Raw genomic sequence first — 115,099 nt, 5'->3', positions numbered from 1 at the left:
CTGGCCGTCGGTGGCGGCACCGGCCTCGAGTGCCATGAGCAGGCCGTCACCACGGTTGTGGCCGCCGCCCACCGAGATCGGAGGGATCCGGTAGGCGTTGCGCCCGACGTAGCGGGTCATGAGTTCCGGGTTGCCCTGGAAGCCACCTGTGGCGAGCACGACGGCCCGGGTGTTGAGGACGCGGCGCACGCCGTCGGGGCCGCAGACCACCACGCCGGTGACGGCGCCGGTCTCGTCGGTGACGAGTTGGCGGGCCGAGGTCTCGTAGAGGATGTCCGCGCCGGACTTCTCGAGTTCCGCGAAGAGCGGCTCGACGATCTCCTTGCCCCCGCCGATGGGCTGGTAGCGAGGGGCGGAGACGGTCACGAAGATCGTGGGGAGCTGGGCCAGCTTCACTCCCCGCTGCTGCACCCATTCGAACGCCTCCGGGGCCGCGGCCACCAGGGCTTCGTAGTAGTCCTTGCGGGCGTTGCCCTTCGAGGCCCACATCCCGTAGTCCACCAGGGTTGAGACCGGCGTCGTCGGCGCCTCGAGGCGGAGGTAGGCCCCCGACCAGCGGGTGTTGCCGCCCCTGAGGTCCTGCGCGGAGCGCTCGAGGACTGCGACCCTCGCGTCCGGTGACTCCTCGACGGCGGTGAGCGCCGCGGACAGCCCGGCTGCTCCGGCGCCCACGACCACAAGGTCGTAGTCGTTGTGGGAGGTGTGGTTCATCGCTTGGCTCCAATCGGGAGTGGGTGGTTCTTGGTGGAGGCGGGGACCCGGGCTGCTGCACTGCTGCCTGCCAGGTACCCGTATCCAAGTGCTGCGAGGAGGCCGGCGCCGGAGATGTAGCCGCGGGCGCCGGTGGTGCCGACGATGCTCTGGGCGGTGCCGCCGGCGGCGTAGAGGCCCGCGATGGGCTGGCCGTCGGCGCGCAGGACGCGCGCCTGGTCGTCGACCACGAGCCCACCGAGTGTGGTGAGGACGGCGGGCTCGGAACGTGCGACGTAGAGCTGGCCCTCCAGGGGTGCCCAGCCGAAGTCGGTGCGGCCGAACGGGTCGGGGGCTTGGCCGGCGGCTGCCCGGGCGTAGGAGGCCAGGGACTCCCCCAGCACCGCGGCGTCGAGGCCGAACTCGGGGGCGGCCGGGTCGAGCTTGCGGATCGGGGACCCCTCGCGTTCGGCGAGCAGCCGGAACCGCTCCTCCCACTTGCTGACCGAATCGAGGATCCGCTGGTCGAAGACCACGTAGACGGGGCCACCGCCACCCGATTCGAGGATGGAGTCGACGAAGGCCGAGTAGCCGGTGGACTCGTCGGCGAAGCGGGCGCCCGTCGGATCGACGACGACGCCGCCGTTCTCGACCACGGTCCAGGACACCATGGTCGACCAGGCCGAGGGTTCGCCGTCGGGCAGCCCCATGGTTGCGAATCCGAGGACCGCGGTCATGCTTGCGGTCTGGCCCCCGAGGCCGGTCCCGAACCGGATGCCGTCGCCGGTGTTGCCCTCGCCGCCCAGGTAGGACAGTCCCGCGTACTGCGGCGCAACCCTGGCCACCATGTCCCGGTTGGCGCCGAAGCCGTCGGTGGCGAGGATGACGTTGTCGGTGGTGAAGGTGTCGGTGGCGGTGAGCACTGCGTAGGTGCCCTCGTCGGAGTGCTCGATCCGAGCGACGCCGTTGCCGGTGAGGATGCGGACGCCGTGGGCACGTGCGAAGTCGGCCAGATGGTCCACTAGCACCCTGCCCTCGCGGCGGGGCGGGTTGTGCAGCCGGTTCACGCTGTGTCCGACGTGGCGGTAGTCCTGCGTGAGGGACAGCGGGATGCCGACGTCGTCGATCAGCCAGTGCACGAGGTCCGCGGACCGGGCCGACAGGGTGCCGAGCCCCGCCTCGTTGAAGGCGCCGCCGGTGTGGGCGTCGACGTCGCTGACGAACTGCTCGGGCGAGTCCGTGACGCCGGCCGCGGCCTGGAGCCGGGATCCGGCGCCCGGGATGGAACCGATGCTGCGGGCGGTGTTGCCGCCCAGTTCGGGCTGCTTCTCCAGCAGCAGTACGGACGCCCCGTTGAGTGCTGCCGAGATGGCGGCCGTCAGTCCGGCTCCGCCACCACCGACGACGACGACGTCATAGGTTCCGGTGGTCATTGGTTGCTCCGATCCATGGTTGCGTTGAGGCTGGCGACGGCGGGCCACGTTGCCCCGTCGACGGCGTTGAAGAGCTGGCCGGCCAGCGTGGAGACCTCCGGCTGCCCGCGGCGGACGAGGAAGTCCCGCATCGTCGCCCGGTCCCGGAAGAAGGACTCGCGCGGGGCGTCGTCGGCGCGGGCGTACAGGGTTGTCCCGGTGGTGCGGACCTCGACGGTCCCGTCGAGGTAGCCGAATGCATGGTCCGGCTCGATGCTCGTGAGGGACACCAGGCGGAGGAGGTCAGCGTCGGCCAGCAGCGCGTCGTACTGGGAGTACTGGAAGGGCCCGTGCAGCAGGACCGCCGCCACTCCGAACGCGGTGCTGGCGATGGCCTGTTCCACCCTGCCGAACGGACCTGCGTACTGGGTGCCGGGGTACTCGGCGAAGTGCGCGTTCATGCCGATCGTGATGCCCTCCACCTCTTCCGCGCGGACGCGGCCGGTGAGGGTGGAGGCGGCGACGGCGGGCGCCATGTTGTCGCCGAGGATCGGGTAGGGCTTGAACCAGACCTCCATGATCGCCTCGGCGTCCGGGGCGCGGCCCCAGGTCGCGGGCAGGTCGCCCCCGCAATAGGTGGAATGGAAGCCCTTGGGACCGGTGAGCGGCAGCTCCGGACCGCGGACGCCCGCCCGCGCCGCGAGCGCTGCGGTCAGTCCGCGTTGTGCGGCGAAACCGTTCTGCAACCGCCAGTCCTGGGCGCCGGCGCGGACCGGCTCCAAGGTCCCGCCGAGCGAATCCGCTGCGATCCCGAGTGCGGACCGCACGGCTGCCCCGTCCAGGCCGAGCACGCTGGCGGCGCCCATGGCGGCCGCGACCGCCCCGAGCGTCGGGCTGGCCCGGAAGCCGCGCTCGACCAGCTGGCGGGCCACCTCCTCGTGGGCGGCCAGCCAGGACATCGTCGCGTAGCCCACGACCAGTCCCCGAAGGAGCTCGGGGAAACCGGCGTCCGCGATCTCCGTGGCGGCGGCGACGGCCGGGATCACCACGGAGGCGGGGTGGCCCCAGGTGTTCATGTCGGTGTCGTCCTGGAAGAACGCGTGGATGGCCACGCCGTTGACGAACGCCGCGTCGGCGGCTGAGAGCTGCTCGCCGGTGGCCCAGCTGGCGGCGGAGTAGTTGCGGGGGCTGCCCACTGCGTCGTGGGCGGCGACGACGACCTCATGCCCGGCGGCAGCGCGGGCCAGGGAGTAGCCGTCGAGCAGGCAGAGGGCCGCCTTCTCCAGCACCTCGACCTTGAGGGGCGTGTCGGCTGCGGTGGTGACGAAGTCGATCTGGAGGTCTTCTGGAGTGCTCATGCGGCCTCCTCCCCTTGTGCGGCTGCCGCTGCGCTGCGTCCGGCGACGATCCCGAAGAAGGCCGCCTTCCCGAGCGAGGTGCCGGTCATGTAGGCGGCGCCGTGGAAACCACCGACCACCTCGCCCACGGCCCACAGGCCCGGGATCGGGCTGCCGGCCTCGTCCAGGACTCGCGCGGAGGGGTCGACGGACAGGCCGCAGTAGGTGGCGATCAGGGCCGTGGTGCTCGGGAACGCGTAGAAGGGGGCGTGTTCGATGGGTAGGAGCTCACCGGTGCCGGCCACGAGTCCGGTCCTGCCGAACTCGTCGCGCGCCCCGCCGCGGACCGCTTCGTTGTAATCGTCCACGGTGCGTGTCAGCGCGGCCGCAGGGACGCCCATGCGTTCCGCGAGCCCCTCAAGGGTGTCGGATTCGAGGACCTTTCCGTCCTCGATCATGGGGCGCGGGTCGAACAGCGCGACGCCGGCTGGGGCGGTGTCGAGGATGCTCTGGTCGAAGACCTGGAACGCGATCGGCTCCTCCAGCGCGAGGCAGGCGTCGCCGATGAGCTTGTAGCTGATGGATTCGTCGACGAAGCGGCTGCCGGAGCCGTCGACGACGATCGCGCCCAGGTAGTAGCCCAGGAAGAACTGGTGCTGGTCCGACGTGGTGGACGGGTGGGTGCCGAAGGTGCCCTTGATGAACTCGAAGTCCCTGGCGCCGGCGCCGATCTCCTGGGCCATGCGCAGGCCGTCACCGGTGGAGCCGGAGCCGCCGACGCGGAGCGCGCGCAGGTTGGCGGGCGAGTACTGGGCGAGCATGTCGTCGCTGCGGGAGAAGCCACCGCTGGCGATCACGACGGCCCGCGCGCGGACCTCACCGGTTCCGGTGCGGACACCCACCACCCTGCCGCCCTCCACCAGGAGCGACGTGACCGGCACCCCGAGCTGCGCCTGAAGACCGAGTTCCGCCCCGCGCGCGACCAGCTTGGGGAGGAAGTCGGGGGTGCTGGAGCGGTGGCTGCGGGGCACGGACTGACCCGAGCTCAGTTCGACGTCGAGGGGTTCCCAGCCGTGGCCGGTCAGCCACTCCCAGAAGTGGCGCTGCCCCTGCGCGTAGGCGTGGACGAGGGCCCGGTCATTGCGGCCCTCGCCCACGGCGATGAGGTCCTGCTCCAGGGTCTGGGCGTCGTCGTCGATTCCGAGGTCCCGCTGCATCGGCGTGTCAGCCAAGGCGAAGAAGCCGCCGCTGAGCACCGTGCTGCCGCCGAAGCGGTCGGTCTTCTCCAGCAGCGCGACGGAGGCGCCGGCTTCGGCCGCGGACACGGCTGTCGCCCAGCCCGCGAGGCCTCCACCGACGACGACGACGTCCCAGGTCATGAGAAGTCAGCCCCCGAGGTGACGTCGGAGGTGTTGACGACGGTGGCGAAGGCCGGGATCGTCTTGGTGACCGCGTGCTCGTGGAGCTCGGGCACCGGGGTGGCGCAGGCGTCGGCGACGACGTAGACGTCGATCCCGCGGTCCGCGGCCTCACGGGCGGCGGACTCCACGGCGAGGTGGGTGGCGAGCCCTGCGATGACGAGCTTGTCGACGCCGCGCGCCAGGTAGGCGCCCAGCAGGCCGGTGGAGGCGAACGGGCTCACGGAACCCTTGGCGACGACGTGCTCGCCGTCGGCCGGCCGCACCTCCTCGCGGATCTCGCTCTCCCGGCTGCCGACGAGGAAGCGCTTGGCCTCCTCGTGCCCGCCGAAGCGAGCGGTGCGGTTGGTGCGGTTCCCGTAGGAGGCGTCGAAGGCGAGGTGCACGTGGGTGACGTCCCAGGAGCGCTCGCGGGCGGTGGCCAGCAGTTCGGCCGCGCGCTGGAGCACCTGGCGCTCGCGCACCGCGTCCGCGAGGCCACCGGCGCCGGCCGGGCCGTCGTCGTCGCACATGCCGCGCTGGAGATCGATCAGGAGGAGGGAGACCATTCGTATGGACCTTTCGTCGTCTTGCGTCTTTGGTTCGGGTTCGGTTCAGGTTCGGGGTGCTAGTTGGCGGTCCAGCCGCCGTCGACGTAGATGATCTGACCGGTGACGTAGGCGGCGGCGTCGGAGGCGAGCCACACGACGGTGCCGGCCAGGTCGCGCTCCGGGTCACCCAGGCGTCCGAGCAGCGTCTTGGAGGTCATCTGCGCCAGCCGCTCGGGATCCTCGCCGAGTGCGGCCGTCATGCGGGTCGGGTAGAAGAGCCCGGGAGCGACGCAGTTGACGCGCACTCCGGAGGGTCCCCATTCCGACGCCAGACCGCGCGTCAGGTTGGCGACTCCAGCCTTGGAGGCGTAGTAGGCCGGCTCGGGCAGCGGGCCGACGATGTTGGTGTAGATCGAGGACGTGTTGATGATCGAGCCGGAGCCCTGCTGCACCATCTTCGAGGCGACGGCGCGGGCGGTCAGGAAGGTGGCGGTCAGGTTGATCTGGATGACCCGGTTCCACTCCTCGAGGGTGGTCTCGAAGGCCGGCTTGCGAAGGTTGATGCCGGAGTGGTTGACGAGGATGTCGACGCGGCCGAACTTCTCGACCACGGCATCGACGAGGTGGTCGACCTGGTCGGGGTCGGTCAGGTCGGCCGGGAGAGCGAGGGCGGGGGCTCCCTCGCCCTCCACGGCTTGCTTGACGCTGTCCAGTGAATCGACGGAACCGATGTCCGAAACGGCGACCGCAGCACCCTGCGCGGCCAGTCCGCGGGCAGACCAGAAACCCAGTCCACCCTCGGAAGCACCCGTGACGAGTGCGACCCGGCCCTGCAGGTTGAAGAGACCACCGTCGGCCATCTACTCCTCCATCCACTTTGACGGAAAGTGATTGACATCTGCCAATCCTTAGGATGTGATGATCACACCCTAACTGCCAACTGTCAACAGTTTGCACCGAAGAAGGAAGCAGCGAAATGACTAGCACCGGCGCCGGTCGAGTGACGAGGGCCACCTACGCCACCCTCGTGGAGCAGACCGTCCGGGCGATGATCCTGGACGGTGAACTCCAGGCGGGCCAGCGCATCAACGAGGTGGGCCTCGCCGAATCCCTCGAAGTGAGCCGTGGGCCCCTGCGTGAAGCGCTCCAGCGCCTTGCCAGCGAGGGTTTGCTGGAGGTCCACGCGCATCGAGGCAACTTCGTCAAGAAGTTCGACGCCGACGAGTTGCGGGACCTGTACTCCCTGCGCATTGCCCTGGAGACGTGGGCGCTGCGCCAGGTGGCCGACGACAAGCTCGGCGAGTTGAAGCAGATGCTGGAGGAGACCCGTGCGGCGCTGCGCGCCACGGACGGGAGCTACCCGAGCGATCTCGACTTCCACCGGAAATTGCTGAGCCTTGCCCAGAGCCCGGCCGTCGCCGAGGCCCACGAGTCCGCCCTGCGCCGGATCCACCTTGCCCGGGTCCGCTCAGCGCGGATGCCGGGGCGCGCACTGGCCGCGCTGCAGGAGCACGAGCAGATGCTCGACGCCCTCGTCGCCCACAGGCGTGAGGACGCACTCCGACTGCTGGAGGACCACCTCATGCAGTCCTGCCAGAACGCCGTAGCAATCCTGGCCGGGAGCGACGACGCCCCGGCCACCAACTCAAAGGAGAGTTAGATGGGGATTTCCCTCAGGTCCCGTGTGCAACGAGGCCAACCGCCGCTCCTGCTGCCAGGAGCCCCGAACGCCCTGACTGCACGCCTGATCGAGGATCTCGGCTTCGAGGCGCTCTACGTCAGTGGAGCGGGGGTGGCCAACACCTTCCTCGGCGCGCCGGACATCGGCCTGGTGTCGCTCTCGGAGCTGACCCAGCACGTCGCAGCCATTCGCGACGCCGTCGACATCCCCATCGTGGTGGATGCCGACACCGGCTTCGGAAACGCGCTCAACATGCGCCGGACGGTGCACGAGCTGGTCCGCGCGGGGGCGAACGCGCTGCAGATCGAGGACCAGATCACCCCCAAGCGGTGCGGGCACTTCGAGGGGAAGGACATCATCTCCGCGGGCGAGATGGTGGGCAAGATCCACGCCGCCACCGACGCCCGCGGCGACTCCGAGGTGCTGATCATCGCGCGCACCGACGCGCTCGGAGTCGTGGGCCTGGACCAGGCCTGCGAGCGCGCCTCCCTGTACCTGGCCGAGGGCGCGGATGTGGCCTTCGTCGAGGCACCAGTGTCGCGGGAGCAACTCGAGGAGATCCCCAAGCGGGTCGACGGCCCCGTCGTGGCCAACATCGTCGAGGGCGGCAAGACCCCCCAACTGCCGCTGGCCGACCTCGAGGCGTTCGGGTACTCGATGGTCCTGTACGCCAACGCGGCGATGCGGGCCGGCATCTCCGGGATGACCAAGGTCCTGCAGTCGCTGAAGACGCAGGGCGACACGTTGTCCGTGCTCGACGACCTGGCCAGCTGGAACCTCCGGCAGGACCTGGTCCGCAAGCCCAGCTTCGACGCGCTCGACGCCAAATACGCAGCAGAGAACTTCACCACTCCCCCGAACTTCAGAAGGCAGTCATGACATCACCCGAGACCTTCGGCTTCTACATCGACGGACAGGTGGTCCACCCCGAGGGGCGCGACCTGATCGACGTCGACAACCCGGCCACCGCCGAACCCTGGGCGCGGGTCCCTGACGCTACCGCCGAGGACGTGAACCGCGCCGTCGCGAGCGCGAAGCAGGCGTTCACCGGCGAGTGGGCGGACTGGCGTGCCGCCGACCGCGCGCGGTTCCTGATCGATTTCGGGCGCATCATCGGCGAGCACGCCGAGGAACTGGCCGAGATCCAGGTGCGTGAGAACGGCAAGCTCATCCGCGAGATGGTGGGGCAGTCCAAGCTGCTGCCGGAGTACTTCAACTACTACGCGGGCCTGGCGCAGATGCCCACCGGCAACACCAACCCCCTGCACCTGAGGGGGATGATGAACTACACGGTTCGCGAGCCGCTCGGCGTCGTGGCCGCCATCACCCCGTTCAACTCCCCCATCCTGCTGCTGACGTGGAAGCTCGGCCCGGCGCTGGCCGCCGCCAACACCGTCGTGGCGAAGCCCTCCGAGGTGACGCCGGTCTCAACCATCCGGTTCGCCGAACTCGCCACCGAGGCGGGCCTGCCCCCCGGTGTCTTCAACGTCATCACCGGCTGGGGGCACCCGTCGGGCACCACCCTGACGTCGCACCCCGACGTCGCCAAGGTGGCCTTCACCGGCGCGACGGCCACAGGCCAGGCGATCGCCGGCGCGGGTGCTGCCACGCTGAAGAGCGTCACGCTGGAGCTCGGTGGCAAGTCACCCAACATCGTCTTCGACGACGCGGATCTCGACAGCGCCCTCAACGGGCTCGTGGCGGGCATCTTCGGCGCGAGCGGTCAGACCTGCATGGCGGGCTCGCGCATCTTGGTGCAGGAGACCATCTACCAGCAGATCGTGGACCAGCTCGCGCAGCGGGCCGACGCGATCCAGGTGGGCGACCCGATGGACGAGAACACCCAGATGGGCACCATTGCGTCGCGGGCGCAGTACGACAAGGTCCTGAAGTTCATCGATGCAGCTAAGGCCGACGGCGCCCGCCTGGTGGCCGGTGGCGTCCCGGTCACCGTGCCAGGACTGGAGCGGGGACTGTTCGTCAGGCCCACGGTGTTCGCCGACGTCAGCAACGACATGATGATCGCCCAGGAGGAGGTGTTCGGCCCCGTCGCGGCGGTGATCCCGTTCAAGGACGAGGCCGACGCCATCCGGATCGCGAACGACACCCAGTTCGGGCTGGCCGCCGGTGTCTGGACCGGCGACGTCGCGAGGGCCCACCGCGTGGCCTCCAAGCTGCGGGCCGGGACCGTCTGGATCAACAACTACCGCAAGACGGGCTACTCGACTCCCTTCGGTGGCTACAACCTCAGCGGCGTCGGGCGCGAGAACGGCCCTGATGCCCTGCGCGAGTACACGGAGGAGAAGAGCATCTGGGTGGACATGGGCCAGGGTGTCAAGGATCCCTTCAACCCGCGGGCCTAGGCTTCACGGGCCTGGGGTTGGCCGGGTGTCAACCCAACGGTTGATGCCCGGTCCAACCTCCCGCGCGATGTGCGACGGCCCTCGTCGGACTGGAATTGGGTGTGCAATCCGCCGCTGTGGCGGCCCCCATTTCCAGGAGATCCAAATGCTTCGTCGCGCCTACTGGGCCAGCGCCGTCTACGCCGGCCTCGGCCTCGCCAGTGGCCTGTTCTACCGTGAGCTCACCCGAACCCATCCCGGCGCCGACCCCGGCCAGCTCGGGCTGGCGCATACCCACTTCCTGGTGCTGGGCGTCTTCCTCGGGCTGTCCGTGCTGGTGCTGGAGAAGTTGTTCTCCATCTCGGGATCCCGCTTCAGCAGGGCCTTCGAGGTCACCTGGCACCTGGGCGTGGTGATCACGGCGGCCATGATGCTGGTCAAGGGCGCGCTGAGCGTCCTCGCCGTGGACTTCAACGAGAAGATGCTGGCAGGGATCTCCGGTCTGGGACACATCATCCTGACCGCAGCGTTCGTTCTGCTGTTCGTCACGCTGGGCAGAAGCATCCACACGACCACCGCCGTCGAACCAGCCGGCGTCGGAGCATGAGGCGCCCGACCCTGGCGTTCCTCACCAGGGGCGGTGCCTGGTTGGTCATCGCCCTGACCCTCCTGGCCAGCGTCACGGTGCTGGGAGGCCTGCGGACCGACGTCCCGGAGTTGGCCGGCCAGTCCGCCCCCGCGGACTCGGAGTCCAGGCGTGCGGCGGAGATCGCCGCGCAGTTCCCCGGGCACGACCTGGCACCGGTGATCCTGCTGGCCCAGCGGGACTCCGGCCTCACCGACTCCGACCTGGACTTCCTGAACCGAGCCACGGACCGCGTGGCCGCCAGCGCCGGGAGCGACGCCGGCCGGCTCACGCCGTCGGAGGACGGGCGGGCCGCCATCACGACGGTGATGGTGGAGGCCGAGTTGCCGTCGGCGCAACTGGCGGAGTCGATCAAGGAACTCCGCGCCGCAGCACGCGCGGAACCATCTCCTGAGGGGCTCGAGTTCTATCTGACGGGCGGGCCCGCCTATGGCGCCGACATCGTGATGGCCTTCGACGGCGCCGACGTAACCCTGCTGCCGGTCACGCTCGGCATCGTCGCGGCGCTCCTGCTGCTCACCTACCGGTCACCCATCCTGTGGCTGGTCCCGTTGACGGTGGTGGCGGTTGCGGACCAGCTCGCGGGCGTCGTCAGCACGTGGACGGCTGCTCAGCTCGGGCTGCAGTTCGACGTCGGGATCGTCAGCGTGCTGGTCTTCGGCGCGGGCACGAACTACGCGCTGCTCATGGTTTCGCGCTACCGCGAGGAGCTCCGTTCGGAGCCGGACCACCGGATCGCGCTCAGCAGGGCTTGGCGCGGCAGCATGCCAGCCATTCTGGCGAGCAACCTGACCGTCGTAGTGGCCCTCCTCACGTTGGTGCTGGCCACCCAGCCAGGCAGCCGGGGGCTGGGTCTGACCTCTGCGGCCGGGCTCCTCATCGCTCTGCTGTCCGTGGCCTTCGCGTTGCCGGCTGCCCTGTCGCTGGTCGGCAGGGGCGTGTTCTGGCCGTTCGTCCCCCGGCCAACCGCTGACGACGTCGACCATGTGGCCCGCGGCCCTTGGTACGCGGTGGCACGGGCGGTCACCCGACGGCCGGCGCTGGTCCTGACCGCAGGAGTCCTGCTGATGGGAGTCCTGGCCGCCGGATTGCTCGGCACCCGCGTCGGGCTTGCGCAGACGGAGCGGTTCAGGACTGAGTCGGAGTCCGGAACCGGCCTGGCCGTGCTCGCGCAGCACTACCCGGCCGGAGAGACGGCACCCCTGTCCCTGGTGGTGCCGACGGCGGAGACAGCGGCCGTGGTCCACGCCGTCGCCGAAATCGACGGCGTCCTGCGGGCTAGTCCTGTGGGCGAAACGGCGGATGACTGGCAGCGGGTCAGCGTCGTGATCGACGCCGATCCGGGATCTCAGCTGGCCTCCGACGGCATCATCGCGGTCCGGGAGGCGGCGCACGCTGTGTCTCCCGAGACGCTCGTGGGCGGCGCAATGGCCGAGGACCTCGACGCGGCGCAGGCCGCACGGCAGGACCTGTTGACCATTGCTCCACTGGTGCTGCTGGTCGCCTTCATCGTGCTTATGGTGCTGGTGCGGTCACTGGTGGCTCCGCTCGTGCTCCTCGGCATCAACACGCTGAGTGCCGTGGCCGCGATGGGCGCTGGGATCTGGGCCGGCAAGGTGCTGTTCGGTTTCCCGGCGCTGGATCCGCGGGTTCCCCTGCTGAGTTTCCTGTTCCTCGTCGCCCTGGGGATCGACTACACGATCTTCCTCGTGCACCGCGCGCGGCAGGAGGCGGTCAGCCATGGCACGGTCGTCGGCATTGTGCGGGCGGTCAGTTCCACCGGCGTGGTCATCACGAGCGCGGGTGTCGTGCTCGCGGCTGTGTTCGCCGCCCTCGGGGTGCTGCCGCTGGTGACGCTGGCGCAGTTGGGACTGATCGTGGGTCTCGGCGTCCTGTTGGACACAATGCTGGTGCGCACCGTCGTCGTGCCGGCCGCGTTCGCCCTCATCGGTGACGCAATGTGGTGGCCGGGCCGGCGACCGGTCCCAAGGCCGTCGGGCTCGCAATAGGGTGGGGCCGTGAGCACTGCTCAGGTGGGGACCGATTCCGCAGCGCTGCGCAGCCTGCGCATCGGGCAGCACTCGCTGTTCTCGCTGCTGCTGGCCATCGCCGTCCTCCGGCTGGTGAGCGAAGGGCGGCTCCCGCTCCACGGGGCGGTTGCCGTCGGGTTGACCGTGCTCTGGTACGTGCTGGGCGCGTGGTTCGCGAGGCGCACCCCGAGCCGTCCGCCGCTCTGGTGGCTCGCTGTGCTGGTGGCGCTTTGGCTGGTGTTGACGCTGGTCTCGGCGGAGTTCTCCTGGCTGGCGTTTCCGCTGTTCCTGCTGGTTGTGAACGCCGTGCCTCTCACGTTGGCGCTGCTGGCGGTTACTGGCATGACGGCAGTGGTGGTGCTGGCGCAGGTCAGTGCCCCGGGCGGGAACGCGATCGCTGAGGTCGTCGGACCCATGGTCGGTGCCGTGGTGGCGGTCGGGATCGGGTTGGGCTACCAGCAGATCCTGGCCGAGTCCCGGGAGCGGGGGCGGCTGGTCGCCGAACTCGTCGCCGCCCAGGAGGGTCTGGACGCGGCGCAGGCGCAGCTCGCCGCCGCCCAGCGGGAGGCTGGCGCCGTCGAGGAGAGGGCCCGGCTGGCGCGCGACATCCACGACACCCTCGCGCAGGGTTTCTCGTCGATCCTGCTGCTGACCCGGGCCGGTTTGGCCCGCACCGAGGACCAGCCCGTCCGGAGGTTTCTGGAGCAGATCGGCGAGACGGCCTCGGAGAACCTTGCGGAGGCCCGCTCCGTCGTGAGCGCCCTCACGCCACCGGCCTTGGCCGAGGCGCCGCTGCCGGCCGTGCTGGGCCGGTTGCTCGACCAACTCAGCGAACAGACCGGGATCCAGGCTGTGCTTAGGGTCGACGGCGACCCTGGCGGGACGCCCACCACCGTCGAGGTGGCACTGCTGCGTCTCACGCAGGGGGCCCTGGCCAACGTCCGGCTCCATTCGCGAGCGTCGCGGGTGGCCGTGACCCTGAGCTACTCCGACGAGGAAGTTCTGCTGGACATCGTCGACGACGGCGTGGGCTTCGACCCCGACGCGGGGCCGCGTTCGGAGGGCGGGTCGGGATTCGGACTGCGGGCGATGTCCGAACGGCTGGCACAGCTGGGCGGCACGCTCACCGTCGAGTCCGAACCGGGCCACGGCACTGCTGTCGGCGCAGTCGTGCCGAAAGGAGGACGCGCATGAGCGTCACCGTCGTGCTGGTGGACGACCATCCCGTCGTGCGCGCCGGCCTGCGCGCCGTGCTGGAGGCTGCTGGCGGTGGAGACGTCGTCGGGGAGGCCGCTGGGGTGACCGAGGCTGTCGCCGTTGTGCGGGCCACCAAACCACAGGTGGTCCTCATGGACCTGCGACTCGGCCGGGAGGACGGGGTGGAGGCGACGCGGCAGATCCTCGCGCTCGAACTCGGCGTGAGGGTGCTCATCCTCACCACCCATGACACCGACGCCGACATCCTTCGAGCCATCGAGGCCGGCGCCTCCGGGTACCTGCTGAAGGACGCCGAGCCCGAGGTCCTGGCGGCCGCCGTCAGGCAGGCCGCGGCGGGGGAAACGGTTCTGGCCCCGTTGGTGGCATCCCGGCTTGTCGGGCGGCTGCAGCGGCCTCCGGTAGAGCTCACGGTCAGAGAGCTTGAGGTGCTCCGGCTGACAGCCGATGGCCTCGCAAACCGGGAGATCGCCCAGCGGTTGTTCGTCTCCCAGGCGACGGTGAAGACCCACCTGGTGCACATCTTCAGCAAGCTTGGCGTGGACAACCGCACCGCTGCCGTCGCGAGGGCTCGGGAAAGGGGTCTTGTTGCCTAACGGCCCGGAGCAATGGGATTCCGCGGGGTCGCGTCGACAAGCCACGCGCCAAAGCTCGCCCTGCATCCAGCCGCGTCGAACACGATTGAACCGTCACCGAAGCGATTTCGCCCCGATCGCTCTCAGCTGACTGCGCTGGCCTGCTGCAGAATCTCGGGAGGCATGTTTCGCCGAAGCTTCCACGTGATGGCGATGGGCTTCTCACCTCGGTGATCGACGATGTCCACGTCGCCAAGCAACATGTAGGGGGCGCCCTTGCCGAACTCCCAAGCGCCTGTGGGGCGAACGAAGAGCGTCACTTCGGTACCGTTGGTTCCCTGGTTGACATACCGCTGGCCCGTTGGGGACGCGAGGCCGGTTTGGGATTGCGACTCCCAGTGGAACAAGCTGGAGTTGATGGCGTAGTCCCGATACATCGTCGTGGGTGAGAAATGTTGCTCGGACTTGACGAGGGTCACCAGCAGGGCGTCCACGTCCAGTTCCCGGCTGTAGAAGACGCCCTCGCGAAGGTTGGAGGGCGGTCGCTTCATGGTCGCGTACTGGAGAGCCGCAGCCAGTTCCTCGCGGGTATATCGGGCGTGGGATCGCAATGGGGTATCCACCAACCGGCCGACAAGCGGTGCTGCCACATGTTGGGCGCGCTCGAGCGCCCAGTCGAGGAGCTGAACCGCCTCTGCCCGGAACGCGTGCTCTTCGCGCAGGGCTTCAAGGCCCTCCTCGACCGTGGCGAACCCCCCGCCGCCGGGCCAGAGCGAGAAGAACAGCATCCTGGCCCAGGTACCCCACTCGCCGACAAGTTCATCGCGTCTTGGGGCATTCTCCTCCAACAGCGTGCGATAGGCGCTGTGCCGATCCACGTCATCCACATGGGCCAGCGCCTTGAGCCGTCCCAGCAGGTACGCCTCGTGGCGACCACCCTCAGCGGTACCGAGGTTGGCGTCCCTGCGGAGTCTTGTGAACGAGCCCTTTGACAACAAGTCAGACAGTTCGACGCCCGATTGGTTGAGGAACGTGCTGAGATCCACGTCGCCCATCGCGCGCATCTCCTCCAGAAAGTGCTTCCAGCGGGTCGCGACTTGGGATCGGATGTTCTCCAGCACCTGCTTCTGGGTGATCTCATCCAGGATGATCTGGGAGCCGGACGGAAGGTACGGAAAACCACGCTCCACCTGTTCCTTGAGGGCTTTGCGTGATCCGCCCACAACCGCCCGGTAGCGCTGAGCGAGGTTGAACTCCTTGCGGTGATGACCCACGAAATCCAGCACTGTGAGCACCGGCTTGTCAGGGGTCCGCCGCAGTCCGCGCCCGAGTTGTTGCAGGAAGATCGTTGCGCTGTCGGTCGGGCGGAGGAACAGGAGCGTGTCGACGTCGGGGATGTCGACTCCCTCGTTGAAGAGGTCCGCTGTGAAGAGAGTCACGAGGTCCCGGCTCTTCAGTCGGGCCACCGCAGCATGCCGTTCCGACGGCGGGGTGTCGCCATGGACGGCGAGTGATGGGAGTCCTGCCCGGGTGAAGACCTCGGCCATGTACTGCGCGTGCTTGACGTCGACGCAGAAGCCCAGAGCGCGCATCCTGCCGGGATGGGCAACCTTCTCCTGCAGTTCCTTCAGGATCAGCCGCGCCCGGGCGTCGTTGCCGGTGAAGATGCTCGAGAGTTCGCCGACTTGATATCTACCGCGCGTGAACTCCACCGTCGTGAGGTCGGTCGTGTCCGAGATGCCGAAGTAGTGGAAGGGACTCAGCAGATCGGAGCTGAGCGCATCCCACAGCCGAAGTTCGTAAGCCGCGCGTCCGTCGAAGAAGTCCCGGACGTCCACACCGTCCCCGCGCTCCGGTGTCGCGGTCAACCCCAACAGCTCCCGCGGTTGGAAATGGCTCAGGATCCGACGGTAGCTGGCCGCCTCTGCGTGATGGAACTCGTCCATGACGATCACGTCAAAAGCCGATGGGTCCATGCCGCCAAGTAAGCCCGCGCTGAGAGACTGGACCGAGGCAAACACGTGCTGCCAGCTGGTCGGCTTGAAGGCGCCGACGAGCAGTTCACCGAACCCGCCGTCGCTCAGGACCTCTCGGTAGGTTCGCATGGCCTGTTCGAGGATCTCCTTCCGGTGCGCGACGAACAAGAGGCTCAGCCGACGCCCAGTGGTCTCAACAAGTCTCCTGTAATCGAGTGCAGCCACGACGGTCTTGCCCGTCCCAGTCGCGGCCACCACCAAGTTTCGGTGCCGATCATGGACAAGCCGTTCGACTTCCACCGCCTCCAGAATCCGTTGCTGGTGGGGCCACGCGTGCACCTCCAACCCGGACACCGTAAGCGCGGCTGTCTCACGGTTCCGACCGGCAGCGAGATCCAGGGCATCGTCCAAGCGGGCGGCATCGGCCGGGATGTAGGGTTCGAAGGCCTCGTCGTTCCAGTAGGTGTCGAACGTGGCTGCGAACTTGCGGAGAACATCTGGGGATTGGGACGCGGTCAGGCGTACGTTCCACTCCACCCCATCCAACAGGGCAGCGCTCGACAGGTTCGAGGAACCAACGTAGGCACTGTCGAACCCGGTGTTGCGCACAAACCGCCAAGCCTTCGCGTGGAGCCTTGTGCGTTTCGTCTCGTAACTGATTCTGACGTCGGCGCCGAACTCCTCGATCAGACGGTCGAGCGCAACCCGCTCCGTGGCGCCGAGGTAGGTGCTGGTGATCACCCGGAGCTTCACCCCACGTTCCCGCAGGCTCCGTAGCGGCTTCTCGAGCGTCCGGATGCCGTACCACTTGATGAACGCACACAGCAGGTCGACCTGGTCAGCGGATCCAAGCTCCGAGGAGATCTCGTGACCCATGGATGGTTCGCCCTGAGCATTCGTGAGCAGAGCGAGCTGAGACAGGGGCGTCTGGGGAGCGCCCAAATACCTGACTGGCCGGCCGGGCGCGGGTGGGTGAAGAAGTGACTGCAGGAGGTGGGGCTCCTCATCCGCAAGCTGCTCCCCTTCCTCGCCGAGCAACCGGAGGATCTCATCGACCAACTCACGCCGTCGGGTTTGCTCCAGTCCAGCCAGTGAGTGACGGGCGACCGCGCCGAGATGGTACGCGAGTCGATCAGCGAGCTCGGCAGCATCGACCTTGGTCTTCGTCGGTTGGAGCCGGGACGCACTGATGCGGCGTTGGAGCGCTCGAGTGACGAGCGCGTCGTAGAACCCCTCTGCTGCTTCTATTTCCGCCACGCCGCCCAGGATGCCAGGTTCGACAGGGCCTTGCCTGGATCGGGCGTCCCTGGACCGTCGGGCGGGTAGGCCCATCGGCGTATCCCCCGCGGATCAGCCAACTCGACGTCTATGTTCGTCCGATCGGACGAACGCCGCCCCCTGTTCCAGACTGGTCCGAGGACCTAGCGTCAAGTTCACCCGAAAGCCCCACCGACCCCGGGAGATGCTGCCCATGAATCCAAGAGGAGCTGAGCTGCTGCTCGAGATGCAGGCCGTCCTAGACGACTGGGCGGCAGCGATCGTGGCCGACGACGCCGCCAGGATCGCCGCCTTCGCCTACCCGGACTGGGTGCTGGTCACTCCGGAAGCGGGAGCCGTGCCCTTGGAGCGCTTCTGCGAGGCCGTTTCCTCGGGCGCACTCAGCCACGACGCGATGGAGTTCACCGTCCTCGACGCGCGTCGCCACGGCGACGTCGTCACGGTGCGCGCGCACGGCACCAACAGCGGCACGTTCAGCGGGAAGCCGTTCCGCGCGGACGAATGGGTCACGGAGGTCTTCGTCCACGACGGCAGACGCTGGCGATGCACCCTGTCCGCCCTCACGCCCCGAACCATCGGCACTCCACCTCCGAACGCGTCCAGCCCCACAACAACCCCGCATCAGGAGCCAACGACGACGAAGGAGACAGTTCAGTGACCTCGCACCCCGGACCGGCTGTCGAACTAGTCGCCGTGGACGCGGTGAGGCTCGAAGAGCTGATCACAGCCGCCGTCGAGGACGCCGACCCAGACGACGTGACACCACCCTTGGGCACCGGCTGGACCGCCGAGCGTCTCGGTTGGCTGCGGACGTATCACGAGGACCGTCGGGCCGGTTTCGAGGGCGGAGGCGACGAGGAGACCGCCGCCATCCTGCTGGCCAGACGCGTCGTCGGGGCGTCCAGGCTGCAACGGACCGAGGCCGGCCACCCCCGCGAGGCCGAGTGGGGGATCTGGCTGGTCAAGAGCGTGCGCGGTCAGGGGATCGCCGGTGAGGTCCTCCGCCTGGCGGCAGCGCGCGCCGTGGAGTCAGGCGCCAGCCGACTCGTGGCCCGAACCACCGCGGACAATGAACCCGCCGTCCGCGTCATGAACAGGGCGGGCGCGACAATCCATCCGGACGGTCCCGGCGAGGTGACGGCGACCCTGGACCTGGCCACCTTCAGTCCGCCGGCGGGGCGCCGCTGAATTCGCACGACGGCGTCGCCCCGGGTCAGGGTCTCCGGGCGATGAGGGCCTCGATGCCGTCGAGGATGGTCCGGAGCCCGAAGGCATATGCGCGGCGAGGATCGGTGGCCGCGCCGTAGGCCTGGCCCGCTGCCTCGCCGATGGCCGTCGCGTTCGGGTAGCGCTCCGGCACCACCCGACCCGCCAGCATCGGCCCCGCCTGGCGCCACCACTCGGCGTCGCCACCACCGCCTGCCGCCCGGCGGTCGAGCATCAGGCTCTGACGCGCGCTGGACCAGACATGGTTCAGCACAAGGCTCAACGCCTGGTCGATCTCCACGTCATCGAGGCCGCTGCCCACCAGTGGCGCCAACTCCGCGTCGTACTTCGCCATCACGCCGGGCCCGAGCGGCGGCCTGGCGGTGTCGACGTCCACCAGCCAGGTATGGCGCACGAGCAGTTCCCAGTTCCGGTCCGCGACGGCGACGAGGCCCTCCCGCCAGCCGCCCTCGACCTGCTCTGGATAGGCGACTTCGGCGAACACCTTGTCAACCATCAGGTCCAGGAGATCTGCCTTGCCCGGGACGTAGGAGTAGAGCGTCATGGCCCCCACCCCGAGCCGCTGCGCCACGTTGCGGACGGTGAGTTGGCCGATGCCGACTTCATCCGCCAGCCCGATCCCAGCGGCCACCACCCCTTCGAGCGTCAGCCCACTGCGCCCGACGCGGCCGCCCTGCTCCCATAGCAGCGGGACGACCCGCGCGGGATCGCCATCGCCGGTTCGTTCGACCACCCTGCCTCCTCGATTGTTTGCTGGATTGATCCTAGCGCCGTACGCTGTACCGTACTTAGTACGATAGGGATGGACTCAACCCAGGAGAAGACGCGATGCGACCAGCGATCGAAGCGGTATCAGTGGCCAGGCTGTACGGCCGCGACGGCGCCGAGGTGGGTCTGAAAGACCTGAGCCTTTCCGTCCCCCAGGGGCAGGTGCTCGCGCTGCTGGGCCACAACGGCGCCGGGAAGACCACCGCGGTCCGCGGGCTCACCACGCTCCTCGCTTTCGACCGGGGCACGGCCCGCGTCGCCGGCTACGACGTGCGCACCCAACCGCAGGAGGTTCGGCAGCACATCTCGCTGGTGGGTCAGCTGACCACCGTCGACGAGCAACTCAGCGCCGCGGACAACCTCGAGCTGTTCGGCCGATTGCGTGGACTGGCCAGGGGCGCGGCCAGGGGCCGAGCCACCGAACTGGTCCGGCAGTTCGGCCTTACGGACGCAGGGAACCGCCCGGTGCGGGACTTCTCGGGCGGCATGCGACGTCGGTTGGACGTGGCCGCCAGCATGATCGTGCGGCCGGACGTGCTGTTCGTCGACGAACCGACCACCGGGCTGGACCCAGCCGCGCGTCGCGACCTTTGGCAGACCCTGCGCGGACTGGTGGCCGAGGGAACCACGATCCTGCTGACCACCCAGTACCTCGAGGAGGCCGACGCCCTCGCGGACCACGTCGTCCTACTGGCCCACGGCAGCGTGGCGGCCGAGGGAACCCCCGACGACCTCAAGGACGCGCTGGGCCGGTCCAGGATCACGCTGAGGTTCGCCGACCTGAACCAAGCCCAGCACGCGAGAGCGGTCCTTTCCGCGGTGGCCCTCGACGCCGACCTCGAGGACACCGCGCTTGCCCTCGGCGCTGACCACAGCGGCTCGCTGCTGGAGTGCCTGCGCCGACTGGACGAACACGGCCTGTCCCCCATCGAGGTCGCGCTTCGCAAGCCGTCGCTCGACGAGGTCTTCCTCTCCGTGACCGAGACCCCCGACCACCCCGAGGAGCCGAAGTGACCTCCACCCTCCGTCCCGTCGCAGCTCCCACCACCCGGGTCACCCCACCCGGGCTGCCGACCACCACCGCCCTATTGGCCGGCCGCATCATCCGGGGCTGGCGGACGCAGCTGGCCGCCGTCGTCATCACGTGGCTGTTCCCTGTCTTCATCACGCTGCTGTTCCTTGGCCTGTTCGGCGGGGCCCTCCAGATGCCCGACGGCGCCCGCTACGTCGACTTCCTGATGCCCGGCATGCTGGCGGTGACGATGCTGTTCGGCCTGGAGTCGACCACGCTTTCCGCCGCTGCCGACGCCGCGCGCGGGATCAACGACCGCTTCCGCTCCCTGCCCATCAGGGCCACCGCGATCGTCCTGGCCAAGTGCATGGCGGACCTGTTGAACTCGCTGGTCGGGCTGGCGATCATGATCGGCTTCGGCCTGGCGATTGGCTGGCGACCCGACACCACCCCGGCAGGCGCCGTCCTCGGTCTAGGACTTCTCGCGCTGCTCCGCTTCGCCCTGCTGTGGATCGGCATCTTCGTGGGATACCGGGCCCGCTCGGTGGAATCGGTCGCCTACGTGCAGATCCTGGTGTGGCCGGTCGCGTTCCTCTCCAGCGTCTTCGTCGACCCGGCGACGATGCCCGCCTGGCTGGGCGCCGTCGCCGAGTTCAACCCCGTCTCGGCCACGGCGACCACGCTTCGCGACCTGCTGGGCACCGTGACCTGGTCCTCCCAGGTGGTTCCGCCCGGCGTCTCCGCACTCCTGGCCGTGGGCTGGCCCCTCGTCCTCACGCTGGTCTTCCTGCCCTTGGCAGCGCGCAGCTTCCGGTCCGGACGGACACCACGGTCATGAGTGGTGGGCGCCCCGAAGCTCGGGAGGATCACCGGCCTGTTTCAGGCATATCTTGAACAACGGTGTCCATGTTGCTAGCGTTAAACTCGAACATGTTTGTTTGAGTTAGGACACCGATGTCAGCACGTGACGAGTTGGTCGACGACGCGACGGGGCCAGTCCGGCACGCGGACGGCGCCGCGGAGCCGTCGCGCTGGAGGCACTGGGCCAAGGGACGTCGACTGGCTCCATGGACTGGACCCCCGACGGCCGCAGACAAGCTGCTGCTCGGGGCGATCCTGGCCGTCGTGGTCTTCGGCATGGCGCTGCGCCCTGCGAAGCCATTCCTGATCGCCGAGCGTCCGGTGCTCCTGGAGTTCCTGTCGGGCGACCTGGTTGTGGTCGGTGCTGCGGCGGCGTTCGCCCGCATCGGCGAGGCGCCGCTTTGGCTCGTCGTGGTCGCGGGCGCCGTCGGCCTGGTCAAGTTCGACGTCCTGACCTGGTGGGCTGGGCGTCGATGGGGTGAGGGGATCATCGCGATGCTGTCCACGCCCGGGCAGGCCGCGGCATGGACCCGCCGCCTCGACAGGACACGGCCGTGGGTGATCTCACTCGCCGTGGCCCTGGCGATGCTGCCGGGCGTCCCGACAGCGGTGGTGTTCGCAGTCGCAGGCTGGTCGGGCATGCGGCTCGCCACGTTCCTGCTCCTCGACCTCGCCGGCGCTCTCGCCCTGACAGGACTGGTTGCCGGCCTGGGCTTCGGGATGGGCCAGCAAGCCGTCGACCTGGTGCTGCTGGTTGACCAGCACGCCTCCACCGTCAGCCTCGCGCTCATCGCCGTCGCACTGCTTGTGCCCCTCGCGAAGAAGTCCCTCGACCGCCTCAGGCGAGGCCGCACCAAAAAAGCAACAGTTTCCCAACTGACAAAGGAGACACCGTGAAGCAGAAGCAACCCACTGCAGCGCCCGAAGGCAGGGGAGAGTGACCCATTCCGACTTCGCGTCCTACTGGCCCGCCGCCGCCAGCGGAGACATCGAGAGCGACGAAGGAAACCGACGGAATGCGCGACGACTCGACGAGCTCGACAAGATCATCGTCTCCCGCTCGGGACAGGTCGCCACCTGGGACCGGTCACGTCGCATTGAGGACGTGACCGTCGAGGAGGTGCGGCAAAGAGTCAGTCGGAGACCAGTACTCGTTCGGGCTGCGTCAGCGCCCCCAGAACCGTGCGCGGCACCAGTTTTCTGGCCTGATCCGGGGTGAGCTCATCCCGGTAGGCGGCCTCCACCCCCGCGTGGACCAGCGCCTGGATCGCCGTTATCTGCCACTCGGCGGGCATGTCTGAGCGGAAGATGCCTGCCTTCCGGCCCCGGTTGAGGAGTTCGCGCACCCGTGCGGCGGGCTCATGGTGCAACACGCGGAGGCGTTCTGCGGGCAGCGTCCGCTCGGCCGCCACCACCAGCGCCCCGAACCGGTGGGTCAGGTCCCAGGTGGCGCCGATCAGGCGCGACATCGCCTCGGCGGGGTCACCCGACAGGTCGACCGCCTTCAGGTCGGACTCCGATTGGCTGATGGCCCGGTCGACCACGGCATCCACCAGGGCGGTGCGGGTCTCGTAGTGCCCGTACAGCGTCACGCGGCCGACCCCGGCCTCCGCCGCGATCTCCTTCAGGCTCACATCCGGGTCCCGTGCCAGGCACCGGGTGGCCGCGTCGAGGATTGACGCCGCATTGCGCCGGGCGTCGGCTCGCCGCTTGGTGTCGTGGGGGTCGGGTTCGCCCACCATGTGGTCCTCTCGGTCGTCCAGATGTCGTGAAGATCAGCCTATTCACGCCCCTGCCCGCGCACCGCCTGGCGCGGCATCTTCTCGCAAGCTGTCGTGTCAAACCGAACAAGAGTGTACAGGTTTATCTTGAACATGTGTGTTCAGGTTGCTAGCGTAAGTCAGACATAGCTGTTTGACTTACCGAAGGAGTTGCAATGCAAGCCGCAGAAACTTCCACCGAACACCCCTCTCCGCCGCAACCCCATCCCCGGCGATGGACTGCCCTCGCCCTCGTCGGGATTGCGCAGTTGATGCTCATCCTCGACATCACCGTCGTCACCATCGCCATGCCCCAACTCGGCACGGACCTCGGGATGGGCCGCGACGCCCTCACGTGGGTGATGAGTGCCTACACCCTCGCCTTCGGCGGCCTCATGCTCACCGGTGGACGGCTCGCGGACGTGTTCGGGCCCCGTCGGATCGTCATGATCGGCCTCGGCGTGTTCACACTGGCCTCGCTGGCGGCGGGCCTCGTCGATACCGGGACCCTCGTCATCGCCGCGCGCGTGGCCCAGGGCATCGGCGCGGCGCTCATGTCGCCTGCAGCGCTGTCCACCATCGTGCGCCTCTTCGAGGGCGAGGAGCTCAACCGAGCGCTCGGCATCTGGTCGGCCCTCGGCGGAGTCGGGGCCGCCGTCGGCGTGCTGGTGGGTGGTCTCCTGACAGCCGGCCCTGGCTGGCCATGGGTGTTCCTGGTCAACGTGCCCATCGGGGCAGCGATCCTCATCGCTCTCCCCTTCGTCCTGCCCGCACTGCCCCCTGCCCTGCCGGGGGCGCGGCTCGATCTGGTCGGCGCGCTGCTGGGGACGATCGGCTTCGGGCTGCTCATCTTCGCCTGCATCGACGCCGGCAACAGCGGCCTGGCCTCGCCACGCCCCCTGTTGGCGCTCGGCGCGAGCCTCGCACTGTTCGTGGCGTTCGCTGCGTGGCTGCGCGGGCGGCCCAACGCCCTCGTGGGCCCCGCGCTCGTGGTCCGACGGCCCGTCCTGGGCGGCTCGCTGGTCCTGCTGGTGGGCACCGCCCTGATGGTGGCGGTCTTCTTCCTGGGCACGTTCTTCCTGCAGGGCACCGCCGGCTACGACGCCCTGACCACCGGGCTGCTGTTCCTGCCGGTGGCCCTGGCCACCATGGCCGGCGCCCAGACGGCCGGGCGCGCCATCGGAGAGCTCGGGGTTCGTGCCGTCGCGGTGGCCGGCCTGCTGCTGGCCGGTGCCGGACTCGCCGTCGCCGCCATCGGCAGTGGACCCACCGTCATCGTGATCGCCACCAGTATCGGCTCAGCCGGGCTCGGGGCCCTGTTCGTCGTCTCCTCGGTGACGGTCCTGTCGTCGGTCGCTCATCACGAGGCCGGGATCGCCTCGGGCTTGCTCAGCAGCTTCCACGAGCTCGGCGCCTCCCTCGGGGCAGCCCTGATGTCGGGGGTGGCCGCCGCAAGTCTCACCGCCGGCACCATCCCCGGCTTCCAGCGCGGCTACGCCGTCGCCGCTGGGGTCGCCATCGCCAGCGCACTACTCGCCGGCCTCCTCCTCCCGGCGCGTGAGCGAGACCGGTCCTGACGCCGAGCGCTGCTGTCCGGATCTCATCCGATCGGTTGCGGAACTGCCCCACCTGGCTGATCCGGCCAGGTGGGGCGGCACCGCAGGGTGGTGGGGCAGCCGTGGCGACACGCTTTCCGATCGATTACAGACAAGGACAACCGCCATGTTCATCCTCCGCATGCTGATCCGACTTCTACTGGGTCGCGCCGACTCAGACTCTGCCGAGCGCCTGAGAGAGACCCGAGAGCGACACGCCAGCAACGTCGACCTCATTCAGTACACCCGAATCAGGGACCTGCGATGACCTCCGGCAGTCCAGTGGGGAAGCCGTCGATGGTGAAGCGGTTCTTCTCCTGCTGGTAGACGGGGACTCGTCGTCGCCCTTGGCGTCCGCGTGTCTGGGTGGTCGGTCCCGGACACCGCGGATGTGACGCCCGGCAGACAATCCCCCGCGACCGGCCCCGGAGGTCCCCTCCCCGCTTATAGTCGAGTGATCAGGGAAAGCGGCGAACACCAACGTTGCGAGGAGCTGCCATGGCAAAGGAATCCCGCAAGCAAGTAGGGACGCTTTCGGGCGCGCAGGTGTTCTCCTACTCGCTGGGCGACGTGGCGAACAACCTGACTTTCATGATGACGTCGATGTTCCTCATGGTCTACATGACCGACATCGCGGGCGTCTCCGCCGGCGTCGCGGGCACCATCTACGGCGTCACCAAGATCTGGGCCGGCGTCTCGGACCTGGTCGCCGGCCAGACCGTCGACCGCACCAACACCCGCTGGGGCCGGCTGCGCCCCTACCTGTTGTTCGGCAGCACGCCGTTGGCGATCGTCTTCGTCCTCCTGTTCAGCGTGCCGGCGGGTCTGAGTCCCGCGCTCACCATCGCCTGGATCCTGCTGCTGGACGCCCTGTTCCAGCTGGGGTACTCGTTCGTCAACATCCCCTACGGCTCGCTCGCCGCTGCGATGACGCAGGACCCCGTCGACCGTTCGAAGCTGTCGGGCGCCCGCTCGATCGCCAACGCGCTGACCGGCGTCATCCTGTCGGCCATCGTCGCCCCCCAGTTCCAGGACACCACCGCCGACGGCGTGCGGCTCCGCTTCACCCTGACCGCCATCGGGCTCGGCATCCTCGCCGTCGTGCTGTACCTGATCTGCTTCAAGAACGCCAAGGAAGTGGTGCCCAGGAGCGCCACCAAGATCTCCCTCAAGCGCACAGTCAAGATGATCCGGCACAACCGGCCCCTGCTGGTGCTGTGCCTGGCGGCGTTCTTCCTGCTGGCGGCGATCTTCATGATGAACGCCGTTGGCCTCTACTACGCGCGCTACATCCTCGGCAACGCGGCCTGGTTCACGTTCCTGGCCCTCGCCCAGACCGTCGGCACCGTCGTCGCGGCCTCCCTGGTCTCCGGGGTGACCTCGCGCTTCGGAAAGCGGAACGGCTACATGGGTGCCGCGGCCCTCGCGATTCTCGGGTTCCTGCTGATCTTCCTCGTGCCCGAGGGCAGCCTGCCGATCGCCGTCGTCGCCTGGTTCATCTTCGGGCTCGGATCCGGCGGGACCAACGCCCTGATGTTCTCCATGCAGGCCGACACCGTCGACTACGGCGAATGGAAGACCGGGCTCCGCTCCGAGGGCGGCTCCTACTCCATCCTCTCCTTCATCCGGAAGACCGGCCAGGGTGTGGGCGGCTGGGGCGGCGCCGCGATCATCGGCGCATTCGGCTACGTGGCCCAGGCCGAGGCCCAGGACGCGACGGCGCAGCAGGGCATCCGCCTTGCCACAGGACTGGTGCCCGCGCTGCTCGCAGTCGCGGCTGCCGTGGTGATGATCTGGTACAACCTCACCGTCGAGGACCACAGGAACCTCGTGCGCGACCTCAACGACCGGCGCTCGGAGGGAGCTGTCAGCACCACCTATGGGGTCGACGCCGCGCGCGTGGTCGTCGAGGAACTCGGCGACGCCCGCAACCTGCTGCTGCGTCCTCCCCAGCGCGGGACCCTGCCCGTGGTCACCATCTTCGAGCGCGAGGGCGCGGGCGCCTCCGAAATCGGCCCCGCGGTCGCGAAGAAACTGGGCGTGAAGTACGTGCCGCAGAAGTTCAGCTCCGACGAGGTCGCGGGCGTGGACACGCGAGCACTCAGTTCCGACACCGGCTTCGAGCGCTGGCTGCGGACCATCTCCTACACCGGAACCCAGGACGCGGACATGGCGCGCGCGCTGGACTACGCGGAGGACTTCTCGATCGCGCAGCAGAACCGGATGGAGCTGCTGAAGCTCGCCGAGGACGGCGCCGTGATCGCCGGCCGCAACGGCGCGCTGGTCCTCGGCCGGGCGGTGGGGTCCTTCCACGTCAGGCTGACCGCGCCGCTGCCGATGCGAATCCAGCGGGTCATGTACAAGACAGGCCTGAGCGCGGAGGAGGCCGAGGCGCGCATCAAGGCCGAGGACCATGTCCGCGCCGAGATGTCGCGCTACCTGTACCAGTGGAACCCGCACACCGACGAGTACTACGACCTGGTCATCAACACCGGAAGCGTCACCTACGACCAGGTGGTGGACATGATCGTCGGCATCTACCGCAGCAAGTACCCGGAGGCCCTCACACCTCCGCCCACCACCTGACGTCCACCGAGGAATCGAGGAAGCCATGCCAACTGGTGCCGCCGAGCAACCCAACCTGAGCACGCGGTCGAAGGCGATCATCGAGGTCGACGGGCTCCGCTTCCGGGACCTCGACGGCGACGGCGAGCTGGCGCCCTACGAGGACTGGCGGCTCTCCGCACGGGAGCGGGCCGAGGACCTGGTCTCGCGGATGACCGCCGACGAGAAGGCCGGCCTCATGCTGATAGACACCGTGAACGCGGCCTGGGGTGGCGAGCTGACCGACATCGCGCACGACTACGTCGGCCGCCAGCACATGCGCCGCACCATCTTCCGCAACGTCGTCGCGGTCCCCGGGCAGGAGGCTCGGGGCGACGACACCCACCCGTTCATCGCCGGGTCCAGCGTCACGCCTGAGCAGGCGGCGTCGTTCATGAACGCACTGCAGGAACTGGCCGAAAGCAGCCGGCTGGGCATTCCGGTCCTCGCCAAGTCCAACGCCCGCAACCACATCGATCCCGACGCCCGGGCGGGCATCAACGAGAGCAACGGTGCCTTCAGCGGCTTCCCGAAGGAGGCGGGCCTGGCCGCCGCAGCGCTGGGCACGGGCAGCGTGGACCCCATCGGCGCCTTCGCCCGCGTCATGGGCGCCGAGTGGCGAGCCATCGGCCTGCGCGGGATGTATGGGTACATGGTGGACCTTATCACCGAGCCGCGCTGGTACCGCACGCACGAGTGCTTCAGCGAGGACGCGGAACTCACCAGTGAGATCGTCACCGAGTTGCTGCGGACGCTGCAGGGGCCGGAGGTCACCGACGGTTCCTCGCTCAGCCCGGCCACCGACGTCGCGCTCACCATCAAGCACTTCCCCGGCGGCGGGCCGCAGGAGCGGGGGCTGGACCCGCACTACTCCTTCGGCAAGACGCAGGTCTACCCGGCCGGCAACTTCGGCTACCACGTCGAGCCGTTCCGGGCGGCCATCGCCGCTGGGGCGGCCGCGATCATGCCTTACTACGGCGTGCCCATGGGGGTGACGTACGAGGGGATCGAGTTCGACCAGATAGGGATGGCGTTCAGCGACCAGATCGTGAACGGACTGCTTCGCGAGCGCCTCGGATTCGCCGGCTACATCAATTCCGACACCGGCATCGTCACCGACCGCGCGTGGGGACTGGAGGAGGCGACCGTTCCCGAGCGGGTGGCGGCGGCAATCAACTCCGGGACCGACACTCTCTCCGGGTTCCACGACGTGACCGTGATCACCAGCCTCGTCGAGAGTGGTCTGGTCACCCAGGAACGCGTCGACCTGGCCGCCCTGCGCCTGCTGATCCCGTTGTTCCGGATGGGCCTGTTCGAGGACCCCTACGTCGACGAGACCGCCGCCAACGGCGTCCTGTCCAACGCGCGCCACACCGAGGTGGCCCTAGACTTGCAACGTCGCTCCGCCGTCCTGCTGCAGAACCGTGACCGGGCCGACGGCGCGGGCCCGGCCCTGCCGCTGCGGGCGGGGTCGGCGGTCTATGTGCTGGGTTCGGTGGGCACCGAGGCGCTCGTGGCCGCCGGGTTCAAGGTGGTGGACGGCAACGCCGAGGACCGCCCCAGCGCCGCCGGTGCGGACCACGTCCTCATCAGCGTGAGCGCGCTGACCTTGGGAACCGCGGACTACCGCAGCGCCGATCCCGAGTGGGGCCTGCGCCCGGACCAGGTCAACCCCATCGTCTTCCCGGGCGTCCGAGGCCTCGACGGCAGGAGTCCCTACGGGGCGGCCGACGCCGGCGTCGCCTATGGCGCGCAGGAGTGCACCGACGACGGCCTGCGCTTCGGCGGGCCGCTGCCCTGGGAGAGCGGCGTCCTGGACTTCTCCGGGATGGAGGAGGCGCAGTCGTGGAGCGTGCGGCCGTCGCTGCGCACCATCCAGGAGGTGATGCGCGAGGTCGGTGACCCGACGAAGGTGGTCCTCAACATCTACTTCCGGCAGCCGTTCGTGCTGGACGCCGACAGCGGTCTACGAGAGGCCGGCGCGATCCTCGCCACGTTCGGGATCTCCGACGAGGCGTTGGTCGACGTCGTCTCCGGCAAGCACGCGCCGCAGGGGCAGATGCCGTTCGCGCTCGCGGCCACGCGTCGGGCCATCGAGGAACAGCACAGCGACCTGCCCGGATACGACAACACCGCCGACGGCGCGCTGTTCGGCTATGGCCACGGCCTGTCCTACGACGGCTCGTGACCCTGGCTCCGGCGACGTGACGGGGGTCTGGTTTCGCACGAACGGTCGTGCTATTCTGCGGCTGTGAGCAAGGGCGAGATGACCAGACAGGCGATCCTGCACGAGGGCGTCGTGGCCGCCTATCACGTCGGCCTCGGCGGCTTGACCATCGGTACCCTCGCCACCGCCACCGGGCTCAGCAAGAGCGGGCTGTACGCGCACTTCGACTCCAAGCAGGACCTGCAGCTGGCAGTGCTCGCGCAGGCGGCGCGGGAGTTCGCGGAGAACGTGGTGGTCCCCGCGTTGCGGGCGCCCCGTGGTGAGCCGCGGCTACGCGCTTTGTTCGAGAACTGGCTGCGCAACGGCCGTGTGGGCGCTCCGGGCGGCTGCCTGTTCGTCAAGGCGAGCGCGGAACTCGATGAACAGGAAGGTCCGGTCCGCGACCAGTTGGCCCGCGACCACCGCACCCTCTACGACTCGATCGCGCGCATCGTGCGGACCTGCGTCGAGGAGGGTCACATGCGCGCCGACGTCGACCCGGACCAGTTCACAGCCGAGCTCGACGGCGTGATGCTGGCCTTCTACCACTGGCACCGGCTGCTGCAGGACACGCAGGCCGAGACCCGCGCCCGAACCGCCTTCGAGCGCCTGCTGGACCAGGCCCGACCCGAGGAGACCCCATGAGCACCAGCACCACCCAGAAGCGCCCCTCTCCTACGCGCACGGCCCGCGGCGGGGCCGCTCAGCGGTTCCTTGACGCGGCGAGGCTGGCCGGGCTCCGTGCCGCTTTCGGCAGCCTGGACCTGGTGGCGCCCGACGTCGCGGCACGCTGGGCCCTGCGACTTTGGTGCACCCTGCCGTCGACGCGGGGCCGGCACCGCGACGATCGCACCAGCCGCGGCGAAACCTCAACGGTGCCGCTCTCGGGCGGTCGTTCGGTGATGGTCGAGAGCTGGGGCCAGGGTGACCCTGTGTATCTGCTCCACGGCTGGGGCGGGTGGCGCGGGCAGCTGGGCGCGTTCGTTGAGCCACTCGTGGCGGCCGGCAACCGTGTGGTCGCGCTCGACGCGCCGAGCCATGGCGAGTCGGGCCCGGGCGCGCTCGGCGCGGGCCGCGCGACCGCCGTCGAGTTCGTGGAGGCCCTCACCGTGGTCGCAGCTGAGCACGGTGAGCCGAGTGCCGTCGTCGCACACTCCCTGGGGTGCACGGCCGCCTCGCTCGCCGTCGTCGATGGGCTGCCCGCGGGGCGGCTGGCGCTCGTCGCGCCCGAGCCCGAGGTCATGGCCCGGACCGACGCCATGGCGGCGCTCCTGGGGTACACGGCCAGGACGAAGAGGCGCTTCGACGCCCTCCTGGAAGACCTCGCCGGCCGGCCCCTCGACGACTTCGACCTCACCGGCATGCGCGACCTGCCGCCGACGCTGGTCGTGCACGACCGCGCCGACAAGGAGGTTCCCTATGCCGACGGCGTCCGCCTCGCCGACGCCTGGGAGGAGGCCGAGCTGTTCACCACCGACGGCCTGGGCCACCAACGGATCCTGCGCGATGCCGGGGTGATCGACCACGTCGTCGAGTTCGTGAGCGGGCGAGGCACGGCATGAGCGACGCGAAGCCCGCCGACCTGGTGTGCGGGATCGTCGCCGGCGACGTCGAGGCAGAGGTCGTCTACCGCGACGAGCACGTCGTGGCCTTCCTGGACCACCGGCCGGTGTTCAAGGGACACGTCCTGGTTGCGCCCGTGACCCACGTCGACACCCTGCTGGAGGTCCCGCCCGAGCTGTTCGCGCCACTGATGACCGTGGTGCAGCGCACTGCGGCGGCGATGGTCGAGGCTCTCGGCGCGCAGGGCAGTTTCACGGCCGTCAACACCGTGGTGAGTCAGTCGGTGCCCCACCTGCACGTCCACGTCGTGCCGCGGACCAAGGGCGACGGCCTGCGCGGCTTCTTCTGGCCCCGCACCAAGTACGCAGACGGTGAGGCCGCCGAGTACGGCGCACGGCTGCGGACATTCCTGAGCCGCTGACCCTTGACAATTGGTAACCTTTGGGTTACCAATGAGGCATGGATGCGTTCATCGCCATCGCCGATCCCGTGCGCCGGCAGCTGTTGCAGCGGCTGAGCCGGGGATCAGCGCGCGTGGTGGACCTCACCGCGGACCACGACGTCAGCCGCCCCGCCATCAGCCGGCACCTTCGGGTGCTCGCGCAGGCGGGACTCGTCCACGCCGACGACGTCGGACGGGAGCGCCACTACCGGCTCGCGGCCGACGGACTGGCACCCGTCCGCGCCTGGCTCGACGACGTCGCCGGCGGCCCCGCGCCGCGGATCCCAGAGCGCGCGTTCGACAGCCTGGAGTTGGAGGTCCGTCGCGCGGGCCGGGATCGGCGGCAGGCCACAGCAAACACCCAACGGAACAAGGAGATCGGATGACCACCCCAACGACCCCACTCGGCACCAAGCAGTTGCGCGACGGGCGCAGCGTCGTCGAGTTCACCCGCATTTTCAACGCCCCCATCGAAGACGTTTGGGCGGCAGTGACCGAACCGGACAGGCTGGCCCGCTGGGTGGGCACCTGGCACGGTGATCCAGCAGAGGGCCGGGTGCAGTTCCGGATGCTCTACGAGGGCGAAGACGTCCCGGAGGAGGCTCTCACGATCGAGGAGTGCGAGGCTCCCCAGCTGCTGCGCGTCACTTCCGTGTCCACCTCCGAGGAAGGGCCGCAGGTCTGGCACTTCCGCCTCGACCTCTGCGAGGACGACGGCGTCACCACCCTGACCTTCTCGCAGGACGTGCCAGAACCGGGACTGGCCGAGGGTGTTGGCCCAGGCTGGCACTACTACCTGGACCGCCTGGTGGTGGCTGAGGCCGGTGGCGAGCCGGCAGACGTCGTGTGGGACGACTACTATCCCGCCCTGGCCGAGCACTATCGCGGGCAGTTCGCCTGACCCGCTGGCGCCGTCGATGGCTGGCAACACCCGGGCTGTGGCGCAGCCGCTGGGGTAGCCTCGCAGGGGTGAGGATCGCCACCTGGAACGTCAACTCCGCCAAGCAACGGATGCCGCGGTTGCTGCCCTGGCTCGAGGAACGCAGACCCGACGTCGTGTGCCTGCAGGAGACGAAGCTGACCGACGCCGCGTTCTTCGACCTATTCTCCGGACCGCTGACCGACCTCGGCTACGAGGTGGCGCACCACGGGCAGGGCGGGTTCAACGGCGTCGCGCTCCTGTCCCGCGTCGGGCTGGCCGACGTCGAGGCCAACTTCCCCGGCCAACCGGATTTCGAGGGCAAGGCCGAGGCGCGCGCCCTCAGCGCAGTGTGCGACGGCGTGCGCGTATACAGCCTGTACGTGCCAAACGGCCGTGAGGTGGCCTCAGACCACTACGGCTACAAGCTCGAATGGCTGGACGCGCTGGCCGCGGCGACGGCGTCGGCGGGCCCCGACGTCGCGCTCTGCGGGGACATGAACATCGCGCCCGCCGATGCCGACCTGTTCGACCCCCGCGCCTTCGTCGGCCACACCCACGTGACCGAGCCCGAGCGCCAGCGGCTGGCGGCACTCGGCCTGGTCGACGTCGTGCGCGCCCGGTGGCCGGAGCACGACCGCCTGTTCTCCTACTGGGACTACCGCGCCGGGATGTTCCACCAGGACCTTGGGATGCGGATCGACCTGGTGCTCGCCTCCCAGCCCGTTGCCGACCGCGTGGCCGCCGCCTGGGTGGACCGCGCCGCCCGCAAGGGGAAACTGCCCAGTGACCACGCGCCGGTCATCGTCGACCTCGACCACGCCCCCGACGGCGACATCGGCCCCGTCGTGCCCCCACCGTCGAATCCGAAGCGGGGCGGCCGGGTCAGGCTGCCGCAGTCGGTCGAGCCGTCGGAGTAGCCGGCCCCCAACCGCTGGTCGAGTGGCCCCAACCGCTGGTCGAGTGGCCCCCAACCGCTGGTCGAGTAGCCCCCAACCGCTGGTCGAGTAGCCCCCAACCGCTGGTCGAGTAGCCCCCAACCGCTGGTCGAGTAGCCCCCAACCGCTGGTCGAGTAGCCCCCAACCGCTGGTCGAGTGGCTCCCAACCGCTGGTCGAGTAGCTGGCGAGGAACGAGCCAGCGTGTCGAGACCCAGGCCCCGCGAATGGTTCTAGTTGCGCTAGAATAACTCCATGCTTATCAGGATCGACCCGTCGAGTGACGAACCGGTGTTCGCGCAGTTGGCCGCGTCGATTCGAGCCGACGTCGTGACCGGCCGCCTCTCCGTCGGCGAGAGGCTCCCCGCGGCCAAGGAGGTCGCCGCATCGCTGGGCATCAACCTCCACACCGTGCTGCGCTCCTACCAGGAGCTACGCGCGGAGGGCTTGGTCGACATGCGCAGGGGTCGGGGCGCTGTCATCACCGAAGCCGCCGCCTCCACGGTGGGCCTGCAGAACGAGATCCGGGCCTTGGTGCGCAGGGCCGAATCGCTCGGAGTCTCGCGCGCCACCCTCGCGGGACTGGTCCGCGACGCCCCCAGTGAAGGAGAACGAGATGTACAACGGTCGGGTCGCTGAACGCGAGCGGGCGCTGCGCCGCTTCAAGCTGGTCGCGCTGTGGATCCCGCTGGCGCTGTTCGCGGTCATCGCGGCCGTCCAGTTCGTCCTGATTCCCCAGCTGCCCGACCCTGCCGCCGTCCACTGGAACGGCGCCGGCGACGTCGACGGCTTCGGTCCGGCCTGGTCCTACCCGGTTCTGACGCTGGTGGCCGGCGGCGGGATCGTCGCACTGACGGCGGGAATCTCGCTCACCGCTGCCCGCTCGTCCAGCGCCGTCGACTTCCGCTTCATGTCCGCCACCAACCTCTGGCTGGTCGGCTTCCTCGGATCGCTCAGCCTGAGCCTTATGGTCGCGCAGGTCGGCCTCGACGACGCCAGGGCAGCCTCCGGCGTCCTCTGGCCGCTGGCACTCGGGTTCCTGCTCGGCCTGGTGCTGGGGGTCATCGGCTGGCGGGCAACCATCGTGGTGCCCGACGACGGCGCCTCCGGTCGCACGCCGGAACCCGTCGACCTCGCCCCCAACGAGAAGGCCGTATGGCTGCAGACGGTCACGATGTCCCGCGTCGGTCTGGTGGTCCTGGGCGGCGCGCTGCTCAGCTGCGTGGCCGTGGTCATCGTCGCGGCATTCGTCGAGGCGCCCGGAGCGCTGTGGATCACGGTCGCGACGGTGGTCCTGCTCGCCCTCCTCATGGTGCTGCTCACCGTCTTCCGGGTGCGGGTGGACGAGACCGGCCTGACGGTGAGGGCCGCCGTCGGTTGGCCCGGGATCCACATCGCGCGTCAGGAGATCCGCTCCGCCGAGGTGGTCCGGGTGAACCCGATGGGCGAGTACGGCGGGTGGGGCTGGCGGTTCAGCCCGACGCATGGCCAGGGCGTCGTCCTGCGCACGGGCGACGCACTGCGGGTGACGCGCACCGACGGCAGGCCGTTCACTGTGACCGTCGACGACGCGGAGACGGCCGCCGCGCTGCTCGGCGGCTATCAGAAGCGCGATGCCTTCTAGTCAGTCGGCCGTTCAAGGGTTGCCGCTGCCGGTTGTCGGACGTAGCCGATAGCGTGCAGTTTGTGGGGAAGGACGGGGTCGGATCCGGGTCGGGGGGCCCGGGTCCGACCCCGCTCCCACGCACCAGGGGCTGATTGTCAGGGAGCGCCAGGCCGAGCCCAGCACGGGCGCCGACCTCGTCGTCGGCCGGCCTCGCTTGGGGCACACACTGCGTGGGTTTCGAGGGCGGTCCGTTTCCGACGCTGCCATCACACCCGCGGGACTGTCAGACTTCGCCGATAGCGTGCCTCACGTGGGGGAACAAGGGCGTCGGATCGGGACCGGGGGAACGGGTCCGACGCTGCTCCCAAGCACCCCACCAGCCTGTCAGACCCCACCGATAGCGTCCCTCACATGGGGGAAGAACAGCGTCGGATCGGGACCGGGGGGAACGGGTCCGACGCTGCTCCCAAGCACCCCACCAGACTGTCAGACCCCACCGATAGCGTGCCTCACATGGGGGAAGTACAGCGTCGGATCGGGACCGGGGGGAACGGGTCCCACGCTGCCCCCACGCACCCCACCAGACTGTCAGACCCCACCGATAGCGTGCCTCACATGGGGGAACAACAGCGTCGGATCGGGACCGGGGGAACCGGGTCCGACGCTGCCCAGAAGCTATGCGTCGGGGAGGCGCTCAGGCGCGCGACTGAGGGGCTGGGTAGCATCGACCACTCCCGACGCGAGTACGCCAGTGACGCCGATCGGCTCGCTTGGCTGAAAGCGGCACAGCAACTGGCGAGGCAGTCGGAGGCACTGTTCAAGAAACTCGTCGCGGAGGCCGACGACGCCGGCTCGTCCATGCGCGTGCACGGCACACCAACCACAACCTGGCTCGCCCTGGGCGGCCAGACGACCGCCCGGGAAGCCGCCGGGATGGTCTTCGCGGGCAAGGACCTGGCCAAACACCCCGAGGTTGAACTGCGGGCGCTGTCCGGAGAGATCGCTGTCGGGCAAGCCCGTGCAATCGGCAAGGCAATGGCTGAACTCCCGCCCACCCTCACCGCAGAGCAGGTGAAGCTCGCGGAGCGCCAGCTGATCAAGGAGGCCGCTGACACACCTGCCGAGGTCCTCCAGAAATCTGCCGCGCGGATCCTGGAGGAAATCAGACCTTCTGCGTCCCAGGATGACCGCGTTGAGTGGGAACAGATCCGGCTTGAGGAGCAGTCGCGCCGCGCCCGGAGACGTCGCTACCTGTTCTTCGAGGATGACCGGGACGGCTCGACGCTCATCAAGGGCTCGCTGCCCTATGTGGAGGCCGAGGGGCTGAAGCGGCTGGTCTCCGCCTACGTCGAGCAGGACCGACGGCGAGGCCGCGACGAGGCAGACCCGCGCGCCGAGGAGCGCACCGGCGAGCAGCGCCGCGCCGATGCGCTGGTCCAGTTGGTGAGGGACCACGGACAGGGAAGGCTGGCACCTCGCGTTGCTGGTGACCGGCCGAGGGTTGTCGTGGTGATGCGGGAGGACTCGCTCCGTGAGCGCGCTGAACAGGCGGGTCGGCTCGCCTCGGGGGAACAGATCGCGGCCGGCGAGTTGCGACGACTCGTGTGCGACGCCGACCTCGCGCCAGTCGTCCTGGGCAGCCGTTCCGAGGTGCTGGACGTCGGCCGGGATCAGCGTCTCGTCACCCCGGATCTGCGTCGGACGTTGTCCGGACGCGACGGTGGCTGTCAGTTCCCGATGTGCGCAGTCGAGGACGAGCGCTGCGAAGCGCACCACATCCAGCCTTGGTGGGCGGGAGGAGCCACGGCGCTTCAGAATCTCGTACTCCTGTGTCCGCATCACCACCGGCTCGTGGAGCCCGAACGCTTCTGGAAGAACCCAGGCGCCGATTCCTGGCAGGTGCGCCTCAGTGAAGTCGGACGAGCGGAGTTCATCCCTCCCGCCCGGGTCGATCCCGCGAGGAAACCAATACCCGGCAACTCCGCGAAGTTCGAAAGCGCCCTCGGAACGCCACCTGCGGCCGACACCCACGGGAGTGCTCAGCGGCCAGCCGAAACCCGCGGGCGAACTCCACTCCCAACCGACACCAACCGGGGAACACTCGAAGTCGACCGGGCAACTCCCAAAACCAACCGGGGGGCTCCACCTACAACCGAGATCAACGGGAGAACTCCGCCCCGAGGGACCAGTCCACCGGAACCAATGAGCCACAGACCGACGGAGGACTGCCTGTTCGGTGGGGATGAGGGCTGGGGTGGCGACGCAGAGCTGAGCCTGGGCGCCTGACGGAGACGCAACACACCGTGTTCAGGAGGATGAGGGATGGGGTGGCGACGCAGAGCTGAGCCTGGGCGCCTGCGTCGACACGCCTGACGGCGACGCAACACACCCTGTTAAGGAGGATGAGGGCTGGGGTGGCGACGCAGAGCCCGGATTGGGCGCATGACGGCGACGCGACACACATGTACTTGATGGCCGCCACGATGTCTTCGATGGTGGTGAGGACGTGCTTCAGGAGGATGAAGGCTCAGGTGACGACCCCAGAACTGACCCTGCGCGCAAGACGGCGACGCAACACACCCTGTTCAGAGACGATGAAGGCTCAGGTGGCGACCCAGAACTGATCTGCGCGCCTGACGGTATCGCCGACCTCACGATCCAGGGAACACCTCGACAAGCCCGCGGAGACTGGGTTGGTAGCAGGTGACACTGCGGCGATGACCCCGAACAGGTGCTGGCGAACCGGAAGCTGAGACCGCGGCCCTTACCTGTGGCGGCGACCCGTCGGTACCGCGACTCAACCTGCCACCGGTTGCCCCGACCAAGTCGCCGCCGACTCCCGCTCGCGCCACCGTCGGCCCCCGAGCCAGGCCAGCAGCATGATGCAGACCAGTATGACCTCGAGGACCAACAGGTAGGTGGGCCACGGCGGCAACAGGTTCAGGACCGTCGCGAAGCCCGGCTTGCCGTTCACGTACAGGTAGTTGCTCCCGACGAAGACGTTCACCACGTAGACCACCAGCGCATAGACGTGCAGGATGCCGAGGCAGCGAAGCACCCACCCCAAGGTGGGCCGGATCTGCTCCACGAACACCAGCCACGACGGCGCCACCACCAGCAGCCCGTGCGCCAGCGCCGACTGCCACACCCGGTAATGGGGGAACCCGAACGGCGCCACCTCCGGGGTGAGCAGCGCCTGCAGCGCGCCTCCCACGCCAAGCAGCCAGGAGAGGTTCGTCAGGGTCGGCGAGCGCGTCAGCAACGCCGCGACGGTCACAATCCCCAGCACAGAACACAGGTGCAACGGCAGCAAGGTCTGCGGCGTCCACAGCCCGACGGCCGCATTCCAGAGGTGCCAGCCCACGATGTTGAGCGTCATCACCGCCGCCAGGACCAGTCGCACGACGCGCCGTCGCTCCTCGGACAACCGGGACCCCACCAGAACGGAACCCACCGTCACCAAGAGCACCACCGCGAGCATCGTCAGGTGCTGCCAGCTGAACAGCCGGAACGGCTCGCCCGACCACTCGGGCGCGAACAGGTCCGCCATGCTGACCCCTTCCGGGACTCTTGATCGAAGTTTGCCGCAGGGGCCGCCAGTTGGCGAGCACCCACCGCATCCGCCACACTTCAATCAGCTATCGAGAGGCGGGACCCATGACCCAGCAGAGCACCAATCGTGAACGACTCGCCGGAATGGGAGCCATCGTCGCCGACGGCGGCGTCGCCTTCCGCGTCTGGGCACCGCACGCCGAGACCGTGAGCGTGTTCGGCGAGTTCAACGACTGGGACACCGACGCCAACGCCCTCGAGAGCGAGGGCAACGGCTTCTGGTACGGGTTCGTCGAGGGCGCCGAACCCGGCCAGGGCTACAAGTTCCACCTCACCAACGGTGACTTCGGCGCCGACCGCATCGACCCCTACGCACTTGAGGTGACCAACTCCGTCGGTCACGGCGTCATCCACGACCACTCCCGGTTCGACTGGGAGGACGACTCCGCCAACTGCCCGCCCCACCACGAACTGGTCATCTACGAGATGCATGTGGGCACCTTCTTCCGCGCCGCCGATGACGCGGAGGTCGGCAGCTTCGACGATGTCGCCGCCCACCTCGACCACCTGAAGGAACTCGGGGTCAACGCGCTCCAGATCATGCCCGTCGCCGAATTCGCCGGCGACCTCTCCTGGGGCTACAACCCGGCCCACATCTTCGCCGTCGAGTCCTCCTACGGCGGACCGGAATCGTTCAAGAACCTCATCAAGCAGGCGCACCGCCGTGGCCTCGCCGTGATCCTCGACGTCGTCTACAACCACTTCGGCCCCTCTGACCTGGACCTGTGGCAGTTCGACGGCTGGAGCGAGAACGGCAAGGGCGGCATCTACTTCTACAACGACCACCGCTCCGCCACCCCCTGGGGCGACACCCGGCCCGACTACGGCCGCGAGGAGGTCCGCCGCTTCATCCATGACAACGCCATGATGTGGCTGCGCGACTACCACCTCGACGGCTTGCGCCTGGACATGACCCCCTACATGCGCAGCGTCGACGGCTCCGCCTTCGACCTCGAGGACGGCTGGGGCCTGATGCGCTGGATCAACGAGAGCGTCCGCCAGGAGTTCCCTGGCCGCATCATGATCGCCGAGGACCTCCACGGCCACGACCGCGTCGTCGGCCTCGAGGACCACGGCGCCGGCTTCCACGCCCAGTGGGACGCCGAGTTCGTCCACCCCGTCCGCGAGGCCCTCACCACGATGGCCGACGAGCACCGCTCCCTCGAGGCCGTGGCCGCCGCCGTCGCGCACAACTTCGACGGCGATCCCCTGCGCCGGGTCATCTACACCGAGTCCCACGACGAGGTGGCCAACGGCTCTGCCCGCGTCCCCCACGAGATCGATCCCGTCGACCAGGAGGGCTACCACGCGGCCAAGCGCTCCACCGTCGGAGGCGCCCTCGTCATGACGTCGCCCGGAATTCCCATGATCTTCCAGGGTCAGGAGATCCTGGAGGGCGGCTGGTTCTCCGACGACGACCCGCTCGACTGGGAGCGCAGCGAGCGCTTCCGCGGCATCGAGTTGCTGTACAAGAACCTGATCGACCTCCGCCTCAACCGCTCCGGCGTCACCCGCGGCCTCACCGGGCGCGGCCTCAACGTCTTCCACGTGAACGACGACGACAACGTCATCGCCTTCCAGCGCTGGCTTGACCACGGGCCGGGCGACGACGTCGTCGTCGTGGTCAACCTGCACAACAGCGCGTATGCCGACTACCGGATCGGCATGCCCGCCGAAGGCCTGTGGAAGCTGCGGTTCAACAGCGACGCCAGCTTGTACAGCAAGCTGTTCGGCGACCACGACGGCTTCGACGTCACCGCCTTCTCCGAGGACGAGGACAACATGCCAGCACACGCGAACATCGACATCGGCCCCTACTCCGTCCTGATCTACAGCCAGGACGCCTGAGTCGCGAACGAGGCAGCACGCGGCCCCGCCCCTCGTTGAGGGCGGGGCCGCGTGCGTCTGGCTGTTCAGTACTGCTGTTCGCGCTTCTCCGCGACCTCCTGCTTGGTCTCCTCGACCTTGGTCTGCGCGTCGCTGCGAACAGTGTCCGCGGACGACTTGGCCTGGTAGGCCACCTCGTCCTTTGCCGCCGAAGCCTCGGCCGAGACGTTCTGACCCGCGGCCTGGGCCACGTTCTTCACGTTCTCGGCAGCCTCCTGCGCCATCGGCTTGAGGTGCTCCCCGGCCTCCTGGGCCATCTCCTTGACCTGCTCGATGGCGGGCTCGGCGGCGTCCTTCACCTGCGTCGCCGCGTCCTTCTCGAACCGCGTCGCCGGCAACAGCCCACCGATGAGCGCCCCGACGCCGGCGGCAATCAGCCCGGCCGCAATCGGGTTGCCCCGGGTCTGCGACTTCAGCTGGCGCGGCGCGTCCGCGACGGCGTCGCGAGCGTCGGAGACCACACCCGAGGCCCTGTCACCGACGTCGCCGACGGCGCCGTGGTCGTAGGGGTCGTAGTCGCTGCCGAAGATGCGTTCCTTCAGACCATGGGCCTTGTCCTTCACGTTGTCCACCTGCTCACGCACGATGTTGCTCGGCTTGGCGCTGTCACCCAGCGCGTTGACGTTGTCACTGAGCTCCGCACGGGTTCGCTCGATGTCGCGGCGGATGTCTTCGGGGTTGTCAGTCATCGGTTCTTCTCCTCGTGACCAGTAGCGGCATTGGGAATCTTCTTGACGGTGTCGGTCGTCTTCGGGAGACCACGGACCTTGGCGAGCTCTCCCCTGCCGACCACGGCGAGGATGGCGGCGATCACCAACCAGATGATCGTGACGATCAGACCGCTCAATCCGAGCGCCGGGTCCGTGTCGGACCCAATCAGGACCGCGAGCGCCCACCACAGCATGAGCGTGAGCGCGATCAGGCCCAGGAAAGCGGCGACGCCGGCTGCGACGAGCAGACCGACGCCCTTGCCTGCCTTCGTCGCCGACTGGCTGACTTCGGCCTTCGCGAGTTCCACCTCCTGGCGGATCAACGTCGAGGCATTGTTGAGCACGTCGGATGCGATCTCGCCCAGAGAGCGTTCCTCGGAGCGATAGCGTTGGTAGCTCGCCTCAGCCTCGACATCGTCGCGCACCGCGGCGCTGTCACCCACCGGCATGTCCGGGTCGACGTGGGGCGCGGCCGGATCGTAGGTCCTGGCCGGATCGTACGGCGCGGCCGGATCGTAGGGCGCGGCCGGATCGTAGGGCCTGGCCGGATCGTAGGGCGCGTTCGGGTCCGCCGGCCCGCCGGGGCGCGGCCTGACGGGATCGTTGTAGGGCGACGTCATCGCAGGTCCTCATGCCGGGTGCCCTGGCCGCCCTGCGGTGAGGAGGGCGGGTAGCCCTGTCCGGGCATCGGGTTCTGCGTCGTTGCGCCACCGGAGGCGCCCCCGCTGGGCGGCGGGTAACCCTCCACGTAGCCCGAACCCGAGGACGGCTGGGACGGGTACTGCCCTGCGCCACCGCTACCGGTGGTCGGCTGGGAGGGGTACTGCCCGGCGCCACCCGGGCCGGTTGCCGGCTGGGACGGGTACTGCGCGGCTCCACCGGTCCCAGCAGACTGCGAGGGGTAGGCGCCACCCGTTGCTCCGGTGGCGCGGGAGCCGGTGCCATAGGTGCCCGGCGCTGTTCCTGCACCGCTCGAGTACGAGGCACGAGCGGGTGAGTCGTAGCGACGCGACGCCGAGCGGCGGTCGTCCTCGTCGGACTTGGCACCCTGGAGGCCCCTGACGAGGCGAGCACCGACGAATCCGACGCCGGCCGAGATGGCCAGGAACGCCCATGGCTTGCGGGCCGCGTACCGCCGGACGGAATCGAGAACCTCCTCGGGCTCGTTGTGCTCGAGCCAGTCGGCCGTGTCGCGACCATAACGTTCCAGCGACCTGACCAGGTCGACCATGGGGCCGGACTGGTCGGTCGAGTTGCCCATTGAGCCCAGTTCCCCGCTCAGGGAACGCACGAACCCGGTGAGCTGGTTCTGGCCGTTGCCGGCCTGGACGCGGAGTTCCCGCATCCCCTCATCGAAGACACGACGACTCTCGTACTTCGCCTCCTCCATCACGCCCGCGGCCTCCGACTTCGCGGACTCCACCACGTGGGAGCCGGCCTCGACCGCGGTGTCCTTCACCGCACCCGCCTCCTGCTTTGCGGTTCCTGCGACGTCCTTCGCGCGATCACCGGTATGGCTTGCTACTTCCTTGGTCTGGTCCGTGGTCGAGCCTGACTGTCCTGCTGGAACGGTCGAAAAGCTGGCGGATTGTGACTCGCCAGGCGTCCTTGGGGTCGTGGTGAAGTCCGGACGGTCCTGCTCGCGTGAGCCCTCGAAGGGCCCTTCGTCGGGGTACGTCATGGTGTCCTCCATACCTCGGGGCGCGATTTGCACCCGTAGGCGAATCATGGTAATCACCACAGGTTCACCAGATCGGGTTACTGGAAAACCCGTGTTCGGCAAGGATGGGGCCATGGCAACCATCCGGAATCGGCAGGAAATCCTCTTCATCGGCGGCAGCGGCACCATCAGCCACGCGAGCGTTGAGCGCGCCGTCGCGCTCGGACATCGCGTGACGGTCCTCAACCGCGGCCAGTCCTCCAAGCATCCGCTCCCCGCGGAAGTGGAGTCCCTGGTGGCCGATGTGCATGACGACCGGGCCGTCGACGACGCCCTCGCCGGACGCGAGTTCGACGTCGTCGCCCAGTTCCTGGCCTTCCAGCCGGACTTCGTCGCCCGCGACGTCGCGCGCTTCAGCGGCCGCACCGGCCAGTACGTCTTCATCTCGACGGCGTCGGCCTACCAGAAGCCGCCGTCCCGGGTGCCCGTCACCGAGTCGACCCCCCTGCGCAACCCCTTCTGGAAGTACTCCCGCGACAAGATCGCCTGCGAGGACCTGCTGGTGCGCGAGTACCGCGACAACGGTTTCCCCGCGACGATCGTCCGGCCGTCGCACACCTACGACGAGACTCGCCCGACCACCACCGGAGGCTGGACCGACGTCGCCAGGTTGCGGGCCGGGAAACCCGTGGTCGTGCACGGCGACGGCACCACCCGGTGGACCGTCACGCACACCGACGACTTCGCCGTCGGGTTCGTGGGCCTTCTGGGCAACCCGTTCGCGGTGGGCGACACGTTCCACATCATGAGCGACCACGCCCCGACCTGGAACCAGATCTACACGTGGCTCGCCAAAGCGGCCGGGGTCGCCGCGCCCCAGTTGGTCCACGTGGCGTCGGAGACGATCGCGAAGGCGCTCCCCGACGTCGGCCCCGGGCTGCTGGGTGACAAGTCGCACTCGATGGTGTTCGACTGCTCGAAGCTGAAGGCGCTCGTGCCGGAGTTCAGCCCCAGCATCACCTATGACCAAGGGGCGCACGAGCAGATCGCCTGGTTCGACGCGCATCCCGAGGCGCAGAACGTCAATGCCGAGCTGGACTCCGGTTTCGACCGGCTCGTGGAGCACGCCCGGACCCCGTTGTCCTGAGCGCTCCGCTGATCGAGTAAGGCGAGGAACGAGAGGGTGACCCAACCCTCGTTCCTCGCCGGTTACTCGCCCAGCTGGGTGTCGGCTCAGAGGTCGTGGCGCTCCTCGTCCACCACGCCCGCCTCGACGCTGTCGCTGGCCGGTTCCTCGACCAGGTTCACGTCCTCGAAGTCGGGGCCGCTGGGGTCCGCGTCCGGGGTGGGCTCCGGGGACCAGTAGCCCGAGCCGGACTCGGGACCCGAAGCGTCGGCCGCTCCAGCACCCGCGGCACCCGCAGCACCCGTGGTGTCAGGGCCCTTGCCGGACTGGCGCTCGACGGTCTCGCGCCCGCGCTCGGCCATGTCCTTGAAGCCCTTGGTGAGGTCATCGACGAACCTGTTCAACTTCTCCGACAGCTGCTCCAGGAACTCCTTCGCGCCGGGGTCCTTGTCGACGTCCGGGTGCGTCTGCGCGTACTCCTGCTTCTGCTCCTCGTAGAAGACCTTGGCCTTCTCACCCACCAGGCCGGCGAAACCAGCGACGGCGTAACCAGTCTCCTGCGCGAGCTTCCGAGCGGCCTCGCCGAACTTCTCGGCGTTCTCCCGGACGTCCTCGCTCATCTTTTCAAGCTGTTCCTTGGTCTTCTGGTCGTGGTGCCTCGGGTCCTCGGGCTTCGGTGCATTCGGATCGACCCAGTTCTGGTTGTCGTTCATTGCATGTGCTCCTGTCCCAGCCACCCTCGGGTGACTGAATGGCGTAGACCAAGTGTGGTCCCGAAAAGGTTCACAAACAATGGATCGGCACCCTGAAGCGTCCCTGAGAACTCAACCCAGCCGGGTCACATGGATGCCCTCGACCACGAGCGACCCGTCCCGGTACGGCAGCACGGCGTGGAACTGGCGCGGGTCGTCGTCGAAGACGAGCGGGAGGAAGTGCCTGTCGCCGTCCCACATCGGCAGGGTGTCCAGATCGTCGATCCGCACCCACGCGAGCGGCCCGTCGTCGTTGCGCTCCGGCGGCTCGCCCTCGAAGTCGTCGACGACGAAGACCAGCCCGAACCAGTCCGAGCCGTCGGACCCGAATCCCGGCCAGGCGATCGTGCCGCGCAGTCGCACCGACGTGGCGCGGATCCCGGCCTCCTCCTGCAACTCCCTCAACAGGCACTCGACGGCGTCCTCGCCCGCCTCCAGCTTCCCGCCGAGCCCGTTGTACTTGCCGAGGTGGTCGTCGCCTGCGCGCTGCCGGTGCACCAGCAGTACCTCATCGCCCCTCCGGACGTAGCCGAGGGTCCCGATGAGGGCACGCATCGGCTCAGGCACGGGCCGCCAGCGCGGAGGCGAACGACGGCGTCGTGGGCACGTCGGCGATGAGTGCCGCTTGGTAGGCGTGGTAGGCGTCCGGCTTGCCCGGCCACGTCGTCGCCGACGGCTGGTTGTCCGTCCCGAGTTCGTGGTGCCAGGAGCCGTGCTCATGGTCGATCAGGTGGGCGTCGGCGTAGTCCCACCAACGCGCGAGGTCGCGGGCGTGGGGGTCCTCGCCCGCCACCCGCGCGAGCACGGTGGAGGTGGCGATGGCCTCGGTGAGCACCCAGTGCATCCGCTCGCGCACCACCGGGTTGCCGTCCCAGTCGGTGGTGTAGACGAAGCCGTCGGCACCGTCGGCGGCCCAGCCGTCGGCGACGGCCCGGTCAGTCAGAGCCAGAGCCGCCTGCTTGAGGGCATCGGCGTCGGCGGCGCCCGCGAACGTCTCACTGACGGCCACCAGCAGCCGCGCCCACTCCAGCCCGTGACCGACGGTGGCGCCGTAGGGCTGGAACGGGTGGGCCGGCTGGTCCCGGTTGTGCTCGAGCATCGGCTGCCAGTCCGGGGTGAAGTGCTCCGGGATGCGCCACTGGTTGCCGCGCGCCCACTCGGCCACCCGCCCTGCGATCCGTGCGGCCCGCGCGTGCCAAGTCGCGTCGCCCGTGACGTCGCCCGCCGCGAGGTAGCCCTCGACGGTGTGCATGTTGGAGTTCACGCCGCGGTAGTCGTCCAGTTCGCTCCACTCCGCGTTCCACTGCTCGACGACCAGGCCGGCCTGCTCGTCCCAGAAGTGGTCCGACTGCACCCGCAGGGCGAGGTCGAGCAGTTCGGGGGCCCGTGCCGCACCGGCGACGACGGCGCTGCTCGCGGCGAGCACGACGAAGGCGTGGGCGTAGGCCTGCTTGGCGTCGTCGACGGACCCGTCCGGGTGGACCGAGGCGAACCAACCGCCGCGTTCGACGTCGTGCAGCGGCCCCTCCAGCAGGGCGACCACCCCGTGGTCGACCAGCTCGCGCAGGTGCTCCGCGTCCGGCCCGCCCGCCGCCGGTTCCTCCCCGGCGAGGAGCCCGAGGCTGAAGACGTGGGTCATGCGGCAGGTGAGGTAGAGCTCGACGGCGCGGTCGGCGTCGATGGCGCCGCCGACATCGAGATAGCCGAAGCCGTGCTCGTGGCGGGAACCGGCGGCGAAGCGCAGCAGGTCGGCTCGGACGGCCTTGCGGTACTCGGGATCTCCTGGGGTCATGGGGCCAACTTCCGTTCGGGTCTGGCAGCGAGCCTAGTGCGCACGCACCGCGCCGTGCGGCTCACCCCGTCACACGCACCCGCAGGTCCGCGCGCTCCCGGCTGAGTTCCACGACCGCCGCATTGGCCTCGTCGACGCTCTCGACCCACGCCCGCGCCGCCTGCCTGGTCTCGCCGTGGGCCATTCGCCGGGAGACGAGGCGCCGTCGCAGCTCGGGGGATGCGACGTCGAGGTACCAGACCTCGTCGAGTTCCGGACGCACCGCTTCCCAACCGCCCTCCTCCAGCAGGAGGTAGTTGCCCTCGGTGACCACCAGCGGGATGCCGGGCGGTACGGGGATGGCGCTGCCGATGGCCAGTTCCAGTGAACGGTCGAACCTGGGCGCGTGGACGGTGTGGTCCGCGGCGCGTAGCCGTCGAAGCAGTGCGACGTAGCCCTCGACGTCGAAGGTGTCGGGAGCGCCCTTGCGGTGGCGGCTGCCCAGCGCCTCGAGCACGGGGTTGTCGAGGTGGAACCCGTCCATCGGCACGAGGACGGCACGCTCCCCCAGCGCCTCGACGATGGCCCCGGCGACGGTGGACTTCCCGGCCCCCGGGGCGCCGACGATGCCCAGCAGTTTCCGCGACGGCGACGCCGCCAGCACCTCGGCGCGACCGATGAGGTCGGCCAGGGCGGCGTCGGCGACCTGCTCCATGATGGGCAGCGTAGTGCGCGTGGGCGGCGCATAGGATTGGCCCATGCCCAGCCGCAAGAACAAGATCCTGGCCGCGTGGCTCCTCGGCCTCGCCGCGACCACCCTCATGACCGCCTGCGGGACCGACGACCCACAGGCGCCCGCGCCGGTGAGCAGCGAACAGACAGGCACTTCACAGCCCGCCGCACCCGCCGAACCCGGCGACGAGTCCAGCGGCGAGGCGTTCGAGGGTGAGGTGTCGACGGAGACGATCACCGCCAACATGATGGAGATGGAGATTCCCACCGGGATCCGGATCCCGGAGGACTCATTGGTGACGCAGGCGCAGCCGTCGGTCATCATGATCGCCGACGAGGACCCGGCCGCCGTGTTCGAGATGGTGGAGTCCAGCGCTGCCGAAGCGGGCTACGAGGTCCACGCGGAAGTGCCGGGTGGCAAGGTGTTCGTCGGCCACGGCAACGCCGTCCTGTTCACGGCCTTCCCCAATGCCCAGATCCTGACCTGGGGTCCCGAGGCGATGAAGGACGTCCTCGCCGAGAGCTGACCCTCACCCCCTTCCCTGGGTCACACGCAGATCGGGGGTTCCTTGTTGGTGATTTGCAACGAAACCCCCACCGCGCGCGCCGGCACCCCGCCCACTCGCCGTGCCTGCCTGCCCCCACGCCGTCGGTCCACGACCGGGTTCCCTTGTTGGTGCCGCCCGGGACGTGATGCCCTGGGAGTACTTCGAGGTGGGTCACAGGGAAGCGAGGAGCTCGGCCTCTTCCTCAGGGCTGAGCCCGGAGCGACGTGGGCGCTCGACCCCGCGGGCCACCTCGTCGGCCAGGACGCGCTCGAGTGTCTCGCGCATCGGCCGCAGGGTCGCGCCGCTCGCCCGGAAGGCGGCGTTGCTCCTTTGCGAGAAGCCCCTGAATGACGGCGGCAGCCACAGCGGCAGCGACCTCGGGCCGGCCCAGCAGTTCACATCGTGCGCGACCAGCCAGTCGTCGTCGGCAGTGACGAGGTCGCCGTCGAACCCGGTGACGGCACGCGTCAGGGCGAGGAACTCACTGAAATCCTGTGAATCCCCCACCGCATTGAACACTCCTGACATGCCCCGGCGCCCGGCGTCGACAATCCACCCGGCGAGGTCGGCGACGTCGATCACCTGCACGCACCGACCCTCGATCGGCGGCGCCAGCACGCGGCCGCCCCGATGCAGCCGGCCGGGCCAGTAGCCGAACCGGTCGCTCGGATCCCCGGGCCCGACGATGAGCCCCGCCCGCGCGCTCAACAGGCGGTCTCCCAGCCGCGAAACGGACAAGCGCTCGGCGGCCACCTTTGCCTTGCCGTAGTCCTCCGGGTCATCGGGTTGGAGGAGTTCGGCCGATTCGTCGGCGCCCGGCTCGTCGTTGCGGAGGTATACCGACATCGTCGAGACCAACGTCCAGTGGCGTGCCCGGTGGGCCAACGCGTCGAGTGCCGACTCCACCATGGTGCGCTCGAAGCTCAGCTCGACGACGTCGTCCCAGTCACCGTCGAGCTGGCTGTAGGCATGGGGCTCGGTCCGGTCGGCACGGACGAACCGGACACCGTCGGGCGTCGATCCGGACCGACCCCGCGCGAGGCAGACCACCTCGGTGTCGGCTGCCAGGGCTTGGCGAGCGATCTCACCCCCCAGCCACGCCGTTCCACCCAGCACCAGCACGCGTCGCATTCGCACAGTCAAGCCCCGCTGGCCGCGTGCGTCAACACCTTCGCAGTAGCGGTGGGCGGGGCTCACGTCATGTTGGAAGACACCTCCGTTCGGCGATTCACCAGCGTTGTTGCTCGACACCAGCCTTGCAGCACCGGTCGCAACGAACAACGCCGGTAAACCCGAGCAAGCGCTGGTGAACCCGCACAACGCTGGTAAACCCGAGCAAGCGCTGGTGAACCCGCACAACGCTGGTGGTCACCAGCGATACCTGGGGGATCGCGGTCAGACGACGGTCCAGCGCACCGCCCTAGTCGGCAGTGTGCGATGCTCACCTCCGACGATTCACCAGCGTTGTTGCTCGACACCAGCCTTGCAGCGCTGGTCGAAACGAACAACGCCGGTAAACCCGAGCAAGCGCTGGTGAACCCGCACAAACGCCGGTGGTCACCAGCGATACCTGGGGGCTCGCGATCACACCACGATCCAGCGCACCGCCCTCGTCGGCGGTGGACAGCGCTCACGCCCGACGATTGACCAGCGTTGTTGCTCGACACCAGCCTTGCAGCGCTGGTCGCAACGAACAACGCCGGTAAACCCGAGCAAGCGCTGGTGAACCCGAGCAAACGCTGGTGGTCACGGCGGTTTCTGGGGCTCGCGGTCACACGACGGTCCAGCGCGCCGCACTCGTCGGCGGTGTGCGACGCTCACCCCCGACGATTCACCAGCGTTGTTGCTCGACACCAGCCTTGCAGCGCTGGTCGCAACGAAAAACGCAGGTAAACCCGAGCAAGCGCTGGTGAACCCGCACAAACGCTGGTGGTCACCGGCGATACCTGGGGGCTCGCGGTCACACGACGGTCCAGCGCGCCGCACTCGTCGGCGGTGTGCGACGCTCACCTCCGACGATTCACCAGCGTTGTTGCTCGACACCAGCCTTGCAGCGCTGGTCGCAACGAACAACGCTGGTGAACCCGCGCAGACGCTGGTGAACCCGCACAAACGCTGGTGGTCACCGGCGATACCTGGGGGCTCGCGGTCACACGACGGTCCAGCGCGCCGCCCTCGTCGGCGGTGGTCGGCGCTCACCTCCGACGGTTTACCAGCGTTGTTGCTCGACACCAGCCTTGCAGCGCTGGTCGCAACGAACAACGCTGGTGAACCCGCGCAGACGCTGGTGAACCCGCGCAGACGCTGGTGAACCAAAAGCCGACGCTGGCCAACGCCCGATCAGACGACCCTGTGCATCCAGCCGTGCGTGTCCTCGGCCCTTCCGTACTGGATGTCCAGCAGATGGTTGCGGATCTCGCGCGTCTTGGCCCCGGCCTCGCCGTCCCCCACCAGCTCCTCGCCCCGGTCCGGGGAGTTGAAGCCGACGATGGGTGTGATCACTGCGGCCGTGCCGCAGGCGAACGCCTCGGTGATGTGGCCGGAGTCGAGACCCTCCCACATCTCGTCGATGGAGATGGGCCGCTCGACGGGCTGGAGGCCATGGTCGGGCGCGAGGGTGAGGATCGAGTTGCGCGTGACGCCGTCGAGGATGGATCCCAGCGCGGGCGTGAGCAGCTGGCCGTCAGCGGTGACGAGCATGAAGTTCATCGTCCCGCACTCCTCGAGCCACTTGTGCTCGGCGCCGTCGGTGTAAAGGACCTGCCCACAGCCGTGCTGGGCGGCCTCGGCTGCCGCGGCGAGGCTGGCAGCGTAGTTCCCGCCACACTTGGCGGAGCCCGTGCCCCCCTTCGCCGCACGCGTGAAGTTGGGGGTGATCCACAGCTTGACCGGCTCGGGGTAGTAGGCGCCGGCCGGCGTGGCGATGACGGCGTAGATGTACTGCTTCGACTCGCGCACACCCAGGTACGGCTCGTCGGCGATCATGTACGGCCGGATGTAGAGACTCTGCTCGTTGACGCCCTCGGGAACCCACTGATGCTCCAGTGCGACGAGCTCCTTGATGGAGTCCAGGAAGGTCTCGGGCGGCAGCACGGCCATCTCCAGCCGCTCCGCGGAACCGACGAAACGGTTCGCGTTGCGCTCCGGCCGGAACATCCAGATGGACCCGTCCGCGTGCCGGTAGGCCTTGAGTCCCTCGAAGATCTCCTGGCCGTAGTGCAGAACCGCGGCGGCGGGGTGGAGGGTGAAGTCGTCGGTGGGGATGAGGCGCGGGTCGTGCCACCCCTGCCCGTCGGTGTAGTTCATCACTGCCATGTGGTCGGTGTAGAACTTGCCGAACCCGGGATTGGCCAGTGCCGCGTTGCGCTCGGCCTCGGACGTCGGATTCTGGCTGCGATGAAGTTGGAACTGACCCATGGGGTCAGACTAGTCTCCCTCGGCGACGGCTTCGCAGTCGCGTCCGGAGAGTGGGGCGAGCCTGGACACCACAACTCGGCGTCCCGGAGCGTGAACAGCCGCCCACCCACCCAACCGCAAGTCGGCAACCGTTCCAAGGCGGCAACTTCTGGCAAACTTGCGTGGATTGGGACCGGACACGGGAGACTTTGATCCATGGATGATGTCGCCGAGAGCGCAGTCGCAGAACTTCGGCACGGTGCGCGCAAGCAGGTGACCATCGCCGACGTCGCACGCGCCGCCGGGGTGGCCACCTCAACCGTTTCGCGGGCACTCTCCAACCCAGGCAGGGTGAGCGTCGGCACGGCCCGGATGGTCTGGCAGACCGCCGACCGGCTCGGTTACCGCGGCGGCACGGTCCGCCCCGCCCGCAGGAGCACGAGCACCAGGGTGATCGCGGTCTCCTCGTTCGACCTGGCGCACGCCTACTACATGCACACCATCGCGTCGATCCAGCGGGCGGCCACGGCCTTGGGCTGGGACATCATCGTCGTTGACGCCCACCGCAACCCCAAGGCGGAACGCAAGTCGGTGGAGCGGGTGATCCCCGTCGTCGACGCCGTGGTCCTGACCTCTCCGCGCATGTCCGACGAGGCGGTGCTCGCCATCGCCAAGCAGCGTCCGACCGTGGTGGTTTCCCGGCACGTGCGCGGGGTCCCGTCGATCGAGCCGGATTCGGCCACCGGGATGGCAATGGTCGTGGAGCATCTGGCGGACCTGGGACATCGCAGCATCACGTGGCTGGCGGGTCCCCGGAACTCGAGGATCAACGACATCCGCCGCCAGGCGATCGAGATGGAGTGTCGCAGCCGCGGCATCCTCATGCGCCGCACGCCCAGCCAGACAGGCACCATGGAGGGGGGCCGGCTGGCGTCCCAGGCGTGGCTCGACCAGCGCACGACCGCGGTCATCGCCTACAACGACGACATGGCGGTCGGCTTCATGCAGACGCTCAAGGGCCTGGGCGTGAAGGTGCCCGACGAGGTCTCCGTCGTGGGGATCGACAACCAGCCCCTGGCTGAGATCGTCGTGCCCGGCCTGACCAGTCTGGGGCTCACGGGTGGCTCCATCGGACAGAAGGCAATGGACCGGATCGTCACCCTGACCGAGGACGACGCCGACGCCGAAGTCGACGACGTCCACTTCATGCCGATGCAGCTGGCCGTGCGCGACTCCACGGGCAAGGCGCCCCGCACCGCCTGACTGCGTCCGGATCAGGGCGAACAAGGAGGCCGCCGCGGGATCGAGCCCGTGGCGGCCAATGTGCTTGTTGAGTACTCCTCAGTGCGCGGTGGCCTCGGCCACAGGCACACCGTCCCCGACCGGAGCCCACAGCTTGCTGAACACCCACGAAGGCAGCGACATGCCGCAGGCGATGGTGACCGGCGGGAGCAGCCAGAACGGGGCGCACGCGATGAACAGTGGGACGGTCAGCAGGCTTCGCCCGGGGTGGGTAGCAACGAGGGCGACGGTCCCGTGCAGGACCTCGGACCGCGTGGCGTCGGGTTGCCAGGCGGCGACCCGTACCCAGGCAGCCAACAGGGCCCCGACCAGCCACGCCACGGGAACGAGGAGACCGACGAAGAACACACGACTCGGCCCGGAGTAGGCCTCGACGAGAAGGACTGCGTTGATGACGAGCACCCCGACGTAGGCCAGCAGGCCCAGTGAGACGGGCAGGTCCCTCCGCCAGGTGCGGCGCACGTGGCGCCACACGCTGGTGAACGCGTCGTCGGAGCGGTCCTCGAGATCATCGGTGACGCGCAGCACGCCGGCCAGCGCCGGCACGCTGCCCACCACCGTGAGGAGGGCCAGCAGGCCCGCCCAGTTGGAACCAATGAAGCCTGCCGGTTTCCGCAACGCATTCATCAGACGCATGACGTCACTTCAATCCCGAGCTCACGAAGCCGTTTACGAACTGCTTCTGGAAGACCATGAACAGGATGATCATCGGGACGCTGGCAAGCGTGGTGCCCGCCATCAGGAGGCTGAAGTCGTTCGAGGCCTCCTGCCGGAAGAACGACAGGCCCAGCTGGATGGTGCGCATGTGATCACTGGTGGTGCTGATCAGTGGCCACAGGAAGTTGTTCCAGCCGGCCTCGAAGGACAGCAGTGCGATGGTGAGCAGTCCGGGCTTGATCAGCGGCGTCATGATCCGGGCGTAGATGTGCCACTCCCCGGCGCCGTCGATGCGGGCCGCCTCCTGCAGCTCCGTGGGGGTGCTCACGTAGAACTGCCGGAACAGGAAGATGTTGAACGGGCTCACCAATGCCGGGATGAGGAGTGCCCAGTAGGTGTCGATCCAGCCGATGCCACCCTGGCCGAAGATGTCGTTGCCACCGAACAGCGGCATGGACCTGGTGAGGAGGAACATCGGGATGATGATGGCGTAGAACGGCACCATCTGCATGCCCAGGATGTAGGCGAACAGCAGCTTGTTGCCGCGGAACGGCATCTTGGCTAGCGCGTACCCGGCCATCGAACCCAGCAGCAGGTTTGAGACGGTGTGGGTCGCGGCGATCAGGAACGAGTTGAAGAAGTAGCGCTCGAAGGGCGCAAGGTTCATGGCCGTGACGTAGTTCTCCCAGTGCCACTCCTGCGGCCACAGCGGCATGGGCGACATGGCCATCTCCTGCGGCGACCGCACGGCGGACAGGAACATCCACAGGTATGGGGCGGCCATGATGAAGGAGACGATCGACAGGAACACCAGCAGCGCGGTCCTGGTGATGACCCGTCGCTTCTGCTGCGAGGGGTCTTTGCGACGGCGAGTGCGCACGTTGCCCGCGCCCGCAGCGTCCACGCCTTGCTTCTTGGTACCCGCGACGCCGGTCTCGTCCGCGGCGGGGTCGGTGGCGGGCTTTGCCACCAGCACGTTGTCAGTCATCTGAACCGGTCACCTTTCGCGCCAGGGCGGTGAGGACGATGAGGATCAGCAGCAGGACCACCGACATGGCCGACGCCAGCCCGAGGTACCCGCGCTGGATGCCGACGTCGAAGATCAGCCAGGTGATGACCGTCGTGGCGTTGCCCGGCCCGCCGAGCGTCATGTTGTAGATGAGGTCGAAGGTCTGGAAGTTGCCGATCAGCGAAGTGACCAGCACGAAGAACGTAGCCGGCTTCAGCATCGGCAGGGTGATGGCGAAGAACGTCTGGACCGAGCTCGCGCCGTCTATCTTGGCCGCCTCGAACAGCTGGACGTCCACGCTCTGCAGGGCCGCGAGGTAGATCATCATCTTCAGGCCGATGCCCTGCCAGATTGTGACGAGCAGCACGGATCCGAGCGCCTGGTCCATCGAGTTGAGCCAGCCCTGCGAGGGGATCCCGAAGAAGCTGAGCAGCGTGTTGGCCAGACCGTTGGGCTGGTAGATCCACAGCCAAACCATGGCGATGGCCACGGTGGCGGTGACGTGCGGGAGGAAGACCAGCGTCCTGAAGACTCCTTCGCCGCGGATCCCCTGGTTGAGCATCACGGCCAGCACCAGGGCGATCGCCATGGCCACGGGAACGCCGACGACGGCCAGCACGAGGTTGTGCCAGAGCGCGGTCCAGAACTCGGAGTCGGCCATGAGAGTGCTGAAGTTGCCCAGGCCGAGGAACTCGACAGGCGTGTCCCTGCGGGTGATGCGGTAGCTGGTGAGGCTGAGGATGATGGAGACGATCACCGGCAGGCCGGTCCAGAGCAGGATGTGGAGGCTGGCGGGGGCCGCCAGTCCCCAGCCCCAGCGCGCCTGGCGGCGAGCGGTTGTCGCTCCCCGGCCCCGACGGCGGGGAGAGGGCGCGGCGAGCGCCGGCGCGGATTCCGCGGTAGTCACGGTCAAGTCCTTCCCGAGGGATGGGTACACGGCCGGCCTCCGTGTGAGGCAGGGGGGCCGGCCGTGTAGGTGGAGAGAATCAGGCGACCTTGGCCATCGCCGCGTTGCAGAGCTCGACCATGGCGTCGATGGTCTCCTTCGCGGTCTGGTTGCCGGCCAGGGCGTTGTCGATCTGCTTGGGCAGCTCGGAACGGATGTCCATCCAGGCGGCGGTGCCACCGTCGAAGGCGGTTGCGTACTGCATGTTCTCCACCCCGAAGGTCATCATGCGGTTCTTCTGGAGCTCAGGGTCGGACTCGACGCCGGGCATCGCCGGGGCCTTGCCGTTGACCTTGAGAGCTGCCACCAGGGGCTCAGGCTGCTCGAACCAGTTGAGCAGGCCCTGGGACACCTCCGGGAACTCGGGCTCCGCGCTCAGCGCCAGCAGGGTGCCGCCCATGTACATTACGGGGTCCTTTCCGGCCTCGGAGTTGGGGAGGACGAAGAACTTCATGGCGTCCTCGGTGATGAGATCCGGGGTCTGCGAGGTGAAGTTGGCCCACATCGAGGAGTTCACGAAGTCGATGGCGGCCTTGCCCTGCTGCCACGGACGCGGGGTACCGGTGACACCCTTCTGCGCGGGATCGGCGGAGCCGTCCTTGACGACGTCGAGGATCCACTGCAGCGCAGCCTCGCCGGTGCCGTCGTCGAAGGCGACCTTGGTGCCGTCCTCGTTGAACAGCTGACCACCGTAGGCACGCATGAGCTGGACCCAGGTCTGGTTGATGCGCGTGGTGAACAGGTCGATGCCGAGACGCTTGCCGGGGATGGTCAGTTCCTTGGCGAGCTCGCGCAGTTCGTCGAGCGAGGCGGGCAGTTCCTTGATGCCCTTCTCCTCCAGGAAGTCACCGCGGGCGATGTTTACGCGGAGATCCACGACGTAGGGCAGGGCGTAGACCTTGCCCTCGTAGCGGCACTGGGAGAACAGGTTGTCCGGGATGCCGAGGTCCTTGTAGACGGACTCGGGAATCTCGCCGAGGACCTGCTCGTAGGCGTAGGGCTCGACCCAGCCGGCGCCCAGCATCATGACCTCGGGCAGGGTGCTCGTGATGGCCGTGGCGAGCTTGGTCTGGAGGTTGCCCCAGTCCGTGTAGTCCACGTTGTAGGTGTAGTCGGTGCCGTCGAAGTAGGGCTTGAGGACGCCGTCCTCAAGGGCGGTCTTGCCTTCGTCGCCACCGAAGTCGGGGGTCAGGAGGCTGATCTGTCCGGAACCGGTGTTCTTTGCGGCCTCCCAGCTGGGGGCGGCGTCGGACGACGCTGCCGAGGAGGGGGCGGCCGCAGGCGTCGATGAGGTCGTCGACGTGGGCGACTGGGTGGAACAAGCAGTCAGGGCAGTGCCTGCAACGGCAGTGCCGGCGAGAGTAAGGAAACCGCGACGGTTGAGGGGCATATGAAGTTCCTTTTCTTGTGTCTCCACAGCTTCGTGGGTTTGACTGGGACACACATTGCCACATGTTGCCATCGACGCAACATCCGTTGCAGCGAGTTTCATTGGGCAATTTTGCCGGACCTTCCGCCCCCCATTGGACTGCGTACCGGCTAATAGCAACCCGTTTCACTCAGTGCGACCCAGCTCTGGGACCACAATAACCCCGCACGGCGGTGCCGCGGTGGATCGGGTACCGGCTCTTCGCAGGAGCCGCCCGCGATCCGGAACACCAGCGTTATCGCTCGCCACCAGCCCTCCAGCGCTGGTGGCGAGCAACAACGCTGGTCAACCCGGGCAAGCGCTGGTCAACCCGGGCAAGCGCTGGTCAACCCGGTAGGAAGGTGGTTGCGACGGACACGGGTTGTTGCCTGAGTCCAAACCTGAGAGAATCTTGGCAAACGCGATCAGGGAAGGTGGGTGCAACGGTGCGGAAGCTGCTGGCCAACATCGCCACGGTCGTACTGGCAGTTGCCGCCTCCCTTGGAGCGGCGCACGCCGTGGCCCTGCCCGTCGCCCCTCCGCCCGTCACCCCGGTGAGTGGAATCCCGGCCCCCTGCCCGGTCACCAATCCCTGGCCCGGGGACGACGCCGGTATCGACGAGATCTCGGCGGCGATCACCGAGACATTCGGCTTCAAGCTGGCAGGCAAGCAGTGGAACGAGGCCAACAGGCCCTCCATCAAGATCCTGTGGGAGACCCTCGACGCCGTGGGCTGCACCGACTACGTCGCAGCTCTGCAGGCCAAGGTGAAGGGCAACGTCGGTATCAACGCCAACCGGATCTCCGGCTGGGCCTGGGGGGACTGGAGCCTCACCCGCACCAGCTACGTCACCCTCGACTTCGCCAAGTTCCAGAGCGCTCTCGACGCCGGCGACGAGGGCCGCCTGGTCCGCCTTGTGATCCACGAACTCGCGCACGTGCTGAACTCGGACCGGCACTCGGCCCCCGCCTACTGGCAGGAGTTCCGCGCGCTGTACGCGCAGGAGGGCCGCTTCAGCGATTACGCAGGCCGCTCCATCTCTGAGACCTTCGCCGACGTGGTGGGCTACTACGTGGGGCGTTGCGCACTCGACAACCCCTATGACAGCGGCGAGAACGCGGACTACTACGAGTTCGCCAAGGAGCAGGTCTTCGGCGGCAAGGAGTTCGGACCGGAACCCGGCGTCAAGCCCGAGTGCACGGTCCCCGACGCCGACGCCGAGGAGCCCAAGCCCGGTGCTGCCGAAGACGCCCTGACTTGGGTCGAAGCGGTCTCCGAGGAGTGACTCCGAACTAGGATGGGACCAGCTCTCATCCCAGGAGGAATCCGTGCCCGAAGTAACCGCGTACGCCGTCGATTCACCCACCGGTAACTTCGCCCGGACCACCATCACCCGCCGGGAGCCCGGCCCCACCGAGATCTTCTTCGACATCGCCTACGCCGGCATCTGCCACTCCGACATCCACACCGCGCGCGAGGAGTGGGGACCGGCGATGTTTCCCCTGGTCCCGGGCCATGAGATCGCCGGGACGGTGTCCAAGGTGGGCTCGGAAGTCACCCGGTTCAAGGTCGGCGACAGGGTGGGCGTCGGCTGCCTCGTCGACTCCTGCGGCTCGTGTCCCGAGTGCGAGGACGGGCAGGAGCAGTTCTGCACCGGCGAGGGCGGCAGCATCGGCACCTACAACTCCATCGGGCGCGACGGCCTCCCCACCGCCGGGGGCTACTCCACCGGATTCACGGTGGAGGAGCGTTTCGCGCTGCACATCCCCGATGAGATCGCGCTCGAGCACGCCGCCCCGCTCCTGTGCGCCGGCATCACCACCTACAGCCCGCTGAAGCGCTGGGGCGCGGGCCCGGGCCGTCGGGTGGGCGTCGTCGGGCTCGGCGGCCTGGGTCACATGGCGGTGCAGATATCCGCCGCCATGGGGGCAGAAACCCACGTCCTGTCCCGCACGCGCTCCAAGGAGGCCGACGGGTTGGCGCTCGGCGCCGTCGCCTACCACGCCACCTCCGAGGACGGCACCCTGCGGAGCCTGCGCAACAGCTTCGACCTGCTCATCTGCACCGTCTCCGACGGCATCGACCTCAATGCCCTGCTGAAGACCCTCGACGTCGACGGCGCGCTCGTGGTCGTCGGGCTCCCCGCCGAGCCCACCGGCGTCGACCTCGGCAACGTCATCCACCGCAACCGGGCCCTGGCCGGCTCCAACATCGGCGGCCTGCCCGAGACCCAGGAGATGCTGGACTTCTGCGCGGAGAAGGGCATCCGGCCCATGGTGGAGATCATCGGGGGCGACGAGATCGACCGCGCCTACGACGACGTCGTCGCCTCCCGCGTGCGCTACCGGTTCGTGATCGACGCCGCCACGCTGGACGCCCGATGAGACCGTGAGCGAGCCCATCTCCCGCGCCACTGGGGCCGCGTGGGGCATCTTCGGGATCGGCGTGGTCGCGTACGCGGTGGCCGTCATGCAGCGCACCAGTCTGGGCGTGCTCGGAATCCACGCCGCCGACCACTTCAACACCACGGTGGGCATCGTCTCCACCTTCGTCGTCGTCCAGCTCGCCACGTACGCACTGATGATGGTCCCGGTGGGGATCCTGCTGGACCGGTTCGGGTCGCGGCTCGTGCTGGCGGCCGGGCTGGTGGTGATGGGCCTCGCACAGGTCCTGATGGCCACCACCGACCAGCTGCCGGTTGCCATCGCCGCCCGGATCCTGATCGGGGTGGGCGACGCCGGCATCTTCGCCTCGGCAATCCGGTTGCTGCCCTTCTGGTTCCCCCCGCGCCGGGTCCCGGTGCTGCAGCAGCTGTTGGGACTGATGGGTCAGCTCGGCCAGATCGCTTCCGTCGGCGCCCTGCTGCCGATGATGAACCACGCCGGCTGGCAACCCACGTTCAGCCTGGCCGCGGGGATGTCGCTGGTGATGGCCGTGGTCTGCTTCCTGGGGATCCGCGACGTGCCTGAGGGGGTGGAGCGCGCGCAGACAGGAGACCGCCTGCGCGAGGTGCCCCGCAACCTGGCCAGCGTCGCCAAGCATCCGGCGACCAAGCTGGGCTTCTGGATCCACCTCACCTCGGGGTTCGCGGCCAACACGTTCGTCATGATGTGGGGGATCCCGTTCCTCGTCGTGGCCCAAGGGCGCAGCGAGGCGGAGGCCTCGGCACTGTTCATCCTCACCGCTGTCTTCGGAGGGATCTTCGGTCCGCTGATCGGTTGGCTCACCGGGCGGCATCCACTGCGCAGGAGCACGCTGGCCCTGCTGGTGATCTGGGTCAACCTGGTGTGCTGGTGCGCCGTCCTGTTCTGGCCCGGCCCCGCTCCGATGTGGCTGCTGGTGCTGTTGGTGCTCGCCATCGCGGCGGGCGGGCCCGGCACCGCCATCGGGCTGGACTTCACCCGGACGCAACTCCCCGCCCACCGGCTGGGGGCGGCCAACGGAATCGTCATCACGGGCTCCTTCATCGCCGGCACCATCGCGATCCTGGCCATCGGCGTGCTGGTGGACCTCATGTCCGGCGGTGGCGAGTACACCGGCGAGCAGCTCCGGTGGGCCATGATGATCCAGCTGCCGATCTTCGCGATCGGTCTCGTGGGCGTGTTCGTCAGCCGTCGAAGGCTGCGCGGCCTCCTCGAGCGCCAGGGAGTCGTGATCCCCAGCTGGCGTGAGGTGGTGGAGCGCTACCGCCGTCGCCGCGGCTGAGGCGGCGCGGCCTCACCGCTCCTCGCGGACCACCATGACCGCGCCGGCCGGAACCTGAGCCGTCGGGCCCACCCGCTGGCCGCTGACCAGGTCGAGGCCACGGGCCTCTGCCGCCCGGCCCTCGTCGGAGTGGTTGATGAGGAACAGCCACGACGCGCCCTCGCCCACGCGGCGGACGGCCTCGAGGTCGGCTCCGGTGGGGAGCCTGGGCTCCAGCTGCGCGGCGCGGACGACGGCTTCGACGAGTCGGTCGAAGCCGGCTGCGAACTCGGCCGAGACATACCAGGCCTGCCCCGCGCCGACGTCGCGACGGGTGACGGCGGGCAGTCCTTCGAGGGGGCCGTCGTCGTAGCTGTCCAGGACCTCGGCGTCGACGACGCGCAGTTCCTCGGTCCAGTCGCAGGCGGTGGCGCCGGAGGTGAGACGGACTCGCTCGCCCTCCTGGAGGGGGCTGAACTCCTCGGAGACCACCCCGAGCAGGTCACGGAAGGCGCCGGGGTAGCCGCCGAGCCGGACCCGGTTGTGCTCGTCGACGATGCCCGACGCGTAACCGACCACCACCGTCGCGCCCGACTCCGCCGCGGCAGCGACGGCGGCCGCGGTCGCGTCGTCGACGAGGAACAGGCCGGGGACCACCACCAGCTCGTAGCCGGACAGGTCCGCGCGGGGCGGGACGACGTCGGGGCCGTGGCCCCGCGCGGCGAGGGCGTCGAACCAGCGTCTGGCCGCCAACGGCAGCGGGTAGCCGTTGATGGGCTTGTCACCGGCGTTCCACGCCCACCCGGAGACGTCGTCGGCGAGGATCGCGACGCGGGAGCGCTCCACCAGCGAGCCTGCCACCTCGCCGATGCGACCCAGCAGCGCCCCCAGCTCGGCAACCTCGCGGAAGCGACGGGTGTCGCGGCCTGCGTGCGGCACCATCGCGGAGTGGAACTGCTCGCGGCCGGCAGCCGAGGCGCGCCACTGGAAGAACAGGGCGCCGTCGGAGCCGTGGGCGATGTGCTGGAGGCTGTTGCGCGCCAGTTCGCCGGCCGGCTTGGGGCGGTTGCGCGGCTGCCAGTTGACCGCGCTGGTGGAATGCTCCATGAGCAGCCAGGGGCGCGTCGGGTCCAGGCCTCGGGTGCGGGCGGCGACGAAGGAGAGTTCACGCTCCCGGTTCGGGTCCGCAGCGGTGGTGTAGTGGTCCGTGGCGACGATGTCCACCTCGCCCGCCCAGCTGGCGTAGTCCACCACGCCTGGCCCGGTCGCCACCATGAAGTTCGTAGTGATCGGCGCCTCCACACCTGCCGCACGGAGGGCGTCTCGCTCCATCCGGTAGTGGGCCAGCAGCGCGTCGGAGGAGAACCGCGCGAAGTCCAGCAGCAGCGACGGGTTGTGGCCGGTCTCGCTGTCCAGGGGGGCCTGCACGTCGTCGAAGCTGCGGAAGCGGAGTCCCCAGAACGCGGTGCCCCACGTCTGGTTGAGGTTCTCGACGGAGCCGTAGCGGCCCCGCAGCCACGCGCGGAACGCCTGGCTCGAGTGCTCGCAGAAGCACTGGCGGTTGCCCCCGCCCAGTTCGTTGCCGACGTGCCACATCACGACGGCCGGGTGCTGGCCGTAGCGCTCGGCGTACCTGGCGGCGACGCGGGCCGAGTAGCGCTGCCAGACCGGGTTGCTGGGGCACCACTGGAGCCGGCCGCCCTGGTGGTACCGGATGCCGCGGTGGTCGACGGGCAGCACGTCGGGATGCTCCCGGTGCAGCCAGATCGGCGGCGCGGCCGTCGGGGTGGCCATGTCGATGCCGATGCCCGCCTCCGCCAGCAGCTCGACCACCCGGTCCATCCCGGAGAAGTCCCAGACGTCGTCGTCGACCTCGACCAGCCCCCAGGAGAAGACCCCGAGGGTGACGGTGTTGACGCCGGCTTCCCGCATGAGTTCGACGTCCTCCCGCCAGACCTCCTCGGTCCACTGTTCGGGGTTGTAGTCGCCCCCGAACAGGAAGGCGGGGTGAGAGGGCAGGGTGTGTGACATGTCGGGCTTTCGGGGGTCGGCGGTGGTCCCCGAGGAGCCTAGCCACATTTGTAGTGCAACCGCACCAATGTCCGGTGGTTCAGAAGAGACCGGGCAGTTCCTCGGGCGGCGCGTAGGCCGGGTCCACGCCGTTGAACAACTTCGACACCGAGCGGCCGCTGTGGATCCGGTCGATCGCGTCAGCGAAGAGATTCGCGACGGTCAGCGTCGTCAATCCCGGGAAGTCAGCCGGCGGCGGGACCGTGTCGGTGGAGATCACCTCGGTGATGTACTGCGAACTGGTCAGCCGCTCCACCGCCCGGCCGGCGAACAAGCCGTGGGTGCACACCACGACGGCCTCGGTGGCGCCGAAGTCGATCAGCCGGTGCACGATCTCCACCACCGAGCCGCCGGTGGCGATCTCGTCGTCCAGCACGATGGCCTTCTTGCCCCTGACGTCACCGACGATGCTCTCGATGACCACCTTGTCATCGGCCAGGCGCTGCTTGTTGCCGGCCGCGACGGGCAGGCCCAGCAGCCGGGCCAGGAGGGTGGCCTGCTTGGCGTTGCCCAGGTCCGGCGAGACGATGATGTGGTCTGTCAGGTCGCGTCCCCGGAAGTGCTCCGCGATGACCCCGAGGGCGGTCAGGTGGTCCACCGGGACGTCGAAGAAGCCGTGCACCTGCGGGGCGTGGAGGGCCATGGTGAGGATACGGTTGACGCCGGCGGTCTCGAGCATGTCTGCCACGAGCTTCCCGCCGATGGAGATCCGAGAGGCATCCTTCTTGTCCGAGCGCGCGTAGGCATAGTGCGGCATCACCGCGGTGATCTGACCGGCGGAGGCGCCCCGTGCGGCGTCGATCATGAGCAGCAGTTCCATCAGGTGCTCCTGCGTGGGCGGCACGAGGGGCTGGACGATGTAGACGTCGCGCTGGCGGCAGTTTGCGAGCAGCTGGGCCTGGAGGCAGTCGTTGCTGAAGCGCGAGATCTTCACCGGGCTGCGCTCGATGCCCAGGTTGGTGCAGATGTCGTCAGCCAGCGCGGGATGCGCCGAACCGGAGAACACGACGATGCCCTTCAAGGCTGCTCCTCCCACGGGGTTGGCCCCACACTATCGCCAGCGGGCAGGGCTGAGGGCGCCAACGAGCCACTGTGGGCGTCGGCCCAGATGGGTGCCTCTCGGCCGGGCGGGAGGATCGGACAGAAACTCCGTTTTCTCAGCTCTGGAGTGCAGAGCAAACGGGGTTTCTGTCCAGTCCTCCACCCCCCGCCTCAGGGGTCAGGCCGCCTTGTGGCCCAGGTAGGCCTCGCGGATGCGGGGGTCCCGGATCAGCGCGTTGGCGCCACCGGAAAGCGTCACCACACCGTTGACCAGGACGTACCCGCGATGGGCGATCGAGAGCGCCAGCTCGGCGTTCTGCTCCACCATGAACACCGACAGGCCCAGTTCCTTGTTGATCCGCTGGATGGTGTCCAGCACCTGGTCCACGACGATCGGCGCGAGTCCCATCGTCGGCTCGTCCATGCAGATCAGCTTGGGCCGCGACATCAGGGCCCGCGCGAACGCCAGCATCTGCTGCTCGCCGCCGGACATGGTGCCCGCCTGCTGGCGCCGGCGCTCGGCCAGGCGCGGGAACAGGTCGTACTGGGCGGCCAGGTCCTTGCGGATCTCGGCCATGCCGTCGCGGCGGGTGTGCGCCCCGACCAGCAGGTTGTCCTCGATCGTCATCTCCGGGAACACCCGCCTGGCCTCCGGCACCGACGCGATGCCGCGGCGCACGACGTCGGCCGTGGATGAGTTCAGGATGGACTCGCCCTCGAACTCGATCTCACCGGAGGTGGGCTTGACGATCCGCAGGATGGTCTTCATGCTCGTCGACTTGCCACACGCGTTTCCGCCCAGCAGGGAGACGATCTCACCCTTGCCGATGGTGTAGCTCACGTCCTGCAGCGCATGGAACTGCCCGTAGTGCACGTTTACGTTCTCAGCCCGGAGCAGGATCTTCTCAGATGACATAGTCGGTTCCCATCGGATCGCCCTCGGTGAGTTGCTCGATGTCCTCACCTTGCTGGAGTCGCGAGGCGCGGTTCTTGCCCAGGTAGGCCTCGATGACGTGCGGGTCGTTCTGGACCTCCGCGGGCGTGCCCTCCGAGATGATCCGGCCGGAGTCCATGACCACCACCCGGTCGGAGACCTTCATCACCAGGTCCAGCTTGTGCTCCACCAGCAGCATCGTCTGTCCCTGCGCCTTCAGTTCCAGCAGTTGCTCCATCACCTCGGCGGTCTCGGTGATGTTCATGCCGGCGGTGGGTTCGTCGAGCAGCAGCAACCGCGGCGACGACGCCAGCGCCCGCGCGATCTCCGTGCGCCGGCGGTTGGCGTAGGACAGGGTGGCGGCGTTGTGCTGCCGACGGGGTGTCAGCCGCTCCCCGAAGCGCGCCAGCTGCTCGCCGACCCGCTCCGACATCACCTCACGCTCCCTGCGCTTGGCCGGTGATGGAAACAGCGCCCAGACGATCTCGGCGGTCAGCGACAGCCATCGCAACACCGGGACTCGCCGCAGTCCGGCAAGCGGGTATGCCTTCTCCACCAACGGCGTCTGCCCGACCAGCACGTTCTCCTCGACGGTGGCGTTGCCGAACACGCGCCCGTTCTGGAACGTGCGCCGCGCGCCGGCCAGGGCGATGTCGTCGGGGTTGAGGCCGGTGATGTCGGCGCCGTCGAGGAGCACCTTCCCGGAATCGGGCTTCAGCTCGCCCGAGATGAGGTTGATGGTGGTGGTCTTGCCGGAGCCGTTGGGCCCGATGACACTGACCACCTCACCGTCGGCGATCTCGAAGGTGGAGGAGTCGACGGCGACCAGCGAGCCGAAGCTCTTGGTGAGTCCGGCGACGGACAGGACTGGGCCGCTCATGCGTCGCTCCCTTCAAGCTGGGCGGCGGACTTGCGGGAGAACCGGCCCCGGATCCTGGTGAACCAGTCGGAGTCGGTCCACAGGCCCTGCGGCCGGAACCGGATGAGCAGGAGCAGGACCAGGCCGTAGGCCAGCAGCCGGGCCGACGACGAGAACCGGAAAAGCTCCAGCCCGCCGACCATGATCACCGAGCCCAGGATGGCACCCATCGGGCTGAGCATGCCGCCGAGCACGGCGATGATTACGATCTGGAAGCTCATCATGGGGATGAAGATCTGGGGGTTGATGTAGCCGTAGTCGCCGGCCCAGAGGGCACCGGCGATGCCCGCGATGAATCCGGAGACGCCGAAGGCGAGCGACTTGTACTGCGGGGTGGGGATGCCGGCGGCGCGGGCGGCCACCTCGTCGTCGCGGATTGCGCGCCAGTACATGCCGACGTGGGACACCGACCACCGGTGCACCAGGAAGCACAGCAGCAGGAGGACGGCGAACGCGAACGCGTAACGCATGGAGTTGCTGGTGAGTTCGAAGCCGAAGACCTCGGGCATGGGGATGAGCGAGATGCCCGCCCCGCCACCGGTCACCGCGTCCCAGTTGTTCGCCACTGCCATGATGGCGGCGCCCGTGGCGAGGGTGGCGATGGCCGGGTAGTGACCGCTGAGCCGCCAGCTCGGGGCCGCCAGGACGGTCATGAGCACCGCACCGATCAGCCCGGCCAGCAGGATGGCCAGGACGAAGGGGACGCCGGCGTTCTTGGTCAGCAGCGCCAGCGCGTAGGCACCGATGGCGACGGCGCCCGCCTGGCCGAGCGAGAGCTGTCCGGCCTGGCCACCCAGCACCACCATGGACAGGGCTGCGAGCGCGAAGATCACGATCTGGACGCCGACCTGCACCACGTACCCGGAGAACAGGCCCGGGATGATCGGCAGTGCGCCCACCACGACGAGCACCGCGATGCCCCAGTTCGGGATGCGGATCTTCCTGGCCGCGGCGAAGAACGTCCCTGTGAGCGGTTCGCGCTTCACCGCCTTGGCGCCGAGCAGGCCCTGGGGGCGGATCCACAGGACCAGCAGCAGCACGCCGAAGGTGATGATCTGGCGGGCCGAATCCCCCCACAGCGACACCCCGAACGCCTCGACCACACCCAGCAACAGGCCACCCACCACGGCACCGACCAGGGAACCGAGGCCGCCCAGCGTCGCGGCGGCGATGCCGGCGAGCCCGATGGTGAAGCCCTGTGTCGGTGAGATCGTGGTGAAGTAGGCGGCCACCAGCACACCCGCCAGGCCACCGAGCGACGAGGCGAGCATGAAGGCCAGGGCCTGGACGCGGTTGACCGGGACGCCCATCTGGGCGGCCGCCTCCCGGTCCTGCGACGTCGCGCGCACGGCCCGGCCGAAACGCGTGTAGCGCATCAGGGCAGCCAGACCGACCATCAGGACGATCGAGGTGGTGAGGATCACGATGTCGATGGCGTTGATCGTGAGCCCGGCGAGCTGGAACGACGCCTCGGGCAGCCCGGTCTCCATCGGGCGGAGCTCGGGGCCGAAGATCAGTTCGTTGGAGGAGTCGAGGATGATCATCATCGCGATGGTGGAAAGCACGGCCGCGATGGGGGCCTTGCCCGCGAACGGTTTGACCGCCAGCTCATTGATCACCCAGCCCAGGACGGCGGTTACGAGCATTGCCGCCAGCGCCGCGACCCACAGCGGCAGGCCCATCGACGTCGTCACCAGCCAGCCCACCATGGCGCCCACCGCGAACAGCGAGCCCTGGGCGAAGTTGATGACGTTTGCGACGCCGATCACCAGCGACAGCCCGAGCGCGATCAGCGCGTAGGCGTTGCCGTTGATCAATCCTGCGAGAACTGTGTCCACGTTGCTGCTTTCCCTGGTTCCTACCTGTCACCGCCCGGTGGCCCAACCGCCCGGCCAGCGATACCGCCCAGCCCTACGGCCGACGGTTTCCCTGTGCTGGGCGCCAGCGCACCAGCCCCAGCACCAGCGCTCCCTGCTCAACACCAGCGCTGTTCGTGCCCACCAGCCCTGGAGGGCTGGTGCCGGCAGACAACGCTGGTCCATGCAGAATAACGCTGGTGTCGGGGGCCACAGGCTCACTCGACGAGCGGGTCGACCTCCACGAATTCGCCGTCGCGCACCTGGATCCAGCGGAACGTCGGGTCATCGATGCGTCGCTCGTCGTTGAAGCCGTAGGTGCCGTAGACGATCGAGGGCAGGTCCTCGCTGGTGGCCAGGGCCTCACGCAGTCCCTCGCGGGTGCCGTCGGACTCCTCGTAGGCCTTCGCCAGCGTCAGGACGCCGTCGTAGGCGTAGGTGTTGAAGAGGTTGGGCTGGTGGTCAAACTTCTCCTCGAACGCCTTGACGTAGGCCTGGACCTCCGGGTCCTCGGAGGCCGGGAAGAACGTGGTGGCCATGTAGACGTCGTTGCCGGCGTCCCCTGCCAGTTCCAGGTACTCCAGGGAGTAGTTGGAGCCGACGGCGCCGAACTCGGCCTCGAGGCCGACGTCGCGCGCCTGCTGCATCAGCAGAGCGGTGGTCTTGTAGTAGGTGAGCATGTAGACCACGTCGGCGCCGGCGTTCTTGGCGTTCAGCAGCAGCGGCTTGAAGTCCGTCGAGGCCTCCTCCACTGCGGAGGAGTACACGATGTCCAGGCCGTTGGTGGCTGCCTGCTCCTCGAAGACCTCGTAGGTGGTGATGCCCCAGTCGGTGTTGAGGTAGAACACAGCTGCCTTGTCCCCCAGCGCCTTGGCGCCGTCGGCCTGCAGTTGGCCCTCGACGGCCTGGGTCACCGGGGAGGCGAAGATGTAGTCGCCGGTGGTGGTGAAGTCCGGGTGCGAGTTGGTGATGCCCAGCTGCACGACGCCGCCGCGCTGGTACACGGGGCTCGCGACCATCGACGTTGCCGAGGAGAAGTCGCCCATGACGGCGAGGATGTTCTCGTCGGAGACGAACTTCTGCGCGATGTTGCTGGCCTGGGCGGCCTGGCCCTGGGAGTCCTGGAAGTCGATCTTGAACTCGGTGTCGCTCTCGGCGTTGACCTTCTCGAGGGCGAGTTCGAAGCCCTCCTTCCAGTCCTCGCCGTACTGCGCCTGGTCACCGGTCAACGGTCCGGACACGCCGAACGTGACGGTCTCCGCGGTGGCGCCGTCCTCACCTTCGCCGGGTGCGGCTTCCTGCCCACAAGCGGCCATGGTCATGACAGCGAAGACGGACACGGCGGCCGCTATGGACTTGCGAAGGGATGGACGCATCGGGAAACTCCTTGTGACATCAAGCGCGGGTTTGCGCACAACTTGGCCAACCCAACGCACCCCCGAAGTTATTCCCGAGAGGCGAAAAGGGAATGATTTTGAGACGATCCGGGTTGTCAGTAGGCGGGACAAGTGCAACGAACCTGGAGGATATCAAGCGTGGCTGATTCGGCATTGACCGTTGTCATCGTCGGAATGGGGCCGCGAGGGGTGTCGCTGATAGAGCGCATCGCGGCGCGCGGGGACAACCCACTGACCCTCCACCTGGTGGACGACGCGCAGGCGGGCGCCGGGCGGATCTGGCGCACCGACCAGGACCGCGACATGTGCATGAACACCCTCGCCGGCGCCGTCACCATGTTCACCGACGACTCCTTCACCGGCTCCGGGCCGGTGGTCCCCGGACCGACGCTGTGGGAGTGGTGCCGCCTCGTCCACGAGGTCGCCACCGACGAACGGGTCTCGGTCCCGGAAGCCCACCGCCGGGCGTTCCTCGAGGGGGCCGACGTCGACGCCGTCGTCGCTGATCCCGGATTCCGTGCCGAGGTCGCGGCCGCCGGTCCGGGCTCCCACCCCAGCCGGGCGCTGTTCGGCCACTACCAGGACTGGGTGCTGCGGACCTCGCTGGCGAAGCTGGGCCCGAGCGTCACCGTGCGCTGGCACCACACCCGCGCCACCCGCGTGACCACCGACCAGGCCGGCCATCGGGTGGTCGAACTCGCCGACGGCGGGGCGATCTCCGCCGACGCCGTCTTGCTGGCCCTGGGTTGGCTGGAGAGCGACCCCGCCCATGCAGACAAGGAACTGGCCGAGGCCGTCGCCGCGTCCGGTGCCGACGTGGTGTGGGTGCCGCCGAACAGCCCCATCGACCAGGACCTGTCGGCCATCCGCGCCGGGGAGCCGGTGATCGTGCGGGGCTTCGGCATGGGTTTCTTCGACACGATGTCCATGCTCACCATCGGCCGCGGAGGCCGGTTCGAGCGCGACGGCGATGCCCTGCGCTACGTCCCCAGCGGTGAGGAGCCCGTGCTGCACGTCGGGTCCCGCAAGGGTCTGCCGTTCCGCGCGAAGTCGGTCTACGCGGGCCTGCCGCCGACGCCGCGGCTGCGCCGGGTGCGCGCCGTCGACTGGCAGGAGCGCTTGCCCCTGCGCTTCACCGAGGACTTCTGGCCGCTGCTGGCCAGGGACGCGACGGAGGCCTACTACGAGACCGCGGCCAGGTTCCACGAGCTGGACCTGAAGGCGATCATCGAGGTGATCGACGTCACCGACCCCTGGGAGCTCGCCCCCGCCGTCGACCCCCTGCTGCCGAAGGGGCTGAAGCCCTTCGACCTCTACTCGCTGCTGCACGACCACGTGCACGCCCAGGGCCATGCGAGCTACCAGGAGTTCATCCGCACCCGGGTCGCCGACGACCTCGCCGAGGCGGAACTGGGGCTGGACTCGCCGTTCAAGGCGGGACTGTGGGAGGCCAACGCCGCCCGCCGGTTCCTGACCGAACTGGCAGCCTTCGACGGCATCGACGCCGAGGGCTACGACGGCGACCTGCGCGAGTTCCTCTCCTTCGGCGGCACCATCGGCAGCGGGCCGCCCGCGTTCCGGGCCGCCCAGCTGCTGGCCCTGGTGGACGCCGGGCTGGTCTCGTTTGTCGGCCCGCACATCACCGTCGAGGCGACGGCGGGCGGGTTCGTCGCCCACTCCCCGCTGATCGAGGGATCAAGGGTGGAGGCCCGGGTGCTGCTGGACGCCTGGGTCCGCCTCCACGACGCCCGACTCACCCGGGACCCCGTCATCGCCGGGCTGCTGGAGGACGGACTGGCCGAACCCTTCGGCAGGCTGAATTCCCACGGGTCGCGGACGCTGGGTCCCGCGTTGCGGATCGATGAGGTCACCAGCGAACTGATCGGGCCTGCGGGACGGCACCGGATCCACCTGCTGGGCATCCCCTCCGACGCCGCGCGCGGCGACACGATCATCGCCCCCATGCCGAAGACCGACCCGACGATGCTGCGCGAGATCGACGCGGCGGTGGAGTCGCTGCTGGGGGCGGCCGACGCCGTCGGGGGTGAGACTGTCGGACTGAGCGCCTAGCGTTCCACCCATGATCACCACGATCGCCGTCCACGGGTACCGCTCGCTCCGGGACCTGGCGGTGCCGCTGGCGCCGGTCACCCTCGTCACCGGCCCGAACGGCGCGGGCAAGTCCAGCCTCTACCGCGCGCTGCGGCTGCTGGCGGCCACCGCCAGCGACGGCGTGGTGGCCTCCCTGGCCACCGAGGGCGGACTGGACAGGGTGCTCTGGGCGGGTCCAGAGGTCGTCTCGGGCGCCATGCGGCGCGGCGAGGTGCCGGTTCAGGGCACCTCCCGAAGGAGCAAGCCGGTGAGCCTGATGCTGGGACTGGCCACCGAGGAACTCGGCTACCTGATCGACGTCGGCCTCCCCACGCCCAGCCAGACCGCCTTCGCCCGTGACCCCCAGATCAAGCGCGAGGAGATCTTCGCCGGCCCCGTCCTGCGCCCATCGGCCCGCCTCGTGCAGCGCAAGGGCGGTACCGTCACGGTCATTGACGACGAGCCGCGCCCGCTCGGCACCCGGTTGTCACCACGGGTCAGCATGCTGTCGGAACTCGCGGACCCGGACGGCTACCCGGAGATCAGCTGGGCGCGACGGCTGGTCGGGTCGTGGCGCTTCTACGACAGCTTCCGCACCGACGGCGCAGCCCCGGCCCGGTCGTCGTGCGTCGGCACCTGGACCCCGGTCCTCGCGGACGACGGCCACGACCTGCCCGCCGCCGTCCAGACCATCCTCGAGTCCGCCTGGGCCGGCCCGTTCAGCTCGGCGTTCGAGGACGCCTTCCCCGGCAGCCGGGTGCAGGTCGACGCTGCGGGCTCCGACGGCCGCTTCCGCCTTGAGGTGCACCAGCCCGGGATGCTGCGCCCCCTGGGAGCGGAGGAACTCAGCGACGGCACCCTGCGCTTCCTGCTGCTGCTCACCGCGCTCCTGAGCCCACAGCCGCCGGGCCTGCTGGTGCTCAACGAGCCCGAGACCAGCCTGCACCCGCATGTGTTGCCGGTGCTGGCCCGGCTCGTTACCGAGGTCGCGGCCCGCACGCAGGTGATGATCGTGTCCCATTCGGAGGAGCTGACCAACCCGCTCCGGGACCACGGCGACGAGGACACCCCCGTCGTGCATCACCACCTGGTGAAGAACACCGGGGAGACCACCATCGAGGGCCGAGGACTGCTCACCAGGACGCCGTGGGAGTGGGGCAGACGTTGACCCGGGCCGGCTGCCGACGCTAGTCAGCTGGCGGCGGGGGCGGTGCCGAACTCTCCTCCAACCCGGCCGCGGTGCCGTCGTCGGGCACCAGGCGGAGTTGGGGCCGCGACTTCGGCGCGGAGGCCGTGAGCGCGTCGTCGGAACGCCACCGCTCCCCCAGTTCCACCAGGGCACCGGTGTGCTGGTTGATGAGTTCGCGGTCCGACTTCGAGGGTCGGTACGACGGCAGCGGGGCCTGCGCCCCCGGGCCGGCGAGCTCGCTGTAGGGGGTGGCATGCGGGGTGGGGTCCTGGTAGTTCTCGACGAACCGCTCCAGCCAGTCGGACAGCCCCGCGGTGGCGGTGCGGAACCGCACCCAGCGGTGGTTCTCCCACCCCGGTGCGATGTGTCCTGGACCCGTCGACGCGAACGCCGTCACCAGTTTTTCGGCGCCGAGCGCCCCGCGCAGGGCGAGCTCGCCCACCACCGGAGGCGGCATCGTAAGGTTCATTCCGCCCTCCGAGTGGTCGTGGTACACGGTGACGATCCGGTCGCGGTAGCCGGGCAGCACGAGCTGTGCGGCGTCCACCCACTCGCGGGCGGTGTGGAACAGCTGCATCAGGAAGTCCTTCCAGCCCCCCAGCCCCTGGCTGGACATGTCGTACCAGGGACGTTGCATCCCCGAGCGGTTGTCGGTGGGCAGGTAGCTGTTGTCCGCCTGGTCGCTGCTCTTCTCCCGCCCCGGTGGGAAGGAGTCGAGGTTGAACGCGAACGTCGGACGCTTCGGCAGCGGGGTGTCGAAGAAGTGGACGGGCAGGTTCGAGCACAGGCCGCCGTCGGTGAACCACACGTTCGAGAACGACGGCGCGGGCAACGTCGCCAGCGCCTGCTCGACGGTGCCGTCGGGGTTGGCCCGCCGCCACCCCGGCACCGCGTCGCGCGCCTCGCGGTTGGCGGGCTGCGTGTAGTCCACGGCCTGCAGCCGGACCGCGGTGATCAGGACCGGGAAGCTGAGTGACATCCGGGTGGCGACGAGGATGGGCAGCTTGTCGGCCGCAGGCCAGGGCCGCAACCGGCCCGCCTGCTGGCGCAGCAGCTGGGCGTCGAACCGACCAGCCTGCCCGCCGGGCAGCTCCGGAGGGTTGTCCACCATCCACTCGACGACGTCGGCCGGGAACACGCGGCGCAGTTCGTCCGGGTCGAAGAAGTACTCGCCGGTGCGCCACGGCATCGCCATCGGCTGGCGCTTGGTCAGGTTGCTGGTCATCATCCGCAGCGTCACGCCGCCCCGCTCCAGGTCACCGAAGGTCAGCGGCGGCTCGCCCGCTCCCCGCCCCGCCAGCGACTGGAACTTCTGGTGCAGCCAGGGGGTCAGTGCCGTGGCGTCGCCGGAGTCAACCCCGGGCATGCCGGTGCACATGCCGTACCCGTCGGCCGCGACGGCGGCCAGGGTCCGCTTCACGCCCAGGACCACGCCCAGCACGAGCCCTGCCAGCAGAACCAGCAAGCCAGCGACCACACCCGCCACCGCCGCGATCCCCTCACCCATCGCGCTCAGCACCACCAGCACCAGCCCGGGCAGGGCCCCGGCGAGCGCCTCCTTCCAGAAGCCCCTCAGCAGCACTCCGGCGACGGCGCCGTACAGGGCTCCGCCCTCCTTGCCGTCCACGGCCGACAGCACCCGGAAGAGCGGGGCGGCAGTCGGTGTGGGCTGGAAGAAGGTAGCCAGCGTCGAGCGGCCGTCCGGCCCCGTCGTCGCCAGATCCTGCGGCATCCGGTCCAGTTCTTCGAAGCCGCCGGTGGCGCGTCCCAGTTCCGCGGCGGCGGCCGCTGCGGCGGCTATCGCGCCCGCGGAGGCCCCGCCAACGGAACGCAGTCGGTAGACCCGCGCCAGTCTGGAGACGGCCTGCGGGTAGATCACGCCGCTGGTGATCCCGCCCTTCATCACGATGTCGCATTCCAGGCCGGCGGCTGCGTACTGGTCGGGTGTGGTGGTCATGGCGGTCTCCCTAGGGTCCGAAGAGTCGACGGTGGTAGGCCGCGACGACCTGGCGGGCCATCGCGCTGTAGGGGGCAAGGTCCTCGACGAAGCGGCTGACCTCGATGAGCCGCCGCTCGTACTGTGCCATCAGGCCGGGATCACCCGGGTGCTTGGCCACGTTGTCACGGGCCTCGACGACGGCCTCGAGATGGGCGAGGAGGTTCACCAACCGGTCCCGGCGCGCGGCCACCAGCCCACGGCGTTGCAGTGCGCAGACCTCGATGGTGGTCTGGCCCTTCACGCTGACCCGGCCGCCGCCGCTCCGCTTGGCCCGCACCCAGCCGTCGTCGACGGTGCCGGTGCCCCACACGAACTCCAGGTGCCGCTCCGGATGGTCAAGGTAGGGGTGCAGCAGTAGCCGTCGCTCCTTGGCCTCGTCCCCGGGCGACGCAGCCCTGACGCTGCCCGGCGCCAGCGGGAACGCGTTGGCCTTGCCCGCGGTCTGCGCCCCCGTCGGCAGGTCCTGCTTGCGGGGGCTGTTGCAGTCGGTGCAGGAGGGCAGCAGGTTGGTCCACTCGCTGGCCAGCCAGTAGTAGCCGGGTGGCATCCGCTTCCCGTCGACCACCACCTCACCCTTGGGCCGGTAGTGCTCGATCGCAACTGGCTGGGTGGCGGCGTAGGAGGTCTCGCAGTAGGCGCACTTGCCGCCGAAGGCCTTCTCCAGTGCGGCCCGCACGTCTGGCGACTTGTAGACCTTGAACTTGTCGTACTTCTTCTTGCCGTCCCAGGCCGCGTAGAACTCGGCGGCCTCACGCCGTTCGTCCTCGGCCTTCTGGGAGGCGAGGCTCTCCGGCGGATCGGGGCGCCGGACGCGTCGCATCACACACCTCCGGGGAGGTGCTTGTCCCACAGTTCCGAGAGCTTGCGGGTGACCTCGTCGTTGGTGGGCGCGACGGCGTCGCCCACCTCCCTGCGGTGCGCGATGTACTCCGCGGCGGAGTCGAGCACCAGCCGGTCACGCTCGGTGGTGCCGAGCTGTTCCAGTTCGTCCAGCCGGGTGCGGACCCGGTCCAGTTCGGCGAGCTGTTCCGCGCTCGGTGACCGCATCCCCTTGATGCTGTAGTACTTCTCCCACAGGTCGGTGACCTCGGGGTCGTCGGTGCTGCCCAGCCCGAAGTGCTCCGACGTCAGCAGTTGGTCGATCCGCATCCCGCTGACCGGTGGCAGGTCCGTCATGGCCACGACGTCGCCCTCGCTGTTGCGGCGGACGACGACCACCTCGCCGTCGACCAGCCCCCGCAGGCACAGCGGGTCATGGGTGGTCACGACGAACTGGACCCGGGGCATGAGGTTGCGCACCGCCGTCACGATGCGCATCCGCCACCTGGGGTGCAGGTGGGCACCGAGCTCATCGATGAGAACGATGCCCTCGGCCAGCGCCGGCTGGGTCCACATGCCCAGCACGCTGCGCAGGATGTCGCACGACATCACAACCATTGACTGGTAGCCGTCGCTGAGGGCCCGGATGTCGGAGCGGTTGCGGCCCTGGCGCAGCTGCACCACCCCGGCGGCGCGGACCAGCTCGTCGTCGACCCCCAGCGCGAGCAACTCGTGGATGCCCTCGGCGACGTCGGCGAAGGTGTCCTCGTCCAGCGACAGCAGCCACGCCGTCGGGTCCGTGAGGGGACGCAGGGGGTCGAAGAGGTTGTCCACGCGCACCACGCGCTGGTCGATCGGCATGACTGCACCCCGGGGCGGCAGCAAGCGGGTGGCGCCGTAGCCGAGCAGCAGCGCGGTCACCGCCTCCGGGCCCTTGAAGTGCACGTCTCCCCTGCCCCAGGTGAGTTCGAGTGGCTCGGTGCGGCCGGAGAGGAACACCTGCACCCTGCCGCAGGGAGCGCCGTGGCGCAGGTAGGTGCTGGCGTTGATGCCCAGTGCCCGGCGCTGCTCCCCGCCCATCATGGTGAGGGCGATGGCGTGCAGCACCGAACTCTTCCCGGAGCCGTTCTCCCCGAGCAGCACGGTCCACGGGCCGCGTTCGCTGGTGGAGCGCGACAGGTCCAGGTCCAGTTCGCGGATGGGCCGGAAGTTGTCGATCACCACGCGCTCGATCCATTGCGCGGCATTGAAGTAGTTGTGCTTCTCCGCGGGGCCCATCGGTCCGGTGAGGTCGTAACCCTGCGATCCCGGCTCCGCTCCAACCATGCGGGGCAGCGGTGGGCCGGCCGGCAGGGGAGGCGACGGCGTGGGCGCGGGCGGTGCCCCGGGCGGCGGTGCGGCGCCCGGCAGGGACTCTGCGAGCTGCCGTCGGAGGGTGGCGAAGCCCATGGCGTCGACGTCGGCGTCGGGGCTCGCAAGGTGCTCCGCCACCGCAGCCCTTGCCCTGACGAGCGCGTCCCGGTTCAGCGCGAGGACGTCGGAGGTGGTCAGGCCGCGGTCGGTCATGGCGACGACCGTGCCGTCGGCCGAGTAGCGGAGGTGCTGGTCGGGGTCGTCGACGACGGGGTCCAGCAGCAGCGGGTGCTCCGAGATGATCTCGGACCGGTTCCTGGCTCGGGTGCCGGCGACAGGGAACCTGGTTCCCCGGGACCGGACGCAGTCCGCGCAGGCGGGGTAGAGGTTCTCCCAGTCGTAGGTGAACCAGCGGTAGGCCTCCTGGTCCACCTCACCGGCCTGGCCGACGGCACCCCAGGTGGGCCGGTGGTGGGTGACGACGACGGAGTCGGGCCCGCTGGCGGGAACGGACCGCTCGCAGTAGGCGCAGGTGCCCTGCGTCATCGCCAGCAGCGCAGAGACGACCTCCGAGTGGTTCAGGAGCGGGTCGGCCTCCGGGCCGCGCTTGCGCTTCGACTGCCAGGCGCGCTCCAACTCCGCCTCCAGCCTCGGCCTGGCCTGCGCGAGGATGGCAGGTTCCGCCGGCCTTTGCAGCCTCATCCCACACCCCCCGGAAACGGTGTTCTGGGGCGAGTATCACCCCAAGCATGATCACTTGGGAAGAGGTTCGGACGCGGTTGGTGATACCGCACGGGACATTGGCGCGAAACAGCAGACGGCAGGGTGCGGACCCGCCGGTCCGCATCCTGCCGTCGCAGAGCTGCTCAGCCTCAGGAGCTGAACCGCACGATGTTGTTGAACACCTCCGTGGTCACGAAGCGGTAGCCGCCGGCGGGGTCCCGCTCGACGATCCGGGCCTGCGCCCACGAGCGGCAGCCGTTGCCCCCGACGCGCGGGGTGTTGCACTCGGTGCGCCACTTCCGGCCGTCGGCCGCGGTCCAGCTACCGGTGTTGCCGAGCGGGTTGCTGGCCCACAGCGCCTTCGGTGAGGCGACGTAGGTCAGGTTGTTGAACGCCCAGCCCCGACCCTCCACGAACTTCCCGTCCTGCTCGTGGATCTGGGTGGCCCAGATGTAGGTGAAGCAGCGGGTGGTGCGGGAGTAGGGCTCACAGACGGTCATCCAGTCCCGACCGCCCGACCTGTGGAGGCCCGGGGTCTGGTAGAGGTCGCCGGCTGGGGGCTTCGGGGCGGTGCTGGCGCTCGGGGCCGGCTTGGGACTCGCCGGTGCGGTCGCGCTCGGCGTCGCGGTGGGGGTAGGCGTCGCGGTGGCGGTGGTCGTCGCGGTCGGCTCCGTCGTGGCGTCCGCGGTCACGGTGACGCTACGCGTCGCCTCCGCCTCGTTGCCGTAGGCGTCGACCACGGAGTAGGTGAGTTCGTAGGTGCCCGGCTCGGATCCGACCTCCCCGCTCACCTCCGCGGTGAGTTCCTCGCAGGCGTCAACGACGGCGACGCCCTCGGACTCGTCGAATCCGGCGACGTCGGAGGCTGCGATGGTGACGTCACCGGCCTCGATCACCGGCGCGGCCTTCACGTTGGCGATCCCGACCGTGTCCACGACGGTGCGGTCAGCGGGGCGGTAGGTGGTGAAGTCGGTGCGGCACTCGGTCACCGCGACGTGGGTGAAGTTGGGCACGCGCTCCTGGTTGATGACGGAGGCGTAGCCGAACTCCTGGTCGAGGACGCCGTAGAACTTGCTGCCCGAGGAGGAGTTGAGCGTCAGGTAGAGCCACTGGCCAGCCTGCGGGGTCAGCGTCGCGGGCCGCCCCCCGGAGACCGGCTCACCGTCGCTCATCAGGTGGGTGCGGGTGTAGACGTGGTCGTGTCCGGAAAGGACGTAGTCGATCCCCAGTTCGGTGAAGACGGCCGGGTACTCGGCACGGCGCTCGATGATGTCGGAGTCGTTGGTGTGCGAGGCCGTCGAGTAGATGGAGTGGTGCATCACCACCACCTTGTTGTCGACTTCCCCGGCCTGGGCGATGGCCTGCTCCATGAACGCCTTGTGCGCGGCGGTGTCGCGCAGGTTGGTGTTGATGACGATGAAGAGGGTGTCATTCCAGACGAAGGAGTTGTCGCGGGTGTCGGTGTCCAGGCCGGCCAGGTTGAAGTGCTGCTCGTAGGTGGCGCGGGCGGAGACGTCGTGGTTGCCGATGGTGGTGGCCAGGGCAAGGGAGCCGAGCTGCTCGGGCGAGGTGAAGCCCTCGTACTGGATCTCGTTGGCGGAGGAGTCCACCTGGTCGCCGGCGGAGACCAGGAGGTTGGCTCCCGGGAACATGTCCTCGGCCACGTCGAGGGTGGCGGCCCAGGCCTCCGCGTCGCGCTGCGGGTCACCGCTGGAGCCGATCTGGGCGTCACCGATCACCAGGTACTCGAAGTCGGCCGAGGCGTCGGTGGCGAACTCGAAGGTGTCGGACCAACCGGCCGCCTCCGAGCCGACCCGGTAGGAGTAGCTCGTCGCCGGCTCCAGCCCGGTGAGGGTGGCGTGGTGGTAATCCTTGCCGGGAATCACCGACAGGCCGGAGGCGTCCGGCTCGACGACGGTGGCGTCGGCCGGGAACTCACCCGCGACGATCTCGTCGGTCCTGGCCAGCTCGACGGTGTGGGCCTGCCCGACCGGCGAGTACCAGGCGAGATTGCGCTCGGCGTCGGTCTCCCCGACACCGAGGACGAGGTTGGAGACCCCCGGCGCTGGGGCTGTCGAGGCGTGGGCGTCGGCCAGATTGGCCGCCGGGTCGGCATCGAGGTCGGGGGAGGGCCAGGCGGTCTCGACGGTGTCGGGGATCGGATCGGCAGCATCGGCTGCCGCCGGTGCGGTCGCGAGGACGCTGGCGGCGACCAGCGCGATCGAGCCCAGTACGGCTGCGGCGCGTCGGGAAGATGTGGTTCTCACGGTGCTCCAGGAAGTTGAAGAGGCGGTCCCCTACAACCAATCAGCCCCTGGTGACCGGCTGGCCAATTGCGGGTGACGCCGAGGCGACCCGGAGGTGAACCCCCGGTGACCGCCGCTGCTATCCGCGCGCCGGGGTGTCGGCGAAGCTGGGGCCGATCTCCTTGACGGGGATCATCACCAACAGGCCCGCCAGCAGGACCAGCACGATGCCCAGGATGCCGAAGTACTGCGTCTCCTCGCTGCCGGTGATGAGCGTGCCGAGGACGATGGCGCCGCCGAACCCGACCGACGAGAAGAAGGAGACCGCTCGGCCCGTGGTGGCGTAGAGCCCGAAGATCTCCCCGGACTTGCCCTCGGGGATGGAGCGGGCGAGGAAGGAGCGGCTCGCGGACTGCGCCGGCCCGACGAACAGCGTCATGGCGAGCCCCAGGACCCAGAACACCGGTGTGCCGCCGTCGTGGAGGAAGAACACCGCCAGGCCCAGCGCCACGAGCGCCACCAGCGAGATCATGATGACCTTCTTGGGGCCGATCCTGTCGTCCAGCAGGCCGAAGAGCATCGTCGAGATCCCCGCGGTGACGTTGGCGACGATCCCGAAGATGATCACCTCGGAGAACTCGAAGCCGAACGTTCCGGCGGCCAGCACCGCCCCGAAGGTGAACACCCCGCTGAGCCCGTCGCGGAACAAGGCCGAGGCCAGCAGGAAGTAGACGGTGTGCGGGGATGCCCGGTAGACGCGCTTCAGGGATCGGAAGAGGTCGGCGTAGGACTCTTGCACTGAGCGCGGCGGCGGCGGCTGTGCAACCGGCTTGTCCTTCAGCGCGACGAAGATCGGGATTGTGAACAGCAGCGTCCAGGCGCCGCACACGAGCATGGAGAAGCGGACGTCGTCGGCGGTGAACTCGGCACCCCGGAGACCGACGATGAGCAGCAGGATGGAGATGCCGCCCAGGTAACCCAGCCCCCAGCCGAGCCCGGAGATCCGGCCGACGGTCCGCGGCGTCGAGACCTGGTCCAGGGCGGCGTAGTAGTTGACGTTGGCGATCTCGGAGACGAGGTTGCCGGCTGCCAGCAGGGTGAGGCCGAGGACCAGGTAGTTGGCCTCGGGGGCCACGAACCACAGCGCGGCGGAGATGGCGGCCAGCAGCCAGGTCTGCCAGCGCAGGTGGAACATGCGCTTCCCGGAGCGGTCCGTGCCCTGTCCCAGCACCGGCGCGAGCAGCGCGATCAGGACGCCCGCGGTGCCGGTGGCGATGGACAGCGCGACCGAGGTGTAGTTCTCCGGGCCGAACGCCGAGGAGGTGATGTAGACGGAGAACACGAAGGTGGTGATGACGGTGGCGAAGGGCTGGGTGCCCCAGTCCCACAGTCCCCAGCTGAAGACCTTCCACCGGGGCGCGGGGTTCTCAGCGAGTGCCCCCTGCCCCAGCGAGAGGACGTCATCGGGCGTCGGCGGGAGGTTGCTGGTGTCCGGCGGGGGCTGGATGCTGTTCACACGCTCAAGGTAGCGACGAAACGTGAACTTCAGGTGTCCTACGCGCAGCGGGCCTCCAGCGCGTTACGCTGTCGGAGTCGGCAGGTCGAGTACCTGCCCCCGATAAAAGGAGCACAACCATGCGAATCGGTACTTCCATCTTCCTGATCGCGCTGGGAGCCATCCTCGCGTTTGCCGTAACGGCCGACAGCTTCCCGTACTTCAGCCTGGACGTCGCCGGGTACATCCTGATGGCCTGCGGTGTCATCGGCCTGATCTGGGCGCTGGTCGCCGCCCGCCCCCGCAGCCGCGTCACCGAGACCCGCAGCGTCGCCGACCCCAACACCGGTGAGCACATCACCCGTTCCGAGTCGAGCGACGGTCTCTGAGCCGCCAGTTCGCCAACAGAGAAGGGGCCGGACAGCAGTTGCTGTCCGGCCCCTTCTTCATGCCCCGAAAGGGATCAGGCGTTCTTGACGAGCGCCACGTCGAACTCGAGGGTCACCTTGTCGGAGACGAGGACGCCGCCGGCCTCGAGGGCCGCGTTCCAGGTGAGGCCGAAGTCGGTGCGCTTGACGGGCACCTTGCCCTCGAAGCCCGCGCGGGTGTTGCCGAAGGGATCGACGACGGTACCGGTGTACTCCAGGGGGATGGTGATCTGCTTGGTGGTGTCCTTGATCGTCAGGTCACCGGTCACCTCGACCTCGTCCTCACCGATGACGTTCACGTCGGTGGAGGTGAAGGTGATGGCTGGGTAGTTCTCGGAGTCGAAGAAGTCCGCGCTGCGCAGGTGTGCGTCGCGGTCTGCGTTGCCGGTGTTGACCGACGAGGTGTCGGCCGTGATGGTGACGCTGGAGGCCTTGGGGTCGGCCGCGTTCAGGACCGCGTTGCCTTCGGCGGCGAGGGTGCCGCGGACCTTGGTGATCATGGCGTGACGGGCCACGAACGCGAGGGTGGTGTGGGAGGCGTCGAGGGTGTACGCGCCGTTGAGTTCCTCATGGTTTGCCATGTGCTGCTCCTTGGATGGGTGTCGTGAAGACTTTCACTTTCAACTATGCACGAGTCTAGTTGAAAAGTCAACGATCTAGTTGAAGTTTCCTCAAATTCTTGGGAAACGGTTTCCTCACGCGGGAGTGAGCGGCCGGACCGCTCGTCCACGCCTACCATGTGACGATTCAGTCCCTGTATGGTTGGCTGAGCAGAGCCGCTGAAGGCAGCAAACCCTCGGCCCAGACGTCGTAGTCCCAAGGAAGGCACACCGCAAAATGACCGAAAGCGCCACATTCAAGCACGGAGACGCCGAGCTGGAGTTTCCCTTCGTACCGGCGTCACAGGGCAACGACGGCTACGACATCTCCAAGCTGCTCTCCAGCACCGGGAACGTGACGCTCGACGTCGGATTCGTCAACACCGCCTCCTGCCGCTCCTCGATCACCTTCATCGACGGCAACGAGGGCATCTTGCAGTACCGCGGCTACCCCATCGAGCAGCTTGCCGAGGAGGCCACTTTCCTCGAGGTGGCCTACCTGCTGATCTACGGCGAACTGCCCACCGCCGGTGAGCTGTCCTCCTTCGAGGGCAAGGTCGCGGACCGCATGATGATCGACGAACGCATGCGCGAGCTCTACCGCTGTTTCCCCCGCGGCGCCCACCCCATGCAGGTGCTGTCCGCGGGCATCATGGCCCTCGGCGCCTTCAACCGCGACTCGCTCGACCCCCATGACCCCCACCAGGTGGAGGAGGCATCGCTGCGCCTCATCGGCTCCATGCCGACGCTGGCCGCCTACGCCTACAAGAGCTCCGTCGGCGAGCCGTTCCTCTACCCGCAGAAGAAGCTGAGCTACGTCGAGAACTACCTGCGCCTGGGCTTCGGCACCCCGCAGGAGGAGTACGAGATCAACCCGTCCATCGTGAAGGCGTTCGAGACGCTGTTCATCCTGCACGCGGACCACGAGCAGAACTGCTCGACCTCCACGGTACGCATGGTGGGCTCCTCCGACGCCAACATCTACGCCTCGATCTCCGCCGGTGTGAACGCCCTCTCCGGGCCGCTCCACGGCGGTGCCAACCAGGCGGTCCTGGAGATGCTCGCCAAGCTCAAGGAGGAGGGCCTGGACGCCAAGACGTTCATGGCCCAGGTCAAGGACAAGAAGTCCGGCGTGAAGCTGATGGGCTTCGGGCACCGCGTCTACAAGAACTACGATCCCCGCGCCCGGATCATCAAGAGCCACGCCGACGAGATCCTTCGCAACTCCGGCAAGTCGAACGAACTGCTCGACATGGCCCTGGAACTCGAGGACACCGCGCTCAACGACGAGTACTTCATCGAGCGCAAGCTGTACCCCAACGTCGACTTCTACACCGGCCTGATCTACGGCGCCATGGGCTTCCCGGCCAACTACTTCACCGCCCTGTTCGCACTGGGCCGCCTGCCCGGCTGGATCGCCCAGTGGCGCGAGGAGCACGCGGACCCGAGCCGCAAGATCGGGCGGCCCCGCCAGGTCTACATCGGCGAGACCGAGCGCAACTACGTGCCGATCAACGAGCGCTGACCCCTGGAACCCAGAAGCCGCCGGCCCCACGAGGGGTCGGCGGCTTTCTCATGGCTCCGAGTCACCCGACCGGGGTGGGTTCGCGCATCCACGAACCCACCTCCGTCGGGCGTCGGCTCAGGCCTTGAAGCGGACCAGGTTGTTGAACACCCAGTTCTCGGTCGGGTAGTAGACCCACTCACCCGTCGAGACCTGCTCGGCCGCGATGTAGCTGGTCCAGGTGTAGCTGCGGCAGCCGTTCCTGCCTGTCACGGCGTTGTCGCACTCGGTGCGCCAGCGGCGTCCGTCAGCGGCGACCCACTCGCCCGCCTTGCCCAGTGGGTTGCCGGCCCAGGCGTCCCGCTTCATCATCGGCAGGTAGGTGAGGTTGTTGAACACCCAGCCGTTGCTCGAGACGTAGCGGCCGTCGACGCTGTTCACCTGGGTCGCCCAGATGTCGGTACGGCACCGGAACGTCTGGGAGTACGGCTCGCACGTGGTGTGCCACCTGCGTCCGCCCGAGATGTGGAAGCCCGGGGTCGTGTACACGTCGCCGGGAGAGCTCGCCGTCGGCGCGGGCGTCGGCTTGACGCTGGGCTTCGGGGTGGGGCTCACCGTCGGTGACTTGGTCGGGGTCGGCGACGGTGAGGTCGTCGGCTCGGTCGGGGTGGGGGTGGGCTCGGTGCCCGCTGCCACGTCGAAGGTGAACACGTCGGAGAGCAGGCGCCCGCCGAATTCGTCGGTCACCTCCGCGTACCAGGAGTAGGCGCCGCGCTCCAACCCTGCCCAGGTCCCGCTCGCGACCTCACCGGAAGCGATCGCGACCGGCCCTGTGATCGGCTCCGAGGAGCGGACCTGGAGTTGCAGCGAGTCGGTGGCGACGAGGCGCTCGGCGTCGACGATGTCGATGGGCAGCGTGAAGTTCTCCTGCTCCTCGGCGAAATAGGCGTGGCTGTCCAGGACCGGCGAGTATGTGCTCACCTGCAACGTCTTGGCGGCGACGTCGAACTGCAGCATCCGGAGGAAGCCGGTGTCGCGCTGGCCGCCGGCGGTGGTGGCGAACTGGTGGTCCACCATCATCTCGATGTACTGGCGGGGCTCGCCGTCGTTGCCGATGGTCTCGATGACGTTGCGCGCGACGCCGGGGGCGTGACCGGCCAGCACGAGGAACACGTTGTCGAACGGCGCGACCAGGGCGTCGTGGATGGCCTGGCCCTCGGGGCTGCGGGTTCCGTTGGCGAACAGGTAGTCGTGGGTGGCGATGATCGCGTTGCGCTCCGGGTGAGCCGCGAGCACCCCGGCTGCCCACTCGAGTTCCTCTGCGGTCACGCCGTAGCTCAGGTAGACGACGATGAACTCGGCGCCGCCCTGGTCCACGAAGTGGTAGCTGTTCTGGTTGTTGTTGTGGGTGCCTCCGACGTGGGGCTGGCCCTCGAACCGGAAGTCGCCGAAGGTGTTGCCGTAGTTGGTGTGGTTGGTGCCGGACGAGTTGTCGTGGTTGCCCGCGAGCACGCCGTAGGGCATGCCGGCGTCGTCGAGGATCTGCATCGCGTCGTCGGCCACATCCCACTGGGGCAGTGACCCGGTGGTCTCCACGAGGTCACCGGTGTGGATGGTGTAGACGGTCTTGCGCTCCTCGGCGGTGTCCGCGATCCACTGGTTCATCGCCCGGAAGACCTCCGGGAAGTCCTGCGAGTAGTACTGGGTGTCGGTGACCCAGGCGAAGTTGAAGTCGTAGCTCTCGGGCTCGGGGAGCTGGTCCTGGACCAGGATCTTGGCCAGGCCGTCGGAAACGTGGTCCGCCGCGACGGCGCCCTTGAGGTGCAGCTCGGCGCCCTTGGGGTCGCGTCCCGACGCGAGCGCGTCCCACGCAGAGGTGACGTTGTTCCAGGCGTAGAGGGTCACCAGGCGGTTGGGCAGCGAGTGGCCGCGCCACTCCACCTCCACCTCGGAGTCGCCCGCGAACTGCGGTACCTCGAGGTCGTAGCGCTGGTAGGGAAAGCCCTCGTTCGCACGGGTCTCGAGGCGTTCGCCGTCGGTCCGGTTCGCGAGCGCGAGATCTTCGGCGGACAGCGCCTGGCCCTCGGAGCCGGCCAGGTCGGCCGGCGGCTCGGTGTCGGCGACGCCCTGCCACGAGGCGACCGTGTCTGCAGCCCGGGTGGTGCCGGCCTGGTGGAAGCTGACCTGCAGGTCGTCGCCGGCGGGGTCGGTGGCGCGGACTGAGAGCTGCACGTCCCCGGCCTCGACGGTGGCCGCCGTCGGAGCCACCAGCTCGACGCTGGTGGGGTCCTCGCCGATCACCTCGAAGGTGTGGGTGTGCTCGGTGACGTTGCCCAGTGCGTCGGTGGCGACGATGAGCAGCTCGGCCGGGCCGACGGGCAGGTCGTCGGAGTCGAGGGTGGCTCCGACGGCGACCTCCTCGCCGTTCAGCGTCACGACGACGCTGGCGACCTCCGAGGCGTCCTGGACGTCAAGCGCCAGCGCCACCTCACCCTTCAGGGATGCCGCGGGGGCGGTCACGGCCACGACCGGGCCGGTGTTGTCGACCACGACGGTGGCGGAGTCCTTGACCTCGCCGCGGACCCCGGAGGCCACGAGTTCGACGGTGTGCTCACCGTCGGCCACCGCGGTGGTGTCCCACTCGTAGGAGACCTGCGCCAGGTCCGTCGCGGAGGGCGTGTAGTCGAAGTCGAAGGTGGTGATTGGCTCACGGTTGGGGTCGGGGCAGCAGCCGTCGGCGAGTTCCACGGCCTGGGCCGGGTCCCGCTTGGCGTCGCGCAGAACAGTCCCGTCGGTCAGCAGGACTCGGACGTCGCGCACCCAGAAGTCGTCGTGGTTGTTGTTGCGCCCACCGGCAGCGATGGTGACGGTCAGGTCGCTGGTGAGCACCTCGCCGGGGATGAAGATGGAGACGGTCTCCCAGTTCTGGATGTCGCGCTCGGGCATCGGGAAGGTCTGGCCGCCCACGATGATCCGGTTCTCGAACCGCTGCGTCTGGGTCTGGATGCCATTGCCCTCGAACATCACCCACGCACCCGCCGGGCCGCCGCGGACCAGGGTGCCGTCGATGTTGAACCACAGGTCGTCGGCGGCGTCGGTGGAGCGGCCGCTGATGGTGACCTCGCCGGCCAGCGGGGACGGTGGCAGGGTCAGGTCGACGGCGTGCTCACCGGCCTCCTCGGTCACCGTGGGCTCGGCGGTCGGTGTCTCCGAGGCGGTTGGGGTCGGCTCGGCGGACTCGCTCACCGTCGGCGTCGGCGACGGTGACGGTGACGGTGACGCCGTGGCCCCGGCGATCGGGAAGGTGAACACCCGGCTGTAGGTGTTGTCCGCCCAGCGGAACGGGTAGGAGGTGGCCTCGTTGGTGCCCTCCTGGAACACCAACGTGCCGTCCGGGAGTTCCAGGTGGACGCCTCGCAGCGTGAAGTCGTCGGTCTTGGCGGCGGACTCCTTGAAGGCCGCTTCCACCGTCACCACCAGGGGGTCCGCCGTGAAGGTGGCCAGGTCGACGGGGATCCGGGCCTCGGTGTAGTTCATGACGTCGGTGTCGGGGAAGGAAATCTTCTGGCCGTCGATCTCGATGAAGTTGGGAAACTCCTGGCTGACGGTCTGGACTCCGGATCCGAGGAACACCAGCTGGGCAATGGTGGACTCAGCCTGGGCGGTGGCGTCACCGCGGGCGGTCACGGGTGCGATCAGCACCATCAGTGTGGCCAGCACGGCCACCAGTAATGTCTTCGAGTTGCGCATGGCCGGAACGTAGCGAGCGGGGGTTAACGCTCCGCGCTGCTCGGTTAACTGTCGGCCAACTCTGTATGACCTCCGGTTCACCCGTCAGGGATTCAGCATCCTGCGCGTCCTCGGGCGAGGGTGCCTCCCCGCAACCGTGGCACGAAGCGGAGTCCCCTGCGGGTGTGACAAGCTACTGCGGAAGGGAGGCCGCATGCACATCGCTCGTGTCACACCCACCCGTCGCGCACTCCACCTGGTGGGTGACCTGGTGCTCATCGGCTGGGCCATCATGTGGGGGTTGATCGCCTGGACCATCAAGGGGGCCGTCGACCTCTTGGCGGTGCCGTCCGAATCCATCGGGGCCACCACCCGGGACCTCGCGGGCGAGGTCGACGGGTTGGGCGACCGGATCCGCGAGGTTCCGTTCGTCGGGGAGGAACTGCAGGGCGGCTTCACCGGGATCGGGGACGCGCTCCGCGGCCTGGCCACCGACGCCGCCGCGCAGGCCGACGCCATCCATGGCACCGCCTGGCTGCTGTTCTGGTTCGCCTTCGCGATGCCGACGCTGACCCTCGCGCTCATCTACCTGCCGCCGCGGATCCGGCGCGGCCGCGAGTCCGCGGCCGCCCGCGCCTACATCGACCAGCTCGCCGACCTCGACCTGTTCGCGCTCCGGGCAATGGCCAAGGCACCCATGACGCAGCTCGCGAAGATCAGCGACGACCCGGTGGCGGCGTGGCGCCGGGGCGATGCGGCCGTCATCTCCCGGATGGCCAATCTGGAGCTCAAACGCAGCGGGATCGCCGTGGTGGAGGTCGAGGGCCCACCGAACGGCAACGACACCCCGTGGGGGACGAAGGGCTTCCGCTGATGCGCAGCATCGCGCGTATCCTCGCGACCGCCAGCCAGCTGTGGCCGCTGTACGCCGGAATCATCGCCGGTTCGGTCCTGACGTCGGCAACGACGTTGCTCGCCCCGTTCGTGATCGCCCAGGCCACCCAGACCGTCGTGGACATGGCCGGCGGCAACGGCGAAGGCGCTGTCACCGAGCTGGTGTGGCTGGCGGTCGCGCTGCTGGGGATCATGCTCGCCAACACGCTGGTGACCAACATCGTCGGGTACCTCGGTGACGTGATGAGCACCCGCCTGCGGGTGATCCTCTCGCAGCGCTACTTCGACAAGCTCCTGCGCCTGCCGCAGCGCTACTTCGACTCCGAACTCACCGGCACCCTCATCTCGCGCCTGAACCGCTCGATCACCTCGATCAGCGACTTCCTGCAGATGTTCTCCAACAGCTTCTTCACCACGCTCATCACGGTCCTCGCTGTGCTCGTGATCTCGGCGTTCCACTCACCTTGGCTGGCGCTGCTGCTGATCATCATCTACCCGGCGTTCGTGTGGCTCACGGCGCTGACGTCGCGGCGCTGGCAGCGGCTGGAGACCGCCAAGAACCTGGAGTACGACGCCGCGGGCGGCCGGTTCGCCGAGGTGATCGGGCAGATGCGGGTGGTGAAGTCCTTCGTCACAGAACGCGCGGAACTGGCGGAGTTCACCGGCCGCTACCAGAAGGGCGTGGCCATCACGCGCGTCCAGTCCCGGTTCTGGCATGCCATGGACGTCCTGCGCCGCGCGGTCCTGGACCTGGTCTTCTTCGCCCTGTACCTGATCATCTTCCTGCAGACCGCCGACGGGACGTTCACCGTCGGATCCATGGTGCTGCTGGTGCAGCTGATCAACATCGCCAAGCAGCCCATCACCAGCATGAGCTTCATGGTGGACAGCACGCAGCGCGCCATCACCGGCAGCAACGAGTACTTCCTGGTCATGTCGCAGGCCGACGAGCCGCACAACCCGATGGTCGAGCAGGGCGGCGTCGTCGAGTGGGAGGAGACCGACCCCGTCGTCACCTTCGACGACGTCAGCTTCGGCTACGGCGAGGAGCTGGTCCTGCGCGACGTGTCCCTGGCCATCCGGCGCGGCGAGCGGATCGCCTTCGTGGGCGAGTCCGGCGGCGGCAAGACCACGCTGGTGAACCTGGTCATGAAGCTCTACACCCCCACCTCCGGCACCGTCCGGGTCAATGGCCGCTCGGTCACCGAGGTGCCGACGGCGGCGCTGCGCAGCCAGATCGGGGTGGTGTTCCAGGACGCATCCCTGTTCTCCGGGACCGTTCGCGGCAACATCGCCTACGGCCGCGACGACGTCTCCGAGGCCGAACTCCGGGAGGCCGCCAGACGCGCCAACGCCCTGGACTTCATCCAGAAGCTGCCCAAGGGTTTCGACACCGAGATCGGCGAGCGCGGCATCAAACTCTCCGGCGGGCAGAAGCAGCGCATCGCCGTCGCCCGGGCCATGCTGAAGGACGCTCCCATCCTCATCCTGGACGAGGCGACGTCGTCGCTGGACACCAAGGCGGAGCGCCAGGTCCAGGCGGGTCTCGAAGAGCTCATGGAGGGCAGGACGACGCTGATCATCGCGCACCGCCTGTCCACCATCTCGACGGTGGACCGGATCGTCACCATCCGCGACGGCGCCATCGACGAGGTGGGCACCCCCGCGGAACTCGCCACCACGGGCGGCATCTACGCCGAGTTGCTGGCGCTGCAGGGCTCCACCTCCAAGGCGGACCGGGCCAAGCTGCTGAGCTGGGACATCACCCAGTAGCGGCGCCGCTGATGAGGGCGCTCTCATCTTCCTCTCACAGCGGCATCACGATTGCGCGGTTGGCTGTATCTTCATGGTCAACCTTCTACCCGGGGCGCAGCGGGCACGCGACGCTCCCTCATCAAAGGAGGCGCAATGATGCGCGTCCTCGTCACCGGTGCCACGAGCCCCGTCGGCAGGAACCTGATCGACCAGTTGAGCCTGCGCGGACTCGACGTCTTGGGCGCGGATCCGCAGCCCTCGCCACGGGCCGACGGTATCCAGGTGCTGGAGACTCCGGCCGTCGGGGATCCCTACTACCTGTCCCAACTGGTGGAACTGGTGGCCGGACACCACGTCGACCTCCTCCTTCCGACGTTGTGCGCCGAGCTCCACGTGATCGCCGCCGCCCGGCACCTGCCCCAGGCGGTCGTCGGCTCACTCGAGGCCGTGGTCGCTGCCGGTGACAAGTGGCTCACCACCCGCCTGCTGGCTTCCGCCGGGGTGGCCGTGCCGCTGTCGGCGCAGGGCTGGCAGGTGTCCCGGACCGTGGCCGAGGTGATCGGTGCGCCATTCATCGTCAAACCCCGGATAGGCTGCGAGGGCCAGGGCGTCCGCCTGCTGACGGAGTGGCCGCAGGACCACTCGCTGGGTTCTTGCGAGCTGGTCTGTGAATACATCCCGGGACCGGAGTACAGCGTTTGCGTGTTCGTCGGCGACCAACCCGCCGACGACGTCGCCGTTCCCGTGTCGACGAGGGGCCGGGACGGCACCACGCTGGCCGACGCGGGCGCCACCGTCGTGGAGGACCCCGCCGTGGCGGGGCTGGCGCTGACCGCCTGCAGGGCGCTGGGGCTGCTGGGGCCGGCGGAGGTGGACATCCGCCGTCGCCGCAGTGGAAGGCCGGTGGTGCTGGAGGTCAACGCGCACATCGGTGCCCACATCGCACACGCTCCCCCCGTGCTCGACGCGGTCCTCGCCAAGGGACACCGCAGCGCCGCAATCGGCGCATGACTGGGCCGGCAACAGCAGGGGCCGCCGCGGACGAGGGAGCGTTGGGCACGATCCGTGAGAATGGGGAGATGATCCGGACCGAGACGCCGCCCGAGCCGCCGCGCGTGTCCATCCGGCAGCGGATCTCGCTGGCGATGGTCCTGCTCGCGGTCTTCGTCCTGGCGGCGACGGGCACGCTGGTCTTCCTGTTGGAGGGGCGCTCGATCGAGCGCCGGGTCGCCGATGACCTGGAGCTCAACCGGCAGGAGTTCGTCGTGCTGGCCACCGAGGGCGTGGACCCCACCACCGGCGTCACGTTCGCGGGGCCGTCGGAGCTGCTGCGCACCTACCTCGCCCGATCCGTGCTGAGCGTGGACGAGGGAGAGATCGGCTTTGTCGAGGGACAGGTGGAGTGGGTGTCGTCGGAGGGCGTGCAGTTCCGTCCCGAGGACGACGACGAGCTCATGCGACACGTGCAGCCCCTGACGTCGGCCGAGTCAGTCACCCGCGGCAGGCTCAGGACCGGCCAGCGGGAGTACTACTACATCGTCACGCCCGTGCACTTCCCGGAGGCCACCGGCGCCCTCGTGCAGGTGCACAACCTCGACGGCGCGCGCGAGGACCTCGACGACACCATGGTCGCGTTCCTGGTGGTCGCGCTGGGAGCGAGCGTCGCGGCCGCCGTCGTGGCGTGGCTGCTGGTGGGTGAACTGTTGAAGCCGGTGGAGGAACTGCGCGCGGCGGCCGAGGCCATCGGCGAGCACGACCTCACCACGCGCGTCCCCGAGCGCGGCAACGACGACCTGACCCGACTGTCGATGACGATCAACCGGATGCTGGACCGGCTCCAGGCGGCCGTGGAGGGCCAGCGGACCCTCCTCGACGACGTCGGCCACGAACTGCGCACCCCACTCACGATCGTGCGCGGTCACCTCGAACTGATGGACGTCGACGACCCCGCCGACGTCCGCCAGACCCGTGAGCTGGCCATGGACGAGCTGGACCGGATGGGTGGCCTCGTGGGCGACCTGCTCACCCTGGCGAAGTCCCAGCAGGGCGATTTCGTCCGTCCCCGGTGGACGTCCCTGGCTACGCTGACCGACCAGACGTTCGAGAAGGCCCGCGCGCTCGGTGACCGGAGCTGGCGCCTGCGGCACGTTGAGTCCAGCGACGCCTGGCTCGACCCCGACCGCATCACGCAGGCGTGGCTGCAACTGGCCGCCAACGCGGTCAAGTACTCCGAGCCCGGCAGTGCGGTGACGTTCTCCTCCGAGCTGGTGCAGGGCGAGGTCCACCTGAGCGTCGAGGACAACGGCAGCGGCATCCACCCCGAGGATCTGGAGCGGATCCGCCAGCGCTTCGGCCGCGGCCGGGCCACCGACGGGCACTCGGGCGCGGGTCTGGGCCTGTCCATCGTCGAATCCATCGTCGCGGCACACGACGGGCGGCTCGACATCCAGTCCGAGCCCGGCGTGGGGTCCACGTTCACGCTCGCCCTGCCGCTGGCACCCCAGAAGGAGACTTCGTGAGCACCATCCTGATCATCGAGGACGAGGAACGGATCGCCTCGTTCATCGCCAAGGGGCTCAAGGCGGCCGGGTTCACCACCCACGCGACGACCTCCGGCGTCGAGGGCGCGGCGCTGGCCACCCACGGGAACTTCGACCTGGTCGTCCTCGACGTCGGCCTCCCCGACATCGACGGTTTCGAGGTGCTGGAGCGGCTCCGCGGGCAGGGGGTCGACGTCCCGGTCATCATGCTGACCGCGCGCGCGTCGGTGACCGACCGGGTCACCGGGCTGGAGGGGGGCGCCGATGACTACATGCCCAAGCCGTTCAGCTTCGAGGAGTTGCTGGCCCGCATTCGACTGCGCCTGCGCAAGGCATCCAACGCGGATTCCTCCGGCACCGAGTTGTCGCACAACGGCCTGCGGCTGGACCTGCGAACGCGGCAGGCCTTCGTCGATGACAGGGTGGTGGACCTGTCCGCGCGGGAGTTCACGCTGGCAGCCACGTTCCTGCAGAACGCCGGCCAGGTGCTGAGCCGGGAGCAGCTGCTGAGCAACGTCTGGGGCTACGACTTCGACCCCGGCAGCAACGTCGTCGACGTCTACGTCCGCTACCTGCGCACCAAGCTGGGCAAGGAGCGCTTCGAGACCGTGCGCGGCATGGGCTACCGCCTGGTCTGAGTCCTCCCCCGGGGGTCTCGACACGCCGACTCGTCCCTCCCCGGCTACTCGACCAGCGAAAAGCGACCAACTCCCGCTGATCGAGTAGGAGCCCGCGAAACGCGACCACCACCCGCTGATCGAGTAGGAGCCCGCGAGGAACGAGCGGGCGACGTGTCGAGATCACCCTCGCCTCCCCGGGGTCTCGACACGCCGACTCGTCCCTCGCCGGCCACTCGACCAGCGAAACGCGACCATCTCCGCTGATCGAGTAGGAGCCGCGAGGAACGAGCGGACGACGTGTCGAGATCCCCCTCGAGCCGCTCAGGCCAGGCCCAGCCGGTACCCGCGCCTCACGACGGTGGCGACTAGGCCCCGGTGACCCGCGGCCTCCCGCAGCCTGGCCACCGCCACCTCCGCGGCGTGCGGATCGCGGGAGCTGCCGGGGAGGACGTCGAGCACTTCGTCACGGGTGACCACCTCTCCATGCCGGGCGGCGAGCAGGCGCAGCACCTCGAGGCTGCTCGGGGACAGGGCGAGGATGGCGCCGTCGAGCACGGCCACCCGGGAGCGCAGTTGCAGGTTCCCGGCCACCGTCGAGACCGCGAGCGTCCCGGCGCGCTCGTAGTGCTGGACAAGGGTGCGGACGAGCGCGCCGAGCCGGCCGCGCTCGGGTTGCAGCGGCGTGATGCCCCGCTGTTCGAGCGGCCGGGCGGTGATGGGACCGACTGCGGCTGCCACCATCGAGCCGTCGATGAACCTTCCCACCACCGCCCTGCCGTGCCCTTGGCTGTCGGCGGCAGACAGCCAGGCCTCCGCGCCCGGCGCGGAGGTGAAGACGACAGCGTCGATCTCCCCCTCCGCGGCCGCGACGACGGAGGAGCTCAGTGCCTCGGGGTCCGGCGGCGGACCCCACCGGTAGACGACGAGGCTCACCACGTCCGCCCCGGCCTCCTCGAAGGCGCCGTCGAGGCCATCGGCGCCCGCACCGTGGTGCTGGATCGCGATCCGGAGCCCCGCCACCCCCTCGCCCAGCAGCACGTCGGCGATCTCGGCTGAGGTCTCGGACTCCGCCACCCAATCGGCGGTGAGCCCGGCGGCCTGGATCGCGCCGCGTGCCTTTGGACCGCGCGCGACGATGCGGGCGTCGCCGACGGCTGCCAGCAGCGGCTCGGCCAGACCGTGGGCGTCGGCCGCCTCCACCCAGGACCGGAACCCGATTCCCGTGGTGACCACCAGCACGTCGGGCGGGTGGGCGATGAGCTCGCGGGTGCCGGCCAGGAGGAGGGCGTCGTCGGCGTGCGGGACCATGCTCAGGGCTGGCGCGTGCCGGATCTCCGCCCCGCGACGCGCCAGCGCGGCGGCAAGTTCGCTCTTGCGCCGATCCGCGGTCAACAGCACCGTGCACCCGGCCATCGGCTGCTCCAGCGGTGTCCGGGTGGTGGGCGCCGCGGGCTCGTCCCCGACGACGGGGTCCGGCCGGGCGCGGGCCGCCTGGGTGCTCACGCGGCCACCGCAGGTGCGGGGAGCGTGCTCGGGCGGGTGGCGACGTGGACCACGCCGTCGCGGACCTCGACCGGCCAGGTGGCGAGGTCCGGGCCCAGCCCGACGACGGGGGTGTAGCCGGCGGTCTCGAGGCAGCGGCCGGTGACCAGGTCGAAGACCTGCTTGTACATCGGGCCGGCGACGGTCGCGACACCGGCGCGGGTGCCGACGATGCCCCGCGACATCACGTTGGCCCCGGAGAACGGGTCCCGCTGCTGGACGGCCAGCACGGTGTCGTCGGCCAGTCGGAACAGTGCCACCTGGACGCCGTCGACGAGGGCGGCGGCGCCACGCTCGGGCAGGAGGTCCTGCAACTGGCAGACGCGCTCCCAGACGGTTTCGGTGGCGGATGAGGTGGGGACGGGGATGATGCTCATCGACGGACCTCCAGGGTGGTGCCGGCTATGACGACGGGGCCGGCGGGGGCGGTGCCGGCGAGCGCGCGCTCGTCGGCGGTGGCGGGCCGGATCTGGCCGCGCTCGGTGACGTAGGCGAGGTCCGGGTCCGGCGAGGTGGGCGCGTTGACGAAGGCGTTGAACCGGCGCAGCTTCTCCGGGTCCTCCAGAACAGCACGCCACTCGTCATAGTAGTTGTCGACGTGGCGGGCCATGGCGGCGTCGAGGTCCGCGCAGATGCCCAGCGAGTCGTCGAAGATGACCGCACGGATGGCGTCCAGGCCGCCCTCATGGTCCTCCACCCACGGTGCGGTGCGCTGCAGCCGGTCCGCGGTGCGGATGTAGTACATGAGGAACCGGTCGATGGTGCGCAGCAGTTCCTCGCTGGTGAGGTCCTCTGCCAGCAGTTGCGCGTGCCGCGGCGTGAAGCCGCCGTTGCCGCCGACGTAGACGTTCCACCCCTTGTCGGTGGCGATCACGCCGACGTCCTTGCCCCTGGCCTCGGCGCACTCGCGGGCACAGCCGGAGACGCCGAGCTTGATCTTGTGCGGCGAGCGCAGGCCGCGGTAGCGCAGTTCCAGCTCCACGGCCATGCCGACGGAGTCCTGCACGCCGTAGCGGCACCAGGTGGACCCGACGCAGGACTTGACCGTGCGCAGGGACTTGCCGTAGGCGTGCCCGGACTCGAAGCCGTGCTCCACCAGCCGGCGCCAGATGTGCGGCAGCTGCTCGATCCGGGCGCCGAACATGTCGATGCGCTGGCCGCCGGTGATCTTGGTGTAGAGCCCGAAGTCCTTGGCAACCTGCCCGATCACCATCAGCCCCTCCGGCGTGATCTCCCCACCGGGGATGCGCGGGACCACCGAGTAGGTGCCGTCCTTCTGCAGGTTGGCCATGACGTGGTCGTTGGTGTCCTGGAGGGTGGCGCGTTCGCCGTCGAGGATGTGCCCGGAGTCCAACGAGGCAAGGACGGAGGCGACGACGGGCTTGCAGATGTCGCAGCCGCGCCCGCCGCGGCCGAAGCGGTTGATGATGTCCGAGAAAGTGGTTAGGCCGGCCACGCGGACGGCGTCGAACAGCTGGGCGCGGGAGAGGTCGAAGTGCTCGCACAGTGCGCTGGAGACCTCGACGCCGGCGCGTTCCAGTTCGGTGGTGGTGAGCTTCTTGACCAGCGGCAGGCAGGAGCCGCAGCTGGTGCCGGCGCGGGTGCAGGCCTTGACGCCGGCCAGGTCGGTGCAGCCGTGCTCGGTGACGGCGCCGCGGATGGTGCCGGCGGTGACGTTGTTGCAGGAGCAGACGACCGCGGCGTCGGGCAGTTCGACGCTGGGCGCTCCCTGCGCGCCGGCGCCCTCGGGCAGGAGGAACAGGCCCGGGTCACCCGGCAGTTCGGCGCCGAGCAGCGGCCGCAGGGTGGCGTAGGGGGCGGCGTCGCCGACGAACACGCCGCCGAGCAGGGTGCGGGTGTCGTCGGAGAGGACGAGCTTCTTGTAGACGCCGGCCACCGGATCCGAGTGGACGAGTTCCATCGCGCCGGGGGTGTCCCCGAAGGCGTCGCCGAAGCTGGCGACGTCGACGCCCTGGAACTTGAGCTTGGTGGCGGTGTCGGCGCCGGGGAAGGTGGCGGCGCCGCCGAGCAGCCGGTCGGCCACCACCTCGGCCATGGCGTAGCCGGGCGCCACCAGGCCGATGCAGCGGCCGTCGATGCAGGCCACCTCGCCGACGGCCCAGACGTGGCGGTCGACGGTGCGGCAGGCCGCGTCGACGACCACACCGCCGCGCTCCCCCACCGGGAGGCCGGCGTCGCGGGCGAGTTCGTCGCGGGGGCGGACGCCGGTGGCGACGACCACGACGTCGACGTCCACGCGGCCGCCGTCTGCGAAGTCGAGCCGGCCGACGTGGCCGGTGCGGCGCGAGGCCTTCATGGCGGTGGTGAGGGTGTCGCAGCGCACGGCGATACCGACGCCCTGGATCAGGCGCTTGAGGGCCTCGCCACCGCCGAGGTCCACCTGCGCGTTCATGAGGTGGGTGCCGCTCTGGATGACGGTGGCGTGGGCGCCGAGCGCTTTGAGCGCCCCAGCGGCCTCGAGGCCGAGCAGGCCACCGCCGATCACGGCGCCGCGGACGGTCCACTCGTCGTCGGGGCGGAAGTTGGCGGGGTGGCGCTTCTTCTCCACCCAGCCACGCAGGGCCGCGACGTCGTCGATGGTGCGGTAGACGAACACGCCGGGCAGGTCGTTGCCGGGGATGGGCGGCACGGCGGCGCTGGAGCCGGTGGCCAGGACGAGTTCGTCGTAGGCGTGGACCCGGCCGAGGCGGTCGGTGACGGTGCGGGCGTCGCGGTCGATCGCGGTGACCCCGCAGCCGCGATGGAAGGTGACGAGCTCGTCGTCCCAGAGCCCGGGGTTGCCCAGGGCGAGTTCCTCTGGGTCGCGGGCGGAGAAATAGCTGGTGAGCGCGACGCGGTCGTAGGGGCGGCGTGGTTCCTCGGCGAACACCGAGATCCGCCAAGTGCCGGAGGTGTCGCGGGAGCGGAGCGCCTCGACGAGCCGGTGCGCGACCATGCCGCCGCCGACGACGACGACGTGGCGGGCTGCGGCGTCGGGGCCTTGGGCAATGTCTGGTCTGGTCACGTCATTGACGCTACGGGCGGCCCGTTTCGCGGCAGTGTCCCGTGGGTTGCCCGGCCGTAACGGTTGTCTCACCATCGTGTTACACGGCCTGTGAGAACGGCCCGGACGCGATGCGCCCCCGGTCGGGGGAACCGGGGGCGGCACTTGGGTCAGCGAGGCGGGCGAGGCTCAGTCGTCGTCGGACTCGCTGTCGTCGTCGTGGTTGTCGTCGTCGTTGCTGTCATGGTTGTCGTCGTCGTTGCTGTCATCGTTGTTGTCGTCGTCGCTGTCGTCGTCGTGGTCGTCGTCATCGTCGTACTGCACGGGAGCGAGGTTGGGGACCGGCTTGCCGGTAGTGGTGGCAGAGGAGGCCGACGGGGAGGCTGTCGCCTCCGAGGTGCTGCTCTCCGGCAGGGGCGTCACATCGGGCGTGCTGAGGCTCGGCGAGGGGGAAGGGGTGGGGCTGCTGTCGTCGCCGCCCACCCGGATGGGGACGTAGTCCTGGTCGGGGTGGGCGCTGGGCGTGACGGTGATGGCCGGCTGGACGTCGTCTCCGTCGTTCGGGCTGGCGCTGGAGGCCAGGACTCCGCCCAGCACGGCAGCCACCCCCACCACGGCGGCGGCGATCCAGGTTGTGGTCTTGTTGATCAGGGACATCTCATTCTCCTTCGACAACCCTCATTCAACCGCCCCAAGATGAGGCGCCGCGGAGACGCGGATTAGAGATCTCTCACGAACGCGGGGAACCGTTGCCCGTTCAGGAGTTCGGGTCTGGCTCCGGTGCTGCGGGCAGCCCGAGGTTCGGGAACTTGAGCTGCTTCTCCTTGCCTGCCTTCCAGAACTGCCAGCCCGGCGCCGCCTCCGGCTCCTGCCAGGCCAGGTAGCCGAAGTTCCCCGGGCGAGGGTTGCCCCAGACGGCGCGCACCACGAATGCGGCCTCGCTCACGGCCTCCTCGACCTTCTCCGGCGCCGCGGGCCACGGCGTCGAGCGGCGCCACACCCCGCTCCACTCGTCGCACAGTTCCCAGCCGCGTTCACGGAGGCGTTCGTCGTCGCCGGCGCTCTCGTTGGAGACCTCGGTGCGCAGGGTGTCGCCCTCGGGGGAGACGGAGAACTGCATCCGGGTCTCGGGTGCGTCCTTCTTCACGACGAGGGTGCCGCCCCTCCCGAGGGAGGCGACCGCCTCGGTGATAGCGGTCTGCACTTGCTTCCAGTCAGCCATTGCGTTCCTTCACGTCGTCGTCGAAGTTCGCACCCAGTCTCCCAGACCCGGCCAAGCGCCCAGGACAGGGGGCGTGCCTCGGGATGGAGCCGCCCGACGCGGTGCCCGACCCAGCCTCACCCCGGCTGGTCCCCTCCCATCACCCGGATCTCGGTGTGGTGGCGCTTGGCCCAGCCGAGCACGGCGCGCACGCAGGTGCCATCGTCGTGGAGGTGCGTCAACAGCACGGGCACTCCCCTGAGCATCGCGACGGCGGCGATGCCGATGCCGCCCGCGCCGTCGCCGCGCGCGAGGATGGTGGTCCCGTCGGCGAAGCGGAGCCGCACGGTGCCGTCGGTCCCGAATGGCTCGGCGCCGCGCAGTGGCGTGCGGCGCAGGCGCACGCGGTCGAGGGAGGCGAGCAGGTGCCTGGTGAAGGCGTCGCGGTGCTCCGCCGCGGCGGCCTCCAGTGCGGCGGAGAGTTCGTCGTCGAACAGGCCCTCAAACGGGTCGTTGGGCTTGTGCTCCCGCATTCATCCAGTATCCGCGCCCCGGCCGTTCGTGGGAAGATTCCGATCCTCACCGACTGAGGGCCGCCGGTACCTCGAAGTCGGAGCGGACTAGGCTTCCCCCATGAGCAGGGAAGAACGAGCGGCCGACGCCCGCCGCCGGGTGGAGCTCAGCGAGCAGGCCGCCCGAAACGAGGCCGCCGCCGCACAGGTGCTCATCGACGAGTTCATCGCCGCAGCGCGGGCCAAGGGCTTGGAGCCCGTACCACTGAAGGCGCGCACGATGGACGGCCACTTGGTCAAGACCGACAAGTCCGGCTGGTACCTGCGCCTGAACCACTCCATCGCCATCGACACCGACGGCGGCTACCAGGTGCTCACCGTCCCCGGCGGCTGGAAGGAACGGATCACCGGCGTGAAACTGAAGGCGACCCTGCCATCGCTGCAGGTTGGTCGCGGCGGCCGCGACGGTGAGACCGGCACCCTGAAGGAGTTCCTGGGCTGGGTCCTCGACGGCCAGGTCCCCCAGGACTGACCGCTCCAGGCAGGGACGCCACCCGCCCGCTTAGGTGTGGCGGAATGGACGAATGACCGGCGTTCACGCCACAGCTAAGCGACACGCTTGTCGGCATTGGTCGCACCGGCCCTTCCGCCGTTGACGGCACGTGGCAGTCGGCGCCACCAAGCTCGGTCACGATCCCTTCCTGCGAGCCTGCCCCCGGTTCACCAGCGGTGCCCCGGGTTCACCAGCGCTACCCCCGGTTCACCAGCGCACCCCCGGGTTCACCAGCACTCCCCCGGATTCACCAGCACTCCCCCGGATTCACCAGCACTCCCCCGGATTCACCAGCACTCCCCCGGATTCACCAGCGCTCCCCCGGGTTCACCAGCGTTGTTGCTCGCCACCAGCCGTAGAGCGCTGGTGGCGACGAACAACGCTGGTAAACCGTCCGCCGGTGGGACCGCGCCCTCAGCCGTGCACAGATGTCCACAGAGTTGTCCACATTTGTCCCCTGTATCAACAGCCGAGTGATCGTGAGGTGAACGGCGGATGAATGACCCCCAAACGGGCGGCAAAGAGTCGCGATCCACGGCTGAAGTTATCCACAGCTCGGAGATCTGCGCCGCAAGTGACCCCATCGGCCTCATAAATTACGGGCGTCAAGCTAGGTGGTGATGTGATGCTGCGAGACAGCAATCCTCACGCGGGGGAACCTACTGCTCCCGCTCAGACAAGACCCCAAGGGGTCCAGTTGCGCCCACGCCGCAGTCCGCGGCTGGTTGCCCTCGGGGTACTGCTGGTGGTCCTCGGCGCTCTCGGCGCCGCCGCTCTCTACACCCTCAGCGTGGACCAGGAGAGCGCCGTCGTGATGTCGCGAGACGTCATCCGGGGGCAGGAACTCGCGGCAGAGGACCTCAGGATCATCTCGGTCCCGGCGGGCTTCCAGGTGGACCGCATACATCCAGACACGATGCCGGAACTGATCGGCAAGACCGCCCTCAACGATCTGCCAGCCGGCGCCTTTCCCTCATCGCGGCATCTGGGAGAGACGCCAATCCCGGCCGATCACAGCCTCGTCGGTCTCCAACTCGGCCCCGGCCGGATGCCCGGTACGCAGCTAGTCCCCCGGATGAAGGTCCAGCTCGTCAGTCTGGCCGAGGGCGACGCAACAGTGACCGACGCCCTCGTCGCACAGGCGCCGGAGCTCACCGACGACGGCACGGGGTTCGTGATCGACGTCGTGGTTCCCGACGCCGCGGCGCACGCCGTTGCCCGCCTGGCGGCCACCCAGCAGCTCGCCCTGGTCGCGGTGGGTGAGGACTGATGGCCGTGATCGTCTGCGCCAGTGGCCCCGGGTCACCGGGGGTGACGACGAGTGCGCTGGGCCTGGCCCTGTCCTGGCCGGGCAGCGTGTTGCTGGCCGACTGCGATCGTGAGCCGGCGCAGTCCATCCAGGCCGGGTACCTGCGCGGACTCGACCATGGCGGTCGCGGGCTGTCCGGGATCGCCAGGCTGCACCGCGAGAATCGACCGATCGCGCCTGAGTTGTGGCACCACACCGTCGCACTCACGGAGGAACCCGACGTCGCACGGCGCTTCCTGCCCGGGTTCTCGCTACCCGCGGCCGTGCGACTGTTCGACGTCGTGTGGCCCCAACTCGCCGACGCCTTCGCCGCCATCGAGACGCAAGGGATGGACGTCATCGTCGACGCTGGACGCGTGGGACGCGACGGACTCCCGCTCCCCCTCCTGGCGAGGGCCGACGCGGTGTGCTTCATCTCTCGGACATCCCTGCGGTCGCTTGCCGGGGCACGGCTGTACCTCCAGTTGCTGTCCAACCAACTCGGCCAGCTGCCGGTCGACAAGCTCCTGGGCCTGGTACTCGTCGGACCGGACCGCCCTTACTCGAGCCGCGAGATCTGTGCCCAGTTCGGCGTGGAATGCTGGGCGGAACTGGGGTGGAGTCCCACTCTGGCCGCGGTCCTGTCCGACGGTGAACCCGAACCGAGGAACTTCTCCAACCGGGGCCTGATGAGCCAGTACCGGGCCTTCGGAATGCGGGTGCGGGAGCGCATCAGAGGCGCACGCGAGCTCGAACGCGCACTCACTGCCAGGACCGCGCATGTCTAGCCCGGTCTCGCAGCTGCCCAGCCTTGGCGGCGCATTCAGCTCCCTGGCTGCCTCCGAATGGGGAGCCCAGCCCCCACCCGCGACCCCACGCCGCAATGTGCCGGACCCGAGACCGCCGTCCCTGGATGTGGACTGGCCGTTGGTGGTGACCTTGCGACGTCGCGCCGCCGAACGCATCAGCCAGATCAGCCAGCAGTGGTTGGCCGAACGACACACGCCGATCCCCGAGGAGGATCGAAGGGTACGCGGCCGCGCGGTGATCCGCTCGGTGGTTCACGCCCACGCGGAGCAGCTGACGGAGTCCGGCGAGGCACTGTGGCCGATGGCCCTCGAGGACCGCTACGCCGCTGCCGTGGAGAGTGCGATCTTCGGCTATGGACGGCTACAGCCGTTGTTCGATGTCCCCGACGCGGAGAACATCGAGATCCACGGCTGGGACTCGGTGATGGTCCAGTACGGCGACGGGCATCGCGAGAAGCATCCGCCGGTGGCTGATTCAGACGAGGAACTGGTCGAGGCCATCCGGTTTCTGGGTGAGACCGCCAACCCGCCGCGCCCCTTCGATGACGCGCACCCCACCATGACCCTCGCGCTGGGAGACAGGTTTCGGCTGCACGCCATCGGCTTCGGCCTGAGTTACCGGCCGTCAATCATCATCCGGCAGCACATCCTGACCGACGTCACCCTTGCCGACCTGGCCGAGGACGGAATGCTTCCGCAACCCGTGGCCCGCCTCCTGCAATCCGCGGTGCTGGCGCGAAAGTCGATCGTCATCTCGGGCGACCAGGGAGCCGGCAAGACGACGTTGCTGCGGGCGCTGATCGCGGCCATCCACCCGAGTGAACGGTTCGGGACGCTGGAGACCGACTACGAGCTGCTCACCCACTTGCAGGCCAGCCGGCGCAACATCCTGGCTCTGCAGGCCAAGACCGGCCTGGGTGAGAGCGCGGGCGGTGCGGCCGTAGGGACCTGGAGCGTCGCAGACCTCATCCCTGAAGCACTCCGGCAGAACCTGTCCAGACTCGTCGTAGGCGAAGTTCGCGGTGCGGAGGCCGGTGCCATGTTCGAGGCGATGCAGGCGGGGGCCGGCACGTTGTCGACCACTCACTCGCATTCGGCCACCGCCACCATCGACCGCCTTGCTGCGCGCGTCGCCCAAGGAGGGGTCCTCGGAATGAACGAAGCCCTGCGGCAGGTGGCCCACAACATCAACTTCATAGTGCACGTGGTTCTTGAGGACAACGCTTGGCGTGGCGGGAATCGGCGTCGCCTCGTCAGCGAAGTCCGACAGCTCACCGGGTCCATCGAGAACGGCCGCCCAAACACCCACCTCGTGTACCGGGCTGCCACGCACTCCAGCGGGGAGCTGTTCCAGCCGGAAGCACAGATGGCCGCAGAGCTGGCCCCCTTTGAGGCCGGTGCGACGTGGAACCGTTGATTGCCGCGGGCGTGGGTGCGCTGACCGCGCTGGGTATCGTCCTGGTGGCGGTGGGACTGACCCCGCGCGAGCCATCCACACAGTTGTCCCCAATCCTGTGGGAAAGATTGGGTGCACTGTGGGAATCTCTGTCCCCCCGACGCCAGGTCTGGGTGGTGGGGGCCTTGCTCGCAGGCGTGGTGACGGCCGCTGTGACGGGGTGGATCGTGGCGATGGTCGTTGTCCCGGCACTGGTCATCGGAATCCCGTCCCTGCTCTCCGAGCCGCCGCAGAGGGAGATCGACGTGCTTGCAGGACTCGACCGTTGGGTCCGGCTGCTCGCACCCTCGATCGCCACCGGCAAGTCCATCCGAGACGCGATCATCGCCACCAGACATCAGGCACCTGCTGCGCTGAGTGCGCCGGTTGCACGGCTGGTGGCCCGGATAGATCAGGGATGGACGACGCGGGACGCCCTGCTGGCGATGGCGGACGACCTCAACTGCGCCGACGGTGACGCCGTGCTGGCGGCGCTGGCCATCGCGGCCAGCAGGGGAGGCGCGGGCACCCGGGCCACCCTGTCTGCACTGAGCACGAACACCCAGGAACGGCTCCGCACCTTGCGCGAGATCTCGGCCGAGCGCGCCAAACCCCGAGCCGTGGTCCGCCAGGTCACCTTCATCACACTGGCGGTACTGGGTGTGTCGATCCTGCTCGGCGGTGACTTCTTCGCGCCCTATCGAACCCCCCTCGGTCAAGCTCTGGCGCTGGGGCTGGCAACCATCTACATGGGAGCGCTGGCCATGCTGCGGCGCCGAACCGTTCCCACTCCAGGTCCCCGCTTCCTGAGGAGCACGGCCACATGAGCGGACTGGGGCTCGCGGCGACGGCGGGGCTGGTGGCGGGTCTGGGCGTGTTCCTGGTGACCGTCGGCCTCGCCAGCCGGACGGTTCGACTCGACGACGCGCTGACGGCCCTCGACGGCGCCGTCGCCACCCCATCGGTCCTCCCGCCCCAGAACGCACAGGGGTTGGAGGCGGTCGGCTCCTGGTTTCAGCGGCGGCTACGACTGCCTGTCAGCGAACGACAGCAACTGCTCCTGCTCCAACAGGACCGCTCCGTCGGAGACTTCTTTGCCGAGAAGCTGGTCATGGCTCTCGCGGGTCTGTTCCTGCCGACCTTCTGGGTCACGGTGCAATACTTCCTCGGCAACAGGCCCAGCCCACTGCCGATCGCCTTCGGTCTGGTGGCCGGGGCGCTGGGCTACTTCCTGGCGGACTGGAACCTCGCTCGGACAGCGGCGCAGGTGCGCCGCACCACCACCGAGAGCGTCCACACGTTCTTCGATCTCGTGGCGCTCGAGCGCCTTGCCAACGCTTCGGCATCCCAGGCCGTGGCCTCCGCGGCGCGGGTGTCCGAGGCGCCGCTGTTCCGCAGGATTTCGGCCGGGTTGGAGCGCACAAGGCTGGAGCAGGCGACGCCGTGGGACGAGATGATCAGGATCGCCCACGAATGGGAGCTGCCTGAGTTGATCGACTTCGCCGATGTGATGCGGCTGGAGGAACAGGGCGCCGCGCTGGCGGACGTGTTGCAGGCCCGGGTGAAGGAACTCCGGCAAGCGCACGTCACCAGGCAGCGCAGCGACGCTCAGGAGGCCACGGAGGGGCTGACCATCTGGATGACGATCCCCGCGCTCCTGTTGGGTCTCGCCTTCGTCATACCCCCACTGCTCACCATCTCCGGGATGTAGCGCACATCCGGGCTGATCTGTGGAAAAAGATGCGCTCATGGAGCGGACAACCAAAGTGAGACATGACAGAGAGAAGGAATGACCATGACCAAGTTGAACTACCTGCTCGGCTTCTGGCTCGGACTCCGCCACCGCACCTCGCACGACGAACGAGGCCTGTCGCAATCGACCGAGAATGCGCTGCTGCTTGCGGGGGCGGCACTCATCGCCGTGACCATCGTCGCGGTGATCACGGCGTTCGTGAACGACGAACTGGCAAAGCTGCCCTAGCACTTACCGCCAGACGTCTTGAGGACACGATGAAACTTGTCAAGGCAGCGGGAGCGCTGTTGCTGCTCGGCACGCTGCTCCTGGGCGTGCCCTGGGCCCTGCTCACCTGGGGGAGCGCCTCGTCGCTCATCGACGTGAACTGGCCGACGGCTCTGCTCAGGCCCGATGATGGTGTCGTCCTCCTCGGCCTGCTGAGCCTGGTGGGCTGGGGCGCCTGGGGCGTCCTTGCCGTCACCACTGTCAGCGAGCTGGCCGCCACGGTGTCCCGCGGCCGCTTGCAGTTCCGGATCCCTGGAACCGGTTGGCTGCGTCCGCTCGTCGCCGGGCTGCTGGCTGCTGCGGCCGCGCCCTTGGCTGGGCCGGCGATGGCCTCGACGACGCCGGAACCTGCCACGGCCCCCACCGTGGCCGTGGTCCGGGCTGAGCAGTCCAGCGCTCATGACCACACAGCCACTCCGGTTGCCCCCGCGACGGAGCGGCAGCCCGCCCCAACCGTTCAGTACGTGGTCGAGCCGGGGGACGAACTCTGGTCCCTCGCGGAACGCTTCCTCGGCTCCGGAGACCGGTGGCGCGAAATCACCGCAGCGAACCCGGGCATGTCGCACGACATGCACCTGCATCCCGGCCAGCGCATCAACCTCCCGGCGGGTGCGCTTCCGGATGCGTCGCCCGGAATTGGAGACCCGGAGACGATCACCGTTGCCCCCGGAGACACCCTTTGGGACCTCGCAGGCGAGCACCTGGGCGACTCCAATCGCTGGCTGGACCTCCAGGAGGCCAACCGTGACTTGGTCGAGGACCCGGACCGCATCGACGTCGGCTGGGAACTGCAGTTGCCAGCGGAATCCCGAAGCACCGGAACTGCGGAGACAACGGCCGACGACGCGCACGCCCCGGCTCCCGCGCCGGACAAGCCATCGTCAGGGCGGCCCGCACACGCACGGGCGCAGCAGGACGCCGGAGACCCATCCGTGGACAGTCCGTCCCTGATCGGCGAGGGGCAGGTGCCCGCAGACGGATCATCGCCGACGGCGGTGGCCACGGAGTCCGAAACCACACAAGGTCTTTCTCCCGCCCCGGTGCCGACCGGAGCCGCGACCGCCGCACCCACTGGCGGCACTGAGACGGCATCGGCGCCTGAAGGAACCCCCAACCACTCGATCAGTGATCCCGCTGATGACCAGCACCAGGAAGTGCTGGGGCCCATCGGTGCCGTCCTGGCGGCGGGCATCTTCGCCGGCGTGGCGGCCCGCCGCCGCACCCAGCTGCTGCAACGCGCCGTCGGCAGGCGGATCCTGCCTGTTCGGCCGGAACTGCAGCAGTTCTGGTCCTCCTTGGTACGCCGGACCGCCCAGGCGCAGGAGCGGATCGACGTCGGCCCCACCGGGATCGTCCTCGGGTGGGCAGCCGACGCAGAGGTAATGCATGACCTCGAGACTGGCCGGTGCACCCTCGTCCAAGGTGCACCGGACGACGCATTGGCTGCGGTGTCGGCCATTCTCACCAGCCTGATGTGCGCTCCCTGGTCCACGGGCGTCGACGTGGTGGCGGTGCAGTCTCCCGATGACTGGGAGAGGAGCTTGGACGACCCCCGAATCGCCGGCATTGGTGAGCTCGACCACGCATTGGTCGAGCTGCAGAGGGTGTGCGCCTCCAGGCGCATCGAGATGGGCTCCAGCAATCTGGAGGACCTGCGTTCCGATTCTGACCGTGCCAGCGCCTGGGCTCCCCTGGTGTACCTGTTCACCCAGCCCATCCCCCGCTCGGCTTTGGAGCGAATCCACGATTGCCTGGACCTGGGACGGGTGGGCGTGAGCGTCGTCGCCGCTGTCGCAGAGGATGTGGCCCTGGTCCCGGGGTGGGAGCTCATACGCCTCGAGTCGCCGGAGGACGCAGTGCGCGTTCCAGACGGTCGGCACTTCCTCCCGCAGCTTCTGACAGCACCCGCCCGACACGCCGTGATCGAGCTGTTCGCCCACGCCACGGCCACCAGCACGGAGTCGGCCCCCTGGTGGGACGAGGCCCCGCTGCCCCCAAACGTGACGGTCCTGCCGCGCAAGACGATCCAACCCAACGAGGACACCCAGATGTCATCCCGGTCCGCCGTCACCGACGAACACCCGACCCTCCTGCTGCTGGGCCCCGTCGCACTCCATGGCTGCAGCGGCCCGGTCCCGGCGCGCTCCACTGCGGCCAGCATCGAGTGCTGCGCCTGGCTCCTGCTGAACCCCGGCTCGACCCCGAGCGCCATGTGCAAGGACCTGATGATCGCCGAGAGCACCCGGCGTTCCAACGTCAGTCGTCTCCGGAGCTGGCTCGGAACAGACCCCACGGGGGAGCCCTACTTGCCTGACGGCTACTCGGGGAGGCTCGAGCTCCACCCGGACGTCGAGTCGGACTGGGAGAGGTTTCAGATGCTCCTCAGCGGCGGGGTCAACCACGCCAGTACCCCTCTCCTGCGGGAGGCCCTGGGACTGGTCCGAGGACAGCCACTCGAACACATGTCGTTCCAGTGGCCGTGGTCAGAGCAGCTGCGCACCGACATGGTGAGCATGGTGACCGACGCAGCCGCCGTGCTGGCTGACAGGGCGATGGAACAGGAGGACGTCGCCACCGCGCGGTGGGCCATCGACAAGGGCAGGCTGGCCGCGGGTGAGGACGAGACGATTGCTGTCCGCGAGATCCAACTGTTCGCGCGCCTGGGTGAGCGACGACAACTCGACCAGTCGATCCGGCAGTTGACGCGCTCGGTGCGGGCAGCGGGGAGGGACCTGACCGAGGACTCGGTCCGGCGCATCCAACAGGCCCTGCACTCGGTGCTTGAGGCGCAGCAGGCCAACTGACCCTGCCGCCGGGCCCAAGCGCGCCTGATGGAGCGGGCCCGTGTGAACCCGTCACCTCATGAACCCGTCATCTCATAGCGTGAACGGGGAGCAGCACCCAGTACCCGGGAAAAACCGAGAAGAAGGAGTCAGCGTGAGTGACCAGCAGCACATCCGGAACCTCGCGGCCGATGAGGCCCAGGCCTCCCACGAGCGCGTCGTCAACGAGTCCTTCGGCGAGCCCGCGGAGGACCCGGCCGACGCCGTCGTCGCCGACGCGAAGGACTCACCCGTAGCGGCGGTCGGGTCGGACTCCCTGGCCAGCGAGCCGGACTTCGACGAGATCTTCGCCGAGCGCGAGAAGCGCGAGCCGAACCACGAGGTCCGCGAGGCCCTCGAGGCGCTGCAGGACAGCCGGGTGCGGGAGAAGATCGAGGAGGCCGACGGCTGAGTCGCCCGGAATCAGCGAGGGACTGACCAGCCGTCGCTGATCAGTCCCTCGTCTTGCCGGCGACGTGGCTCGTCGCTACTGGTTGACCGCCTCGGTGGGGACCGATTCAGAGTCGGTGTCCGCCGCGCCGTGGCCATGCGCGCCGTGATCGTGGCCGGCGTGGTCGTGGCCGGCGTGGTCGTGGCCGGCGTGGTCGTGGCCAGCGTGATCGTGACCAGCATGGTCGTGGCCAGCATGGTCGTGGCCGGCGTGGTCGTCGGAGTCGTCGTCCTCGTCGTCGTCCCACTCCTCGTCGTCCTCGTCGTCGTCCTCGTCGTCGATCTCGACGGGGATGGAGGTGTGCTCGTGGACGACGCGCCACTGGTCCTCGAGCTTCTGGAGGACGAAGGTGGCGCGCGTCTCCACCTCCACTTCCTCGTCGGTCCCGGCGAGCACGCCCTCGTGCTCGATGTGGGCGGTGACGACGGCGAGGTCGTCGGCCTCGATGATCTGGACGTCGTCGAAGTCGCAGTCGGCCTCACCCTCCAGCGCACCGAACCAGCCCTCCACCTGGGCGCGCCAGGTTTCCTTGGTCGGGTACTCGGCGGGCTCGGCGGCGTCGAAGACGCGCACGTCGTCGGCGTAGAGGGACAGGAAGGCCTCGACGTCGAGGGCTTCGTAGGCGGAGATGTAGGCGTCGATGAAATCGCGGGGGCTGGACATGCACGCTCCTGGCAGTAGTGGGGTCCGGGTGTCGGGATCCGCAGCACCAACGCTAACGCTCCCCGGGGGCCAGCCGGACCTCCTGCGGATTGTTGCACGCCTGCCCAAAGCGCGGGCCCCCCGGTCCGGGCACCCGTGCCGGAGCGGTAACGTTCACATCACAACTCGACGGAGAGGAACCAAACAGTGAAGACCTTCACACTGCCCGGCACCGACATCGTGGCACCCAATGTGGTGCTCGGCCTGATGCGCATCGCGGAGAAGTCCGACGACGAGATCCGCGAACTCACCCGCACCGCCCGCGACGCCGGAATCGACTTCTTCGACCACGCCGACATCTACGGCGGCGAGGTGCACACCTGCGAGCGCCGCTGGGCCGAGGCGATGCAGCTGACGCCGTCGGAGCGCGAGCAGGTGACCATCCAGACCAAGGCCGGCATCGTCACCGACGGCCCCTACTTCGACTTCTCCTACGAGCACCTGATCTCGACGGTGGAGGGCTCCCTGCGGGCTCTGCAGACCGACTACATCGACATCCTGCTGCTGCACCGCTTCGACGTGCTCGCCGAGCCCGACGAGGTGGCCCGCGCCCTGGACGAACTGCACTCCTCGGGCAAGGTGCGCAACTTCGGCGTCTCCAATCACACCCCGCGCCAGATCGAGTTGCTGAAGAAGTCGGTGCAGCACCGGTTCGTCGCCAACCAGCTGCAGCTGTCGATCGCCCACTGCGCGATCATCGCCCAGGGCCTGGCGATGAACATCGAGGGGCGCCAGGAGGCCTACGACCTCGACGGCGGCGGCATCGTCGACTACTGCCGCCTCAACGACATCACCATCCAGGCCTGGTCCCCCATGCAGGCCCGCCACCCGAGGCGTGAGGTGTTCCTCGGCTCGCCCGACCACGCGGAACTGAACGCCGCCGTCGACGAGCTCGCCGCCAAGTACGACGTCCCCGCCGAAGCCATCGCCACCGCCTGGATCACCCGCCACCCGGCGAACATCCAGGTGGTGCTGGGCACCACCACGCCCGACCGCGTCACCGCGTCCGCGCTGGGTTCGGAGATCCCGCTCACCCGTCCCGAGTGGTACGGGCTGCTGCGCGCAGCCGGCTACGAAGTGCCGTGATCCCGCCCGGCTGACACGCACGATCGGCACCGAAACCGGGCGCCGGCCGACACCCGGCCGGCGCCCGTTTGCTTGCCCGTGACCCGTACTCAGGTAAGGATGACGTATGGATCCTTTCGAATTCGTGGGCAACTGGGACGGCCAGATCATCGCGACGTCCGTGCACGCCGGGCATGATCTGAGGCCCGAGGTGCAAGACCTGATGGTCCTCGACGAGGCCACCCGCCTCCGCGAGGAGGACCCGTTCACAGACCGGATCGCCGCTGTGGCGCCGGCCCGCGTCGTCGTCCACCGTTCCCGGTTCGAGACCGACCTCAACCGCATCCGCGAGAAGGCCGTCTACCGCACCCCCGAGGACTGCTGGGGCCTGCACGTGTGGCGGACCGACCCGCTCCCCGACGACGTCGTCACCCGCAGCCTCGAGGTCTACGACAGCTACTTCGCCGAACTCGCGCGGCACCTGGACAAGGTGGCCGAGCGCGGCCCGTTCGTCCTGTTCGACGTCCACTCCTACAACCACCGCCGCCCCGGCCCCGACGAGCCGGACGAGCCGCTCGAGGAGAACCCGGAGATCAACCTGGGCACCGAGAGCGTCGACGGGCGCTTCGCGGGCGTCATCGAGGCGTTCCGCTCCTCCATGCAGGGGCAGGGTTTCGACGTGCGCGAGAACATCAAGTTCAAGGGGCAGAACATGCCGTGGTGGGTGCATGAGCGCTACCCCGGCGTCGGCTGCGTCCTCGCGCTGGAGTTCAAGAAGACGTTCATGGACGAGTGGACCGGCCGGCCGGACCTCGACCACATCAACCGCCTCGGGGCCGCGTTGGCGGAGACCTTCGACCCCGTCCAGGCGGCGCTGGCCCGATGAGTCCCGCCAACCCCCTGGCCACCATCGACCAGGCCATCGACCACGAACTCTCCCAGCTCGGCACCAGCTTCCGGTTCATCCTCGACGTCACCCCCGTGGACGCCGACGACGTGCGCGAGGCCTTCCTCGCCGGAGAGGTGGCGGAGCCCGAGTTCAGCTACCGCGAGCTCAGCATGGACCCCGAGGTGGCCCAGACCATCCTGGAAAAGATCGACGTCGGCGCGGTCCAGGACAACACCGTCGCGGCCCTGCTGCGCAGCAAGCACCGGGAACTGGAGCTGCAACTGGCCATGCTCCGGGCCCGCAACACCCCGGACTTCCGGCCGCTGAGCATCGAGCTGTACGGGGGCGTGGCACCCAACCTGCTCACCGCCGCCGAGTCCATCCTGGAGCGCGTCGAACCCGTCCCGGCCGCCGGGGACCACCTCGACGCCGAGGAATTCCTGGAGCTGGCCGAGGCCGAGATCGAGCACTACCGCGAGAGCAACCCGGACATTGACATCCACGCCGAGATCCGGCACGACTCCACCGGGGTCATGGTGAGCGAGAACGTCCTGCTCATCGGGCCCGAGGCCCGGGTGGCGACGGTGCGTGCCAACGCCCTCATCCAGCACGAGGTCGGGACCCACCTGGTGACCCAGGTCAACGGCGCCCACCAGCCGCTGATGGTGCTGGGCACCGGTCTCGCCGGTTACGACGAGACCCAGGAGGGCCTGGCCGTGCTGGCCGAGATCGCCGTCGGCGCCCTCACCCCCGGCCGGCTCCGGCAGCTGGCCGGACGCGTAATGACGGTCCACGACATGACCGAGGGCGCCAGCTTCACCGAGTGCTTCCGCAAGCTGGTCGAGGTCGGCGTCCCCCGTGGCAGCGCCTTCACCACCACCATGCGGGTGTTCCGCGCCGGTGGCCTGACCAAGGACGCCATCTACCTGCGAGGTCTGCTGGAACTCCTCGAGCACCTGCGCAAAGGTGGTTCACTGGAGGCGTTCTTCCTCGGGAAGTTCGCTCTGGAGGACCTGCCGCTCGTGGAAGAGCTCAACGCGCGCGGCATCCTGCACGAACCCGTCCTGCTGCCCCGCTGGTACGACCACGAGGAGAGCCGGGGGCGCCTCGAGGAGGCATCCCGCATCACCGATCCCACCCAACTCATCCAGGGGTCCTCCCCCATCGATGAACAAGCCGAGGAGAACGAATGAGAATCGGATTCGTCGTCAACAACGTCAAGACCGAGGACCCCGTCTACACCACCGTCAGGCTTGCCATGCAGGCCACGAACATGGGCCACGAAGCGTTCCTCATGGGGATGGGCGATTTCGCCTACGAGATCGACGGATCCCTCAGTGCGAAGGCCCACGGCGTCGCCGGAAAGAACTACCGCTCCACCGAGCGCTACCTGGCCGACGTGCAGAAGCCCGACGTCGAGGAGCAGATCAGCCTGTCCGAGTTCGACGTCGTGATGCTGCGCTCAGACCCGGCGGCCGACGCCACCGAAGCTCCCTGGGCGAACAACGCGGGAGTCGCCTTCGGGCAGTTGATCGCCAGCACCGGCGTCCTGGTCCTGAATGACCCGGGCAGCCTCGCCAACGCACTGTCGAAGGCCTACTTCCAGCACTTCCCGGAGATCGTGCGCCCGCGCACGCTGATCTCCCGCGACGAGGCGAAGATCTCCAGCTTCGTCGGCGAACTCGGCGGCAAGGCCGTCCTGAAGCCGCTGCAGGGCTCTGGCGGCAGTGGCGTGTTCCTCGTCAACAGCGAGGAGTCCCCCAACATGAACCAGATCATCGAGGCGATCGCCCGCGACGGCTACGTCGTCGCCCAGGAGTACCTGCCCGCCGCCAAGGACGGCGACGTGCGCATGTTCGTGATGAACGGCAAGCCCCTGATGGCAGGAGGCAAGTACGCCGCGTTCCGCCGCCGGCCCTCGGGCTCCGACCTGCGCTCCAACATGTCCGCGGGCGGCAAGGCCGCTGCGGTAACCGTGACCGACGAGATGCTCGGGCTGGTCGACGTGGTCCGGCCCAAGCTGGTGGCCGACGGCATGTTCCTGGTGGGGCTGGACATCGTCGGCGACAAGCTGATGGAGGTCAACGTCTTCAGTCCCGGCGGGCTGGGCAGCGCCGCAAGCCTTTACGACGAGAACTTCTCCGTGGTGATCATCGAGGAGCTCGAGCGCAAGGTCCAGATCCGCAGGCACTACAGCCAGATGCGCAACATCGACCTGGCCACGGTCTGAGATTTCGGGTCAGGCCCGCGGTGTGAACCGCAGCAGGGCCGCGCCGTGGCGCTGCAGGGACACCGCGACGGCGGTGCTCCCGGGCGCGACGCCGCGGGCAGCGTCGCTCTGGACCGTGACCTCGCTGGTCTGCACTTCCTGACCGGTCCACAGTTCCAGGACCTCGCCGTCCAGCGCCGCCGGCCAGCCGACGTTGCGCGAGTCGAGCGCCAGTTCCAGCGGCTCGTCGCCGAGGTTGAACGCAGCGGCGTAGCGCACGCCGTCGGCCCCGTCTGCTGCCCAGAGCACCAGCGGCCCCTCCCGGAAGACCTCGCGGTTGCCGGACGAGGAGCGCAGGACCTGGAGCACGTCGCGGTTCTGGAACAGCGCGATGGTCCCCGGCTGGGAGCTGGGGAGGTCGCCGCCGATCATCAGCGGCGAGCGGGCCATCACCCACAGGGTCAGCAGCGAGACCCGTTCGGCGGGGGTCAGGTCGTCGTCGCGGGGGTGGCCGCGCTCGGCTCGGATGCCGATGCGGCCCAGCGGGAGCATGTCGCCGTCGGGCCAGCCGGACTCGCCGGCGAAGGGCGCCCAGCGGGCGAACCGGGCGAAGTTGGCCTCGACGTCTTCCCAGCGGTCCCACAGGTCGTCGCAGATGCGCCACATCGTCGCGTGTCCGCGCAGGTGGTCCAGCCGGGTCAGGGACAGGTCGCGGCCGGGTGAGAGGCTGAGCTCGATGGGGCGCCCGCAACGCTCGATGGCTGTGGCGTAGGCCTCGATGTCGGGGGCCTGGTAGGGCCACAGCATGTCGTCGGCCTTGATGAAGTCCACGCCCCACCCGGCGTAGAGGGCGAGCGTCGAGTCGTAGTAGGCCTGTGCGCCGGGGCGGCTGTGGTCCAGCCCGAACATGTCCGGGTTCCACTCGCAGACGTTGGCGCGGTCCGCGACGTCGGCCGCGGACTCCTCGGTGCCGAGGATCGGGGTGTCGCGCTCGACGGCCAGGCGCGGGATCCCCCGCATCGTGTGGATTCCGAACCGCAGCCCCAGGGCGTGCACGTGCTCGGCGAGCGGCCCGAAACCGGCGCCCCCCGCGGAGCTGGGGAACCGGCCGGGGTCCGGGAGCAGACGGCCATGGGCGTCCAGTTCCAGCGGCGCCCCGGCGTTGTAACCGTGCGAGCGGGCGGTCGGGTCCGCCCAGTCGATGTCCACCACCACGGTGTCCCAGCCGAATGCCAGCAGGTGCTCGGCCATGAACTCCGCGTTGGCCAGCACCTCCGCCTCAGTGACGGTGGTGCCGTAGCAGTCCCAGCTGTTCCAGCCCATCGGTGGGCCCTGGCGGCTGGGGCGGCCGGCGACGTCAAGGACGGTCTCCACGTCAGGCCACACCCTCGCGGGATTTCGGGGTGAGGGAGACGAACACGACACCCAGCACGCAGATCCCCGCCAGCACGTAGAACACCTTGGTGAGGTCGTCGGGGAACGCGGCTGCCAGCGCGCCGCCGACGATGGGGCCGGCCACGCCACCGAGCCTGCCGAACCCCGCGCACCACGCGACGGCGGCCGCGCGCGAGGTGGTGGGGTAGTAGTTGGCGACGAACCCGTAGATGAGCGTCTGGGTGCCCGACGTGCCAAGGCCGACGATCCCGATGGCGACGATCATCAGACTGACCAGGTTTGGCGCGGCGGTGGTGGTGGCCAGCAGGATCCCGACCGCGCCGATCGAGAAGAAGACCGCGATGACCGGTTTGGGACCCCACCTGTCGGCGAGGGTGGAGCCCGCGAGGCCGCCGGCGACGGCGCCCAGGTTCAGCGCCAGCAGCAGGGCCAGCGACGACTGCTCCCCCAGCAGGGGTCGGGTGAGCTGCGGCAGCCAGGTGTTGAGGGAGTAGACCAGCAGCAGACCGGTGGCGCTGAGCAGGCCGAGCACCACCGTCGCGAACACGAACGGGCGGCTGAACAGCTGCGCGAACCCTCCCCTGGAGTCGGCCTCCGGCGGCCAGACAGGTACCTCGGGCATGGGAACCCCGCGACGTTGCGAGACCAGCTTTGCCTCCTCGTGCTTGCCGCGCGCCTCCAGCCAAGCCACCGATTCGGGCAGCTTGAACCAGGCCAGCGGCAGCAGGGTCACCAACGGGAGGGCGCCGATCCAGAACAGGCCCCGCCACCCGATGTGGTCCTGCAGCAGCAGGGCCGCCAGCGCCGAGAGCGTCGAGCCGAGCGGCACCCCGCTGTAGACGATGGCGTTGGCCAGGTTCTTGCGGCCCTTGGGCGCGATCTCGGAGACCACCGCGGCCGTCGTCGCCACGAGCGCCCCGATACCCAGGCCGGTGACGAACCGCAGGATGCCGAAGACCGTCGCCGTCGGCGCCATGGCGGTCAGGGCCATGCCGATGGACAGCCACGCCAGGGAGGCGAGCATCGGAACCCGGCGGCCGATCCAGTCGCCCACCGCACCGATGGCCAGTGCGCCCACGAGCATGCCGAACAGGGCGTAGCTGCCGAGCAGGCCCCCGAGCCCGGAGGCTTCCGCGATGGCCTCCTTCATCCCGGCGGTGAGGTCCTCGG

At 68.9% G+C, this 115,099-nt stretch carries 98 protein-coding genes (2 of these 98 cut by a window edge); 53 read left to right on the top strand and 45 right to left on the bottom strand.

The window, feature by feature from the left end; all coding sequences use genetic code 11:
• The 6 genes in view from LKO27_RS11120 to LKO27_RS11095 are tightly spaced (at most 59 nt apart) and all read right to left on the bottom strand, a layout consistent with a single transcriptional unit that may run on beyond the window.
• Positions 1 to 711, bottom strand: the beginning of a protein-coding gene (locus LKO27_RS11120; RefSeq protein WP_227737572.1) for an FAD-binding protein. It extends 711 nt beyond the left edge of the window; 711 of the gene's 1,422 nt are visible here — the first part of the coding sequence; it begins with the start codon at positions 709 to 711; the stop codon falls past the left edge of the window.
• Entirely contained in the window at positions 708 to 2,123 is a 1,416-nt protein-coding gene (locus LKO27_RS11115) for an FAD-dependent oxidoreductase (RefSeq protein WP_227737571.1), read from the bottom strand. The genes LKO27_RS11120 and LKO27_RS11115 overlap by 4 nt, the downstream gene beginning before the upstream one ends.
• Positions 2,120 to 3,460, bottom strand: a complete 1,341-nt coding sequence (locus tag LKO27_RS11110; RefSeq protein ID WP_227737570.1) for an MmgE/PrpD family protein — start codon at positions 3,458 to 3,460, stop codon at positions 2,120 to 2,122. Before LKO27_RS11110 ends, LKO27_RS11115 begins: the two co-directional genes overlap by 4 nt.
• Entirely contained in the window at positions 3,457 to 4,818 is a 1,362-nt protein-coding gene (locus LKO27_RS11105; RefSeq protein WP_227737569.1) for an FAD-dependent oxidoreductase, read from the bottom strand. Before LKO27_RS11105 ends, LKO27_RS11110 begins: the two co-directional genes overlap by 4 nt.
• On the bottom strand, positions 4,815 to 5,405 hold the full coding sequence (locus tag LKO27_RS11100; RefSeq protein ID WP_227737568.1) for a cysteine hydrolase family protein: 591 nt from the start codon (positions 5,403 to 5,405) through the stop codon (positions 4,815 to 4,817). The genes LKO27_RS11105 and LKO27_RS11100 overlap by 4 nt, the downstream gene beginning before the upstream one ends.
• A 59-nt stretch (positions 5,406 to 5,464) precedes the next feature.
• Complete coding sequence (locus LKO27_RS11095) at positions 5,465 to 6,247, bottom strand: SDR family NAD(P)-dependent oxidoreductase (protein ID WP_227737567.1); 783 nt, start codon at positions 6,245 to 6,247, stop codon at positions 5,465 to 5,467.
• Positions 6,248 to 6,363: 116 nt separating this feature from the next.
• Between LKO27_RS11095 and LKO27_RS11090 the strand changes: the two genes are divergently transcribed.
• The 7 genes from LKO27_RS11090 (at position 6,364) to LKO27_RS11060 (ending at position 13,897) form a co-directional block, all read left to right on the top strand.
• Positions 6,364 to 7,047, top strand: a complete 684-nt coding sequence (locus LKO27_RS11090; protein WP_227737566.1) for a GntR family transcriptional regulator — start codon at positions 6,364 to 6,366, stop codon at positions 7,045 to 7,047.
• Positions 7,048 to 7,947 (top strand): oxaloacetate decarboxylase, encoded by a 900-nt coding sequence (locus tag LKO27_RS11085; RefSeq protein ID WP_227737565.1) that lies wholly within the window; start codon positions 7,048 to 7,050, stop codon positions 7,945 to 7,947. It abuts the gene before it with no gap.
• Entirely contained in the window at positions 7,944 to 9,431 is a 1,488-nt protein-coding gene (locus LKO27_RS11080; RefSeq protein WP_227737564.1) for an aldehyde dehydrogenase, read from the top strand. Before LKO27_RS11085 ends, LKO27_RS11080 begins: the two co-directional genes overlap by 4 nt.
• Before the next feature lie 145 nt (positions 9,432 to 9,576).
• Positions 9,577 to 10,017 (top strand): DUF2871 domain-containing protein, encoded by a 441-nt coding sequence (locus tag LKO27_RS11075; protein WP_227737563.1) that lies wholly within the window; start codon positions 9,577 to 9,579, stop codon positions 10,015 to 10,017.
• Positions 10,014 to 12,065 carry an MMPL family transporter gene (locus LKO27_RS11070; RefSeq protein ID WP_227737562.1) on the top strand — a complete coding sequence of 684 codons (2,052 nt, stop codon included), beginning with the start codon at positions 10,014 to 10,016 and terminating at the stop codon, positions 12,063 to 12,065. Before LKO27_RS11075 ends, LKO27_RS11070 begins: the two co-directional genes overlap by 4 nt.
• A 9-nt stretch (positions 12,066 to 12,074) precedes the next feature.
• Positions 12,075 to 13,280: a sensor histidine kinase gene (locus tag LKO27_RS15610; RefSeq protein WP_227737561.1), complete on the top strand. Its 1,206-nt coding sequence runs from the start codon at positions 12,075 to 12,077 to the stop codon at positions 13,278 to 13,280.
• Positions 13,277 to 13,897, top strand: coding sequence for a response regulator transcription factor (locus LKO27_RS11060; RefSeq protein ID WP_227737560.1), 621 nt, complete (start codon positions 13,277 to 13,279; stop codon positions 13,895 to 13,897). Before LKO27_RS15610 ends, LKO27_RS11060 begins: the two co-directional genes overlap by 4 nt.
• A 122-nt stretch (positions 13,898 to 14,019) precedes the next feature.
• Here the strand turns inward: LKO27_RS11060 and LKO27_RS11055 are convergent, their stop codons facing one another.
• A complete protein-coding gene (locus LKO27_RS11055) occupies positions 14,020 to 16,728 on the bottom strand; it encodes a DUF3427 domain-containing protein (protein ID WP_227737559.1) in 2,709 nt (902 codons plus the stop codon).
• A gap of 595 nt (positions 16,729 to 17,323) precedes the next feature.
• Between LKO27_RS11055 and LKO27_RS11050 the strand changes: the two genes are divergently transcribed.
• Both LKO27_RS11050 and LKO27_RS11045 read left to right on the top strand, forming a co-directional pair.
• Positions 17,324 to 17,788 carry a nuclear transport factor 2 family protein gene (locus LKO27_RS11050; protein ID WP_227737558.1) on the top strand — a complete coding sequence of 155 codons (465 nt, stop codon included), beginning with the start codon at positions 17,324 to 17,326 and terminating at the stop codon, positions 17,786 to 17,788.
• Positions 17,785 to 18,318 (top strand): GNAT family N-acetyltransferase, encoded by a 534-nt coding sequence (locus LKO27_RS11045; protein WP_227737557.1) that lies wholly within the window; start codon positions 17,785 to 17,787, stop codon positions 18,316 to 18,318. Before LKO27_RS11050 ends, LKO27_RS11045 begins: the two co-directional genes overlap by 4 nt.
• Before the next feature lie 25 nt (positions 18,319 to 18,343).
• On the opposite strand, the gene LKO27_RS11040 is transcribed toward LKO27_RS11045, so the two are convergent.
• Positions 18,344 to 19,090 carry a TetR/AcrR family transcriptional regulator C-terminal domain-containing protein gene (locus LKO27_RS11040; RefSeq protein ID WP_227737556.1) on the bottom strand — a complete coding sequence of 249 codons (747 nt, stop codon included), beginning with the start codon at positions 19,088 to 19,090 and terminating at the stop codon, positions 18,344 to 18,346.
• Positions 19,091 to 19,185: 95 nt separating this feature from the next.
• Here LKO27_RS11040 and LKO27_RS11035 point away from each other — a divergent pair, with 95 nt between their 5' ends.
• From LKO27_RS11035 to LKO27_RS11025, 3 genes are all read left to right on the top strand, one after another.
• A complete protein-coding gene (locus LKO27_RS11035) occupies positions 19,186 to 20,139 on the top strand; it encodes an ATP-binding cassette domain-containing protein (RefSeq protein ID WP_227737555.1) in 954 nt (317 codons plus the stop codon).
• Complete coding sequence (locus tag LKO27_RS11030) at positions 20,136 to 20,975, top strand: ABC transporter permease (RefSeq protein WP_227737554.1); 840 nt, start codon at positions 20,136 to 20,138, stop codon at positions 20,973 to 20,975. Before LKO27_RS11035 ends, LKO27_RS11030 begins: the two co-directional genes overlap by 4 nt.
• Positions 20,976 to 21,091: 116 nt before the next feature.
• Entirely contained in the window at positions 21,092 to 21,895 is an 804-nt protein-coding gene (locus tag LKO27_RS11025; RefSeq protein ID WP_227737553.1) for a VTT domain-containing protein, read from the top strand.
• 236 nt (positions 21,896 to 22,131) lie between these two features.
• Here the strand turns inward: LKO27_RS11025 and LKO27_RS11020 are convergent, their stop codons facing one another.
• Positions 22,132 to 22,740 (bottom strand): TetR/AcrR family transcriptional regulator, encoded by a 609-nt coding sequence (locus LKO27_RS11020; RefSeq protein ID WP_227737552.1) that lies wholly within the window; start codon positions 22,738 to 22,740, stop codon positions 22,132 to 22,134.
• Between the two features lie 194 nt (positions 22,741 to 22,934).
• On the opposite strand from LKO27_RS11020, the gene LKO27_RS11015 reads away from it, so the two are divergent.
• The 12 genes from LKO27_RS11015 to LKO27_RS10960 all read left to right on the top strand — a co-directional run bounded on the left by LKO27_RS11015 (position 22,935) and on the right by LKO27_RS10960 (position 36,916).
• Complete coding sequence (locus LKO27_RS11015) at positions 22,935 to 24,335, top strand: MFS transporter (RefSeq protein WP_227737551.1); 1,401 nt, start codon at positions 22,935 to 22,937, stop codon at positions 24,333 to 24,335.
• Positions 24,336 to 24,851: 516 nt separating this feature from the next.
• Positions 24,852 to 26,939, top strand: a complete 2,088-nt coding sequence (locus LKO27_RS11010) for a cytidylate kinase family protein (protein WP_227737550.1) — start codon at positions 24,852 to 24,854, stop codon at positions 26,937 to 26,939.
• Positions 26,940 to 26,964: 25 nt separating this feature from the next.
• The gene (locus tag LKO27_RS11005) at positions 26,965 to 29,145 is read left to right on the top strand and encodes a glycoside hydrolase family 3 N-terminal domain-containing protein (protein WP_227737549.1); all 2,181 of its coding nucleotides are present in this window, start codon (positions 26,965 to 26,967) and stop codon (positions 29,143 to 29,145) included.
• Positions 29,146 to 29,208: 63 nt separating this feature from the next.
• Positions 29,209 to 29,808, top strand: coding sequence for a TetR/AcrR family transcriptional regulator (locus tag LKO27_RS11000; protein WP_227737548.1), 600 nt, complete (start codon positions 29,209 to 29,211; stop codon positions 29,806 to 29,808).
• Complete coding sequence (locus LKO27_RS10995; protein ID WP_227737547.1) at positions 29,805 to 30,725, top strand: alpha/beta fold hydrolase; 921 nt, start codon at positions 29,805 to 29,807, stop codon at positions 30,723 to 30,725. The genes LKO27_RS11000 and LKO27_RS10995 overlap by 4 nt, the downstream gene beginning before the upstream one ends.
• The gene (locus LKO27_RS10990; RefSeq protein WP_227737546.1) at positions 30,722 to 31,147 is read left to right on the top strand and encodes an HIT family protein; all 426 of its coding nucleotides are present in this window, start codon (positions 30,722 to 30,724) and stop codon (positions 31,145 to 31,147) included. The genes LKO27_RS10995 and LKO27_RS10990 overlap by 4 nt, the downstream gene beginning before the upstream one ends.
• 38 nt (positions 31,148 to 31,185) lie before the next feature.
• Positions 31,186 to 31,554 carry a helix-turn-helix transcriptional regulator gene (locus LKO27_RS10985; protein WP_227737545.1) on the top strand — a complete coding sequence of 123 codons (369 nt, stop codon included), beginning with the start codon at positions 31,186 to 31,188 and terminating at the stop codon, positions 31,552 to 31,554.
• Entirely contained in the window at positions 31,551 to 32,069 is a 519-nt protein-coding gene (locus LKO27_RS10980; protein ID WP_227737544.1) for an SRPBCC family protein, read from the top strand. The genes LKO27_RS10985 and LKO27_RS10980 overlap by 4 nt, the downstream gene beginning before the upstream one ends.
• A gap of 68 nt (positions 32,070 to 32,137) precedes the next feature.
• Positions 32,138 to 33,007 (top strand): exodeoxyribonuclease III, encoded by an 870-nt coding sequence (locus LKO27_RS10975; protein ID WP_227737543.1) that lies wholly within the window; start codon positions 32,138 to 32,140, stop codon positions 33,005 to 33,007.
• 272 nt (positions 33,008 to 33,279) lie between these two features.
• A complete protein-coding gene (locus LKO27_RS10970) occupies positions 33,280 to 33,663 on the top strand; it encodes a GntR family transcriptional regulator (RefSeq protein WP_227737542.1) in 384 nt (127 codons plus the stop codon).
• Positions 33,641 to 34,648 carry a DUF1648 domain-containing protein gene (locus LKO27_RS10965; protein ID WP_227737541.1) on the top strand — a complete coding sequence of 336 codons (1,008 nt, stop codon included), beginning with the start codon at positions 33,641 to 33,643 and terminating at the stop codon, positions 34,646 to 34,648. Before LKO27_RS10970 ends, LKO27_RS10965 begins: the two co-directional genes overlap by 23 nt.
• A gap of 597 nt (positions 34,649 to 35,245) precedes the next feature.
• Positions 35,246 to 36,916 carry an HNH endonuclease signature motif containing protein gene (locus LKO27_RS10960; RefSeq protein ID WP_227737540.1) on the top strand — a complete coding sequence of 557 codons (1,671 nt, stop codon included), beginning with the start codon at positions 35,246 to 35,248 and terminating at the stop codon, positions 36,914 to 36,916.
• Between the two features lie 511 nt (positions 36,917 to 37,427).
• Here the strand turns inward: LKO27_RS10960 and LKO27_RS10955 are convergent.
• Entirely contained in the window at positions 37,428 to 38,180 is a 753-nt protein-coding gene (locus tag LKO27_RS10955) for a TIGR02206 family membrane protein (RefSeq protein ID WP_227737539.1), read from the bottom strand.
• A 107-nt stretch (positions 38,181 to 38,287) separates the two neighbouring features.
• Here LKO27_RS10955 and LKO27_RS10950 point away from each other — a divergent pair, with 107 nt between their 5' ends.
• The gene (locus LKO27_RS10950) at positions 38,288 to 40,090 is read left to right on the top strand and encodes an alpha-amylase family glycosyl hydrolase (RefSeq protein WP_227737538.1); all 1,803 of its coding nucleotides are present in this window, start codon (positions 38,288 to 38,290) and stop codon (positions 40,088 to 40,090) included.
• Between the two features lie 65 nt (positions 40,091 to 40,155).
• On the opposite strand, the gene LKO27_RS10945 is transcribed toward LKO27_RS10950, so the two are convergent.
• From LKO27_RS10945 to LKO27_RS10935, 3 genes are read right to left on the bottom strand one after another with little or no spacing between them, the layout of a single operon-like run.
• Positions 40,156 to 40,818, bottom strand: a complete 663-nt coding sequence (locus LKO27_RS10945) for a DUF3618 domain-containing protein (RefSeq protein ID WP_227737537.1) — start codon at positions 40,816 to 40,818, stop codon at positions 40,156 to 40,158.
• Positions 40,815 to 41,459, bottom strand: coding sequence for a phage holin family protein (locus LKO27_RS10940; protein WP_227737536.1), 645 nt, complete (start codon positions 41,457 to 41,459; stop codon positions 40,815 to 40,817). Before LKO27_RS10940 ends, LKO27_RS10945 begins: the two co-directional genes overlap by 4 nt.
• On the bottom strand, positions 41,456 to 42,298 hold the full coding sequence (locus LKO27_RS10935; protein WP_227737535.1) for a hypothetical protein: 843 nt from the start codon (positions 42,296 to 42,298) through the stop codon (positions 41,456 to 41,458). Before LKO27_RS10935 ends, LKO27_RS10940 begins: the two co-directional genes overlap by 4 nt.
• 334 nt (positions 42,299 to 42,632) lie before the next feature.
• Between LKO27_RS10935 and LKO27_RS10930 the strand changes: the two genes are divergently transcribed.
• Positions 42,633 to 43,646 carry an NAD-dependent epimerase/dehydratase family protein gene (locus tag LKO27_RS10930; RefSeq protein WP_227737534.1) on the top strand — a complete coding sequence of 338 codons (1,014 nt, stop codon included), beginning with the start codon at positions 42,633 to 42,635 and terminating at the stop codon, positions 43,644 to 43,646.
• A gap of 86 nt (positions 43,647 to 43,732) precedes the next feature.
• On the opposite strand, the gene LKO27_RS10925 is transcribed toward LKO27_RS10930, so the two are convergent.
• From LKO27_RS10925 to LKO27_RS10910, 4 genes are all read right to left on the bottom strand, one after another.
• Positions 43,733 to 44,338: a hypothetical protein gene (locus LKO27_RS10925; protein ID WP_227737533.1), complete on the bottom strand. Its 606-nt coding sequence runs from the start codon at positions 44,336 to 44,338 to the stop codon at positions 43,733 to 43,735.
• Between the two features lie 111 nt (positions 44,339 to 44,449).
• Positions 44,450 to 44,932, bottom strand: a complete 483-nt coding sequence (locus tag LKO27_RS10920; RefSeq protein WP_227737597.1) for an 8-oxo-dGTP diphosphatase — start codon at positions 44,930 to 44,932, stop codon at positions 44,450 to 44,452.
• 4 nt (positions 44,933 to 44,936) lie between these two features.
• On the bottom strand, positions 44,937 to 46,169 hold the full coding sequence (locus tag LKO27_RS10915; protein ID WP_227737532.1) for an AGE family epimerase/isomerase: 1,233 nt from the start codon (positions 46,167 to 46,169) through the stop codon (positions 44,937 to 44,939).
• Between the two features lie 61 nt (positions 46,170 to 46,230).
• Entirely contained in the window at positions 46,231 to 46,863 is a 633-nt protein-coding gene (locus LKO27_RS10910; protein ID WP_227737531.1) for a nucleoside/nucleotide kinase family protein, read from the bottom strand.
• Positions 46,864 to 46,906: 43 nt separating this feature from the next.
• On the opposite strand from LKO27_RS10910, the gene LKO27_RS10905 reads away from it, so the two are divergent.
• Positions 46,907 to 47,407 carry a hypothetical protein gene (locus LKO27_RS10905; protein ID WP_227737530.1) on the top strand — a complete coding sequence of 167 codons (501 nt, stop codon included), beginning with the start codon at positions 46,907 to 46,909 and terminating at the stop codon, positions 47,405 to 47,407.
• A 192-nt stretch (positions 47,408 to 47,599) separates the two neighbouring features.
• Here LKO27_RS10905 and LKO27_RS10900 read toward each other — a convergent pair whose 3' ends face one another.
• Positions 47,600 to 48,559 carry an NAD-dependent epimerase/dehydratase family protein gene (locus tag LKO27_RS10900; RefSeq protein WP_227737529.1) on the bottom strand — a complete coding sequence of 320 codons (960 nt, stop codon included), beginning with the start codon at positions 48,557 to 48,559 and terminating at the stop codon, positions 47,600 to 47,602.
• Between the two features lie 1,209 nt (positions 48,560 to 49,768).
• Complete coding sequence (locus tag LKO27_RS10895; RefSeq protein ID WP_227737528.1) at positions 49,769 to 50,845, bottom strand: branched-chain amino acid aminotransferase; 1,077 nt, start codon at positions 50,843 to 50,845, stop codon at positions 49,769 to 49,771.
• 195 nt (positions 50,846 to 51,040) lie between these two features.
• Between LKO27_RS10895 and LKO27_RS10890 the strand changes: the two genes are divergently transcribed.
• Positions 51,041 to 52,087: a LacI family DNA-binding transcriptional regulator gene (locus tag LKO27_RS10890; RefSeq protein ID WP_227737527.1), complete on the top strand. Its 1,047-nt coding sequence runs from the start codon at positions 51,041 to 51,043 to the stop codon at positions 52,085 to 52,087.
• Positions 52,088 to 52,165: 78 nt separating this feature from the next.
• Here the strand turns inward: LKO27_RS10890 and LKO27_RS10885 are convergent, their stop codons facing one another.
• The 4 genes from LKO27_RS10885 to LKO27_RS10870 form a co-directional block, all read right to left on the bottom strand.
• On the bottom strand, positions 52,166 to 52,762 hold the full coding sequence (locus LKO27_RS10885; RefSeq protein ID WP_227737526.1) for a hypothetical protein: 597 nt from the start codon (positions 52,760 to 52,762) through the stop codon (positions 52,166 to 52,168).
• A gap of 4 nt (positions 52,763 to 52,766) precedes the next feature.
• Positions 52,767 to 53,771, bottom strand: coding sequence for a carbohydrate ABC transporter permease (locus LKO27_RS10880; RefSeq protein ID WP_227737525.1), 1,005 nt, complete (start codon positions 53,769 to 53,771; stop codon positions 52,767 to 52,769).
• Positions 53,764 to 54,699, bottom strand: a complete 936-nt coding sequence (locus LKO27_RS10875; protein WP_227737524.1) for a carbohydrate ABC transporter permease — start codon at positions 54,697 to 54,699, stop codon at positions 53,764 to 53,766. The genes LKO27_RS10880 and LKO27_RS10875 overlap by 8 nt, the downstream gene beginning before the upstream one ends.
• Positions 54,700 to 54,778: 79 nt before the next feature.
• Positions 54,779 to 56,128, bottom strand: a complete 1,350-nt coding sequence (locus LKO27_RS10870; RefSeq protein ID WP_227737523.1) for an extracellular solute-binding protein — start codon at positions 56,126 to 56,128, stop codon at positions 54,779 to 54,781.
• Between the two features lie 464 nt (positions 56,129 to 56,592).
• On the opposite strand from LKO27_RS10870, the gene LKO27_RS10865 reads away from it, so the two are divergent.
• The 3 genes from LKO27_RS10865 to LKO27_RS10855 are packed head-to-tail and all read left to right on the top strand — an operon-like array spanning position 56,593 to position 59,852.
• Entirely contained in the window at positions 56,593 to 57,432 is an 840-nt protein-coding gene (locus tag LKO27_RS10865; protein WP_227737522.1) for a hypothetical protein, read from the top strand.
• 43 nt (positions 57,433 to 57,475) lie between these two features.
• Entirely contained in the window at positions 57,476 to 58,531 is a 1,056-nt protein-coding gene (locus tag LKO27_RS15605; RefSeq protein ID WP_227737521.1) for an NAD(P)-dependent alcohol dehydrogenase, read from the top strand.
• 4 nt (positions 58,532 to 58,535) lie between these two features.
• Entirely contained in the window at positions 58,536 to 59,852 is a 1,317-nt protein-coding gene (locus LKO27_RS10855; RefSeq protein ID WP_227737520.1) for an MFS transporter, read from the top strand.
• 12 nt (positions 59,853 to 59,864) lie between these two features.
• On the opposite strand, the gene LKO27_RS10850 is transcribed toward LKO27_RS10855, so the two are convergent.
• The 6 genes from LKO27_RS10850 to LKO27_RS10825 form a co-directional block, all read right to left on the bottom strand.
• Positions 59,865 to 61,862, bottom strand: a complete 1,998-nt coding sequence (locus tag LKO27_RS10850) for a beta-galactosidase (RefSeq protein WP_227737519.1) — start codon at positions 61,860 to 61,862, stop codon at positions 59,865 to 59,867.
• A 79-nt stretch (positions 61,863 to 61,941) separates the two neighbouring features.
• Complete coding sequence (locus LKO27_RS10845) at positions 61,942 to 62,922, bottom strand: ribose-phosphate pyrophosphokinase (protein WP_227737518.1); 981 nt, start codon at positions 62,920 to 62,922, stop codon at positions 61,942 to 61,944.
• Between the two features lie 198 nt (positions 62,923 to 63,120).
• A complete protein-coding gene (locus LKO27_RS10840; RefSeq protein WP_227737517.1) occupies positions 63,121 to 63,858 on the bottom strand; it encodes an ABC transporter ATP-binding protein in 738 nt (245 codons plus the stop codon).
• Complete coding sequence (locus tag LKO27_RS10835; RefSeq protein WP_227737516.1) at positions 63,848 to 64,756, bottom strand: ABC transporter ATP-binding protein; 909 nt, start codon at positions 64,754 to 64,756, stop codon at positions 63,848 to 63,850. Before LKO27_RS10835 ends, LKO27_RS10840 begins: the two co-directional genes overlap by 11 nt.
• A complete protein-coding gene (locus LKO27_RS10830; RefSeq protein ID WP_227737515.1) occupies positions 64,753 to 66,633 on the bottom strand; it encodes an ABC transporter permease in 1,881 nt (626 codons plus the stop codon). The genes LKO27_RS10835 and LKO27_RS10830 overlap by 4 nt, the downstream gene beginning before the upstream one ends.
• Positions 66,634 to 66,869: 236 nt before the next feature.
• Complete coding sequence (locus LKO27_RS10825; protein WP_227737514.1) at positions 66,870 to 68,027, bottom strand: ABC transporter substrate-binding protein; 1,158 nt, start codon at positions 68,025 to 68,027, stop codon at positions 66,870 to 66,872.
• Positions 68,028 to 68,186: 159 nt separating this feature from the next.
• Between LKO27_RS10825 and LKO27_RS10820 the strand changes: the two genes are divergently transcribed.
• A complete protein-coding gene (locus LKO27_RS10820; RefSeq protein WP_227737513.1) occupies positions 68,187 to 70,118 on the top strand; it encodes an FAD/NAD(P)-binding protein in 1,932 nt (643 codons plus the stop codon).
• A gap of 10 nt (positions 70,119 to 70,128) precedes the next feature.
• On the top strand, positions 70,129 to 71,307 hold the full coding sequence (locus LKO27_RS10815) for an AAA family ATPase (protein ID WP_227737512.1): 1,179 nt from the start codon (positions 70,129 to 70,131) through the stop codon (positions 71,305 to 71,307).
• Positions 71,308 to 71,326: 19 nt separating this feature from the next.
• On the opposite strand, the gene LKO27_RS10810 is transcribed toward LKO27_RS10815, so the two are convergent.
• From LKO27_RS10810 to LKO27_RS10790, 5 genes are all read right to left on the bottom strand, one after another.
• Positions 71,327 to 73,285 (bottom strand): patatin-like phospholipase family protein, encoded by a 1,959-nt coding sequence (locus LKO27_RS10810; RefSeq protein WP_227737511.1) that lies wholly within the window; start codon positions 73,283 to 73,285, stop codon positions 71,327 to 71,329.
• A gap of 10 nt (positions 73,286 to 73,295) precedes the next feature.
• On the bottom strand, positions 73,296 to 74,147 hold the full coding sequence (locus LKO27_RS10805) for a hypothetical protein (protein ID WP_227737510.1): 852 nt from the start codon (positions 74,145 to 74,147) through the stop codon (positions 73,296 to 73,298).
• Positions 74,147 to 76,201 carry an AAA family ATPase gene (locus LKO27_RS10800; RefSeq protein ID WP_227737509.1) on the bottom strand — a complete coding sequence of 685 codons (2,055 nt, stop codon included), beginning with the start codon at positions 76,199 to 76,201 and terminating at the stop codon, positions 74,147 to 74,149. Before LKO27_RS10800 ends, LKO27_RS10805 begins: the two co-directional genes overlap by 1 nt.
• A 170-nt stretch (positions 76,202 to 76,371) precedes the next feature.
• Positions 76,372 to 78,489 (bottom strand): fibronectin type III domain-containing protein, encoded by a 2,118-nt coding sequence (locus LKO27_RS10795; protein WP_370630011.1) that lies wholly within the window; start codon positions 78,487 to 78,489, stop codon positions 76,372 to 76,374.
• Between the two features lie 118 nt (positions 78,490 to 78,607).
• The gene (locus LKO27_RS10790) at positions 78,608 to 79,984 is read right to left on the bottom strand and encodes an MFS transporter (protein ID WP_370630010.1); all 1,377 of its coding nucleotides are present in this window, start codon (positions 79,982 to 79,984) and stop codon (positions 78,608 to 78,610) included.
• Positions 79,985 to 80,103: 119 nt separating this feature from the next.
• On the opposite strand from LKO27_RS10790, the gene LKO27_RS10785 reads away from it, so the two are divergent.
• A complete protein-coding gene (locus LKO27_RS10785) occupies positions 80,104 to 80,352 on the top strand; it encodes a DUF6458 family protein (protein ID WP_227737508.1) in 249 nt (82 codons plus the stop codon).
• Positions 80,353 to 80,426: 74 nt separating this feature from the next.
• On the opposite strand, the gene LKO27_RS10780 is transcribed toward LKO27_RS10785, so the two are convergent.
• Positions 80,427 to 80,972 (bottom strand): YceI family protein, encoded by a 546-nt coding sequence (locus LKO27_RS10780; protein WP_227737507.1) that lies wholly within the window; start codon positions 80,970 to 80,972, stop codon positions 80,427 to 80,429.
• 256 nt (positions 80,973 to 81,228) lie between these two features.
• Between LKO27_RS10780 and LKO27_RS10775 the strand changes: the two genes are divergently transcribed.
• The gene (locus LKO27_RS10775; RefSeq protein ID WP_227737506.1) at positions 81,229 to 82,515 is read left to right on the top strand and encodes a citrate synthase; all 1,287 of its coding nucleotides are present in this window, start codon (positions 81,229 to 81,231) and stop codon (positions 82,513 to 82,515) included.
• A 117-nt stretch (positions 82,516 to 82,632) separates the two neighbouring features.
• Here the strand turns inward: LKO27_RS10775 and LKO27_RS10770 are convergent, their stop codons facing one another.
• Entirely contained in the window at positions 82,633 to 86,244 is a 3,612-nt protein-coding gene (locus LKO27_RS10770) for a metallophosphoesterase (RefSeq protein ID WP_227737505.1), read from the bottom strand.
• A gap of 193 nt (positions 86,245 to 86,437) precedes the next feature.
• Here LKO27_RS10770 and LKO27_RS10765 point away from each other — a divergent pair, with 193 nt between their 5' ends.
• The 5 genes from LKO27_RS10765 to LKO27_RS10745 all read left to right on the top strand — a co-directional run bounded on the left by LKO27_RS10765 (position 86,438) and on the right by LKO27_RS10745 (position 92,050).
• A complete protein-coding gene (locus LKO27_RS10765) occupies positions 86,438 to 87,097 on the top strand; it encodes a hypothetical protein (protein ID WP_227737504.1) in 660 nt (219 codons plus the stop codon).
• A complete protein-coding gene (locus tag LKO27_RS10760) occupies positions 87,097 to 88,890 on the top strand; it encodes an ABC transporter ATP-binding protein (RefSeq protein ID WP_227737503.1) in 1,794 nt (597 codons plus the stop codon). Before LKO27_RS10765 ends, LKO27_RS10760 begins: the two co-directional genes overlap by 1 nt.
• A 135-nt stretch (positions 88,891 to 89,025) precedes the next feature.
• On the top strand, positions 89,026 to 89,883 hold the full coding sequence (locus LKO27_RS10755) for an ATP-grasp domain-containing protein (protein WP_227737502.1): 858 nt from the start codon (positions 89,026 to 89,028) through the stop codon (positions 89,881 to 89,883).
• 68 nt (positions 89,884 to 89,951) lie between these two features.
• Positions 89,952 to 91,391 (top strand): HAMP domain-containing sensor histidine kinase, encoded by a 1,440-nt coding sequence (locus LKO27_RS10750; RefSeq protein WP_227737501.1) that lies wholly within the window; start codon positions 89,952 to 89,954, stop codon positions 91,389 to 91,391.
• A complete protein-coding gene (locus LKO27_RS10745; protein ID WP_227737500.1) occupies positions 91,388 to 92,050 on the top strand; it encodes a response regulator transcription factor in 663 nt (220 codons plus the stop codon). The genes LKO27_RS10750 and LKO27_RS10745 overlap by 4 nt, the downstream gene beginning before the upstream one ends.
• A 303-nt stretch (positions 92,051 to 92,353) precedes the next feature.
• Here the strand turns inward: LKO27_RS10745 and LKO27_RS10740 are convergent, their stop codons facing one another.
• From LKO27_RS10740 to LKO27_RS10715, 6 genes are all read right to left on the bottom strand, one after another.
• The gene (locus LKO27_RS10740; RefSeq protein WP_227737499.1) at positions 92,354 to 93,535 is read right to left on the bottom strand and encodes a uroporphyrinogen-III synthase; all 1,182 of its coding nucleotides are present in this window, start codon (positions 93,533 to 93,535) and stop codon (positions 92,354 to 92,356) included.
• Positions 93,532 to 93,951: a nitrite reductase small subunit NirD gene (gene nirD, locus LKO27_RS10735; protein WP_227737498.1), complete on the bottom strand. Its 420-nt coding sequence runs from the start codon at positions 93,949 to 93,951 to the stop codon at positions 93,532 to 93,534. Before nirD ends, LKO27_RS10740 begins: the two co-directional genes overlap by 4 nt.
• Positions 93,948 to 96,599, bottom strand: a complete 2,652-nt coding sequence (gene nirB / locus LKO27_RS10730; protein WP_227737497.1) for a nitrite reductase large subunit NirB — start codon at positions 96,597 to 96,599, stop codon at positions 93,948 to 93,950. Before nirB ends, nirD begins: the two co-directional genes overlap by 4 nt.
• 168 nt (positions 96,600 to 96,767) lie before the next feature.
• Positions 96,768 to 97,235: a hypothetical protein gene (locus LKO27_RS10725; RefSeq protein WP_227737496.1), complete on the bottom strand. Its 468-nt coding sequence runs from the start codon at positions 97,233 to 97,235 to the stop codon at positions 96,768 to 96,770.
• Positions 97,236 to 97,335: 100 nt separating this feature from the next.
• The gene (locus LKO27_RS10720; RefSeq protein WP_227737495.1) at positions 97,336 to 97,800 is read right to left on the bottom strand and encodes a hypothetical protein; all 465 of its coding nucleotides are present in this window, start codon (positions 97,798 to 97,800) and stop codon (positions 97,336 to 97,338) included.
• 116 nt (positions 97,801 to 97,916) lie between these two features.
• Entirely contained in the window at positions 97,917 to 98,312 is a 396-nt protein-coding gene (locus tag LKO27_RS10715) for a hypothetical protein (protein WP_227737494.1), read from the bottom strand.
• A 100-nt stretch (positions 98,313 to 98,412) separates the two neighbouring features.
• Between LKO27_RS10715 and LKO27_RS10710 the strand changes: the two genes are divergently transcribed.
• The 9 genes from LKO27_RS10710 (at position 98,413) to LKO27_RS10670 (ending at position 107,630) form a co-directional block, all read left to right on the top strand.
• Complete coding sequence (locus tag LKO27_RS10710; RefSeq protein ID WP_227737493.1) at positions 98,413 to 98,823, top strand: hypothetical protein; 411 nt, start codon at positions 98,413 to 98,415, stop codon at positions 98,821 to 98,823.
• 718 nt (positions 98,824 to 99,541) lie between these two features.
• Positions 99,542 to 100,114, top strand: coding sequence for an SAF domain-containing protein (locus LKO27_RS10705; RefSeq protein ID WP_227737492.1), 573 nt, complete (start codon positions 99,542 to 99,544; stop codon positions 100,112 to 100,114).
• On the top strand, positions 100,114 to 100,920 hold the full coding sequence (locus LKO27_RS10700) for a hypothetical protein (RefSeq protein ID WP_227737491.1): 807 nt from the start codon (positions 100,114 to 100,116) through the stop codon (positions 100,918 to 100,920). Before LKO27_RS10705 ends, LKO27_RS10700 begins: the two co-directional genes overlap by 1 nt.
• Entirely contained in the window at positions 100,913 to 102,358 is a 1,446-nt protein-coding gene (locus LKO27_RS10695; RefSeq protein WP_227737490.1) for a CpaF family protein, read from the top strand. The genes LKO27_RS10700 and LKO27_RS10695 overlap by 8 nt, the downstream gene beginning before the upstream one ends.
• Positions 102,346 to 103,203, top strand: a complete 858-nt coding sequence (locus LKO27_RS10690) for a type II secretion system F family protein (RefSeq protein ID WP_227737489.1) — start codon at positions 102,346 to 102,348, stop codon at positions 103,201 to 103,203. Before LKO27_RS10695 ends, LKO27_RS10690 begins: the two co-directional genes overlap by 13 nt.
• Positions 103,200 to 104,087, top strand: a complete 888-nt coding sequence (locus LKO27_RS10685; protein WP_227737488.1) for a hypothetical protein — start codon at positions 103,200 to 103,202, stop codon at positions 104,085 to 104,087. The genes LKO27_RS10690 and LKO27_RS10685 overlap by 4 nt, the downstream gene beginning before the upstream one ends.
• An 84-nt stretch (positions 104,088 to 104,171) precedes the next feature.
• Complete coding sequence (locus tag LKO27_RS10680) at positions 104,172 to 104,357, top strand: hypothetical protein (RefSeq protein ID WP_227737598.1); 186 nt, start codon at positions 104,172 to 104,174, stop codon at positions 104,355 to 104,357.
• Positions 104,358 to 104,386: 29 nt separating this feature from the next.
• The gene (locus tag LKO27_RS10675; protein ID WP_227737487.1) at positions 104,387 to 107,200 is read left to right on the top strand and encodes a LysM peptidoglycan-binding domain-containing protein; all 2,814 of its coding nucleotides are present in this window, start codon (positions 104,387 to 104,389) and stop codon (positions 107,198 to 107,200) included.
• 133 nt (positions 107,201 to 107,333) lie between these two features.
• A complete protein-coding gene (locus tag LKO27_RS10670) occupies positions 107,334 to 107,630 on the top strand; it encodes a hypothetical protein (RefSeq protein WP_227737486.1) in 297 nt (98 codons plus the stop codon).
• Positions 107,631 to 107,705: 75 nt separating this feature from the next.
• Here LKO27_RS10670 and LKO27_RS10665 read toward each other — a convergent pair whose 3' ends face one another.
• Positions 107,706 to 108,332, bottom strand: a complete 627-nt coding sequence (locus LKO27_RS10665; RefSeq protein WP_227737485.1) for a nuclear transport factor 2 family protein — start codon at positions 108,330 to 108,332, stop codon at positions 107,706 to 107,708.
• 186 nt (positions 108,333 to 108,518) lie between these two features.
• On the opposite strand from LKO27_RS10665, the gene LKO27_RS10660 reads away from it, so the two are divergent.
• The 4 genes from LKO27_RS10660 to LKO27_RS10645 all read left to right on the top strand — a co-directional run bounded on the left by LKO27_RS10660 (position 108,519) and on the right by LKO27_RS10645 (position 112,555).
• Positions 108,519 to 109,457, top strand: coding sequence for an aldo/keto reductase (locus LKO27_RS10660; RefSeq protein WP_227737484.1), 939 nt, complete (start codon positions 108,519 to 108,521; stop codon positions 109,455 to 109,457).
• A 106-nt stretch (positions 109,458 to 109,563) separates the two neighbouring features.
• The gene (locus LKO27_RS10655; protein WP_227737483.1) at positions 109,564 to 110,322 is read left to right on the top strand and encodes an N-formylglutamate amidohydrolase; all 759 of its coding nucleotides are present in this window, start codon (positions 109,564 to 109,566) and stop codon (positions 110,320 to 110,322) included.
• The gene (locus LKO27_RS10650; protein WP_227737482.1) at positions 110,319 to 111,518 is read left to right on the top strand and encodes a flavohemoglobin expression-modulating QEGLA motif protein; all 1,200 of its coding nucleotides are present in this window, start codon (positions 110,319 to 110,321) and stop codon (positions 111,516 to 111,518) included. The genes LKO27_RS10655 and LKO27_RS10650 overlap by 4 nt, the downstream gene beginning before the upstream one ends.
• A complete protein-coding gene (locus LKO27_RS10645; RefSeq protein ID WP_227737481.1) occupies positions 111,515 to 112,555 on the top strand; it encodes a glutathione synthetase in 1,041 nt (346 codons plus the stop codon). Before LKO27_RS10650 ends, LKO27_RS10645 begins: the two co-directional genes overlap by 4 nt.
• Positions 112,556 to 112,564: 9 nt before the next feature.
• Here the strand turns inward: LKO27_RS10645 and LKO27_RS10640 are convergent, their stop codons facing one another.
• On the bottom strand, positions 112,565 to 113,908 hold the full coding sequence (locus LKO27_RS10640) for a glycoside hydrolase family 27 protein (RefSeq protein ID WP_227737480.1): 1,344 nt from the start codon (positions 113,906 to 113,908) through the stop codon (positions 112,565 to 112,567).
• A 1-nt stretch (position 113,909) separates the two neighbouring features.
• Positions 113,910 to 115,099, bottom strand: the 3' portion of a protein-coding gene (locus LKO27_RS10635) for an MFS transporter (protein ID WP_227737479.1). 199 nt of this gene lie beyond the right edge of the window; the window shows 1,190 of its 1,389 coding nt (coding positions 200–1,389); the start codon falls outside the window, past its right edge — the gene reads right to left on this strand; its stop codon occupies positions 113,910 to 113,912.

Origin of the sequence: Tessaracoccus sp. OS52 (assembly GCF_020687685.1) — a bacterium.
Taxonomy (GTDB): domain Bacteria; phylum Actinomycetota; class Actinomycetes; order Propionibacteriales; family Propionibacteriaceae; genus Arachnia.
Note: the sequence above shows the minus strand (reverse complement) of the source record. Positions and strands in the feature narration are given on the sequence as shown.

Excerpts from the sequence above, each read along its gene's own strand:
- LKO27_RS11115 (WP_227737571.1), bottom strand. The coding sequence starts at position 2,123 with ATGACCACCGGAACCTATGACGTCGTCGTCGTCGGTGGTGGCGGAGCC.
- LKO27_RS11110 (WP_227737570.1), bottom strand. The coding sequence starts at position 3,460 with ATGAGCACTCCAGAAGACCTCCAGATCGACTTCGTCACCACCGCAGCC.
- LKO27_RS11105 (WP_227737569.1), bottom strand. The coding sequence starts at position 4,818 with ATGACCTGGGACGTCGTCGTCGTCGGTGGAGGCCTCGCGGGCTGGGCG.
- LKO27_RS11100 (WP_227737568.1), bottom strand. The coding sequence starts at position 5,405 with ATGGTCTCCCTCCTCCTGATCGATCTCCAGCGCGGCATGTGCGACGAC.
- LKO27_RS11095 (WP_227737567.1), bottom strand. The coding sequence starts at position 6,247 with ATGGCCGACGGTGGTCTCTTCAACCTGCAGGGCCGGGTCGCACTCGTC.
- LKO27_RS11090 (WP_227737566.1), top strand. The coding sequence starts at position 6,364 with ATGACTAGCACCGGCGCCGGTCGAGTGACGAGGGCCACCTACGCCACC.
- LKO27_RS11085 (WP_227737565.1), top strand. The coding sequence starts at position 7,048 with ATGGGGATTTCCCTCAGGTCCCGTGTGCAACGAGGCCAACCGCCGCTC.
- LKO27_RS11080 (WP_227737564.1), top strand. The coding sequence starts at position 7,944 with ATGACATCACCCGAGACCTTCGGCTTCTACATCGACGGACAGGTGGTC.
- LKO27_RS11075 (WP_227737563.1), top strand. The coding sequence starts at position 9,577 with ATGCTTCGTCGCGCCTACTGGGCCAGCGCCGTCTACGCCGGCCTCGGC.
- LKO27_RS11070 (WP_227737562.1), top strand. The coding sequence starts at position 10,014 with ATGAGGCGCCCGACCCTGGCGTTCCTCACCAGGGGCGGTGCCTGGTTG.
- LKO27_RS11060 (WP_227737560.1), top strand. The coding sequence starts at position 13,277 with ATGAGCGTCACCGTCGTGCTGGTGGACGACCATCCCGTCGTGCGCGCC.
- LKO27_RS11055 (WP_227737559.1), bottom strand. The coding sequence starts at position 16,728 with ATGGGTCACGAGATCTCCTCGGAGCTTGGATCCGCTGACCAGGTCGAC.
- LKO27_RS11050 (WP_227737558.1), top strand. The coding sequence starts at position 17,324 with ATGAATCCAAGAGGAGCTGAGCTGCTGCTCGAGATGCAGGCCGTCCTA.
- LKO27_RS11035 (WP_227737555.1), top strand. The coding sequence starts at position 19,186 with ATGCGACCAGCGATCGAAGCGGTATCAGTGGCCAGGCTGTACGGCCGC.
- LKO27_RS11025 (WP_227737553.1), top strand. The coding sequence starts at position 21,092 with ATGTCAGCACGTGACGAGTTGGTCGACGACGCGACGGGGCCAGTCCGG.
- LKO27_RS11020 (WP_227737552.1), bottom strand. The coding sequence starts at position 22,740 with ATGGTGGGCGAACCCGACCCCCACGACACCAAGCGGCGAGCCGACGCC.
- LKO27_RS11015 (WP_227737551.1), top strand. The coding sequence starts at position 22,935 with ATGCAAGCCGCAGAAACTTCCACCGAACACCCCTCTCCGCCGCAACCC.
- LKO27_RS11010 (WP_227737550.1), top strand. The coding sequence starts at position 24,852 with ATGGCAAAGGAATCCCGCAAGCAAGTAGGGACGCTTTCGGGCGCGCAG.
- LKO27_RS11005 (WP_227737549.1), top strand. The coding sequence starts at position 26,965 with ATGCCAACTGGTGCCGCCGAGCAACCCAACCTGAGCACGCGGTCGAAG.
- LKO27_RS10995 (WP_227737547.1), top strand. The coding sequence starts at position 29,805 with ATGAGCACCAGCACCACCCAGAAGCGCCCCTCTCCTACGCGCACGGCC.
- LKO27_RS10990 (WP_227737546.1), top strand. The coding sequence starts at position 30,722 with ATGAGCGACGCGAAGCCCGCCGACCTGGTGTGCGGGATCGTCGCCGGC.
- LKO27_RS10985 (WP_227737545.1), top strand. The coding sequence starts at position 31,186 with ATGGATGCGTTCATCGCCATCGCCGATCCCGTGCGCCGGCAGCTGTTG.
- LKO27_RS10980 (WP_227737544.1), top strand. The coding sequence starts at position 31,551 with ATGACCACCCCAACGACCCCACTCGGCACCAAGCAGTTGCGCGACGGG.
- LKO27_RS10970 (WP_227737542.1), top strand. The coding sequence starts at position 33,280 with ATGCTTATCAGGATCGACCCGTCGAGTGACGAACCGGTGTTCGCGCAG.
- LKO27_RS10965 (WP_227737541.1), top strand. The coding sequence starts at position 33,641 with ATGTACAACGGTCGGGTCGCTGAACGCGAGCGGGCGCTGCGCCGCTTC.
- LKO27_RS10960 (WP_227737540.1), top strand. The coding sequence starts at position 35,246 with ATGGGGGAACAACAGCGTCGGATCGGGACCGGGGGAACCGGGTCCGAC.
- LKO27_RS10955 (WP_227737539.1), bottom strand. The coding sequence starts at position 38,180 with ATGGCGGACCTGTTCGCGCCCGAGTGGTCGGGCGAGCCGTTCCGGCTG.
- LKO27_RS10950 (WP_227737538.1), top strand. The coding sequence starts at position 38,288 with ATGACCCAGCAGAGCACCAATCGTGAACGACTCGCCGGAATGGGAGCC.
- LKO27_RS10945 (WP_227737537.1), bottom strand. The coding sequence starts at position 40,818 with ATGACTGACAACCCCGAAGACATCCGCCGCGACATCGAGCGAACCCGT.
- LKO27_RS10940 (WP_227737536.1), bottom strand. The coding sequence starts at position 41,459 with ATGACGTCGCCCTACAACGATCCCGTCAGGCCGCGCCCCGGCGGGCCG.
- LKO27_RS10930 (WP_227737534.1), top strand. The coding sequence starts at position 42,633 with ATGGCAACCATCCGGAATCGGCAGGAAATCCTCTTCATCGGCGGCAGC.
- LKO27_RS10925 (WP_227737533.1), bottom strand. The coding sequence starts at position 44,338 with ATGAACGACAACCAGAACTGGGTCGATCCGAATGCACCGAAGCCCGAG.
- LKO27_RS10920 (WP_227737597.1), bottom strand. The coding sequence starts at position 44,932 with ATGCGTGCCCTCATCGGGACCCTCGGCTACGTCCGGAGGGGCGATGAG.
- LKO27_RS10915 (WP_227737532.1), bottom strand. The coding sequence starts at position 46,169 with ATGACCCCAGGAGATCCCGAGTACCGCAAGGCCGTCCGAGCCGACCTG.
- LKO27_RS10910 (WP_227737531.1), bottom strand. The coding sequence starts at position 46,863 with ATGGAGCAGGTCGCCGACGCCGCCCTGGCCGACCTCATCGGTCGCGCC.
- LKO27_RS10905 (WP_227737530.1), top strand. The coding sequence starts at position 46,907 with ATGCCCAGCCGCAAGAACAAGATCCTGGCCGCGTGGCTCCTCGGCCTC.
- LKO27_RS10900 (WP_227737529.1), bottom strand. The coding sequence starts at position 48,559 with ATGCGACGCGTGCTGGTGCTGGGTGGAACGGCGTGGCTGGGGGGTGAG.
- LKO27_RS10895 (WP_227737528.1), bottom strand. The coding sequence starts at position 50,845 with ATGGGTCAGTTCCAACTTCATCGCAGCCAGAATCCGACGTCCGAGGCC.
- LKO27_RS10890 (WP_227737527.1), top strand. The coding sequence starts at position 51,041 with ATGGATGATGTCGCCGAGAGCGCAGTCGCAGAACTTCGGCACGGTGCG.
- LKO27_RS10885 (WP_227737526.1), bottom strand. The coding sequence starts at position 52,762 with ATGCGTCTGATGAATGCGTTGCGGAAACCGGCAGGCTTCATTGGTTCC.
- LKO27_RS10880 (WP_227737525.1), bottom strand. The coding sequence starts at position 53,771 with ATGACTGACAACGTGCTGGTGGCAAAGCCCGCCACCGACCCCGCCGCG.
- LKO27_RS10870 (WP_227737523.1), bottom strand. The coding sequence starts at position 56,128 with ATGCCCCTCAACCGTCGCGGTTTCCTTACTCTCGCCGGCACTGCCGTT.
- LKO27_RS10850 (WP_227737519.1), bottom strand. The coding sequence starts at position 61,862 with ATGTCACACACCCTGCCCTCTCACCCCGCCTTCCTGTTCGGGGGCGAC.
- LKO27_RS10840 (WP_227737517.1), bottom strand. The coding sequence starts at position 63,858 with ATGTCATCTGAGAAGATCCTGCTCCGGGCTGAGAACGTAAACGTGCAC.
- LKO27_RS10835 (WP_227737516.1), bottom strand. The coding sequence starts at position 64,756 with ATGAGCGGCCCAGTCCTGTCCGTCGCCGGACTCACCAAGAGCTTCGGC.
- LKO27_RS10825 (WP_227737514.1), bottom strand. The coding sequence starts at position 68,027 with ATGCGTCCATCCCTTCGCAAGTCCATAGCGGCCGCCGTGTCCGTCTTC.
- LKO27_RS10815 (WP_227737512.1), top strand. The coding sequence starts at position 70,129 with ATGATCACCACGATCGCCGTCCACGGGTACCGCTCGCTCCGGGACCTG.
- LKO27_RS10810 (WP_227737511.1), bottom strand. The coding sequence starts at position 73,285 with ATGACCACCACACCCGACCAGTACGCAGCCGCCGGCCTGGAATGCGAC.
- LKO27_RS10805 (WP_227737510.1), bottom strand. The coding sequence starts at position 74,147 with ATGCGACGCGTCCGGCGCCCCGATCCGCCGGAGAGCCTCGCCTCCCAG.
- LKO27_RS10800 (WP_227737509.1), bottom strand. The coding sequence starts at position 76,201 with ATGAGGCTGCAAAGGCCGGCGGAACCTGCCATCCTCGCGCAGGCCAGG.
- LKO27_RS10785 (WP_227737508.1), top strand. The coding sequence starts at position 80,104 with ATGCGAATCGGTACTTCCATCTTCCTGATCGCGCTGGGAGCCATCCTC.
- LKO27_RS10780 (WP_227737507.1), bottom strand. The coding sequence starts at position 80,972 with ATGGCAAACCATGAGGAACTCAACGGCGCGTACACCCTCGACGCCTCC.
- LKO27_RS10775 (WP_227737506.1), top strand. The coding sequence starts at position 81,229 with ATGACCGAAAGCGCCACATTCAAGCACGGAGACGCCGAGCTGGAGTTT.
- LKO27_RS10770 (WP_227737505.1), bottom strand. The coding sequence starts at position 86,244 with ATGCGCAACTCGAAGACATTACTGGTGGCCGTGCTGGCCACACTGATG.
- LKO27_RS10765 (WP_227737504.1), top strand. The coding sequence starts at position 86,438 with ATGCACATCGCTCGTGTCACACCCACCCGTCGCGCACTCCACCTGGTG.
- LKO27_RS10760 (WP_227737503.1), top strand. The coding sequence starts at position 87,097 with ATGCGCAGCATCGCGCGTATCCTCGCGACCGCCAGCCAGCTGTGGCCG.
- LKO27_RS10755 (WP_227737502.1), top strand. The coding sequence starts at position 89,026 with ATGATGCGCGTCCTCGTCACCGGTGCCACGAGCCCCGTCGGCAGGAAC.
- LKO27_RS10750 (WP_227737501.1), top strand. The coding sequence starts at position 89,952 with ATGATCCGGACCGAGACGCCGCCCGAGCCGCCGCGCGTGTCCATCCGG.
- nirD (WP_227737498.1), bottom strand. The coding sequence starts at position 93,951 with ATGAGCATCATCCCCGTCCCCACCTCATCCGCCACCGAAACCGTCTGG.
- LKO27_RS10725 (WP_227737496.1), bottom strand. The coding sequence starts at position 97,235 with ATGTCCCTGATCAACAAGACCACAACCTGGATCGCCGCCGCCGTGGTG.
- LKO27_RS10720 (WP_227737495.1), bottom strand. The coding sequence starts at position 97,800 with ATGGCTGACTGGAAGCAAGTGCAGACCGCTATCACCGAGGCGGTCGCC.
- LKO27_RS10715 (WP_227737494.1), bottom strand. The coding sequence starts at position 98,312 with ATGCGGGAGCACAAGCCCAACGACCCGTTTGAGGGCCTGTTCGACGAC.
- LKO27_RS10710 (WP_227737493.1), top strand. The coding sequence starts at position 98,413 with ATGAGCAGGGAAGAACGAGCGGCCGACGCCCGCCGCCGGGTGGAGCTC.
- LKO27_RS10700 (WP_227737491.1), top strand. The coding sequence starts at position 100,114 with ATGGCCGTGATCGTCTGCGCCAGTGGCCCCGGGTCACCGGGGGTGACG.
- LKO27_RS10695 (WP_227737490.1), top strand. The coding sequence starts at position 100,913 with ATGTCTAGCCCGGTCTCGCAGCTGCCCAGCCTTGGCGGCGCATTCAGC.
- LKO27_RS10685 (WP_227737488.1), top strand. The coding sequence starts at position 103,200 with ATGAGCGGACTGGGGCTCGCGGCGACGGCGGGGCTGGTGGCGGGTCTG.
- LKO27_RS10680 (WP_227737598.1), top strand. The coding sequence starts at position 104,172 with ATGACCAAGTTGAACTACCTGCTCGGCTTCTGGCTCGGACTCCGCCAC.
- LKO27_RS10675 (WP_227737487.1), top strand. The coding sequence starts at position 104,387 with ATGAAACTTGTCAAGGCAGCGGGAGCGCTGTTGCTGCTCGGCACGCTG.
- LKO27_RS10665 (WP_227737485.1), bottom strand. The coding sequence starts at position 108,332 with ATGTCCAGCCCCCGCGATTTCATCGACGCCTACATCTCCGCCTACGAA.
- LKO27_RS10655 (WP_227737483.1), top strand. The coding sequence starts at position 109,564 with ATGGATCCTTTCGAATTCGTGGGCAACTGGGACGGCCAGATCATCGCG.
- LKO27_RS10650 (WP_227737482.1), top strand. The coding sequence starts at position 110,319 with ATGAGTCCCGCCAACCCCCTGGCCACCATCGACCAGGCCATCGACCAC.
- LKO27_RS10645 (WP_227737481.1), top strand. The coding sequence starts at position 111,515 with ATGAGAATCGGATTCGTCGTCAACAACGTCAAGACCGAGGACCCCGTC.